We start from the raw sequence: 115,343 nt of genomic DNA, 5'->3' as shown, positions 1-115,343 counted from the left end.
GCGCCTTTTCCGCCACCTCAGCGTCCCTGTCCAAAAAGGCCTGCAAAACAGCACGGTGCTCTTCAATGGTGTGAGGCAACCGGTCATGGGCTTTCAGTGATTCCTGCCGGGCCATCTGCACATACTTGTGTAAATTGCCGAGAGTAAGTTTCAATATCTTACTTCCCGATGCTTCATAGATGATTTGATGAAACCGGTTATCCAGTTCGGTCACCTCTTCTACGTCCAGCTTATGGGCGTAAAACTCCATCAGCTCAAAAATTTTCTGCAATTCCTTAATTTCAACGGCAGTTAGATGTTCCGCCGCCCAACGGGCTGCCAATCCCTCCACCAGTTGACGGATTGCGTAAATGTCCTGTACATCTTTCGTGGAAATACCTAATACTGCCGCTCCCTTTTTCGTACTCGATTCAACGAGCCCTTCCAATTCTAATAAATGGATCGCCTCACGAATCGGAGTGCGGCTGACGCCCAGCTCATCAGCCAGTTTGGTTTCCAGCAATATTTCACCCGGACCGTAACCCCCGTTTATAATCTGGGATTTAATATGTTTATAAACCTTAATGTGTAAAGAGTCATCGTTATTCACAGAAAAATCCAAGTCTTTCACCGTTATCTTCCTTCCTTGCGAAGTCTGCTAAACTTATTGTATTACTTCTTGTCCGCCAGTACAAGAGTGGATAAATCAAACAAAACACCGGCCAAATCAGCCTTCTCAGGCTAGGGAAAACGGTCGTCCGCCTGTCAGTCCATCTTCAAAATACATTTGTCATATAAAAAACAATATTTCTGTAAAAATTCACTTGTACTCCTTGCACATCTGCTAAAACAATGCTACAATATACCCAAATAATCGTATTCATGGAGGAGTGAATTAATGTATACATCAATGTCTGATAAAAATACCGATCACTCTGATCTTGATACACTTTTGGAAGAACAGAGATTATCGGAACTGGAAAAAAGCCTTTTTGTCGAATATTAGGGGAATATTTATTGTCTATAATATCATGAATAACACATCTTATTAAAATAATATTGAGTAATTCTGCAATTACAGGTCAAGCCGTAATTGCTTTTTTATTTTTAACAAAATCGGTGATTAATGATAGAATATAACCTTCTTCATTAATCACCGAATCTGCAGACTAAATAGACATCCGTATTACCCTTTTATCTTTCTAATTCGGGATCGAAAAACTCGCCAAATAGCTCTCTGTCAGACGGCCTATCCTCCGGAATCGGACGCGACACCCACGTAGTATTCAGATAATGTTTCAGATGGACGTTCTCCGAAACAATGTTGCCGCCCCAAGTGCCGCAGCCCATGCTGGATGTCATCGGCATGCCGTTGGTAAACGCACCGGCGTTTGCCTTGGACTGGGGTTGACGGACCATAATCCGGCTTACAGGCGCCGCCAGGGCTAATTGATGGATATGTTCATCATTAAAGGAATAAATTCCCACAGAGTGTCCCCTGCCGCCGACCTTATAGATCGCATGCATCATCTTAACAGCATTGTCGAAAGAACCCTCGTATTTGTATACCGCCAGCAGCGTCGTCAGTTTTTCTCCGGAGAAAGGATACTCTTTCCCGATGCCGTCGCCAATAACGATAATAAATTTTCGATCCGCGGGAATACTAAAGCCGGCAATTTCCGCCAGCTGCTGCGGCGCAATCGCTACCGTGCTGGCCAGTCTGTGACCTTCAGCATCCCACATGACGGCGCGTAATTTTGCCTTTTCGTCTTCGTTGGCTAAATAACCACCTTCAAGGACAAGCTGCTCCAACATTCTATCGTAAATACTCTCATGTAGCACAAGGTTTCCGTCGGCGGAACATCCCGAACCAAAATCGGAGGTCTTACTCAGCATTGTGTTATGGGCCGCTTCTTTGACATCCGCCGTTTCATCAAAAATCATGGTGGCATTACCGGCGCCAACCCCATAAGCCGGCGTTCCGGAACTGTAGGCGGCCCGGACCATCGGCTGCCCGCCTGTTGCCAGAACAAGGTCGGCCTGAGCCATGAGCGCCTGGGCCATAGGGATGCTGGCGGTATCCAGGCATTGCAGGATATCGGCCGGCGCCCCTTCCCGCTCCAGAGCCTCCCTCATAAGCCGTATAGTTTCATGAGTGGTCTTTTTGGAACGGGGATGCGCGGAAAAGATAACCGCGTCGCGGGCCTTAATCGCGTAAATCGCCGTGCCGGCGGGAGTGAGATCCGGGTTGGTGGTGGGTACAATGGAGGCAATAATACCTGCCGGTTTTGCATACTTTGCAATACCCTTTTCGGGAATTTCCTCGATAATACCAATACTTTTCTGGCGAAGGGCATCGCGGAGCACGCCCCGGATTTTAAAGCGCTTATTCATCCGGCTGACCGGGTCGCCCAGACCGCTCTCTTCGATTCCCATATCCACCAGACGGGAAAATGTTTTTTTATTTGCTACTGCCCAGGCCACGGCCTGGCACAGCCGGTCCACCCGGGCCTGATCATAGGTTTCAATGATTGCCAGGGCTTTCTGTGCCCGGGAAAACGCTGCTTCCAGCTCCTGCTGCTGCTCCGGGGTAATTACTTTCGCTTTCACTTCACTTGCCATAATAATATCCTCCTGTAAATCTTAAATTTATTTTTTACAGTGTACAATGTACACTTAAAACCCGTTCCATTTCCTTATCTGAGCCTGCTTAAAAAGCGCGTCTACGTTGTTGCGGCTGCGCGTTCTCACTCAACGTACGCCTGAGTACGCCTCGTTCGAATGCTCGCCGCGCCTAGTATCCACATCTTTTTAAGCAGTCTCTTATCTAGAAATTCTGCTCCCGCGAGTGAGCGGCAAAATAGTCTTTAGCCGACTGCAGGCAGCGCCGCGCATGTTCCGCATAACCAAATTCCTTAACCCGTGCGACATGCGGCAGCTCAATTGAGTAGGGAACTTCCGGCAGCCGGCCCAAGATGCCGGCGACATCAATGCCGCCTTCGCCTACATATAAGCGGGCTTCCCGCAAAATCCGGGTCATCTCCTCTTTTGAAGCTGGAATTTCCGCCGGAGCGTCGCAAAGATGCGCGAAGTGAAACCAGCCGCGGGGAACCGCCTCTAATTCCTCAATCTTATCCCGTGAACGATGAAAATGATGCGTATCGACCATTAGACCGGCATTTTCCCGCTGAACGGTGCGAAGAACGTCGATCGCCCCTTTCAAATCAAAGACACTGGCTATCGGAACGAATTCTAAATCTACCGTCAATCCGAACGGTTTGGCCAAATCGCATAGCTCGGCAAATTTTTCGATATAGAATTTGCGGTCCGGAGTCCAAATACTACTCAAAACGGCACATCCGCCGAGCTCTGCAGCCATTTCCATAGCAGGCAAATATTTTTTCACATCAACCCCGTCATGGATGCGCGCCAGTTCAATGTCATGAAGTTTAACGCCCGTCTCGGCCAACGCGGTTTTAGTCTGCCGCATCAGCTCCTTATTTTCGTTCAATGCATAGTTTGGTTCACCCGGCAGCCCCATATAGATGGGACGGAGACTGACGTAATCGTAACCGGCTTGCGCGGCGATATACGTCATTTCAGGAGGCGGGCAGCCAAGCACGGTAAGATAGGCCAAAGAAAATTGTCGTGCCAACTTAGATCCCTTCTTTAGTATTTAAATTTGACTTCGAGCACTTACATGATTAGTTGGTGCTTACATGATGAACTTTTTTACCGGGAGAATAAATATCCATAATATTCCAGTGACCGGCAGTCGGCACCGGATTATTTTGCATGCGTACATCAATGACACAAGGTTTATTATCTTTAACTGCCTTTTCCAGAGCCGGTTTAAATTCTTCCGCTTTTTCAATCCGGATGCCCTCAACACCATAAGCTTTCGCAATCGCAGCGTAATCCGGCGAGTACGGTTCCCCGCACCGTTCAAATATGGTCGCAAACGTCGTGTTATAATGGGCTTTTTCCAGTCCGGCTATGGTGCCGAAAGCATTATTATTGAAGATGATAAAGATCGCCCCTATGTTTTCAATGGCGGCTGTGGCCAGTACAGCCGGATTCTGGCCGAAACCGCCGTCGCCGATTAACGATACGACCACCTTATCGGGCGCGGCTACTTTGGCGCCTAATGCCGCCGGCGAGCCAAACCCCATAGTGGCCAGACCTCCCGGCGTCAGAATGGAGCCTGGTTCATATACCGGAAACTGCTGACCAACCCCGTTTTTATTCCAGCCAACATCGGTGGTAATAATTGCATCTTGCGGCAAAACCGCGCGAACATCGGCTAAAATACGCTGCGGAGTCATAGGAAAAGCATTGCTTTCTTCCAGTTCCCGGTTGGCAGCCTTAAACTCTTTTTTATAGGCGGCAATTTCCTGTTCCAGGGCCTTATTTTGTCTGGGTTCCGGAAATAGTTTCTTAGCCACCCGGTTAAGAACGGTCAGAGCCTGTTTTAAATCGGCCACGACGCCGATTTCTACCGGATAATTCCTGCCGATCTCACTTGGGTCGATATCAATATGGATCAGTTTCGTCGGCGGAAAACTGAATGTGTATTCCGGATACCAGGAACTGCAGTCGGCTTCTTTAAAGCTGGTCCCCAAGCCTAAAATGCAGTCTGCTTTTTTACACTGATCATTGATGAATTTTGTTCCCCAGAAACCGGTCATTCCCAGCGTCAGCGGATGGTTATCGGGCAGAGCGCCTTTGCCCATCAGCGAATGGCTGACCGGAATGCCCATGTGGTCAACGAACTCTTTCAGTTCTTTAGCCGAATCAGCCAGCACAATTCCCCCGCCGACATGAATGACGGGATTTTTAGCGTCTGCTAACGTCTTTACAATTCTGGCCGCCAGTTCATCATCGAGGGAAGGTTTGTAAATTGTCTTGGCGTTGTGGCGTACCCTTTCAAACAGGGCAACATCTACTTCTTGCGAGAAAATGTCCATCGGAACATCTACCAGGACAGGGCCGGGACGGCCGGATTCGGCCAGAGCGAAGGCTTTTTCGATAATCTCAGGAAACAAATCGGGACGGTCGACCCGCCAGGCCCGCTTGACAAAAGGACGGTAGATTTCCCATTGGGAACCGTCGGCGTGCATATTGACTTCCTGGTGGGGATGCTTACCGAAGTAATGGGTCGGAACATCTCCGGCGATGACAACCATCGGAATGGAGTCTAATGCGGCATTGGCTACACCGGTGGCGGCATTCGTCAAGCCAGGCCCCAGATGACTCAATACCACCGACGCTTTTCCGGTGATCCGGGCATACCCGTCGGCGGCATGGGCGGCAATTTGCTCATGCCTCACATTAACAAATTTAATTTTTTTGCTTTTGGACATAGCCGCCAAAAAGGCGATAACCGTGTGGCCGCAAAGACCGAAAACATGTTCAACTCCCCGGTCTTCTAAATATTTCACTAACTGATTGGATACTAAATCTTTCATTATTACTCCCCCCTAAAATCCAGGACAATCTTGGCAAAATTGCCCGATAATGCGTCGTCAAAAGCCTCTTGATAGCGGGAAAAAGGAACAATCTTCGAGAGCACAGGGGCAACATTAAATGTGGGGTCTTGCAACAGAGCCATTGCATCGGTAAAGTCCTTTTTCGTATAAATAATCGTACCGTAAATGGTCACTTCACTGCGGGTAATCCGGATCGCCGGATAGCTGACCTCGTCGCCGGTAATCCCCAGTGAGATCACGGCGCCGCCCGGCTTCACAATCTGAAAGGCCTGTTCTACCGACGCTTTCGCTCCTGCCGCTTCAACGACTACTTCAAACAGCTGATTTTTAACATCCGCCGGGTGCAGCGTTTTGATGTTTTTGCTAAACTCTTTGGCCCTTTCCATTTTGGCTGGATTAATATCCAGCACCGTCACATCGGCTCCCATATGATTCAGGAGGGCAATCGACAGCAGGCCTTCCGTACCGCAGCCGATTACAGCCACCGATGTTCCTTGGGTAATGTTGGCTCTTTTCAAGCCATGAACATTAACGGCAAAGGGCTCAACCAAAATCGCCCGTTCATCCGCCAAGTCCGCCGGGACCGGCACTACGAACTCGGAATCAATAACAACTTCCTGGGCAAACAGACCATTAACCGTTACCCCAAATGATTTCTTGCTCTCACAGATATTGGTTTTGCCTTGCCGGCAAAATTCACATTCACCGCAGTAAGTATTGGGAAACGACGCTACCTTGTCGCCGGCTTTATAAGGAGAATTTTTACCGGCCTCAACGACTGTCCCTAAGACTTCGTGCCCAGGGCGGCAAGGATAGTTGGCATAGGGAAGGCTTCCTTTAAATACCCGCAGGTCGGAGCCGCATATACCGCCATAAATTACTTTAATTTTTATTTCATTGTCTTCCAGTGCCGTTGCAGTGGCAATTTCTTTTGCCTTCAAATCACCCGGCTTTTCCAGATACAGTTCATACATTTTCTTCACCGTCCCATAGATTTTTCAACAATATGGAGAACTGTCCGCAAATCGTCAATCGGTACCTGTCCCGGTGCGGAGGCGTTCTGGCCTACCGCAAAGGTCAATGAAGAGCCAAAGACGCCGCCAATCATCCGGGTTACAGCCCCATAACCGCCCATGGACATGGAAATCAGAGGAATCTTCACCTTCCGCCTGGCCTCCAAGGTCACACTCAATAAAGTCAATACATCATCCAACGCTTTAGGCATCACTGCTACTTTGCCAACATCCAATCCATACTCCTGGGCGTCGACAAACTTTTGCAACAGAATATCCTTGCCTGGAGTGTAATCAAAATTATGAAAGGACGCGATGATCTTCGTATTATTCTGCCGGGCAACTTCGCGCAAATATTTAATATTTTCCGGCTCATTACTAAGCTCACAGTCCACATATTCAACATCAGTGTGCTTACAAATAGCTGCATTCAGTTCAATGGCTTCCCTGTCAGACAACGAGATGGGCTGGCCGCCTTCTCTGATTGAGCGGATAGTAAATATAATTGGAATACTTCCTGCAGCATTTCTAATTGCTTTCGCTACCTCTATCACGGCGGCAGTATCGGCTATCTGCGTAAAAAAATCCACCCGCCATTCAATAATATCCGGTTCTTTTTCCAACACCGTTACTAATTCCAACAAAATAATATCTTTCGTTTTCCCAACAAGCGGAGTACAGATCAGGGGCCTGGTTCCTTCTCCTATCATCTTACCTTTCATACAAGCAACCTCCTTGATTTATCGGGTGTCACTCCGTAATGCTCACACCCCTGTTCTTGTTCAATGTCTGCCGCACCTAAACTTTATACCTGTCGATGATCAAAGCTTATATCCCGCACTTTAATAACCTGATGGTTGTTGTAAGAGGAGACCATCCCCTCTTACAACAACACACTTACTTAACAGTTGCTATTTATTACGATTCTAAAACCGGTTTGCCTTTGTCTTCAATTTCAACACGTTTGCATTCGCCTACAACAAAGATGTACGACAAAGCACCGATGAGAGCCAGCGAAGCGGCAAAAACCAAGGCGCTGGTAAAGGAATGCGTAGCATTAACGATAAAGCCGATAACCATTGGGGACAAAGTTCCTCCGAGATTGGCCGCGAAAGAAAATACACCGCCAGTCAACCCAACTAATTCACGGGGCGCAATATCAGACAACAAAGCCCAGGCAACAGCGGAAGCGATACCTTGACCGAAGAAAGCCACGGACATAAAGGCAATTACAATATTAAAATTATCCGTATAGTTAGCGCCGATAATCATTACTGACAACAGCAAACCGGTAATTGTCGGCAGCTTGCGGGACATACTGAGAGAACAGCCCCGGGAAATCATCCAGTCGGACCATTTGCCGCCGATCAGGACACCGGCAATGGCACCAATAAACGGTATGGCACCGTAAATACCAACTTTCAGCATGGTCATACCTTTTGCTTCTACCAGATAAGACGGGAACCAAGTCATAAAGAAGAATAAAGTAGAAGTGTTGGCAAGTTGTCCGATGTACATCCCCCACAGCTGGCGTGATTTAAACAAATGCCGTGCTTCTGACCAGGCGATTTTTTTACCGACGGGAATTGAATCCCCTAAACCGCCGCCTTCTTTGATATACTCAAGTTCTGCCTTATTCATGCCTTTATGCTGCGACGGATCACGATACCAGGCTAACCATGCGGCACCGATGAGTACACCTAAAATACCGGTGGTATAAAAAATAGCCGGCCAACCCCAGGTAATCAACAACCAGGTGAGAATCGGCGTACAGAAAGCCAACCCGACATATTCCGCCCCGGTATAAGCCCCGATAGCCAACCCGCGTTCATGAGAAGGAAACCATGCCGTACATACCCGGCTGTTGGTTGGAAACGCAGGAGCCTCAAACACGCCAAGTCCCAGACGACAGCCGATCAAACTGGTAAAACCGTTAGCCAATCCGATCAAAGAAGTAAAAATAGACCAGCCGATTAATCCAATCCCGTAGAGAAGACGTGGTCCAACACTGTCAATGAAATATGAGACCGGGATCTGCATCACCGTATATGACCAGCCAAAAGCTGAAAAAATCAGGCCCATCATCGCGGGATTCAGTCCCAATTGTTTGGACATGACGGGAGCCGCCACCGCCAGATTGGAACGATCCAAATAATTGATAAACGTTGCTATACAAACCAAAGCCAGAATAAAATATCGGGCCTTTGTTGGTTTTTGCCTGGTTACGTCAGATTGAGCATTCATGTTCATAGACTTTCCTCCTTATTAATCAATGGGTTGAGGTAGTTACGCGCTTTAACTGAATCAAGCCAATAAAAGTATCTTTTGGCTGTATGGCAAAAATAGAACCCAACTGCCATGAAATAGTGAAAACCGATTATACCCCTAATTACCAGACAATAAACCGCAGCGCAAGGCACCCCTGTCCAAAATTTCATCTCCTTTCTCTCCCATTTATGATGTTCCTCGCCAGCCCCCTGAGTATCTGGATGACACAATCAGTCATCTAGCGTCAGACGAGAATTATCATTCCAGTTGTGGACAGCCTACTTATGATAGGATTGATAAAGCAGTGGTTGAGTAGTATAAAAATCCAAACTTTGCAACATTAATCGCCGCGCGACTGAAACTTTAGAAATTACAGATTTTTTCAGGCATTTCCGCCTCAGACATCACCGCTTTCCGGATTATGCTGACAGCACTTTCATCCGCATATGCCCGCCTGGGCCCTAGGCCGACGCAGCTTATCTTTTTATGTAAGCGCTTCGAACATAAATTATTTGGGAAATACCTTGAGAATTATACCTTTTAGAGTATAAAAAGGCATGGCTTAAGCAAACGCGTCCAGGATATGACCACACTGGCCGCACCAAGCCTTTTCCAACAATTTTTTATAATACAGCCTCATAACCGATACGCAAGGCTTCCATATTCTTATCCACGAAGGCGGCAGGTACCCGTTTGGCTACTGCCTGTTGAATCGTCTCAAAGGATACGACTTCGGTCACTTTCACCAGCACACCCAACGCCACAATGTTGGCGAACAGGTCCCGGCCCAGCTTTTCCACCGCCAGCCGGGTAATAGGAACTTTGACCACCTGCTTAAAACCGGAAGACTCGGGCACCAAATCTTCATCGATGATCAGCACTCCGCTGTCGCTCAGGTCGGAAGCGTATTGATTAGCCGCCTGCTGGGTCATAGCAAGAACTATGTCGGGCCTAACCACTTTGGGATGATAGATGAATTGATCCGCTATGACAACTTCCGCTTTGGAAGCGCCACCGCGGGCTTCCGGACCATAGGACTGGGACTGAACCGCTTCTTTTCCCTCCATAATGGCCGCTTCCGCCAAAATAATACCCGCCGTAATCAATCCTTGCCCGCCGGACCCGGATAAACGCAATTGCTGCATTACTTTACCCCCTTTGCACGACTGACGACCTGCGCATATTCAACCGTATATTCAGGAAATTCCGCTTTGTATAAAACTCCAACCGGAAATTTACCATTCTTTTGTTCCGTTGTTAATTTTTCAAAAGCGGTAAGATTTACAGCATGCTCGCTCATCCACTGCAGCATGGCGGACGCATCGCCCATCTTATTACGGCGCCCGTAAGAAATAGGACACTGGGTGATGGCTTCTATCAGGGAGAACCCCTTATTTTCGATTCCCTGGGCAATCACGTCCACCAGCATAGCATTGTGGAACGCCGTCCCGCGGGCCACATAGGTGGCGCCTGCCGCCTTAGCAAGCTCGCAGGGGTCAAACGGCCGGTCAACGGTTCCATAAGGAGCGGTTGTGGCTTTCTTGCCGAACGGAGTTGTCGGCGAAGCTTGCCCGCCGGTCATGCCATAAATATTGTTGTTAAACAAAATAACGGTTAAATCCACGTTTCTTCTGGCTCCATGGATAAAATGATTGCCGCCGATCGCCGTACAGTCGCCATCACCGGTTATAACAATCACGTTCAGTTCAGGGTTAGCCAGTTTAACTCCTGTTGCAAAGGGAATCGCCCGCCCGTGGGCCGTGTGCAGAGTGTCAAAATCCATATAACCCGAGGCCCGTGAAGAACAGCCAATCCCGGAAACAATGACGGTTTTATTTTGATCCAGGTCCAGTTTGGCAATGGCTTTAACTATTGATTTCATGACTATGCCGTTGCCGCAGCCGGGACACCAGATATGAGGCAAATGGTTCTCGCGCAAATATGTTTCGTAATCTCTCACTGTGCCGCCTCCCTCGCCAATTTTTCAATGGCAGCATATATTTCGTCCGGAGTGAAAATTTCGGTATTGTATTTCGGGAGTGAGACAACTTTGGTTTGCCCGTGTGCCGCCCGGTCAACTTCATGCACCAGTTGGCCATAGTTCATTTCCGGCACCAGTATACCTTGTACTCTCTGGGCCACCTTCTGAATCACTTTGTCGGCAAACGGCCAGATGGTCATCATGCGGATCATGCCCACTTTGATACCCCGCTGCCGGGCCAGTTCCACGCCGGCATACGCAGTGCGGGCTGTCCCGCCGTAAGCAAACACCACAAACTCGGCATCATCCATGAAAAACTCGTCATAATGCGTTATTTCATCTTGCACCCGCGTAATCTTTTCGTGCAAACGCCGGATGGTATCCGCGGTCAATTGGGCGTTCCCGCTGGGAAACCCGGTTTCATCATGGATAAGTCCGGTAACATGGATCCGGTAACCGGTGCCGAAATCCGCCGGATTGGGCACCAGATCGTCCATCGGTTTATAAGCCTTATACTCCTGCCTGTTGCCAACCGGATGTCTCCGGGGATAAATCTTCAGTTCTTCAGGCGATGGCAGGACCACTCTCTCCCGCATGTGCCCCACCACTTCGTCCAGTAAAATAATTACCGGAGTACGGAAACGTTCAGCATAATTCACGGCCATTACCGCTACATCAAAGGCTTCACGCACCGTCCACGGCGACAGCGCAATCATCGGATGGTCGCCATGTGTGCCCCACCGTGCTTGCATTACGTCGCCTTGCGCCGGTGAAGTAGGCTGGCCGGTTGACGGACCCACCCGCTGAACGTTGGCAATTACCACCGGTATTTCCGCCAGCGCGGCGTAGCCGATAAGTTCCTGTTTCAGCGAAAATCCCGGGCCGGAAGTGGCGGTAAGCACCTTTTGGCCGGCCAGAGAAGCTCCTAACGTAACCGCGATGCCGGCGATTTCATCTTCCATCTGAATAAAAGTACCGCCGATCTTGGGCAGCGACCCGGCCATATGTTCCGCGATCTCAGTCGAAGGCGTTATAGGATAACCGCCGAAAAACCTGACTCCCGCGGCAAGAGCACCTTCGGCGCAAGCTTCATTTCCTTGCATAATTCTGGCTTCGTTCATTGCCTGGCCTCCTTGTTGACACGAATCGCGAAATCCGGGCACAGTGCCTCACAGCGCCCGCACTGGATACATTGTTCTTGGTCGGTCAGATAAATTTTTCCGAGAGTGTCCAGCGCTAAAATTTTCTTGGGGCAAAAAGTCACGCAAATATTACACCCTTTACAGCGCTCTTTGCGAATGTTTATTTTTGTTTGCAAAACCCGGCCCTCCCCGTCAGTCTTTCTTTCTCTTGACTATGTCACTGCATTTACCCGCTTTAAGAATAAAACTTGCCGAATCATGTCCTATGTATTGTTGAACGGAGCGTCCGACAGCCAATACCGCGTCCAAATCGCAACCTGTTTGAATCCCCATTTCATGACACATATGTATCAGATCTTCCGTTGCAATATTGCCGGAAGCGCCGGGAGCGAACGGACATCCGCCCAGTCCGGCAAAACAGGCGTCATACCGGTCAATACCGGCCTGCATACCGGCAACAACATTGGCTAGTCCCATACCGCGGGTATTATGGAAATGCAAGTTCCAGGTTATATCAGGAAACTGCTCTTTTACGCGTATAGCATACCCGTATACTTGTTCCGGATTCGCCATCCCCGTTGTGTCAGACAAAGACAATTCGGTTACACCAAATTCCCGGAAGTGCGAAACGACGGAAATAACCTGTTCTAAAGCCACCCTGCCCTCAAACGGGCAACCGAAAGCCGTAGAAATTGCGCCGGATAATTCAATGTTATGCTGCGCGGCATAGTCGGCGCAGCCGGCAAAGCTCCGTATTACCTCCTCCGGCGTCCGTTTAAGATTGCTTAAGGAGTGAGCCCGGCTGGCCGATACAGTTAATTTGGCTTTATGTACCCCCGCTGCTTCGGCGCGCTCCAGGCCGCGCACATTCATGACCAGTACCCGGTACTCCACGCCCTCAACCCGTTTTATCCGCTTCGCGACCTCATCCGTATCCGCCATCGGCGGAACCGACTTGGGATGAACGAACGAGCCAATTTCAATCATTTTTGCTCCGGCTTGAACCAAACGGTCTATCAATTCAACCTTTTGCTCGACCGTTAACATTACCTTTTCGTTTTGCAGACCGTCCCGTGGCCCTACTTCACAAATACGTATGCTGGCAGGCCATTTCACAGCAGCTCCCCCTCTCCACATGCCGTAATTGCTCATAACCTTGTCTCATTAAATATATAATTTGTCGTATTAGATCGATCTAATAGATCGATCTAATACGAGTATATTCTTTTCCGTACCGGCTGTCAATATTTATTTTCGACTATTTAGACAAATTAGAACTATCGCAATTATTGACTAAATCCCAATTTTAGCTTAAATTGACAGCATCTTAAACAGTATCATATAATATGCGTAGTAGCATTATTTTTACCTGATTTTACGTTATTTTCTTTATAAGTTAACTACCTAAACCGGTATAGGTGATTAAAATGAAATCGCAAAAAAACACTCACGTTACTTTACAACAGGTAGCGGAACATGCCGGCGTGTCACGGGCCACTGCCTCGTTAGTCGTTCGCGGCAGCCAAAACATTTCCGAAACAACACGGGAAAAGGTCTTTAATTCAATGCACGAATTGGGGTACGTTTACGACCGGGTTGCCGCTAATTTGCGTTCTAAATCCTCCACAACCGTAGGGTTAATTATCATGGAACTGGCGAATCCCTTCTATTCTGAATTGCTCATCGGCATCCACCAGACTCTGGATCAATTCGGCCAGACAGTGATTCTCGGTACTACCTTTGACTCTTGCACCATACAGGACCGTCTTCTTTCCACTATGCTGGAGCATCGGGTCGGTGGCGTTATACTATCCGCGGTTCCAGGTACTTCCGGCGAGGCGGTTGAGCGGGTAAGACGCTGGGGGATTCCCATAGTACTGGTAAATAGAATACTCCCGGGAACGCAATGCGATTTTGTCGGCATAGATAATGTGGCCGGCGGACAACTGGCTGTGGAGTATCTAATCCGCCAAGGGCATCGCCGGATTGCGTTTTTAGGCGGGCTTGCCAAACTGTCTTCCTGGCAGGGGCGGAAGCAAGGCTATGACAATGCCCTCCGTCAAGCGGGCCTAGAAATTGATCATTCTCTAATCATTGAAAGCCCCGCTACCCGGGACTGCGGCATTGAACTGATTCAGCGGCTGCTGTCCATTCCCAACCCGCCGACTGCCGTCTTTTGTTACAATGATATTATGGCCATCGGGGCTATGATGAAAATGAAGGAAATGGGACTTACACCCGGCAAAGATATTGCAATTGTAGGCTTTGACGATATTCCGGAAGCGGCAATCTTTACTCCCAAGCTAACAACGGTTTCATCGGCCATACGGCTTATGGGTTCTCATGCAGCCGCCCTTTTACACGCCCGCATGGAAAACCCTGACAATGAACCGCAAAATATTGTTCTGCAACCCGAACTCATTGTCCGCGATTCGTGCTCGCACTCCCTGAGCGCTATGGTTCCACCTCTTGATAAAAATTTAATATAAACAGAAAAACACGCCGGCAAGCGTGTTTTTCTGTTTATTGCTAATAATTAATACGTCCGCCAAAACTACAGACGCTACTTTTTGGCTTCTTCCAGCGCCGCTACGGCAGCCCGCAGACCAAGAAGGTAACTTTCGAGTCCAAAACCGCAGATTTGTCCTTTGACAATTTCGGCAAATACGGAATGATGCCTAAACTCCTCCCGGGCGTGGATATTAGACATATGAATCTCGACAATTGGTCCCGTGAAAATGGCCAGAGCATCCCGTATGCCATAGCTGTAATGGGTCCAGGCGCCGGCATTAATTACAATGGCATCGATATTTTCGAGAAAGGCTTCATGAATTCTTTCGCACATCTCGCCTTCGTGATTGGTCTGATAGCTTATTACCTCAACATCAAGCTCCCGGGCAAGCTCTTGCATTTTAGCATCAATTTCTTTTAGCGTAATCGTGCCATATTGGACCGGGTCCCGCTTTCCAAACATGTTGTGATTGATTCCATGCAACATTAGAACCTTTTTCATAAAATCACTCCTAATTTAGTTATGCCCGGTAAAATAAACCGGCCAATCATTTTAACCGCTATTACTGTTCTTTCCAATTTACCACTTTTTGCTTCAGTTGAAAAGTAGAAAGAACCAGTTAAAAATTTGAAGAATTTTATTCAGTTCTCTCGCTCGGGCTCAGGTCTTCCTCGCTGTAGCAGGGTTTCAGTATTGACAGGACCGTCCAACGGGTGGATACTCATAATGTATAAATGATAAAACGCAGTGCCAAACGAAATAGGTTCCGAAGCGGAGGATCCAATTATGGATATACAGTTATTCCGGACATTTTTACTGGTAGCCAATCTGGGCAATATTACCCAGGTCGCCGAACAACTGAATTTTACCCAGCCGGCAATTACTTCTCAGATCAAAACCCTGGAAGACCATCTAGGAGTTTCCCTGTTTGAACGGGTCGGAAAAAAACTTTATATAACCGATGCGGGCCGGGAATTAGCTATCCGGGCGGAAAAACTGCTGGCGGCCTATGAAGACATTCATGAGAGCATGCAAAGTTTTGCCGGTCAAAATAAACCAATCCGGCTGGGAGCGTCGACCACCGCCGCCAGTTATATTCTTTCTCCCATCCTGCGGGATTTTCAAAGCCGCAATCTAAATGACCCGGTCATCGTAGACATCTGCCCAACCCTTCCCGTAACAGTCAAAGGTCTTTTGGAAAACACCTTTGACCTGGCCATTACCCATGATAAAATTGAAAATAATCAACTAGTTCAATTTGACTTTTCCCGGGAAAAACTGGTCTGGGTAGTTAGCAGGCGCCTATTAGCTCAAAACAGGAACTCCCGGGATATAAGCCGGTATCCTTTCATTAATTTTCGCCCGGGCTGTGTATACCGGAATAAATGCGAAAGGGCAATTACGGCCAAAAATATTCATTCCTTTATTGAATACAGCGACGCCGAAGCGATTAAACGAGCCGTGCTCGACGGGTTAGGAATCAGTATTCTGCCTTATGTTCTGGTCGAACCGTTTTTGGCCGACGGAACCCTGGTTGAATTCATCGACGCCCCGCACCAAACCTTCACACTCTCCATAACCCTTCACAAGGGCAAAATAATTTCTCCGGCTATGCGGGCCCTGCTCACTCTTTTTGCCGAACATACGGACATAGCAACCGGTCTTATTGAATATTTACAAACCAATGCATAAAATTTTTTTATCATACCGATAATAACCCTTAATTTCCCCCGCCGGGCAAAAAGCGTTATAATGCTGCTAAAGCCGCAAAGGAGGAATTCAACGTGCGGGCATGCACTCTGGTTTGTATTATCGGTGTCGGCTTTTTACTAATCGACCAGTTTTATGACGGTCTGAACTTGGGCCATCTCTTCATCGGCGGATTCGTCGCCGTAGCGATCTGGACGGATTGCGAACGCTGGTTCCGCTATAAAATCCGTCACAAAAAACATGCCTGAATAAGGCTTTAAATTGTTGACTGTATAAGGAGCCGATTTTAGAAAAACAAATCGGCTCCTTATACAGTTATTTTTTATATAAATTCCACGAATCAATCAGACTGCCGCTCTGTTTAAAAGCCTTAACCGTCAGTACATCCTTTCCTGCTTCTACCATAATATAGTTCGGTTCGTCCTGGGGGTTATAAAAAAACCGATCCCAGGGTTCAGCCTTACCGTCAGGATAGGTTTTGGTACCGCTGCGGCCCGTAGCGACATACATCGTACCCCTTACGGAAGGGTCCGCCGCGACGCCGCCCCGCATGGGATAGGTCCGGGCATAAACATGGTCATGACCGGTAAAAACCACATCGGTATGATACTTTTCCAAAACCGGCACAAACGCCGCCCGGATGGTTGCATTATCCTCCGAATCCTTATTGCTGTAAGGAGGACGGTGAAAGAAGGCCATCTTCCATTTTTTATCCGTTGCGGCCAAATCCTTTTCCAGCCACGCTTTCTGTCTCGCCAGCATTTTAGGAATCTGCTCTCCTTCCTCATTTTCCTGGCTGTCCAGCACAATAAAGTGGACATTTCCATAATCAAACGAGTAAGCCTGTCCCCGCAAGCCGTCAGGACCATTCTGCGGCAGTTTGAATTGAGCTGTAAAGAACACGGGCCGGGAAAACCGCTGCATCGGAGTATACATTTCATGATTTCCCGTTGCGGGCATAACGGGGATGGTGTCAATCACGCCCCGGCCGGCATCAAACCATGCATTCCACTGTCCCATATCCTGCCCCCTATCCACCAGGTCCCCCACATTAACCAGAAACGCCGCGCCGGGATTAGACCGGTAAGCCGCCTGCAGGGTAGTCCGCCATACATTATAATCAATACTCTGAGAATCGCCAAAAACGAGAAATGTAAAATGGGCTACCGTATCCGCAGCCGTAATAAAGGTATGTATTTCGCTCCAGTTTTCGCCGTCGCCGACACGGTACAGGTAACGGACACCAGGCTTTAAACCGGTTAAAGTCGCCGAATGAAGGTACACATCTCCCTCATTGGTAACGAGTCGCTCCACTGCGGCTACGGTACAGGCCATGGAGGAAGCTCCTATATTTTCCGTCATTGCAGCATACCGGACTTCTCCCGGCCCCGTGGGCGCCTTGGTTCTCCAGGTTATTGTCTGAGTCGTCCCGGGGTCTCCCTTCCAGGTCAGAATAATATGGTCCGGCACAAAACCGGCGCCCAGAACTACGGCAGATAGAACTGTCAGCAATATAACACTAAAGACAACCAGAAAAATACTGCACAGAAATGTCCTTCTCGGCAGCATGCTCACTCCTCCCGATCTTATAGAATAATTTTAGCTGCTGAATCTTCTTTTCCGCGATATGGCAAGAGTTCCCACTTCGCTCTTCAGACGGCCTTAACTGCGGGTTGCCATTACATCTATATGCTATCTAAGCCAAAAACATAATGAATCCCACAAAATCACAGACAGACTCCCCATCTTGTCACACTTTTGTCACATTTCCATGGTATTGTATTCACATGAAATCGATTGGCTCGCACCGTTCGCTCTGCGTGGCTGCCCGCCAGTCGTTACATAACCACTTAGGAGGAAGAGTTTTATGAACAAGAAAATTTTAACTATCCTTGCCGGTTCCATGCTGTTCGCTACGACAGCTTTTGCTGCGCCGATTACCGACTTGCAGCAAGGAGAAACTGCTATCGGCTACAACCATTACGACCTTTCCCACAGTACCAGCGATGATAGCTTCTATCTGGAAAACGCGGTTTCGCCCCAATTTATTCTTGGCGTTGAACGCAATGGTTACACTGATTTTCATACTACCGATATTTATGCCCAGTATAAACTGGACCCGAACGTCCGTCTGATTGCCGGCAACCGGGATTACAGCGACGACAACAGTCAATTCTTCTATGGCATTGGCGCCAACGTCAACCTGTCTAATAATCTGGACGGCTACGTCTCCGTAACCACCAGCAGCAGCGCGACAGAATGGCAGACCGGGTTGAACTTCAAAATGAACAGTCAAACATCCTTAAATCTTGGTTACAAATCACTCAAAAGAGATTATTACCCCACCTATGATGGTTTAGGTTTTGGCATCAACTATAAGTTCTAATAATTAATGTAAAATAAAAAACAGGTCTTAACCCTATGGGTAAGACCTGTTTTTTATCCGCTGATTTCTGCCAGCACTTTCGTCAGCCGGAGTCTTTGCTCTTCCCTTTCAATCGGCAGACCGTACTGATAACAGTCGAGGACATCGGCATCTTTAACGATTTCTTCCACCGGTGTTCCCACTTCACTCTTATTACTGTGTTTTTTGGCCGCTCGCGCAATCAACTCAACTTCATCCGGCGCAAAACAACCGCATTGGGTCAAAAACAGCAGCAGAGGCTCATAACCGGCCACAGCGTGGTTTTTCTGTTTTCCCGTCAATATACGGCCATAATCGTGGACCGAACAGGCGATTGCCGCCATTTCGGTATCCGCGCCGCGCTTTAATGCCAGCATTTCGCCAATCTTTGCGCAGCTTATCATATGGACCCGTTCCCAATCCAAGGGTTGATCCCGCTCCATCGCCTTATTTTGAAATTCGGCAATTTTTCGCAGCATTTTGCGTTGCATTTCAAAAATACGATTCATTATGCATTTCCTCCTTGTATTTAATAAAAGGTCTACTAAATGAATTCTATCGCCAGCCGGCATTTCCTTCTCAGAAAGCCCCAAAGGGTCTTTAAGTGGAAGGAAAGTATTTTACTTTTCGGCTTTCTGATCCCATTGCAAGCCAGGGCACTCTTCCGGCTGATTCGAAGAGTGTCCTGGCCTTTATATTATATTTAGTATCGTAATTACCGGCGAATTACTCCTTACTCGTCCATAGGCTCTAAACGGCAAAGAAAATGGCGCAATACCTTGGGTTCGTAGGTAAACTTGAGCCCTCTGATCTGTTCGCGCCGGTGCCAGATAGCGGCTAATGCATCTACCACCACATCCATATGACGGTCGGTATAGACCCGGCGGGGAATGGTGAGGCGCATGAATTCCACGTCGGCCTTTTTCTGAATCCCTGTTTGCGGGTCACGTCCCAAAAGCAGCGAACCAACTTCTACCGGCCGAATACCGGCCTCCAGATAGAGTTCGTTGCAAAGCGCCTGGGCTGGAAACTGCTCCGCCGGAATATGGGGCAAAAATTTACCGGCATCGACAAATACCGCATGCCCGCCAACCGGCCACTGAATGGGAATTCCCCGCCGGCGAAGTTCTTCCCCCAAATACTCTACTTGGCCAATGCGGCTTTCCAGATAGTCGACATCCAGCCCTTCCTGCAGGCCTACCGCCAAACATTCCATATCCCTGCCGGATAATCCGCCGTAAGTTACAAAACCTTCCATAGGAACGCAGGAAGCACTGGCGGCGGCGTAAAGGCCGGCATCCGTCTTAATGGCGATCATTCCGCCCATATTCACAATGGCATCCTTTTTCGCGCTCATGGTAAACGTATCTCCCATAGCATACATTTCCTTCACGATCGTTTGAATGCTTCGCTCACTGTACCCGGCCTCGCGTTTCCGGATGAAATAAGCATTTTCAGCAAAACGGGCCGAGTCAAAGTTGATGTGAAGACCATATTTGTCGGCAATCCGTTTCACCCCGCGCACATTCTCCATGGAAACCGGCTGTCCGCCGGCGGAATTACAGGTAACGGTTATATTGATAAAGGCGATGTTATCCGCTCCCCGGTCAATAATAAACTCTTCCAAACGCTCCAAATCCAGATTTCCCTTAAACGGATGTTCCGTTTGGGTATCGAACGCTTCCGAAATCACCAGATTCACCGGCACCGCCCCATTGAGCTCAATCCAGGCCATGGTGGTATCAAAATGCATATTGCCTACTACATACTGACCTTGCCGCTTAATAAGGTGGGGAAAAAGGACTTGTTCGGCGCCCCGTCCCTGATGCGTCGGAATGACATAATTATAATCAAAGATCTCTTCCACCGCGTCCTTGACCTTAAAAAAGGATTTGCTGCCGGCATACGCCTCATCTCCCAGCATTAGAGCGGACCACTGCCGGTCGCTCATCGCCCCGGTACCGCTGTCAGTCAATAAATCAATATATACATCTTCCGATTTAAGAGCAAAGGGATTATAGCCGGCTTCTTTCAACGCCCGTATTCTTGCTTCCCGGGAAATCATACGAATTGGTTCAACCATTTTAATGCGATACGGCTCCGCTTTCCTAACCACAGTGAATTCCTCCCAATTTCAAAATAAAATCCATTTTACCCGTTAATTTATGCAAACAGCGTGCCAGGCGATTTATCTCATCACAACTGCGCTCAGCGCAACTCTGATAAATATTCTTGTCAAATATTCTTATCACTGTCAAAAATTTTTATCACAAGAAAAGATAAAACGCCGGCGTTTACCGGCGTTATTCTTCAATTCCATAGGCTTTCATTTTATTTAAAATGGTGGTGTTGGACACTCCCAAAACTTGTCCAGCCAGCCTGGAGGAAGGATATTTCTTTAAAACCCGTTGGATCACTTCTTTTTCGACTCCGGCCACAATCTCTCTCAGATGCGGCCAACGACCGTCCGGGGATAGCTCAAACTGCAGTCCCTCTTTGTCCCAATAAAGATTGCCGCCATTTCTTTTACTGGCAGACAAATCGGTCCAGGCCCGCAAATGACCGGGTTGAATTTCCGTTGCATCAATCATATTGATAACCCGTTCCAATGTATTCTCCAACTGCCGCACATTGCCGGGCCATTCCTGGTTCATCAGCAGCCCGATGCTTTCCCGTGTCAGCCGGACCACCGTTTTTTCCAGTTTCGTGCAGATTTTCCGGATCAAATACTGTGCCAGCAGCGGAATATCTTCTTTTCGCTCCCGGAGCGGCGGAATGGTTAACGGAATCACGTTGAGCCGGTAATACAAATCCTCCCGGAATTCCCGGCGGCAAATCATGGCCTCCAGGTCGCAGTGCGTAGCCGCAATAATACGGACATCAACCTCAATTTCATTAACTCCTCCCACCCTGCGGATTGTACCTTCCTGTAAAACCCGCAATAGCCGTACTTGTACCGAGGGCGATATCTCACCGATCTCATCCAGGAACAGCGTACCGCCGTCGGCCTGCTCAAACAGGCCCTTTTTACCGCCCTTCGCCGCGCCGGTAAAAGCGCCTTCCTCATAACCGAACAATTCGCTTTCCAAAAGGGTATCCGGCAAGGCCGCACAATTTACCGCCAGAAAAGGCGCCTTATATCTTGGCCCTTCCGTATGAATCGCAGCGGCCAGCAATTCTTTTCCCGTCCCGCTCTCTCCCCGCAGTAAAACGGTGGAGCTGCTTTTGGCCACAGTGCTGGCATAGCCCACCAGTTGCCTCATTTTCGGACTTTGATAAACAATATCGTCAAAGGACCGCAGCCGGCGCATCTTATCAACTTTGGACAGCATGGTTGCCACTTGCTTAACATCTTTAATGGTTGCCACCGAACCAATAATCTGCCCCTTTTCATTTCTGACCGGTGTCGTACTGGTAAAAAGATCAATTGCTTTGCCGCCTTGTTGGAGACGTTCCTCTTTCAGGCGGTAACTTTTGCCTGTTCGCAAGGTATCCAGAACAAGTGAACTTGCCCCTAAAAGCTCTGCGGCGCTAAGGCCGGCCACTCCCTTGCCGCATTGTAACAATCGGCAGCTCACTTCATTAATATGAGAAATCCGGCCTTTCTTGTTTACGGCTAAAATTCCTTCACTAACCGAATCCAGAATTGTCCTTAGCTCGTGCTCTCTTTCTTCATAGGGCATTTGGTCCCGAAAGACGATTGACTTAACACCACTGACTAAGGTAAGATCCCCGGCCAGTTTTTGCGCCTGCTCTTCAGAAACGCAGCGGAATTTGATAACCATACCATGGTTGGGCAGCACTTCCATAGCAATCTTATCGACCTGATTCAATTCCGTCAATCTAAATATTTCATAGCCCAATCCCGGACAATCCACAAAATCAATGTGAATGACGTATTCCTGCATACTGCTCACCGTCCGTCTTTCCTGTAATTTGCGTCAAATGCAAACCGTTTTTACGGTTTTAAACCGGCTTATTCCAAATCAGTTTGCGCTGGATACGTACCAGCCGCAGCGAGAGTCCAATCGCGCCAAAAGCCAGGCCGATAATAAAGCCCAGCCAATAACCAAACGGTCCGTAATGCGTATAATTCGCCAGAATGAACCCCGCCGGCAGGCCAACCACCCAATAGGAAATCAGCGCCATCATAAAAGCAACCGTCACGTCCTTGTAGCCGCGCAGTGTTCCCTGAATTGGCGCCGCAATCGCATCGGAAAGCTGAAAGAAGGCGGCATACACCAAAAATTGCTGAATCAGCCGCAGTACATCCGGACTCGCAGTATATAAACCCGCGACCTGCCCGTTGAACAGCAGCAGGCCGGCGGCGCAAATCAGGGCCAGGCTGACGGCAATGCCAATTCCCAGATAACTGTATTGGCGCGCGTCCGCAACCCGGCCCGCCCCCACTTCAAACCCGACAGCAATCGTCAGCGCCATGGAAATGCTGAGCGGCAGCATATAAACAAGGCCGGCAAAGTTAATGGCTGCCTGATGGGCCGCAATGACCACCGTGCCGAATTTAGCCATTAATAAAGCGACAACACCGAAAATACTGGTTTCGCAAAAGATGGAAACGCCAATCGGCAGCCCGATGGCCAGCTGTTCTTTAAAAGCCGCCGGCGAAATACGGAACAAGGTGCGGAATAGGCCATACTCTTTAAACGGTTCCAGCGTCCGGATAACCAGAACCGTAATCAAGACGATGCACCAGTACGTAATAGCCGAAGCATAGCCGGCGCCGACCCCGCCTAAACGGGGAAAGCCCCAATTACCGAAAATTAGGAGATAATTAAACAATATATTAATTGGCAGGGCGGTGAGTGTAATCAGCATGGTCACCCGCGTATAGCCCAGGGTATCAATAAAACTTCGCAGCACCATACTGAGAAAAAACGGGACAATTCCGATGGCAATGGCTTTGAGAAACTGATAAGCAATGGTCTCAACCGCCGGTTCGAGATGCAGCAGGTGTAAAAGCGGCAGGACAGTCAAGGCTCCCCCCAGAATGGTCGTTCCCGCCAGAATCAGGGCCAGATAGAGACCCTGTACAACTACAAAAGGTACTTTTTCTTTTTTTCCCGCTCCGTGCAAGTGGGCCATAATCGGCGTAACCGCCAGCAAAATGCCGTTAATGCCGGTAAAAACGGGCATCCAGATATTACTGCCGATCGCGACACCGGCTAAATCATCCCGCCCGGCATGGCCTGACATGGTCGTATCGGCAAAATTCATGGCGCTAAGCGCGACCTGGGTAATGAAAATCGGCAATAAAATCAGGAAAAAAAGCCGCAGCTTCTGCGGCAGGGAATCCGTCCGGTACATAGCACACCTCTATAAGCTAAATAGTATTATTATCTTATATTATTTTTCGCCGTTCTGACAAATAAACCTTCCTGCAAAGACCGCGGACGCAGTCTTTGGGCTCGTGGCTCAGGGCGCAGACCGGCTTGTCCTATCGAAAGTCAGACTAAAAAAATAACAGGCTTACCGCCAGGGATAAGCCTGTTATTCTAATTTATATTTAGTGTCTTACGTCAGGACTCCAGTAAATACTGGTTCAAAATGGCTTTTAACGTTTCCTGCCGGCCGGACTCGTTGGTAATGACACTTTGCCGGAGGGCGTAATTTTCCAGCGTATGAAAGTTAGCGCGCCCTTCCACAATGTCGACGCCAATTCCTTCGCGGAAGCTGCGGTACCGTTGGGCAATCACAGCTTCGAAAACCCCGTCTTCAACCAGTTTGGCGGCGACTTTCAGGCCCTTGGCAAAGCTGTCCATTCCGGCAATGTGAGCATAAAAGAGGTCTTCCGGCGTAAAAGATGCCCGCCGCGGCTTAGCGTCAAAGTTTAAACCGCCTTTGCCGAGTCCGCCGTTTTGCAAAATCTCATACATGGCCAGGGTTGTTTCGTATAAATCGGTGGGAAATTCATCCGTATCCCAGCCCAGCATCACATCACCCTGATTGGCGTCCACGGAACCCAGCAGGCCGTGAATCCTGCTCCAGCGCAATTCGTGCTGGAATGTATGACCCGCCAGCGTCGCATGGTTCGCTTCAATATTCATTTTAAAATACTCGCGAAGACCGTTTTGGCTCAAAAATGCCGCCGCATTCGCGGCATCAAAATCATATTGATGCTTCGTCGGTTCTTTCGGTTTGGGTTCAATCAAAAATTGAGCAGTAAAACCAATCTCCTGCGCATAGTCAACAGCCATATGTAAAAAACGGGCCAAATTGTCCAATTCCAGTTTAAGATCCGTATTCAGGAGCGTTTCATACCCTTCGCGTCCACCCCAGAAAACATAATTCTGCGCGTCCAGTTCCTTACCTACCTCCAGGCCTTTCTTCACTTGTGCGGCGCAGTAGGCGAACACATCGGCGTTGCAAGTCGTGGCTGCGCCATGAACGAACCGGGGATGAGAAAACATATTGACCGTATTCCAAAGCAGTTTGGTTTTGCTGGTCTTCATATACTCCTTAATCAGAGCAACGATAATATCCAGATTGGCATTGGTCTCCTGCAGCGTATCCCCTTCCGGGGCGATATCACGGTCATGAAAAGCAAAATAAGGAACACCCAGTTTTTCAAAGAATTCAAAAGCCGCTTCCAGACGGGCCTTAGCCAGATCCAGGCCGGAAAGCCGGTCCCAGGGGCGCAACATGGTGGCACTGCCGAAAGGGTCGGCGCCGCTGGCCGTAAATGTATGCCAGTAAGCTACGGAAAAGCGCAAATGCTCCTCCATGGTTTTGCCGGCTACCACCTCGCCGGGATTATATTGCTTAAATGCCAGCGGGTTCCTGGATTTGGGTCCCTCATACGCAACTTTGCCGATGTTTGGAAAATAGCTCACTATAAGACCTCCCCTATCAATGAATTGGGCTTACTTCGTTTCAGCCGTGAACTGTTTCTGTTTTTCTTTGCCATATTCAACGATTTTTCCTGCTTCAACCCATTTCACCGGAATTGGATAATCCGCGGCGATTTTTTCTCCCTTTACCGCTTTATCCAATACATCAATTACGGTCTTACCAATCGCATACGAATCCTGATCCACGATACCGGTAATCAAGCCTTCCTTAATTCCATTTTCCCAGGTCGGCGTATAGTCAAAGCCAAAATGATATATCTTGCCGGCCTTTCCTTGGGACTTGATCGCTTCCATTACCCCCGTGTCCGGCCCTTCCGAACCCAGTGAAAATACCGCAACCATGTCGGGATTGGCAATAATCTGTCCCTCCAACTGGCGCTTGGATTCTGAAGACTGATCATTGTCCTGAATCGCCTCCAGCCAGGTAAAATTCTTGGCATCAGGGCCCATTACCGAATCAAAGCCGGCTTTTATGCCTGCCTGCCGGTAAGTCATGGTTGTCTGGGTAAGATTTACCGCCACCAGGGCGATCTTGCCGGCGGAGATTCCCTTCATTTTTAAATATTCCGCGCCTTTTTTGCCCAATTCTTCCCCGGCCAGTTTATTATCCGTTCCCACATAAGCCACCCGGTTGCTTTTGGTTTTTACATCGGCATCAAAGGTAACCACAGGGATCCCTGCGTCCTTTGCTTCTTTAACCTTGCGGTCAAACATGTCCGGGTCCATCGGCGCAATCGCAATTCCCGCCGCTTTATTGGCTATGGCTTCTTCCAGAAAACCGATATGTTTTTCGTTTTTTGCCTGTTCCGAAGGCGGGCTGGTCTTGAATACCAGATTATAGCCTAACTTTTTAGCCTCCTCTTCGGCGGCTTTCTTCATGGGTGACCAGTAAGCACCGGTATCCACGATCGGAATAAAATACAAGGTTTTTTTGTCATTCTTGGCAGTTTGCGTATTGGAACCGGAGCAACCGGTCAGAGCCGCCGCCATTATGACAGTCAATAGGAATCCCAGGATCTTTTTGCGCATGAACATACCCTCCCCGTTTTGTCTTTTCTCATTTTGTGCTTACGGCAGGACGGCGCAATCCGTTGCTGACAATGGCGGCTCTTTTCAGTGCCGCCGCCGGTAATAATCAACAACGACAGCGACAATAATGATACTGCCGGTAACTGCCTGCTGGATAAATGAGTTCAATCCCAAAACAGCCAAGCCGTTCTGAAACACCTCCAGGGTAAAAATTCCCACCACAGCGCCGGACATACTGCCGATGCCGCCGCTAAACGCCGCTCCCCCGATAATTGCCGCAGCCATGGCAAACAGTCCCACCCCGCTGGCTTCACTCGGCGCGCCTACGTTCAGGTTGGACATTAACAGAACTCCGGCCAGAGCCGCCAAAACCCCTTCCAGCATAAAAACCTTCACCAGATGCCTCTGGATATTGATACCCGACAATCTGGCCGCTTCGGGGTTGGAACCGACGGCATAACAATAACGCCCGAACCGGGTATTATTCATTACATAGGCCAGTCCAGCTATTAAAACCACAAAAACAAGGGTATTGGTAAAAACGAAGTTAAAACCGACTTTCGTATTGGACAGATTATAAAACCAGTCCGGCACTCCCTTGACATAAATGCCGTTGGTAAAAAAGAGCACTATGCCACGAATCATATAATCGGTGCCCAAGGTCAGGATAAACGAGTCAAGCTGAAACCGGGTTATAAATGTGCCATTGACAAAGCCCCAAAAGGAACCGATCAACAAAGCGACGATAATAACCACCGGCGCGGAAAAGCCCTTGATAGCCAGATAAGCGGCCGTTGTTCCGGCAAAAGCGGCAATACTGCCTGCCGACAAGTCAACTTTACCGGTTATCAGCAGCATGGTCATGCCGAGCGTAATAATGCCGACTGTAGGAATTTGCCGGAAAAAATTGCCGATATTGGCTTCGCTCAGAAAAATGGGACTGATCATAGCAAATGATACAATCAATGCTCCCAAAACAAGATAAACCGAATAGGTAAGCAAAAATCTCTTGATATCAGGCCCGGCGGGAATCAAGCCGGCATTATTGAGCTTTCCGTTCATCATTACTTCCTCCCACTGTGGCAAGCGTCATTATTATTTCCTGCGTTGCTTCTCCCCTGGCCACCTCACCGGTAATCCGTCCTTCGCACATTACATAGATCCGGTCGGCCATCCCCAAAAGTTCCGGCAGTTCTGAGGAAATGATAACAACCGTTTTACTTTCCCCAACCAGCCGGTTCATGATCTGATAAATTTCCGTTTTGGCTCCCACATCAATCCCTTTGGTCGGTTCATCAAAAATAAATATTTCCGAATCGGTGTTTAACCACTTGGCCAGAACCACCTTCTGCTGGTTGCCGCCCGATAAATTGGCGACCTGCGTATCGATCGACGCCGTCTTAATATTAAGATTTTTACGGTATTTTTCCGCCGTTGCTTTCAACATTTTATGCTTCAGGATGCCGTCTTGCATATTGGTTAAATTGATATTATCCGCTACCGACATGATCAGGGATAATCCCTGCTGCTTCCGGTCCTCGCTCAAAAAGCAGATGCCGTTCTTGATCGCATCCCCGGGTGCTTTAATCTTTACCCGTTGTCCTTTTACTTTTATATCGCCTGTATACATTGGGTCCACGCCAAAAAGCAGGCGCATGGCCTCCGTTCTTCCCGCTCCTACCAAACCGGCGAAGCCAACGATCTCTCCCCGCCGGGCCTGAAAAGAAATATGCTTTACCTTGCCGGCATAATCAGTCAGATCATTGACCTCAAACAGAACTTCACCGGCCAGGATTTGCTCCTTGGGAAACAATTCCGTTATATCCCGGCCAACCATCATGGTAATCAATTGTTCCTGGGAAACGCTTTTTACATCCACGGTGCCAATATATTGCCCATCCCGCAAAACGGTTGCCCGGTCGCATATATCGAACACTTCCTGCAATCTGTGAGAAATATAAATAACGGCAACCCCTTGCTCCCTAAGTGTTCCAATTATATTAAACAGGGTGGTCACGTCTTTGTTGCCCAGTGACGTAGTCGGTTCATCAAAAATGATAATTCTGGCATCCAAACTAATAGCTTTCGCAATTTCCAAAACCTGTTTCTGTGCGGTGGATAAATTCTCGACAAGGTCGTCCGGCTTTATTGTACTTCCCAGTATTTGCAGAATCCGTTCCGAATCCTGATATAACTTTTTCTTGTCCACAATGCCAAACTGCTTATTCTTATAGGGCAATCTCCCCATGTAAATATTTTCCGCCGCGCTAAGTGAATCCGCCAGATTCAATTCCTGATGCACAAAACCCACTCCCAGGCTTTGTGCCTTTTCGGGGGTCATTTTGCTATGGCTTGCGCCATTGATGAATATCTCCCCTTGATCCGGGGAATAAATTCCGTCTAATATCTTCATAAGCGTTGATTTGCCGGCGCCATTTTCTCCTAAAAGGCCATGCACCTCACCGGCCCGGACGGAAAGATGCACCCCTTTCAGCGCCTGAACTCCGGGAAAATGTTTCTCTATATTCTTCATCACTAAATAAGCTGCATCCAATCAGCATCCCCCCTCTTCCTTATCAACTTCTTCACAGCTAATATTCCAGGTCCAGACAGTCTCCGGTAATCTCGACCTCGCACTTTTTCACTTTGCTGCCGGTTAAGAATTCACTGCGGGCATCAGGCTGGCAACCGCCAAGATATAACTCAAAAAGTCCCGGCTCTAACCGGCGTTTGCCGTTATTGTCAATGAAAGAAAAATCTCTGGGGGTTACGATAAACAGCACGTTTCTGCTTTCACCGGGATTTAAATACAGCTTTCTAATTCCTCGTAGCTGCCAGTGAGGCAGCGCTACGCTGGCCTCGGCATCTTTTACATAGAGCTGCACCGTTTCTTCCGCCGCGACGGTTCCTGTATTTTTTACCGTAATCCGGCAGGCAAGATTTTCTCCCGCGTTAATTTTCATGCGGCTTAGTTCCGGTTCTCCGTAGGCAAACGTCGTATAACTCAGACCATAACCGAAGGGATACAGCGCCTCCCCCTTCATATACCGGTAAGTGCGGTTCTGCATCGAATAATCGCTAAAATCGGGCAGTTCTTCCGTAGAACGGTAAAAAGTCACCGGTAACCTGCCCGAAGGACTATATTCACCAAACAGCAGGGATGCCAGCGCTGTTCCTCCCTCCGCCCCCGGATACCAGGCCTGAATAATAGCGGGTATCTTTTCGGCGGCCCAGGTTACTGACAGGGCGCTGCCGGCAAGGAGTACCAGAATTACGGGTTTTCCCGTATTATAAAGGCTCTCCAGGAGTTCCTGCTGCAAACCGGGTAAATTCAGATTGGGTTTATCGCCACCGGCGTATTCATTGGATTCGTCCCCTTCTTCGCCCTCCAGGCCGGCATCCAGCCCCAGACACAGAACGACGGCGTCCGCCCTTGCCGCCGCAGCAATGGCCTCGGCAAACCGGTCTCTTTTTTCCGCCAGGTGCTCAACCTTGTCTTTATACAAATCACAGCCCTGGGCGTAATAAACCCGGGTCGTTTCGTTTACAGCCTGCCGGATTCCCTCAAGAACGGTAACATAATGGGAAGCGGTACCGCAATAATTGCCCTTAAGCGCCTCCCGGCTATCGGCATTGGGTCCGATTACGGCGATAGACTTTAACTTGTTGCGATCCAAAGGCAACAGGTTATTTTCGTTTTTCAGCAAAACCAGCGTTTTTTGGGCGACCGCCAGGGCAAAATCCCGATGTTCCTGACAGTCGTTCTTTTCATAAGTAATTCTTGTATAGGGAACCTTTTCCGGAGCATCAAATAGCCCCAGCTTCATTCGGGTAACCATCAGCCTTGTCACTGCCGCATCAATGGCTTCTTCCGTAACCAGGCCCTCGTGACAGGCAATTAGTAAATTCAGATACATGTTGCCACAATTCAGGTCACAGCCGTTGTTCAGGGCCAGAGCCACCGATTCCGGCGCCGTACCGGTGACTTTATGATTGACGTGAAAGTCTTTGATCGCCCAGCAATCAGAAACAACATGCCCCTGAAAACCCCATTCCTGCCGCAAAACCGTTTGCAGCAGAGTCTTACTGCCGCAGCAAGGTTCCCCGTTGGTCCGGTTGTAGGCTCCCATCACCGCTTCCACATTGGCCTCACTAACACATTCTTTAAATGCAGGCAAATAGGTTTCCCGCATGTCCTTAACGGAAACCACTGCATTGAAACTATGCCGTTTGCTCTCCGGGCCGCTGTGGACGGCATAGTGTTTGGCGCAGGCGGCCACTTTCAGGTATTTTTCGTCCTGCCCTTGCAGTCCTTTGATAAAAGCCACTCCCAGCCGGCCTGTCAAATAGGGATCTTCGCCAAAGGTCTCCTGGCCGCGTCCCCACCTCGGATCCCGGAAAATATTTATATTGGGCGACCAAAAAGTCAGGCCTTTGTATATGCCGCGGTCTCCCTTGCTCTGAAATTCGTGAAATTTAGCCCGTGCCTCCGTAGAAATCACTTCGGCTACTTTCTGAATCAATTCGGCATCAAAAGTGGCCGCCAACGCGATCGTCTGCGGAAACATGGTAGCTACGCCCGCTCTGGCCACCCCGTGCAGCCCTTCATTCCACCAGTTATAGGCGGGAACTCCCAAACGGGAAATAGCCGGTGAATTATAAACCATTTGCGTTACTTTCTCTTCCAAAGTCATTCTGGCAACCAGATCCCGAGCCCTTTCGACAAAACTCAAATCTTCATTCTTATAGGCAGATTCTGTAGTCATAAGCAGCATCTCCTTCCTTGATTTATTGCAAAATACATAGGTTTCTCTCTTTCCGCTCCGATGTTTTTACCGGTTTGCTATAAAGATATTATAAAATAACGAATTTTTTTAATCTTCTCGTTTCTTGTTATAACCTCTTCATTTTTTGCTTTGCGTTCCGTTTTATTGCATCCGGCTTATTTTTTAGCTAAAATTTCAAGTAAGGAGGAGTCTTAATGATTATCGACGGCTTGCACGAAAAAGACATATTTACCGAGAGTTATCCCTTCCGGCTCGAATTAAACACTTTCGAAAACTTTGTCTGGCCTTTACACTGGCATCATGCCGTAGAACTGGTGTATCCGGTTGAAAATAGCTATACCGTTACAGTAAACGGACAAGAATATACGCTGGCGGAAAAAGAGATTCTTTTTATCGCCAGCGGTGATATTCATAGTTTTAATACGATTAATAATAAGGGCAACCGTTATTTTATCCAGTTTGACCTCAACACCCTGGATGTCTTCGGCAAGATTAACACCGTGGCTCCTTTTTTGTCTTTAACCCGCTTAATTTCCCCTCAAAATGACGGTCTGCTCCACCGTGAACTGGAAAGACAGATTATTGAACTGATCAGCGAATACGATACAAAAGCATTAGCTTACGAGTTATCTTTAAACGCGCGGATTTTTGACATCCTTGTTTTGCTGTCACGTCATCTTTTGCACAAGGCGGATATTCATCTTGACAGTAACAGCAGAAAAAAGATTCATGGTCAGGAAAAGTTAAACAGAGCCTTCCAATACATTGAGGAACAATACCAGAATGATATTTCACTCAAAGATGTTTCTCTGGCCGCCGGATTTAGTGAATACCATTTTTCCCGGATTTTTAAAGAAGTCACCGGCGACAACTTCCACCACTATTTGAACGAGCGCCGCATAAAAACGGCGGAGAAACTGCTGACCACGCATGACATCTCAATTATTGACGCCGCCCATACCGCAGGTTTTAACAGTATTGCCACCTTTAACAGGACTTTCAAAAAAATCAAAGGCTGCACTCCCATGGAATATAAACGCCTGCAATCTAATACTTAATGTTTTTTAGCGGGAAGTATGAAAAGACAGGCGACAGCGGCATACTAGCAATCAGAGAATGGCCGTTGGCCATAAGACTAAGAAAGGATGCTGTTTCGCATGGATTATCTGTCTGTAATACCACCGATTGCAGCTATATTAGGCGCAGCAGTCACCAAGAAAATCATACCCTCCCTGGTCTTCGGGCTCTTAGCGGGGTCCATTGCCAATGCAGGCTGGAGTCTGACAGGCGGCTTATTAGCCGCGGGAAATTATCTGTCCCGGGTTATCGCCAACCCGGATCATGCCTACATTATTCTTTTTCTTTTCAGTTTCGGCGCTCTGGCCGAAATGTTCAAAGCCGGCGGCGGCATTGCCGGTTTTTCTCAAGCCGCCGCCCCCTATGTGAAAACAGAACGCGGCGCCTTGGCCAGTGTTTTCCTGGCAACTCCCATTTCGTTTCTGGACTGCTGTTTTCACGTAATCGCCACCAGCACCATCAGTAAGCCTCTGCTGGAAAAAGCAGGCGGTTCCAAAGAAAAACTTGCCTTTATAATCAATACCACTTCGTCGCAGTTGGTAGCTTTAGTGCCTTTTGCCACTACCTATGTAGGCTATATCCTGGGAGTAATCGGGTCCTCCATGGCTCAGACCGGCATCCAGGGCAGCCCCTATCTGCTGTATTTACATTCCGTTTTTCTTAACTTCTATTCCCTCATCATGGTTGCAATCAGCGTCATGGCCGTTTTTTTTCCACTCGACTTCAGTTTTCTTGCTTTGGCCCATCCCGCCTATAAAAAGGATACCGGCGCCGAAGGCCCCCACCATACGCAGGAAGGGCATGAGGAAGCTGAATTTGACGAAAATGTTCCGCCCCGCCTGGCCAATCTTCTGCTCCCCCTTGTCCTCCTTTTGGCTGCGATTGTCTATCTGTTTTGGCTGACTGGCAGGGAAAAGACCGGCGCCGGCTTTGCTGCCGCCCTGCTGAATGCCGATTATGAAAAAGCAATCTTTGTCGCTACCTTGGCAACCCTCGTCTTTACCGCTGTTTTTTACGCGCTGCAAAAAATTCCGATGCAGAAACTGCAAAAATACTTTTTAAGCGGCGGCACAGAAATGCTGCCGCCACTGGTCATTTTGGTCCTGGCCTGGGCAATCACGGCCGTAACGCAGGACCTTGGCTTTAATGCCTTTGTTGGTTCCTTTCTGACCCGTTCAGCGATTTCGGCTCCGCTGGTACCGGTTCTTATTTTCGCTATCGGCGGCTTTGCTTCTTATTTTATGGGGTCTTCCTGGGGAACCTGGGCTCTAATAATGCCCCTCGGCATTTCCATTGCCACCGTCGCCGGCGCCAGTCTCCCCCTGACAGTGGGAGCCGTCCTGGCCGGCGGCTCCATTGGCGACAACCTGTCGCCGCTGGGAGAAACTCCCGTTCTGACGGCCGCCACTGCCAATCTGTCCGTAACGGAACATATCGGTTATGTCTTTCCTTACGGCATGGTTGCCATTGTCCTGGCCGCGATTCTCTATGTAGCCGGCGGTTATTATTTTGCTAGCGCCTATAGTACGGCGGGGTTCGCGGCGATCAGCCATATCCTTACCTGGAAATAGCCGCTTCCCCCCAATACCATCTACGACTACAAAAACACCTGGTGGAACACTTATGTTTTCCCAGGTGCTTTTTCTTGTCTCTGTCTCATTTTAATCCAGCATAGCCGTCGGAGCTGGCTTTCTCCCCAAAGCCAATTCTATCCAGGTTGTCAAAGCAAAAGCCAGCACACTCGCCAGTGAACCGGCAATAATCGCCATAATACCATAAGGCTCATTCAGATATTGCCAATAACCACCAGCGATACTACCCGCCACAATGGAAATAAGGCCGGCACTTTTCGTAGCCTTTTTCCAGATAAGCCCGAAAATAAATGCGGCAAACGGCCCGGCCGAACGCATGGTAAAAGCAAATACCAGCATAGGGATAATCGCTTTCGAGGCCAATGAAATTATAATGCCGGTCATGCCGAATACAAGGACCATGGCCCGGGTAAAAGTCATAATCTTTTTGTCTCCCATGTTTTTATTAACATATTGCTGCCAAATATCCTTGGCAAATACGGTAGCGGCCCCCAAGAAGTCTCCCGAAGCAGATGAAAGTGTGGCAGAAACTACTGCCGCCAGAACAATACCGGCAATCCATGGTGGGGTCAATTGCACCGCTACGGTAGCCAGCGCGGTGTTGGCATCGATTTCAGGAAAAGCAGCCAGAGCAATCAGCCCCAATATGGCCGGTACAAAAGAATACAGCGCCATGAGTCCCCCGCAAAGCAAAGAACCGGCCACCGCGGTTTTCGCATTTTTTGCCGCATAATAACGCTGTACGGCTTCTTGTCCTGTGGAAAATGTCGTGAAATACATGACAATAAGGCCAAGAATCGTCGGCCAGCCAATTTTACTGAACCCAAGCTGTTCAGGCGGTATGTGGGCTACCACCCAATTCCAGCCGCCAACATTATGTAAGGCAAACGGAATAGCCAGCGCAAAACCGATGAGTATAAAGAAAAATTGGACAAAATCAGTTAACGTAACGGACCACATGCCGCCAATCATGGTATAAAAGGTAACAACCGCCCCGGACAACAAGATCGCCGTATTAAAATTCATCTTGAGCAACACGCTCAAAATGGTAGCAGTGGCGGTAATTTGAACACCACCCAGAGTAACCAGTGATACTACAGAAAGAATACTGGCAATCACATAGGACTCAGTGCCAAACCTTCGCCCGATAATTTCCGGCACGGTAGTAGCCATAGCTTTGCGCAGCATTGGGGCCACAAAAGAAACCATCAAAATCGCAACCCCTGCAGCTGTGACATACCAGCCGGCGGAAAGGCCCCAACTGCCGTAGGCCTTAGCGGCGACTCCCACGGAACTTCCGCCGCCAATCTCCGTTGCCGCCAACGTACCGGCAAACATAACAGGACCCAATCTTCTTCCGGCCAGTAAATAATCCTCTGCGCCTTTAATTTCTTTGCGGCCTGCATAAATACCGATGCCAATCATGGCACACAGATAAACTGCCATCAATAACCAAATAACACTCATCTCTCATAACATCTCCCCCAAAGTAATTAATTTCATTTTATGACAAAGATAGCTAGGAAATTCCCTTAGAAAATTGTACTGGCAAAAAAAGACTTACCGGCCATTAGCATAACCTAAGCCGATAAGTCTTTTCTCTTTCGTGAATTTACCGCTTTCTTTCCGATCCCTGTCTTTTTCCTACCCTGCATAATGTCGGCGTACGCTAACGGCGACAATATGGCCGGCATTAATAAAAACCACTTCGCCGGTCCGGCAAGGAGGAACCGGACTAGTCAATCGGATGATGAGATATAAATCTTTCTCTTCAACTGCTGTTTCCTCTGTTGCCGATACGTCCGTATTTTGTTCTGCCTGGGTCTTGCCTGGAATGTCCCCGTCTAAACTGCCGCCATCACCGAAATGGAAGCTGCCGTAACCGCCAAGCTTGATTTCTTCCGCTGCTAACGGGGTAATTACCTCCCCCGTAAATATGAAACTGGTATCGGTAAGAACGGTAACAATTACTTCCGGTTTCACAGCCAACCCCTTTTTCAAGACAGACACTCGGTTCACTCCCCGTAAATTAATGATAGACTTCTACTTCATAGTATTCAATATTATGTTAAAGGTGATATGTAAACTTCGTTCAAATAGAAGAAATTGACGGTATCAGTGGCAATTATCGGCGCTTCGTTAACCGGAAAAAAAGTATTGACCGCAACCAGCGGGCCAGGTTTTTCCTAACAAAACAAGGCTGTCTAAAACAACTTTTTAAAAAGTCATTTTACGACAGCCCCAGCCACTTCACAGTCACTTTTCCGGATACCAGAACCTCACTTACTTTTAACTTCCTTATCTTCGTTATTGGCAGTTGCCTTGGCGGTAAACAGTTTAATGCATACACCGCCCAGTCCGGCGGCAATCGCTAAATAGAGCAGCATTAAACCAATGACCGGCACATTAAACAGCAAGGCCATCAACAGGCTTCCGAGGAACACATTGAAATATTTTTTCGGCTCCTGCCAGTTTCCGTATTGGGAAAGGCTTTCCCCGGCGCTCAGGGAAACCGCACTAATGCCAACGGCAGCAAGTACTGCCAGGAATAGGAGCAGTAGGAAAGCCAGCGGCAGACCGATAATACTGACCGAAAAGATAGCAATTAGCGTTAGCCCCGCCAAAATGCTCAATATTCCCAGAAAAACCGCTTTTAGTTTGTTCTCTCTTATGGCTTGACTAATGTCGCCGATTAATTTAGGACGCAGCCAAACCATTGCGGCGGGAATAAGCAGCAAAACAGCAGTAATGGCAAACTGGGCAAGCCACATGATAAGCACGATGAGCCCTGCTGTTAACAGACTGCTGATGGCAAAGACATCACCGCCATACTGGAAAAAACCCTTATGGATAACAGCCCCGTTCTCGGCAATGATCTTTCCTCCCAGAACAATCACACGATCTCTTACATCCGCGGTGGAAGAAAGAAAAACATTGCCGTTAACGACTACCAGTTCATCCGTAACCGAACCGTTGATATGGGCATCACCCCCTACAACCAGAACCGACTTAACCTGCTCTCCCGTCCGAACCGTAACATCGGAAAAACTGATTATGTTTCCCATCGTTATGGGCGCCGCGAACGCCGTTACGGAAAAACTGAGAAATAACAAGAACAGCACCGCTAATTTATACCGGTTTAAAAAACGTATCATACCTGCCCCTCCTCCATATGCCAAACGCCCCGCATTGCCACAGCGAGAAATACCAGGAAGGCTGAAAAGAGCAGGGCCAGAACGGCATTAAACGGCAATGCGGCCACGAGTTCCAGCCAGAAAGAAATAAATTGGATGGCATATCGCGTTGCAATTTGCAAAACCGGAAACAAAGCAATTGTCAGCAGCATCAATACCAGGGCCATACTTCCCAGGACCCCGCCCACGGCATAGGACCAAAAGGACACCATCTCCCGCTTATTGATTTCCAGCATAACTTTCCGGGTAAAGCCGTCCCCGGCCTCAACAGAGCAAATCTCCTGCCGGAAGGCCGCCATGGCCTGCCGGATAGTCTGAAGCCGGCTGTTGCAGGCAGCGCAGCTCCGGCAATGCTCCTCCATGTGTACCTTCATTTCCTGCGCCAGTTCTCCATCAAGATACTCATAAATCAGATCTTCCCATTCAGAACATTTCATTTTTCTCACCTCTTGCCAAACCTTGCCGCAATTTTTCTCTCGCATGGTTAATCCGGGACTTGACAGTTCCCAAGGGAATTTGAAGCAGACCGGCGATTTCATCATAAGACAAGTCTTCAATCTCCCGCATAACCAGGACGGCCCGGTGCTCCGCAGTCAGTTCCGCCAAAAGAGCATAGAGTTTCTCCCTGGCCTCCCGTTTCTCGGCATATTCTTCCGGTGTTTCTCCCTGATAAGCCGGCTCGGCAACGTCCCCCAGGGAAACGTTCTTCGTCGCCGCCGGCCTTTTTTTATAGTTAATGCCGGTGGTAACCGCAATTCGCAGCAGCCATTTATAAAATCCGTCGGCATTATTCAGTTTAGCTACATTTTTATAGGCTTTTATAAACGTTTCCTGCGCTATATCTTCCGCGTCCTCCCGGTTTCCGGCAATCCCAAAGGCAACGGCAAAAACGCGGTTTTGAAACCGCTGGACCAGCACGGCAAAGTCCTTTTTATTTCCGCCCCGGGCTCCTTCTACCAGTTCACGCAAATGATCGTCCACATTGTCTCACCACATCCTATAATTATAACCGTATACCTCTTTCAAAGGCTAAAACCGGAATCGCCTTTTCCACCTTGGCCCAAATGGAAAAAATCAGGATAATTGGTTTTTCAAGCAATCCATGATAACGCTCTACCAGCCAACTGCTCATTATACCCACGATCATACCGCCAATGACATCCGTAGGATAGTGCACACCCACATAAACCCGGGAAAAGGCCAGTAAAAAGGCAAAACCTAGCATTCCTTTTCCACCGTATGCCTGGCTGGCCACCAGGCTGCGGGCAATCGAAAAGCTACCTGTCGCATGGTCGCTGGGAAACGAAGCATCCGGATTCACCGGCACCAAAAGATGAGCCGGATGGTTTATATAAGGACGGTTGCGAAACCAGGCAAAGCCGATGATTTGATTCACACCCAGTCCAATTAAAGCGGCCGTAAAGGCATATAATGCTTTCCGCCGGTTTTCCGCCAATTCTCTTTTATCCGCTCCGGTAAACCATAGCGCCACTAAATACAATCCATATACGGCCGGCCCATACTCGGCAATATAAATCATTACTCTATCCAACCAAAGAAGATGTCCGGAAAAATTGTTAATGAAATGGAAAAGCAGCATATCATAGTGCATAATAGTTATATCCTCCCTAACTGTTTTTCATTAATAAAGACAGTCAGGATATCCATAAAGTTCACTATTCTTCACCGGGAAATTTTTACAGTAAATCCCGTTCTAAGAAACAGGCCTGCATAGTTGCATATCGCAACCATGCAGGCCTGCTCCAGTCGTATTATAACTTTTAAATCCGGAAATGATTGATGGTTTTCTGAAGCTCCTGGGCCATATTGGCAAGATTCTGGCTGGCGGACGCGATTTCCTGCATGGAAGCCGATTGTTCTTCCGTAGCCGCAGATACCGTCTCCGCTTCCGCCGCTGTTTTCTTACTCAAATCATTAATTGCTTTCACAGAAGCTACAATTTGCTGACCGCCGCTTTCCATCTGCCGCAGAGCGGCAGATATCTCCGTAACCTGATTCGATACCTGCGTCACCAGTTCCGCGATTTCCCGGAATGCCCCGCCGGCATGGCTTACTATTTCCGTTCCCTGACTAACTTCCCGGGTACCGTCGTTCATAGCCGAAACGGCCTTGGCCGTATCTCCCTGAATCTCGCTGATAAGAGCGGCAATTTGTTTGGCGGCCTCCTCCGATTGCTCGGCCAGTTTCCGTACTTCTTCGGCCACCACGGCAAAACCGCGTCCCTGTTCACCGGCCCGCGCCGCCTCAATGGCGGCATTCAACGCCAGCAGATTGGTCTGGCCGGCAATGCCGGCGATCGTATCAACAATCTGTCCGATCTCCCGGGACCGCTCACCCAGATTGGTTACGACCTCAGCCGAGGTATTCACCGTCGTTTCAATCCGCTTCATCTGGTCAACCGCTTTACCAACCGAAATACTGCTGTCTTTGGCCTTATCAACCGCCTGAACAGATTTTGCCACGGCCTGATTCGCATCGGCCGCCGCTTTCTGAATGCTGGCCGACATTCCTTCTACCACCGAAGAAGTTTTTTGTACTGCCGTCAGCTGGCTGTCCGCTCCCTGGGCGATCTCGGTTACCGAGCCTGCCACTTGATTTGACGCCTGGGCCGACTCATGAGAACTGGCAGTTAGCTCCTCTGATGAAGCCGCCACCTGCTCGGCGCTGCCATGTACCTTCGAAATCAAATCGCGTAAATTGTGGGTCATCTGATTGAATCCGGCAGCTAACTGAGCCATTTCATCTTTTCCCTCAACGGCCGCCTGAACCGTGAGATCTCCTCCGGCGACCTGACCAACTTGCCCGGCCAGAACGGCCATCGGTTTCGTGATCCGTTTCGCCACGATAAAGGTAATCAATACCACCACAAGAATCGAAATAAGAGCGATCAGACCGAACAACCATCTCAATTTAGCCAACGGCTGGTAAACAACCGCTTCCGGCACATTGATTGCTAACGTCCAGCCGGTCAGCGGTACCTTTTGATAAACCATAAACCAGCTTTGCCCGTTATCCGCATATTGGGTAAAGCCATGATCTTTGCTCATTATATCCTTGAAAATGGGGACCATATTCTTCAGCTTTTCCGCTTTAAAAATGTTTTTGGACACTAAATCGGCATCCCGGTGGGCCAGTATGAATCCTTTGGCGTCAAACAAAAAAGCATATCCCGCGCCGTGCAAATTGATGGCCTTTACATTATCCACCAGCGTTTTGAGCAGTATATCTTCCGCCACAACGCCACGGACTTGCCCCGCGGCATTTTTAATCGGCATGGCAACCGATACGGCCATCTGCTTGGTTACCATGTCCAAATAAGGGTCGGTAAAAACAAGCTTAGACTGTTCTGTTGCCAGTTTATACCAGGGACGGACCCGGGGATCGTAATCCGCAGGCGGCGTCCAGCCGCTGCCATCCACCATTTTTCCGGCTGCGGAACCGAAATACATATCGGACAGCTCGTTATCCACCGTCTTATATCCCGCTACCATGGGAACGGTAATTTCGCCGTCCCCGGTGACGCTATGTATAGTGCCGGCGGTAATTTCAAGCATTTTGGACTTGCCAATAAGCCAACCGTCGAGCTTATTCACGTGGGAACTGACAGCTGCCTTCATTTCCTCCCGGATTCCTGCCGCCACCAGTTCCTTCGTGAACATGTACCCGGCGATTGACGATGCGAGGAGAACGGCGATAGTCAAGAGTGAAAAGATTGCGGTTAGCTTGGCTTTTAAATTCATTTGTCTCCCTCCTCGAAACATATTTGTAGATCAATAATTGTCGATAAAAGAAAAAAATCCTGCTAAAATGTAAAATAAATTTTTCACTTATGTAAATGTGTAAAGCATTTTACAAAATGTTTACAAGACATTGTCGAAAAACCATGTTATCATAAATATGGAAGATTTTTCAGTAAATCTTTTATCTGACTTCCTAAAAAATAAAGCGGCGCAAAGGAGTTGTTTACTATGTGTTGTGACGAAGAAGAACTGGAAACGGCGGAAGAACCCCAGGTACTGTTCACCGATGATATTGATATCCTCGAAGACCGCTTGACCGATATTATTGTTGCCGCCGGTTTACCCGAAGAGCAGCGTGAAGCCGTATTGCGGCTCATATCCGACGCGCTGGAAGACCACCACGCCGACATTCTGGATACCTTTGAAGATGTCCTTGGCGAGCTGAATCCGGAAACAGCCGAATAATCGTTAGACTTTGCCCAAAGGCCACACCCAGGTGTGGCCTTTTGCTTAACTTAACATTCATCTCCACCCGTGTCCTTTTTATTAAAACTTATATTTTCCAGTACTAAGAAAAACACGAAGTGTTTTACAACAGAAGGAAATTATGGGGCTTTTCGGATATTAGCATATAATTTTTTAGCGAAACTAAATCCGAAAAGTTATAATTTCTGGATCTTTTATAAAAACCCGGCCTATTGACCGGGCTTTTTATGGTAACCGCAAATACATGGAAAGCATCACCCCGATAGTGATCCCGCCAACAGCAATAAGGCCGTAGATGATATCTAACAGCATCTTCATACCCCCTTTAAAATTAAAAAAACAGTAAAGTATATGACGGACCCTTCAATAATATTCTTCAAAAAATCATACAAAAGCCGACACGGGACTTAAAAAATAAGCCGCTCCATCCCGAAAGACAGAGCAGCTAAGCGTGAACCTTATTAAAAAACTAAGTCCCATTTTGTATAAACCAATTTGCTTTTCCTCTGATTGTATCTTCACCGCTCCACGGTTCATCTCCATTATGCAAAAACCATAGATCCCAACTCTCGCACGAATAACCCGGACCATACTTTCCATCGGGGTAGCCGTATACGCATCCTGCTCATTCTCCTCTGCGCACAAATTGGGTGGATCCGCGGCTGTCTGCATTTGCCGAACGGCTTTGACTTCCGCGTCTATAATCTATCCTATGAGCGCAACCGGTACCAGGATACGGCGCCAGCCTAAAATATTACTACCTACCCGCATATTTTTCATAAAATCGAATATCTTCCGCTAACAATTTCTGCAGTTTGGATAAAAGAGTTTTGTTTTCCCTAATCTCTTGTACTTTTATGTTATATGATTCGCTTGGATTGGTGTTTACTTCCGGAAGGGCAACATTTACCTGTAAAATTTTACCTAATCGCAGAAGCTCTTGCCCTAAAGCACTATAACCTCCAATAAAATCAAATACAGCCATATCAACATCCCTAAAAAATAGTTCGGTATAGATATTTTGTATTAACGGCAGCCGGCAAAACTGTTCAATGGATAATTTATAATCGAGAAAATAACTGTGTACGCTACCTGTATGGGGGAATTTCAGCCAATAGAAATATTGTGAGATAGCCCGCTCTACAGGCTCTCTCAGAAAAGTAATTCGTATAGCGTTCTTTAGATATTGATATTTTTTCACCCAAAAATGTCCGTGTACTACTCTCTTATGTTCAAGTTCAGGATATCCATCGCGATATTTTTCTAAAAAACCGCAAGGGTCTATATTCACAATGGAAACAGGCTCAGTCAAACCATCACAATAATCCAGATATACATTTTCTTCGCTATATGTCGCTTGCAGCCACTGACAAAAAGAACTGCCGGCACATTTGGGCACGTGAACCGATATAAGCATTTTCGCATCTGACTCCATTCTTTTCATCTCCTGTCTACGAACTCATAGTCCTCCGCTACAATATATGAAATGTAGGCCGTCCAAGTATCGCCGGAAAACAAAAAACAGACTTATAAATTGAAAAAACCGCCCTGGATCAGGACGGTTTTTCCGGTTCTTATGCTAATGTTAAAGGACGAGCAACCCTCGTCCAGTTCATTTCAAGCTCCGGTTCTGCGGTAAATTCCGGATAACCCATTCCGGCAGCAAGGAATAGAGAAACCGCGCCAGTGCCGCCTGTTTACGGTGGTAGAGCCAGCCCGCATAGGCAATGCCGAGACCGACGAGGGTCAGCGCAAACGGAAAAAAGAACGAATTCGCAAAGACACTCCAGGCTAGATAGCCAATATAGCCAAATGTACCGATTCCTCCGAACACGATAAAGACCCGGCGTTCCAGCAATACGCCGCAAAACATCATCAGCACGTTCACGGCGCAATAGGCGGCCCGCGAAAACTCGCTTGTGCTTTTTAATAAAGAAATTCCGCCCCAGAATGCAAGCACACCGAAAATGTAGAGCCATTTAGAATAATCCACCCTTTGCCGGGAATCCATTACGAATGCAGCGGCCATCATCACCAGGCCAAAAATAACCGAAACGTACATGTGATAAATAAAATGGCCATTCGCCGGAAAAAAAAGCGGCACAATATCCATCGACAAATACCACAGAGTAAAGGCTACCGGCGCCATGGCAAAGGGGATCCGGGCAAAAGGGAGTGATAAAACGCCCGCCGCTACGGTAGCAAACTCAATGACAAACCAGCCGCTTTTTACCCAAATATAAAAGTCGTGGTAATAGCCCGGGTATCCGGAGGGCCAAATACCGAGCGCTTTTTGAATTCCATAAACGCCCAGAGGCGTTGTGCCCACGGCCATAACGATAAGCAGACCGCTCAGTACCGGCGACTTCGCTCTCATAAAGTGTGCGGCTAATATAAAACACACAGCATAAACAGCGGCAATGACAAAAAGCCCCAGTCCACCGAGGCTGTCCCAACTGGCATTCACATACCATCCCATAGCGGTAATTACGATGAGAGCCCCCAAATAGTAAAGAAACTTGCTTATCCTTAACCCGTTTCCATCCAGCTGAATATCCTGTCCCTTGCCCCAAAACTGCCAGAGCTGTTCCGCCTGCTCCTGGGTAATAATACCCTGGCGGACCGCCTCGGCGATCCCGTCCCGGTCAATTTCCACTTTCATGCTGCCACTCCCCATATATAGTATTCACGGCAGCCATTAGCACTACATTTCAGGCGTCCGTAACATTGCATGCACTGTTACGAACGGTTCGCTCCTCCCGGCCCAAAATCCTGCTGGAAAGTCTCTGTCCCATTGCTGGGAAATGCTAGCCAAGAAAGGCCCAAATAGTCCTTAAAACGAATCAATTTTTGGTCAAGCGGGCGCTTTCCTGATTCGCCAAAAATAAAACCATGGACTCTCCTACGCTAAGAAATTCGGGCATTCTACACCTCCCAATAAAATGTGCCAGGTTAACTCTCTTCTTATTTCCCGGAAATATTAATCTTGATTCCATTGCAACATTTACGTACCGGGATGGATAGAGTATAATAAAATTGGTTTTATTTGGATACCCTGAATTTTAGGACCGAACAGGCCCTGGGGAAGCATTCCTTGCTTGGCGGCGCCGGATGCTTCCGGTTTTTCTTCTCATTTTATGTTGGCGTTGGTTCCCACCTCCTATCGTGCTTGGCCTTGAGGGGACTTTTCGCTTATCAAATCGCCAAGCATTTACTTCTAACGCTATAGCAATTTTTTGCATTACCAAAACGGTTGGCTGCTTTTTGTCCGCTTCCAATTCCGGCAGGTAGATCCGGGAAACGCCGGACGCTTCAGATGACGTCTGCTGCGACCATCCTTTCAGAGATTAGACATAAGCACGGCATCAAGAAACCCGGCGATAAATGAGACAAGAAAGGCCGCCTTCGCGCGAATGATTTTCTACTAACACAATCTTTTTGACGTCCGCCCAAGCAGACGGATTATTTAGGAAAGAGAAGGGATGCGAATGGAATGGAATCATCAACCGGCTCAATACGTTGGGCGACCGGTAAAGCAATTTGTTTTGGTATTCATACTGACCATTTTAGTTTTGATTTCCCTATTCTGTAAAATACCTGCGGCGCTTTATCCCAATCATATCTATGGCGTTATTATGGATACCCGTATCAATCCGGACGGCAGCATCTGGATTTTAACAGATGATTCATTCCGGTTTTATGCCAAAACAAGGAGCCTCAGTTATACGTCCTCAGGACTGCATAGAATTTTTTGCCAAACAGACTTATATTTGTACAACCCCGTAGAAAAAAGGGTCTTAAAGAAGATTGTTACCAAGCTTGATGACTTTCCCCGGAAGTGCAGTTTAGCTGAAGAAAATGGGCACCTCTGGCAAATATTCGAGACCGGGGACATGAGCAAGATGATTCGTGTTTTCGATGCAAGTTCCGGCGACCCTTTGCTGGACACAAATCAATTTCTAGCTGGACATAACGAACTAAAACAAGGTATTGCCGCGATCAATTACAAGGATCAACAGAAGCTGATTGAGCTGGAAACCAAAGATGCCAGAAAATTCATTTACTTATTAGATGACCATTCTTTAATTCCTGATACGCAGGAAGCAGTTAATAAAAACCTGCAAAAACATTATGCAGAGCTAGGCCGGACAAATATCTTTGCTTTCATGAATGAAGATTCAAACAACAGTTCACGAAAAATGCTTTACCGAGTCAGCGGAGAGGCCGCAAAGCTGTCTAAAGAGACCCTATTGCAAAATCTCCGTATAGACAACCTGGATACTGGGTATTTAACCGGAGAAGACTTTGAATATAGCCGATTGACGCCGGAAGCGGTCTATCTGGAACCGATATTAATCTATCAGGACAACGACCTCGTTGTTTTTCTTCACCAGGACCAGATCGGAGCTGACGCCAGGCGAATGTTGACCTGTGTAAATTCCGAGGGAATTAGAAAATGGACGGTTCCGCCGGATCAGTTATTTCCAGAACTGATGCTCAAAAAATCGAATGCTTTTTCAGACAAATTTTTTATGCAGGATAATGTCAAAGGCGAAAAAGCCGGCAAGACGTTTGTTCTCCAAGTAAGGGATTGCGGGCTGGAGGGCTTTGATATCGATTCCGGCCAAAAACTTTGGCAGTTAAAGATTCAGTAAGTTCCATAAGTTTTGCGCACACGAAAGATCACTAACGCGGTCTTTCGGCTTTTGGCACAGGGCTCAGGGCGCGGGGAAAATCAAAAGAAGCGGCCGGGAGACTAAATCCAGTCCCCGGCCGCGGTGCATCTTTATTGTTATTTTTGTAAATATCTTTCTCCGGCTTATACACAGAAGACGCCCGTAATGGTAAGGGTCAGGCCAAATGTCCCCAGGTACGTGCCGCCGCCGATAATGCCGGCAAAAGTGCCTGTGCCGCGGATAATGCTGAAGGTCCCGATGATGTTATTCGGTCCGGTCCCGGATAACAAGGACGCAAAGGATATCAGAACCGTATCGGCCTGGGTTGCCGCAATGGTAATCGTCCCACTGTCGTAACCGGTACCGGCCAGGTTCACTGAGGAATTTTCCACGATACCAACCGATCCGACAATGGAACCGGTACTGGTCCCCGCATAAAGCCGGCGATAGGTCTCAACATGGTTGTCAATTACCTCTGCCGCCCCCGTATTAACGGTAGTTGCCGTAACCGTGCCGGTAAGCGCCGTGGTCGGATTACAGCTTACTCTGATCGCTGTTATCTTATCAATTACGACGTAGGCAACACTTTGCGCAAACGTTATCAGCATTACGGTATGCTCCCCTACCTGCCGGACCGTTCCGGCGATCCCTTCGTCCCCTTCCAGCATGATGATCACCGCGGTTTGAATGTATTGCCTCAACGTTTCCCGCAAATTCATTCTCCTCCTTTCCTTAGCCGGTTATTCCGCCGATCGATGGAAAAACTTCCACGGCGGTTATCGCAGAGAATGGAACCAGAATCGTCGTTCCCGACGTGGATTGCAGGATAACCGCACATTTTTCGACGGCTAGAACTCTGGCGGTGACTTGCGGCGCTCCGTCGAGAAAGAGAGTCACAAATTTCCCCTGCAAAGAACACAGGATATCATCCAGATCGTCCAGCATAATGACCCGTCCTTTCTAAACAATTGTGGACAAAGATTCGATTTCCCTGATGCGAAGATATGTCGTGTATCCGGTTTCAACCACAATGGCCACGTCATCTTCAATTACATTGGGGCGTCCTATTAAAAACGGATTTCCTTCCAGTTGAAATACCAGGGGAGTATTCAGGTGGAATTTCAAAAACTTTTTCAATTCACACTCTACGCCAAGAAATTCCATAGCACTTTCGTCCTTTCCGCCGCTTTATTCTACTTTTACTATATTTTATGTAGTATCCGGCAAAAGGTTATAAAAAAAAGACAGAGACTGAATCCAGTCCCTGTCCGCGGAATCGTTTCGACGTTGGTTTCACTAAATACCGGAATTCTCTTCATTATTTTCTTTTTCAATATTACCTTTTTCACTATTCTCCCTTAATTCTTTATAAAACATAAAACCGGCGAAAACAATCGCTGAATATCCGGCGAATGGATATAAAATATTTACCAGTTTGTCAAAAGGGAATATTCCGCCAAAAAACATACCGATCGCAGTGAGCACGGTTGCAATGATATTAAACTTTGGCGTTTTGTCGGCGGCAAACTTTCTCACCGTCATTAAAAGAAAGGAAGCCACTGCGGAATAGATGCACAGCACGATTAATACGGAAAAGGTCAATCCTAAAACCGGTGATATGTGATTCGCAATTGCTAAGGTAGGAACCTGCTGGCCGATAATCAATTTATAATAAACAAGTTCGCCAATTACCAGCGAAATAATTGCAACCGTAAAGGCAGCCGTTCCTGTTAACCCCGCTATTCTTGCTTCTTTTACACTGCCTGCCGACGCTCCGCAATCCACCTGGAACGGGATACTAACCATCAGCGCAAGGAAAGCATATAGCGCTCCCGACCAGGCCCAATTGGAAGAAGCGGATTTGAAGCCTAACGTTGGCATAAGCCGGCTGGCTTCCGATAGTAAAGCCGGCTGCCCGAGAAGAGTAACAATCCCGGCAATCCCTACGATTGCCACAAATACAATTTTAATTGGCCCGATGACGCCGATGATGTCGATAAGCTTTTCGATTCCCAGCACGGCTGTGCCCAATGCCAGCAGAGCGATCGCCCCGGTACCTAAATAGGCTGGTATGCCGTAGTATTGATGGATGGTCGCCCCTCCCCCGGCAAGCATAACTACAAATATGGCATACACTAATACAACGCTATACCATATATAAACCTGGCCAATCACTTTACCGCAATAATATTCAAAAACGTCATAAGGATTGTCAAATTTCTTTTTATAGCCGATTCCATATAAAACGTACGTTAAAAAACTCATTAAAACCAGAAAAACGAATGCGGCTATAATTCCGTTTATCCCGTTGGTGCTGAAAAACTGCAAAACCTCCTGGCCGGTTGCGAAGCCGGATCCAATCCAGTACGCACACAATGCTCCCGCCAGAATTACTACCTTTTTTAAATGGATTGATTTTTCTTCCATCCTTACCACTCCTTGTGTTTTTAAGTTACTTAGCGCAAGGGGCTCTCATGGTATTTTGCGTTAACAATTCAAAAAATTGAGTTTTCAACGATTTCCTATCATAATGTTCAGAATTTCCACATCCGTAGATTTCATGCCCTGGCGGCCCATACGGCCGATGTTCTGGATTGTCGTTTCGTAATCCCTTTCCACCAGTCCCTCGCCGAAGGGAAAAACCAGGTCGCGTTTTGCCATTTCATAGCCCAGAATCCCCGCGTCCACTGCGCTGGAAATCTTTGCCGCACAGGAAGCTTTGGCTCCATCGCACACAATGCCGCCCACATTCCCCAGAGCATTAATGAGGGTTTTGCCAATGACATCATAACCGGCGCCATGCAGGTAGGCGATGCCGCAAGCAGCGGCGGCGCCGGCCGAAACGGCTCCGCAGTAAGCCGACAGGTTGCCGATATACCGTTTCTGATGCAGGGACAGAAGATTAGTCAGGACAAGCGCCCGGTAAAGGGTCTCCTCATCGGCTCCCATCTCTGCCGCATAAACAACTACCGGCATGGTACAGGTGATCCCCTGGTTGCCGCTTCCGGAGTTAATGACGACCGGGAGGGCACAGCCATTCATCCTCGCATCGGAGCCTGCCGCTGCCGCCGCTCTGGCCCTGATCCGCACATCGTTACTGCCTGATTTCAGGAGAGTCAGTCCCACCTGGGCACTCCATTTATGCTTTAAGCCTTCTTCCGCTATGGCGGAATTGCACTGAATCTGTCTGCCGATGATTTCCCTTATATCATCCAGGTTTACTTTGTTGGCAAACTCGAGTATGTCCCTGATATTAAGCTTGGACTTATCCCCGGACTCTTGAATTGCTATATCGGGCTGCGCAAATACCACCTGACCTTTTTTTTCAATTTGGGCAATGTGGTTGTGCCTGGTTCGGACTTCCACAGCGGCTGTTTCCTGTCCGGCTGTCAATTCGGCGCGAACGAAAAGATTCTCTTCGCCTGCTTCCAGCTCACAGCGGCAAATTCCCCGGCGGTATAGCATTCTGGTCTTTTCGATGTCTGCCTGTTTCACCTGGCTGATAACTTCAAGCTCCAGGTCCGCCTTCCCGGCGACAGCGCCAAGGATGGCTGCCACTTCCACGCCTTTCTGGCCGCCGGAATTTGGTACGACAACGCCCTTTACATTTTTGATAATATTACCGCTGCAGCGAATAACCATCCGTTCCGGCATTTGTCCCAGGACCTCTCTTGCCTTGGCGGCCGCCAGCGCAATGGCAATCGGCTCCGTGCACCCCATAGCCGGGATGAGTTCTCCCTTTAATATCTTTAGATAATTATCATATTGCATCGTATCCATTGCAGAGTTCTCCTTTGGGCAATACTATTTACCTTTTTTGAAATAAGACATCTGACAGGTCTTGCCGCCCTTGGCAATGGTATCACCCAGATAAAATTCAAATCCCACGGCTTTGGCAATGCTTCTGTCTCCATCCATAGCCATATCGCATAACTTCTCACAGGTTGCGTCGTCAAAGCCTAAATCCTGCCAGGCTTTCAGCAGCGGACAGTGATGGAATTCCAGATCTACCCGGTCTGCGGTCTTGTTTGTAAATTCAATTTCAAACGTCTTTTCGACATTGGGAGTCAAGAACGTTTCTGTAAAGCAGGCAACGTTTTCCGGCTCCCGGCATTGGGTTTTGATTTGAGCACCCTGGATCTTACCGGTTTCTACAATGGCTTCCCGGATGATTTTTTCCGCTTCTGCCGCCTTTCCCGCTTCCCTGGCCTTGGTGTACGTCAAACCGGTCCAGGTTGCCCGGTGCCCTATGGCTCCTCGCTGAATGTCTACTACTGCATCCCCTTGAATCCTAATTTTGTTATCAATCATAATTCTTTACTCCCTTTCTCCCTGAATTTAAATATCGGCGCAACAAAACCACCAGCCAATGGATAATGTTGCTCAACCGCTGCTTCTCCGGCTAGCTGCACCGGCCCCGGCTTCTGATATGACCACGACAGAACCAGATATTCCCTTAATTGACATTAAATATTACCACATTTCACTAGCTAACCGCATACTCGAGTATGTATTCTGATCATATCACGAACACTTGTAACAAGCAATACTTTTAACTATATTTGTGTAATATTCAAAATAAACACCATTTATCGTCCTCGTGATATGATTAGAAGTACTGATTTCGCCCTGTTATTCAGAGAAATTGCGTTCTTATATTGACTTCCCCGGCTTTTCAATGTATTATGATTTCTGGCAATGATATAAAGGAGATAAACCTTATGGGTAAAAAAAACTTAAAAAATCAAGTTCATGATGCTTTGTTTTCTGATATTATTAATGGGGTATATCCTGCCGGCACTATTCTGACCGAAAAATTTTTGATGGAAAAATACAATGTCAGCCGGGCACCAATCCGGGAGGCCCTTACCCAGCTGACGGGAACTCTGATTCTGTCCAGCATCCCGCGACAGGGCTATAAAATTCTACAGCCAAGCGCACACCAGTTGCTGGAAATCGTTAAATTCCGTTCCGCGCTGGAATCTTCTTTCTTGGAAAGTAATTGTGTCTATCTCGATGAGTCCCGGATCAAAGAACTGAGAACCATCTGTGTGGACTACGCCAGCTGCCCGGATAATGATTTCATGGCTCACTGGCACTACAACTGCCAGTTTCATCTGAAACTGTTCTCCCTTTATGGCAACCATTATGCCTATAAACTCCTGGAAGACGCGCTGAATATCCAAACGATCTTTTTCGTACAGAAGAAACATTTGGCCAACATGGATTTGCACCTGGCTTTGGTTGATTATCTGGAAAAAGGCGAGATTGCAACGGCGGTGACCATTCTAAAGGCAGACATTGAAAATCTTCTGCTTTCAGGCATTGCTCCCACCCCAGTTGACCAGGACAAAGAATGATAAAGAAACCTGCAGTTTTTTGGCTCTTAGTACAAGGCTCAGGGCGCGAAAATCAAAGGGGATTGAGTTGTTGGCAACTCAATCCCCTTTGTCATTTTTTTAAATTGCTCAAAGACTACGTTCGTAGCGGCAAAAAAATTATTCTTGGCATTGGCCGCCAGAATGAGGTCTGCGTTCTGGCGCTCGTCCCATATCAAATACAAAGTATCGTTTAAAGACCAAGTTCCTCCCCGACGACGATAACATGAACATCGGTCATTCGCGGCCGTTTATGCATAATTGTGGTGATATTACATATCCGGGTCGGTCCCTGACAATCCACGCACACTCCCGTTTTAGCGCAGGGATTGGGATAACCAAGCCGCTTGTTGTTCGGCGGCGAAGCCCATACTCTAACCCGTGATTCCGCTTCCGCCACATCTTTAACCACTTTGTTTATGCCGACAACGATAAAAACCTGATCCGGTCCAAAGAGCATCGCTCCTACCCGGTTTCCGGTCGCATCGACGTTGACCAGTTCCCCGTTCAGCGTGACGGCATTCGTTCCCGACAGATATACGTCGGCAACCAGCTGCTGCCGCCGGATGGACCGCATGTCCTGCGGGCTGAGTCCGGGTTTGGTATGATTCAGGACCGGATTGCCCCGTTCCTCCAGCCTCGCCACTACTCCCAGTTGATCCAGCGTTACGGAACCGCCAAAACCAACCGTGGCAGTCACCGGAATCAGTTCAAGCAGCTTGTCTAAGGCTTCCTGCCGCGTTGACACATAGGTGGCGGTAAAATTGTTTTTCGTCAGGGCATTCACTACTTTCTCCCCGAGCGCATTGCGATGCCATTGAACGGCTTCGTTCATTTTCCTCACTCTCCCTAATTTATATTCACAGTGGACCCTATACGGTTACGCTCTGGTCTGCTTTAAAAGCTTAGCCATATTTTTCCCCAGCGTTTGAAAGGTCTGAATACCTTCCTCATCCTTTTGGACGTCGCCCGGTTCCAGCGCTAACGTCATATTCCAATAACTGGACCCGGGAATGACCATCTCGGCAACGCCAAAAAAGAAGTTAATGGCGGAATAGACAAAATTAGACCCGGCTCTGCGTACGGAAACCACGGCGGCTCCTACTTTGCCCCGCAGCATCTCCCCGCCGTTCGCTTTGGACACAAAACCGCAGCGGTCAATGAGCGCTTTTACTTCCGTAGACACATTGCTGAAATAGGTGGGTGAACCAATAATAATTCCGTCCGCTTCCTGCATCTTCCTAATAAACGTGTTCATCTCGTCGTCTTGCCTTGCACAGCGGTTATCTTTATTTTCCCAGCACTTGCCACAGGCCAGACAGCCGAACACCTTCCGGCCTCCCAGTTGGATCAATTCCGTTTCAATGCCTTCCTTCTTTAATTCCGCAAGAACAAGTTGAATGCTCTGCGCGGTATTCCCGTTGGCCCGGGGGCTTCCGTTAAACGCAACCACTTTCATGCACAATCCTCCTAGTTCCTTCATAAAAATATTCTATGCTATAATAATAGATACTAGGAAAGCGAATAACAAGTACGTACTTATAAGTATTATAGTTTCCTTTCGTATACCGTAGAACTTTTTGTAGTCTGTTCACCGCTATTTCGTCAGGTCTTCTTTGTGGTATAATTTAGGTATGGAATTCGTTTCAAGTAATGTTTCCCGCTTTTGGCCGGATTCCCCGGCTCTGCAAAGTAAGAAAATGTAACTCAGTAAAAAGGAGATCAAAGATGACTGATTACACTTATTGGGCAATGTTCTCAGCCGCCGCCCTGGCTATAAATATATCGCCCGGGCCCGATTTGATGTATATTCTGTCCCGGACTCTTGCCAACGGCAAGAACGTGGGAATTGCCTCTTCTGCCGGAGTCGGCGCCGGCGCTTTGGTCCATGTGTCTGCCGCTGCGTTCGGTCTTTCCACGCTTCTGGCGACCTCTATTACTGCCTTCAATCTGGTAAAATATATAGGCGCCGCTTACTTAATCTATCTGGGAATCAAAAACTGGCGCTGCAGCGGAACCCACTTGGACTTAGCCGCTAAATCCGTTCCCGGCGTATCTCCGTGGCAGGCTTTCAAACAGGGCATGCTGGTCGATATCCTGAATCCAAAAGCCGCCATCTTTTTCATGGCTTTTTTGCCCCAATTCGTCCGCCCGGAGATAGCTTCCATTCCCTTGCAACTGTTCGGTTTGGGTACCCTGGTCATTATCATGGGACTGGTTGTTGAAACCATTTTTATTTTGCTGGCTTCAACCATTTCTTGCCATCTGCAAAAGAAAAACTCCGTCAGTAAGTGGCTTGACCGTTTCCTGGGCTCGGTTTTCGTTGGGCTTGGAATCCGGCTGGCGTTGTTAGATAAAGCTTGATTCCGTTATTCAAGCTTTATTTTCCACCGGCGACTTGTCAGGAGTAACTTCTCCCTTGGAATTCGCCAGATACACGGAAAATAAAATAACAGTTCCGCCAACTATCTGCAATTTACTTACGGGCTCCGCCAGAATAGCGAATCCGCCCAACACTGAAATCACCGGTATAAGATTGATAAACAGGGAAACACTGCCAACCCCTAATATCCGCATTGCGTATACATAAAGATAATTTGCCAGGGCTGAGCAAAAAATCCCTAAATAGAGCAAGTGAAGAATCATAACATAGTCAAGAGATTGCCATTTCCAGGACTCAAAAAAGGTGAAGGGAATCAGCGCCAGCGTGCCAAAAAGCGATTGGTAGGTGACTACCGCCAGTTGAGTATAGCGCGTGCTTAAGGGCCTGGTTAATAAAGTATACACTACCCAGGCAACCGCGGCGCCTATCATAAATAAATTGCCTAAAAAACCATCCTGCAACGCTTGCTGCGAAGAGGTCACAATAAAATATACTCCACCGATGGATAACAGTACGCTAGCCATTTTCCGCAGCGACAGCCTTGTTTTAAAAACGAAAAATTCCCCTACAATTGTCATTATGGGAATTGTCGCAACAATCATGGAAGCCGCCGATGCAGTGGTCAATTTAATACCGGTATTTTGAAAATAATAAAATACCGTCACGCCCAGCAGTCCCGACACAATCATCAAGGGCCTGTCTTCCTTGGCCAAACGGGTACCGGGTTCTACCTTTTTCAGTAAAAATAAAAGAATAACCGAAGCAATCAAAAATCGCAGTAATGCCAGTGTCATCGGCGGAATCACAGCCACCGTAACTTTAATGCTTACAAAAGACAGTCCCCAAATTACGGCAGTACTAAAAATAGCCAACAAGCCCATCAAACGGGATTGATTCATGGTTTATACACCTCTCTTAAAGCCTGCTTAGAAAGCTGCAGACTCAATTCCATAAAAAAACGGCCCTGTATCAGGACGATTTTCCGGTCCGGCCCCTTAAATGTCAAAGGGACGAGCGGTCACTCGTCCTCAAACCGAAACAAGGTGATGCCACAAACGCTCCTGCTCCGCAGGGGCGTTTACATTTTTTCCTATTTCCATTATAGCCTGTTTATAAATTTTATAAAAGCATTTTCCGCCATGTGCTTTGCCGGCTTTCCATGTCGTTTTTTCTGATTAACATGGCAATCTCCTCTCGCGATATTGGTATTATAAAGTATGACACTTATGTTACAGTCAAAAAAATATTGAGAAATTACCTTGTCTCCCCTTTGAGGCCGGTAGCAACACGTGGTAAACTGTAAATCAAGAGAGGAATTACAATGGCAAAACAGAGTGCAGAATGTTAAACTAACTACCGGCGCTCTATTTGCCACACTTTGGGAGATATTATGAAAAATATAATTTTAATTGCATTTCTTTTTACTTCATTCTTATTAATTCCCGCCACAACGCAGGCGGCTATTTATGAAGATACTCAAAATAATTATCAAATTAATCTTCCGGACGACTGGGTAATTGCAAATCCACTTTTTTATCCCGAATATAGTTTTTTAATCGAACAGCCGGCTAGTACTAATACTTCGATAGCCATGATGATTTCTGACAACTCCGAATTAGGCATGGCAAAAAATAAGACATTTAATGATCTAAGTGACAAAGAAATTGATACATTTATGAAATTATTAAGTAAGGAATTTATCAATATCTTACCGAAAGTAAAAATTGAAAGTACGAAAGCCATCTTTTTTCCAAAACAAAGAGCAATAGAAATAACCTATTTGTACCAGGATAACAAGTTTTGTTTAACAACATTTTTAATGAATGGCAAAGCATATATGCTATTTTTTTGTTCCTCTCAACAAGAATACCAAAAATTTCTTCCTACTTATTTAAAAATCTTGAACACTTTAAAGCCACTCACTCTTAACACCACCCCATCCCTTCCATTAATTTAGAGACTTGCAGACTTGCGCTTTCAATCATTTAACCCAATGAGTCCCGAAAACTTTATACTTCCGATCCAAAAAATAAGAGCCGTCCCCAATCAGGACGGTTTTTATTACGAATTCACCATTAGCAATTTGAATAAGCTTACGTGCATTGCCTAAAATTTTTGCACTCAACTTGAAATTCAGCTAGTTTTTATCCCAAAGCATACCACCAACAGTAAACTGTTTTATAAACCAGCAAAGCGCTAAGTAACATGAGTGCTCCCGTGAGAAAAAACACATAATGAATACCAAAAAGCGATGCCACTTGTCCCCCCACTAACGAGCCACCAAAAACGCCTAAAAACTGGGCGGACTGAGTATACCCAAACACCCGCCCTACAATTGAATCAGGGACGCTCCGTTTTACCAGAGTATTTATAGCGGGCAATAATCCCGCGGTAGCCAATCCAAGTAAAAAGCGAAGAATTCCCAGTTGCCAGGCTGTTCCCACAAAAGCCTGGGGAAAAAAGATGATTCCCGAAACAATAAGCCCCACCAGTATGATTTTTGGGGGACCAATCTTATCCGACAATCGGCCTAATCGCGGGGCAGCAAATACACTCGCGAGTCCGGACGCCGAAAAAACAATACCGGAAATAAGGGCAATATGCGTAGATTGGGGTACTAACTGGCTAATGTATACCGTAATAATCGGCTCTATCGACATTAGCGCAAACTGAACCACAAATGTTGTTATACAAAGAGCAATAAAAAATCCATGATTCGGGATTGTTTTCCAAATTTGATTGAAATTAAGTGTCTTTTTCTCCGCAGCAGTAAAATTCTCGTTTATGTAGTAATACGTTGCGATAAATGCAATCAAATCTAAAACACCGGTTGATAAAAACACACTTCGCAGCCCTAATGTTTCCGCTAAAAAACCGCCAACCAGCGGTCCCAGCAGAGTGCCGCCAACGGATGCCGTTGAAATAATTCCCAGAGCCCACCCAGCCCTCGACATAGGCGTTTGCGTTGCTACCAACGTAATAGCGGCGGCAATAAAACCGGAAAGAGCTCCCTGCAACATCCGCAAAAAGATAAATTGATAAACATTATACGCAAACCCCATGCAGAACATAATGACAGTCAGCGAAAGGCTGGCGCGTAGCAGCATCGGTTTCCGCCCATATTTATCGGCATAACTACCCCAAATGGGTGAAAAAATTGCCAGGCTGATAAAAGTAACCCCAAAAGCAATCCCTGACCACTGTTCAATCCGGGCTATATTATTAATACCCAGATGCTCAACATAAAGCGGTAAAATCGGAGCAAGCTGGCTTCCGCCGGAAGAAATTACCAGCACACAAAACCAACAAACCATTAAATTCCTTTTCCAAGCTTCCATTTTAGTCCATACCTTCATCCATATTTTTCTGCAATAAATATTTATTATATCACAAACAAACGGCAATCTCAAATAATATTCTTAACCCGGGTAACAACTCTATTGATTACAATTCCTGTAACATTGACGATCAAACTAACACCAAGACCGGCAAATAACGGGATATTATATTTCGGATAAAGTATGTTTCCTAGTATCGAAGCGACTACGCCGGCGATCATTGAACAGATAGCCGCCTTTGGCGGTAGTTTACCGGGATAAAATATTGCTATAGTGAGTGGCACAAAAATGCCAACTCCGCGTAAAGCCATGGATAAAAAGTTCCACTCCAACACCAGAGATTTCATATTACTGAAAACGAAAAGGGCCGCAGATATTGTAACTGTCAGTATACATGTCCGGTTTATCCATAGCAGCCTCTTAGTTCCCCCGCAATTAAATAGTTCATGAATAATATCTTTTGAAATCATTGTACCAACACCCAAGGCAAGCCCGGCAACCGAACCGATGGAGGACAATAGAAGCGCCGTTATCGCGGCGCCTCCCAGCCAATCCGGCAGGTAGTGCAGCATATACATCGGTAAAGCATTAATAGGAAGCATATCCGGATAATTTGCATGCATGTACATTCCGATCATAATCGATGGAAGGCCGATGGGAATTGTTATAAGGGCGGCAACTAAAGAACCGGTCGCAGCAACCCGTGCATCGCGTGCAGCATAAATCGCCTGGATATATGTTTGGGTCGAGATAATTCCTATCACCAGAGAAATAGCATTTCCCGTATCTAACCAGACGCCTCCTCCCCAAAGATTAAACCACGGATCAGCCGGGAAAGCAGCTTCCAGTCCATTGATTCCGCCAATGGACTTAAGTGATATGACCCCGGCGATTAGCAGCGTTATATAAAGCAGGCACACCTTAAATATACCCGAAAAGCCGGTACCATTTATTCCCCCAAAGAATACATACGTAACGGCAATGATCACCGTAAAAGCAGCTGCCATCCCTTCTGTTATGCCAAAAACCAAAGATAGCAGGTGAACCGATGTAAGCATACTTGCTACAATGCTAAAAAAAATTCCTAAAGAAGAGACTATACTGGTTATAGGGCCGGCTGCCTTTCCATAATGAGCAACAAGATATTGTGAAATAGTCTCCATGCCTGAGCGGCGCAAAGGACCGGAATAGAAAACAGACATTATAATTAGACCAATGCCTGACCCCAGTGTAAACCACCAGGCAGATAATCCTGCGCTGAAAGCCAATTGGGCAGTTCCCATCGTTGCTGCACCGCCGATAATAGTACCAATGATAGTCCCTGAAACAACAGTCACACTCGAAGAGCGGCTTCCGATGCTAAAATCGTCGGCAGATTTTACCTTGCGCATTGAATATAATCCGAGAACTATGACAAACAGCATAGATATTATCAAGCTTACTGACTGAATAAGGCTTAACTCCACCGGTTAACCCCTCCCTATAGCAATTCTATTGACCTACGACCTATTTTCAACTACGATTATATCAAGAATAACATTATACTCATAATATCAAAATAATTGAAACGTTATACCTTATAGGCATATGCAAAGGGAGGATATGAATGGATGTAAAGGATATGAAACACTTCCTGGCAATTGTCGAAGCAGGAAGTATTAATGCTGCTGCCAAAAGACTGCACATTGCTCAACCTCCCCTCAGCCGGCAAATGATGCAGCTAGAAAAAAAGTTGGGTGTTAAGTTATTGGTAAGGGGCCAACGCAAAATCCAACTTACTGAAGCCGGCCGTCTCCTGCAAAACCGTTCAGAACAGTTCTTAGGTCAAATTGAAAATACTGTTAAGGAAATAAGGGAGTATAATGCCGGCGCTCGCGGCACCCTATCCATTGGGACAGTAACTTCTTCAGGCGCAACAATCTTACCAAGAATTGTTCGAGCGTTTAGAAAAACATTTCCAGGTGTCAGCTTTCAATTATGGGAAGGTGAAACAAACCGAATTATTGAGCTTCTGCATCAAGGGGCAATCGAAATAGGACTAGTCCGTTTCTCACTTGAATCAGAATTATATGAGTCAATCAGGTTACCGAATGAACCCTTAGTTATCGCTTTAAACAAAAGTTATGCCGCCTCCTTAGGTGATGACGGGGACTGTATCCATCTGTCGGAACTGGCGGGTACGCCTTTGTTAATTCACCGTAAATACGAAGCTATGATTGTTGAGCACTGCGAAAAGTGCGGGTTTACACCAGAATTTGTGTGTATAAGCGATGATGTCATGCCTATTCTTGCGTGGGCCGACGCAGACATAGGTATTGCCATTGTGCCAAGAGCAGCCATTGGTTTAATTCCTAATGCCGGTCTTATATATAAAACCATTATTAACCCGCGTCTGGAGACCTCTTCCAGTATTATCTGGATGCAAAACCGCTATTTGTCCACCGTTGCCCGTAATTTCCTAACCATGCTAACTACCATACAGTCCAACCCTTGAGCGGTCGAGGAGTGGAGCCGGCCAGCGACTATTACCCCCAGAAAAAAGCCCCTTATCTAATAGCCTGGAAAGCGTATTACTCCATTTTTCAGGACACACTAATAAAAATTTCGATAAGAGGGCATTTCCGTGAAACATAATAAACCGTTGACAGCAGGTATTCTCGGCGCAGTATCAACAATAACGGGTGAGGTTGTAACGAAATTCTTGACTTGGCTAGGATTCGGCAAATACAGTATATATCAGTTAATTAGTATGACCGTTACACTCAATAGGCCCACAGAAATCATAGGGTTAATAGTTAATTTTATACTTGGCGGCTTCATCGGCATTGCTTTTTATTACTCCCTTATACTAATAGGTCGAGATTACCTAGTCTTAAAGAGTACCGCTGTAAGTCTTTTCTTTTGGTTTCTTGCCGAAATAATATTTACAGCAATTATTGAAGGCCATTTTATCGCGATTCGTCCAATAAGCGATTATTATGTCCATCTATCCGGAGCTATAGCCTATGGAGTAACAGTAGGATTACTTTTTAAAGTATATATTTTTAATGAAAACGCAGAAGGTACTACATGAGGCTTGCCCTCTGTGGTACCTTGTTTCATTACGGAGCCAATAAAAAAGGCTCCGAGTTGCCAGTAGCCGCCCCCTTGACAGACCTTTTAAATATATGGATTTGCCGTGGACTAGGCAAAATACGTTCCGCATAAAATAAGACCTGGAAATAATCCAGGTCTTTTATCTATAACAGGTGCTTACTATGGCTTGCATGTCTCTACTGCATCATTCCGGTATTTTCTTTATAAACAAGCACCTTATTGCTTTGATTATAATACGCATAGACAAGATGTTGATCGTAATCAACGGCAACAGTATGAAAATCCGCCTCTGTTTTAAGTGAGCCCAAAAACTTGCCCGTTGAAGCGTCAATGATTCCTAACGCGCCGGCGCCACCTTGACCAAAGAATATCAAGCGGGTAATAGGATCCCAAGTTAACTGGTCCATTCCTGAATCCGTAGCAACTTTCGTGTACCCTCCGGTATCAAGATTCATTGCTAGAATCTGTTTGGAACTGGTCCCGACCCAGAGAGTATTTTTCTGCGGATCATAAATCATGCTCTTGGTGCCACCCTTTTTATTGATTTCTACATTGGTGGGAATCGTTTTAATTATTTCATTCGTTGCGGCATTAATTACTAATACCAAATTATCCATGGACTGATAAATTCGATTCTGCTCAGCCACATAAAGTCCCAAGTCCGGACCGGCAATAGGCTTGTCAGACGAAAGCGGAAAACTTGTAATCAACACAAAAGGATACTGTGAATAAATGACCCCCATCGTATTGGAATCGTCATTTCCTACAAAAACCTTATCGTCTTGGGCATCGTAATAAACAGCATCGGGAGCTGTTCCACCAGTCGGAACCTTTTTAATAACCTTCCAGGTCGTCTTATCGATAACCGCAAGCGTATTATCATCTCCTGATGCAGCATAAATAAAACTGGGACCAACTGCTATGCCATTGCCGCCATTTACATCGGGAATTACTGCTGCCACTTTATTAGTCACAGTACTTATAACAATTACATTATTGTCTGGCGACTGGGCTATGTAGACGGTTTTCTTATCAGGATCATACACTACAACATCGCCATGGCCACCCTTGCCCGGAAGGTCAATGGTTGACACCAGCGTCAATATAGGCGTTTGATCCACTGGTGCCGCAAGAGAATAACCAGTCCCGACTGCAAGGAAGACAAAACAAAACAATCCAGCCAATACCCCGAAACCCATGTTCCTGAAGCAATTCACGTTAACTCCCCCTCACAAATATTGAATCTCCCCGGGCCGGTCTCTAATTTACCCTGAAAATTAATCACCTCCAATAATGAACCCAAAAATTAAATGAATTGTAATTTATTTCCATTTTATTACTAGGAAAGAAATAAAAATAGAGAAATGTAAATAAGTTAAATAAAGTAAATAATAATCATAAAATAATAACGCGGCTCCAGTTAAAGCGCCAATTGCTGCTTCTTTAAGCATATTCTCAATAATTGTCTGCACCGCTGAATTTTCCATGCAGGGTATCATTGTTGCTGCTAAGGCCCGGGTAGAAGCAAAAAGAACGTCCCTTTACTTCTGCAAGAAAAAATCAAACGCCGTTTAGGCAAAATAAATTCTCACTGCAATAAAAAAGGTGACATACAGGTGTCACCTTTTTTATTATAGACTATCTAACAGAAGGAGGGGACAAACAATGAAAAAAACAGTATTGGTATAACGCACATAAATCCGGCTTTTACCGGTCATAAAAAACATCCTGCTCCAGCTATTTTACCCCGCCAATTGCAACAATTTTGCTATGTTACCGCCTAGTACCTGCTCCAAGACATAGTTGTCTGTCGTTAAGTGCTCAAGAATCATTTTCGCTATTAGCGGTGATGCATAAGGAGCATCGGAACTAAAAAGAGTCCTTTCCGGCAATTCCCTAATCGCCAAAGAGGGAGCAAGCGTCGTAAAAGTGGCAGACAGGTCCAGATAAACGTTAGGAATTTCTTTGGCTGCCTGCAGCGTATCCAACCAATGAATACCGCCCAAATGACCAATGATTACCGGCACAGTGGGATACTGCCTGGCTAAATCCAATAATGCCTTAATATCTTCTAATTTTAGAGGAAAAAATGTATGCACCCATAGCGGTAAACTCCCAACCTCTTGCACGGCCCGGAATAGTGCGTCCATCTGTGGCACCTGCCCGGTTCCCGGAGTCAGTTCACCGATTCCCCGGAAGCCATTCCCAACAACATATTTTTCTATCCACCCCAAATTTTCTTTATACGATAGACCAAAAGGAATGGACCCAAATCCGATATATTTGTCAGGATTCGCCCCAACGATTTGCGCCAATTCTTCGAGGGCGTGTATCCTTTCCCGAAGAGGATCTCTTACGCCATTTAATATTTCATATAACTGATTTAATTCTGTTTCCAATTCCTTTAACCCTTTGGTTGTTTCGGGATGCACCATTGTCGTGAATAGAATCGTCTGGTCAATGTGAGCTTCCGCCATCAATTCTATATGCCGTTCCGGCGGAAGCATCACGTGGGCATGACTATCAATAATCATTTCGAAACCTCCGTTTATAAATGTTGCTCAAATTCTTTGATTCTTTTTTGCAATTGCTGTTGTACCGAATACAGGGTTTCTATTTGCTTAGTAATGACCTCCAGCTTATCCTTATATAATTTATAAGCCTCCTTGCATACTGGCCGGTCATATTGCGCACCAGCCGGGCAATCAATAATCTGGGCAATATTTTCGGTTGTAAGACCTAAACCAAGGTATAATTGAATAGTTTTAACTTTAACAATTGCTTTCTCATCATAATCCCGGTATCCATTCTCCAAACGTCTGGAAACAAGCAATCCCTTCGCTTCATAATGCCTTATTGACCGTATACTTGCCCCAGTCTTATCGGATAACGCTCTGATTAACATGGCAATCTCCTCTCGCGTCTATATTGGTATTATAAAGTATGACACTTATGTTATAGTCAAGAAAAAATAAAAAGCGGACTCCACACCCCGAAAAACAAAATATCCGGTAATGAGCCGCCGATCGTAATTCCAGCCATCATGCCGATATAGCGGAATGTAGCCAGAACTCCCGATGCTAATCCTTGTTTTGAACGCGGGGCGGCGCTCAAAATCGGGAGAGTTGTTCGAGCGGCAAATGTACCGTTCCCAACCCTGCAAAAATAAGCCCGATCACTTTCTAACACATCTATTCATAGATTGTTAGAAAAAGTGTTAGACAACTAAAAAAAAGGTGACATATAGGTGTCATCTTTTTTATTGTAGACTATCTAACAGAAGGAGGGAGACAAACAATGAAAAAAGCAGTATTGGTATTTATTTTTGACGGATATGCCGATTGGGAAAGCGCCTATGTCTGTTCCGAACTTAACGCACCCGAAACAGGGTACGCAATAAAGACGTTAAGCCTTGACAAAGAACCCAAAACATCGATGGGTGGTTTTCGGGTTCTTCCCGATTATTCAGTGGCCGATTTTCCTGCCGACTTTGGTATGCTGATTTTAATTGGAGGCTACGCCTGGATGAAACAACTGAACAACGCTGTGTTGCCTGTGGTGGAGTATGCAATTAAAAGAGGTATTCCAGTAGGTGCAATCTGCAATGCCGCCAACTTTATGGCAGAAAACGGCTACTTGAATCAAATCAGACATTCGGGCAATACTCTTGAATTCATGCAGGACCAAGCTCCTCATTATAGAGGCAATCAGCACTTTGTAGAGGAACAAGCTGTCTGCGATTCCAATGTGGTCACGGCCAATGGCACTGCTTCGTTGGAGTTTGCCAAAGAAATTTTATTGTTGCTGAAAGCGAAGCCGGAAACTACTATTTTAGAATGGTATAACGCAAATAAGTCCGGTTTTTATCATAAATAAATGTAAAAAGGAGTGTCCAAAAATGAAATTACATACTATCACTATTGAACCAATAATGTTAATTGGTATTGAAGAAAAAACAAAAAATGAAAATGAAATAAACGGTAAAGGAAAAATTCCGAAGCTAATCCAAACTTTTTACTCCGAAATGTTAAGTAAAATTTCTAACCGTTATGATGAAAACCATATTTTATCAGTCTACACAGATTATGAATCAGATGAAAATGGATATTATACTTATTTCATAGGTGCGAAAGTAAAAGACTTAAGTTTCATTCCTGAAGGAATGGTAGGGAAAACAATTCCTTCATCTCGTTATGCAATTATCCCTTCTGCCATTGGCAAAGTTCCAGAAATTGTTATAAACGAATGGCAAAAAATCTGGCTAGACAAAGACTTAAAGAAAAAGAGAGTTTATTCAACGGATTTTGAATTATATGATCAACGATGTTTAAATGATGATTATGCCCAAGTTGATATATATGTCGCTATTAAAGATTAGGGGTAGGAAAATTCATAACGTCCTAACCGTCTCGTCCCACTATACTCTATCAGACTCCCCTTCTGGGACAGTGAACCCCCTGCCTCTTCCATGAATGCCTGGAATCATTTCTAAGTATCTAGCGGGATACTCATAGCTCCCCGGCTTCCGGCATAGAAGGAAAGTTTGCGGAACGAAATTATCAGTAACCCCGCCCCTTAACACTTTCGTGTGGCAGTCCCTTTTGCTATAAAAAATGCAATCCCCGGCCTTCGAAAAGTCCGGGGAAAGGTTTCTCGGTATCAAATAGTTACTCATTACTTGATTTTTGCTGCGTAGTTAGTAATCTTGTCCGCTTAACCCTCTTGCGTACAACTTCCTCTTTTCCACTTAAAACTTCAATCATGACTAATGCTCCCAGCTTAAATCCGTAGGTAAACGATGCCGAGGTTTCCATTGAACTGGATTCACCATATAAATCCAGCAGTGCTTCAAATAATTTGTAATCCCTGTTGATTATGAAATTACATAAACACTTCCGGTTCATGCCGAATATTACCAAACTTATCAATTAAAAATTGCTTTATTTCCTTGAATGCCGGGTGATTAATGGCTTTAGCGTCTGCCGGACAGCTCTTAATACAACGGCAGCATTTTATACACATTGTCGCGTCCACCTCTTTATAATCACTAAAATGAATCGCCCCCACCGGACAATGCCGGGCGCAAAGGCCGCACATGACGCAATTGTCATTGGTCACAGGCGCCATCAACGGCCTGGCGACTTTTTCTTTGTAGGGATATTGCCCTTTAACAACAACTTTCATTATTTGCGTGTCCCCATTGCTTAGTTTGGTTTTAATATCCACGCCAAATTTCTTAGCAATCTTTAGGTCTTCTCTATCGGGTCTTCCCGTTCCAACCAGTGTAGTATAAGAATGCTCGCCAATAAAGGCCCCCGCTGCAATCCCGTTAAATCCATTTTTCTCAAACGTATCTTTTAATTCCAGAAGCGCGTCATCATAATCGCGATTACCATAAATGACGATAAATATTGCCTGCGTATGATTTCCTTTTACTTTAGAAAAATAGTCCGTCAAAAACTCCGGCACCCTGCCGGCATACACGGGTACGCCGACAATAAGTAAATCATCACTTTCGAATGCCAGCTCACCTTGCCTATTCATTGGCAGGGTGATGTCATATTCTTTTTTTATTTGACCAATACCGCTTGCCATCTCTTTTAAAATTTGGGCAGTAGTACCAGTCGCGCTAAAATAGAGTAACTGTAACCGCTTATCCATAATAACCTCCCCTTCGTAGTATTCTTATTCATTCTCTTCTTTGTTTCATAGACAAATCCTTCAAAAGGACGAGCGCGCCACATAACTTATGTTAGGGGTGAACTTGCAACAAGAGCCAGTCTTGCATTACTCGATGGATTGCAAGACTGACTCGCGTTACTGCTGTGACTTATTTTTCAAACTTCACTGTACTAATTGCCTTATTTAAGGTAGCTAAGTCCTCGGACGATACGTAAGTCATATTGAAGACCAACGCATAGTCCCTAATAACCGCGGCGTAATATTTTTGCGTGATTTGTTTATCCTGCACTTTAAATATGCATTCCAAAACAGAAAAATCTAATCCGTCGATTTTCTCCGAGGTAATATCTTTAAAGGTAAATTTCACTCGACTGCTTTCCAGCATTTTTTTGGCGTTAAGCAAATAATCCTTACCGGTTTTTATACCTGGAAACGCACTTACCTTTTCCGCCATAACCAACATATTGGCATTTACTTTATTGGGCGTTCCCAACGGATACTTGCTGGCGGAAAGCAAATTAACCGTCCTTTCAATGGACCGCTCCACTCCGGCTTTCTTTGCCTCATCGCTATCTGTCAGCAGTTTCTCGCCGGTTTTCTTCATTTCATTCTTTGCTTCATCGTTTTGTATACTCCAATTTTCAGGGATGTTCATGGTTAAACCAAAATAGTCATTTTTATATACTGAACCTTCGATTTTGCCTGTATCTAATACTTGCGGCTTACTTGGTTTATTGACTGCACTTGACTTACCGGCGGTACCCGAGAAACACCCTGTGCTGATGACCAGCAACATAACTGTAATAATCGGCAGAATTACTCTATTTATTTTGTTCATTACTATACTCCTCACTCCTCCGTTTTTAACATAAAAATTGAACGTCAGTTTTTACACTCATAGTTAAATGTGTTAATCAGACAAAATCCCCGTTCTTATATATGGTGACCCCAAGTTGTCAACAACCCTGTCTCCCCCGGCAACTCTTTAAGCCCAAGTATCCCTTTTTTTAAACACATTTAAATTTATTTGATAAAAATACTATATTCATTATCTGAAAAGGTTTTTTCAATTTCTTTACTTTTTATTAATGACTTACAATATCGGTCTAATAAGAACAACAAATATACACGCGTAAACATAGCACTATAAGCATCCCAATTTTCTAATTCCAAAGTTTCAAGAATAACGTTATTTCCATTACCAATAAACTTTACTTTACTCGTATTTTTACTAACTTCTTCTAAGCAAATACTATGTTCCTTTTTTACATTATTAAAATCATAGTAATTTTCTTTTATGCCCAATCTCTTAATTGCTTCTTTGAGATTCGCTAAATTAAAATCCGGCCATCCGATACGAATATCCTTATTTTGCTCTTCAAAAGGATATACGTATTGAGAACGATATTTTTGGGATAATTTTTTAAAATAATAGAACATAACCGCTTCATATTCATTAACAAATCTTTTATGGATTTCTTCTACTCCTGGCTCGCGTTTTTCACAGTCAATAAAGATATATAGCCACTCTTCATTCCTTTTTTCCAACCTATAGTAACCTTCCCTACGTCCAACAATCTCTTCAAGTAGATTCGGCCCACATCTTGTTTTTACATCAGCTTCGTTTAGCAATCTTGCTACTTGACTTATATTCACCTTTTAGTTCTTCCCTTCTATAATTTTTTTATATATCCATTTGCTTTTAAATTGCCTAGGTTAGCCGGAACCAGATCTCCATTTCTATCAAGTATCTGCCCTGAAGTAAAATATTGTTTCCCCAATCCTGGCTGATCAAACCAAGGAGCTATTGGCCCAGATTCAACGTTAAATGGTTTTAGAACCACGTATTGGTCTAGAGTCGCTCCTTGCATAGACGGTGGCAATGCTCTATTTTCAAACGGAGTTTCACCTTCTGAAAAAAATCGTCCATTAGCATTTTCTCCAAATCGATCTATAATTTGTCCCTTGGTTAAGGAATCCGGCATCGACTCACCATTCACAAAGCCATTCGTGTTAGGATCCCCATTTTGACCGGGCCATATTGTTTCACCAGTTTCTTGATTAAAATACTTAGGATTATCATAAACTTCTTTATTAGCCAAATATAGTTCGTCACTGGGCGGGTTTTCCCACTTACCTAGTTTTAAACGATCAGCTTCACTTACACTAGCTTCACTCGACTCCTCGGCCCCTAGTCTCACCGCCCCAATTTCGTTCTCTAAATAGCGGCCATTTTTAACAATAGTCCACAAGGTTTTGGCACCAATTAACGCACTTTCGAAGATCGCCCCGGTTATAGCACCAATCAATGCATCTTTAAGCACATTTTCAATGTACTTGTCTATACCGCTGAATTTTCCATGGAGAATATCGCTGCCGCCGGTACCGACGATTGCCGATACCGCTCCGCCAATTGCCCCCAGCATTGCTCCCGTAGCAAGAGACGCAACGACACCGGTCGCACTTGCGCCAACGGCGGTAGCCACAGCGGCACCTGCTACCGCCACTGCCGGTGCTGCAACAACGCATACGGCGATCGCAGCTACAGCGGCAACCGCGCCAACGGCTATAGCACCCCAATTTATTCCCGGCTTGGCTTTATCCTGGGGCCGGTTTAAAACATAGGACTGTTTCGGCGGGGGTTTGGGTTGTTCTACAGGCGGAAACTCCTCTTCATCGGTGAAATCCGCCTGTACTTTCTCGGCACGGAAGTGCATCTCGTTTTCCATGGACAAGCCGCTGTTCGGCGTAAGCATGCGGATCTGGCTGGGGGCTTCCAGGGAAACTTTCTTCTCCGTATGGATGATTATTTCTTCTGCGGCGTTTAGGTCGATTCCTTTATGGCTGGAAAGAGTCACGCCTGCCTCGTCGTCAAAAAAGGCGGTTAACTGGGTATTGCCGGCGGTGATGTAGACACCGCCGGGAGCAATTTTGAGTTCCTGGCCGTATTCGGTGGCCAGGTAGCGGGTGTTGGGATCGCCGGTCTGCTGACAGTTGGCGCCGTTGGTTCGCAGGTTGCCGGTAATAATGGCGTTTTGCTCTCTAAGGCCGGGAATGTACAGACCGGCCACGGTGCCGAGCTGGGGCATGAGATACATCATGCCCGTAGTCGGCGGCGCGAAGGGATACCAGTAGGCTTCGTCCGGATTTTGTTCCGCATCGATGGTCAGGTGCAGTTTTACCGTCTGGTTCTCCAGGGCCAATACTTTGCCCGGCAAAGTGACTCCCATGAGCTTTTCATTGTAAATGGGATTCTGCCGGATGGTCTTCTTGCGCACCAGTTTGGCTTTGTAGACCAACAGGCCTTGCCACAGTTCGATGGTAACGGACCCAACATACAACTGGACATTTTGAAAGGTGACCTGGTCGCCCAGGTTAAGGGGTTCATAGGTTTCCACTTCATAGTAGCAATATTCGATATCACTAAGGCCCGGTTTATAGGTATGGTCGATTTCGAAGTTTCTCAGGTTTTTGCCGCTGGCATAAGCGATGGCGTCAGGCAGCGTCTTGCTGCCGCCGCTTGGATAGCCATAGGCGAAAATGCGGTCCGTCACTGTAGTATCCGGCACGATGACGGTCTCCTGATAAGAGGCCAGACGCTTGATGAACTGCCAGTCTGTTTCTTCGTATTGAAGGAGCGGGCCGTCAATGATTGCCTTCGCGGCGGTACATTCAAACTTCTTTCCCGGATAGTCTTGGATAATCTTGGTGACGATATCACGGTAAGCAAGTTGGGTGTTTTGAAAGGACCGACTTTTTAATTGGGTATCCAGAAGAACCGATTCGGATAAAAAGACGGCGGTTAAGGTATAAAAGCCGTATTCGGCATGTACGCCGACTTCCTGCAGGATACCTTTAAACAGGGTAGCTTTCCTTTCTGCATCGTCGATATAGATCTGAATGCGGTCGTTGACTGTTTCCCGCAGAGCCGCTTTGACCCCGTCCGCTTCACTAAGCATGGCGGTCAGATGAAGCACGGCATGTTCATTCAGTTCTTTCCGGATGGATAATTTGAAAACAGACAGGATTTTCCAGGGACTGACTAATTTTAATTTATCATAGGTCGTTGCTGGCATGATGTCCTCCTTGGCAGCAAGCGTTAGTCCAGTTGCCCGTCTTTGGTAATGGTAATAGTGCCGCCTACGGCGCAAGAAAGATAAGATTGGCTGATTACCGCCGGCCGCCCCTTGATGAGGGTATCTTCCTTGGTTGCCTTCCAGACGGGAAACAGGATGGGATGGCAAGGGCCATCCGTCACCCCGCAAGTTCCGAACGGCATGACGTTGACGTCCGCCGCCTGGTCCTTGTCGTTAAACACCGCTTTCCCATTGACATAGACGCCATGGCTTTTCGGCAGATTCAGCCGGGTTGGGGTGCTGCCCCGGTTACATTGCACCGTGCCTCCTCTGACCACATATCTTATATCCATGAATCTTCTCCCTTCTGTTCATTACTCGATTTTCACCCGGTCAAGCCGGATACCGCGCAGGTCTCGCCGGAGAATACTTTCCGCCACATCCAGACGGACAATAATTATGGTTTCATAGGGATGCTGCACCCGGAATACGGTATGATTCTCGATGGCGGCTCCTTTAAGCACCAAGTGCTTGACGGTCCGCTTATCCGGGGTTTGCAGGCTGTTATCGGACAAACAGTCTATGGGTGCAAAGATTGGCAGATAATAAATGTGCTGCTCCTTTCGTGCCGGATCGGCAAGTACGATCGTTTTAAAAGTTAGTTTGGGCATATATAGCTTGAGGACCTGTTGCAATTCGTCGGATACTAAAAAGAGCGGCCTGTCTAACAGATCAATAAAATCATAAACTGCTTTTCCGCCTAACGGAAGGACCGTCGTTGGAGCTATATGATGGGCCTTTTCAGGGACGGCCTGCCGCCGGTCAATCCGGGTAATGACTTCCGGAATGGCCGGTGCACGGCTATAGTCAGGATCTTGCCTTAAACGAAAGTAGTGCATAGGCTTATTCCTCTTCGTAAATCAGTTTAGTTTGATCGCAATATTCGCCCATAACTATGGCAAAGCCGGGCGCTTTGTTTAACTCTTGATAGGCAGGACTGTTTTTTAGCGCCTCCGCGATGATGTTTTGGGTAAATCCAATGGCCACCCCATGATAGTCTGCCGCCAACTTCAAGCGTACGTTTTTTAGATGCCGGGGTTTGATTTTGTTGGCGACTAAACCGGATTGAAAGTTGTCCTGCCATCCGTCCAGGAGTTTTTTTATAGGGTCAAAGACGAAATCCATTTCCCAGTCGGCGGTGCATTCCGTCCGGTCGAGAAATAAGGTTTCGTCATAAAGATCTAGCCGGTACTGCCAAATGTTGTCGAGAATGTTAGTACGCAAAAAGGAAATACAGATGCAGGCGCCGGCGCCTTTGCATCCTGCCGCTTGCTGTCCGGCGGCATCCCGGCAAAGACTTTCAATGGCTGCCGCCAGGCTGTGGATGATAGCGGGACGTCCGGCGGAAAATTTCTTTTGCATGAGCATCAAATCTTCTTCCAGCCAGGATGCGGTTTCCGCGGCAATAAAATCCTGTACAATTTTTTCCTGATCAATCATGGCTGGATTTTTACCTGATTGCCGCTCATTTTGATGATGTCCTGCATATTGATGTTGCTGCCGCTTTGCTTAAGGTCAATTTCTTGCCGGCCGGTTATAAGAATTTTGGTTTGACTATTGATGTGAATGTCTTCCTGGGCCTCAAGCTTGATTTGTTTGTTGCTTTTAATGGTCATGCCGCCCGCATCGGACAGATTCATCCAAAGCCCGTCGCTGGCAATAATCTGAATGCCGCCCGGCGTAAGAACGACCTGCTTGCCATGGACGGTACTGATGATTTTGGTATTGGGGTCTTCCCGGCGGCCGCGCTGGGAAGGAGTCAGGTTGATGGAACTGACGGCGACCGACTCCGCTTCTTTGTTGTTAGGAAAGTAGATGCGCACATTATCGCCGACTTCGGGCATACAATACCAGCCGCTGCCGTCGGGCGAGGAGTAAACCGTAGTATAGGGAAAAAACCAGGTGGCCCCGTCATCCCATGTGTTATCGATTTCGAAGATATGAACCCTCACCTGGTCTTTTACAACTTCTTTGACAGTGCCGTGCAGCGAGATACCCGGCAGTTTGTTGTTGTAGAGATCATCTTGCATGAGACCCTGTTGAGTCCCCAGGGTATAGGTGCTGGTAATCACACCGTTTTCCATCCAGGTGTGAATCGCGCCGATATACCAGGTCTTATTTAAAAAGCTGACTGTCTGCCCCAGCGGCAGAATGTCAAAAGAACGGGCCTCACAGTAGGTAAAATCATTTTCTGTAAAGGTGCGGCCGCTCTGCTTACGGGAGTTGCCGCTGGATACGGCACAGTCTCCGGTGCTGCGCCGTATCTGGTAATCGGCGGCATTTAGCTCCGGTCCGGTTTGCTGATTGGTCTGGTCTGTTGCCTGGTTATCCTGATTGGCAGGCTGAGCCGGCGGCAAACCGAAGTAGATTTTAGGACTGTCAAAAGTAATATCCGGGACGAGGCCCAGATTGAAGCGGGAAGCAAGACGTTTTAGGAACTCCCAGTCCGTTTCCCGGTACTGGAGAATAAGCCCGCCGGTGATTTGCCCGGCTTCACTGTCCTGGGCGAAGAGCACATTACCGCTAAGATTGGGAATGGATTGACGCGCCAGGCTGTTTACCTGGTCAAAGATGTAGCGGTAGGGTTCCCGGTGCCCCTGAAAGGAACGGCTGTGTTGCTGTATGTCCAGTAGATGGCTAAAACTGAGGGCTTCTATATCAAGGTGTTTCAGTCCGGCAATGGTCTGCTGACGGATATTAGTGACTATGCCTCGAAAAAGACACTGAACAGTCCCGGTGCTGTCCAGATATTTTAGCGCTACCGGAGTAGGTTGGACTGTCTGCTGGATGTAATCCTGCTGTTGGCTGGCAGTTTCGTCCAGAATACCGCTGATAAACAGACGGGCATGCTGGTTGACGGCTTGGGCAATATCAATTTTAAGAATGTCTTTGAACGGATAGGGACTAAACTGCAGTTTATGCCAGGTGATCGCTTTGCCTGTATAGGGCGGATCCGCCATTTCCTGCCCGCTGCCTGCTGGCTGAGCGGCGGTGGCGGTGGTTAGGCCAAACTGTTCAGCCAGACTGTTGACGGCCGCCAGTTTAGCCGGAAGTTCCGCGCAGTTTTTGTCCAACCCCAGATTTTGCGCTGCCTGCAGTAGGTTGACAACTTGGCCGGGCTCTTTTATATTCAGCGGCAGCACGCCTTGTCTTTGCAATTGATTAGCTGCTGCATCGACAGCTTGTCTGTTCAGGCTGCCTGCGGCAAAAACACCACTTTCGGCAGCCGTCTGGAGAACAGTCTGCAACTTTTTGTTGTCGCCGGCAAGACCAAGACAGGAGGCCGACCGGGTAAAAGCGGCCACACTTTGCAAATCGGCGGAGCGGTTAGTGCTTAACAGGCTCACTGGATTTCCCTCCTGACACCGGATTATGCGCCGGCGCGGGAAAAACCCGCACCGAATTCATGATCTGGCGGGCAATTGGCCGCCAGGCCGCGTGGTCGTCATAAGGGCAGCTAAAATTGCCCATCATCACGTTATGCTCTATTTCCAGCACAAACATGAGGTTAAAGAGCGGTCTGTCCAGGGCCGGACTTTTGAATTCAAAGTAACCGACCGGTTTGCCGTCAATGGTTTCTACGCCTTCATCCAAAAACAGGTACGCCGGATTTAACCGTTTGAAAATAGTTTTAATACCGTCTTTTACTTCCGGAATGTGTTCGTCGTTAATCTGGTTGGGAATGAGGCTGAGAGTAATATTAACGCTGCCGGTCTCGTCGGTTTTAATAATTTGCGGCCGGTCGCCGGACGGGTATTTGATTTTGGCCAGTTCAGCCGGCATATCGACAAAGGTTATGGGTATAGGAATCGTCAACCGTTCCGCAAAAAACGCCGTATCCTGAAAGGTATATTGTTGGTCATTGATTCGTACGCCTTCGTAGATATTTTGGTTGTTAATTTCCTGCTGTTCTTCCACTTGATTGATTACTCTGCGGATTTGCTCATCTGTGTATTCCTTGGCCATGATGTACCTCCTCGCTCTGTTGGGAATCTTCCTCCGGGCACCTGTCCTTTTTAGTCCACCAAAATCCGGCGGCCGCCGCCGCGGCCGGTGGCGGTTACCATGTCTTTGCCCTGGCGGATGTCCTGTAGAATTCTGACAAGATGGCGGTGCATATCCTGATTGGTGCTGTCCTGGGTAACAATGCCCAACCGGGCCGCCGTATAGGCGGTGATCAGACTGCGGGACACCGGTTCTCCCTGGGCGCAGTGGCTGATAAACACATAGTCGAAGGGATGTACCGGCCGGCTGCGCAGGGCCTCCTGGGCAAATCGTCTGGTAATAAGCGGCGACAGGGTGTTTTCATACGGGACAGCATAGGGTACATTGATAATGTTTACCGTGTCGTATTCGGTCGCCATGTCGGCGAAATCCTGATAAATATCGCGCAGTCTGGCCCCTTTTTTTAATTTGAACCGTCCCAGTTCCATTTCGCCGTCATTGATTTTAAGACCGGAATGAATGGCAACCTCTCCGCTCCGGAGAATATAGTCGTCATTTTCCTTGCGGCGGTTAAAACTGATTTTGATGATGGCGTCCTGGCCGGTGGCCGTATAAGGCAGGGCCATGCTTTGCCGCAGGGTGTAAAGCCGCTCCCGGCAGCGGACAATTCCCGGCGCGATGGCAACGGTATCGCCGGTTACCGTTAAGCCACAGCCGGCGATGACACCGTCGGCATACTCGCCGTACAATATGTTCAGATAATCGCGGGGATAATCCCGCAGCAGGCTGAGCATCTCGCCTTTCAGCACCCTGCCGGCGGTAAATTGGGGATATTTGTCGATAAACATTGTTTGCGCCTACCTTACTTCGTTCTTATTTCAAGCCGTCAAAGAAATTCGTTTCCCACAGGTCATTTTCAAAGCTGAAGAATTCCTCCCGTCCTAAATAGAGACTGCCATCCTGCCGCAGCACCGGTACGACAACAAATCCCCAGTGACTTTCCCGGGGCCAGACAAAATATTTGACTTCATTATTAATAATGTTATCGGTTTCATCCTGGATAATGGCCGTTCCGTATTGAGCCTGAATATCGGCATAGGTAACGGGGCGGAAATCTTCCCGCCGGTTGTCGTAAACGTAGGTAAACCGCTCCTGGCCGTTGACGTCTTTGAGCCGCAGTTTCAGGGCCACACCTTCTACAAAGCGGGAGATATGCCCGGCCGTATTCCGGTCATCCAGTTTGGCAATGAGTATTTTTTCTTCGCCAGTGTGGGTGTCGGCTGTAATAAGATAGGGCAGAACCGCCGGCCGGTGACGCATGGTTACTTCAGCGTAGCCGCCTTTTTTCGCTTTTAAATATTTAATGGCCCCTTTCAGGCAGGCCAGCTTGAGTTCCTGGCCGTCCATTCCTTCCCGCCCGCCAAACTCTATGACCTTACCGGGTATAAATTCTTTGAGGGCATCTTTAAAGAGACCGATTTTACAGGATTGCCCGGTTAGTTTAATGATGTTATAGTCCATGAGCAGACCTTTGTTGTAAGGTTCTTCAATAAACTTGCGGACAATTTCATAGATGTCGGCTTGCAGCAGCAGGTTGACGTCATAGACGCTAATCGTAATAAGCGGTATATCCCGGATGGTTTTCAGCAGGCCCGCTTCATAAATAGACAAACGCCAGCGGCCGATGGGTATCACCTTATCATTGTTTTGCGCCTGAAATTTCTCTTCACTGTCCAGAATGACCCGCTGATAGCGCAGTCCGGCAAAAATCTCCGTTTTGATTTCTTCCGCCAGTTGAAAGAGAAAATAAAAGTTGCTTTTAACTTTAAAGTATTCTTTGGGGCTGCCGCTTTCATAGTTTTTAAAACAGGTGGGAATGAGGGTCTCGGTCCGGGCGTACAGTTCGTCCAGCGTCTTATATACGGCGGCAATTCCCTCCTTATCAACCTGGCGGTACACATCACCGGCCAATGCGGCCAGCAATTCCCGGGCTTTAATGGCCTGACCGCTTTGCAGTTGTTCGGCCAGCAGAATTTTGAGATACTGCATGATGCGAAAAGTCAGGTTGTTGCCGCCAAAGTCGGTATCCCCGTTTTCATAGGTCGTTTCGATATCAATTTTGTAGGAAATCCGCCGGCTTTCAATGCTGAAAACACAGGAGGACAGGTCGGTCGTGCCGCCGCCGCAGTCAATGACCAGGGCCTGGTATTCTTCCTTATCCATAGGCCGTCCGGAATTGTTTTCAATAAAGCCGGAGATGGTATTAAAGAGTACGGCGGCTCCTTCGTCCAGCATATTCTCGGTCTCCAGCCGCCAGGGTGCCAAAATTTCGCCAAACAGTTCCAGGAACCGCTGCTTTTCTTTCACCGGCGACGACAGATGTACTGTTTTAAACCGGCATTTGAAGCGCTGCTCGGCAACTTCTATAACGTAGTTCAGAAAAGCCTTAATGATTTCTTTCCGCTGGATAAAACTCCGCCGGCCATGGCGGTCCGTAATTTCCTCCTGCCGCTCATAGTCCCGGATCCAGCGTTTGATATCGAAGAAGACGCAAAAACCCTCGTGGATGTAATTGGCCCGTGCCATTTTGACGGCTTCGTGGCCGAATATGTATTCGATGGTTCCGGCTTCGTCGCTGATGTTCCATACGCCGACAACGGTCGGAATCAGGGGCGTCAGCAATTCGCCCGTTTTCGTTTCCTGAAATACTTCCACCAGATTGACTTCGTCCGGTTTAAGCAGGTTTTCCTCCGCGCCGCCCTTGTCGATGGCGCTATACAGTTCCCGGTCGAGGTATAAGCCGGCGGTTGTATTGGTCGTACCGAAATCAATAGCTAAGGTTTGGGCGGTTTCCGCCGTCTGCCTGATTTCAAAGTTTAAGAGCGGCAGTTTATAACACCGCATTTGCTTCGGCAGCAGGGCGGTTTCATCATGATATATTGTGTAAAGCAGTTCCGACTCTCTCTTGCCAAAATACAGCAGACTGTAATTTTTGTGCTGTGATTCCCGGACCGGCAGTTCTTTTTGGCGGGTTAGAAAAAACCGGCCCGGCATATTTTTATCCGCCTTCAGGTTAAAAACAGCGCACAATTCCTTATCGCCACTTACTAAGAGTACATTGGATTCTTCCAGGATACCGGGAGCCGTAATAACATACCGGTCATATTTGTCGGTATCCAGACCTTCGTAGACAACAATGCGGGAAGGATGCTGAATCCCCTGGCTGCCGCCGGTATGTTGATCAAGACGCGCGGTCAGGTTTTCCAGCCGTTCGTAGCCGTCGGGAAGAAATCCGGTGATCAAAAGATGTTCTGCCGCTCCCCGGTAATGCATGATGAGTTCGATCAGTTCGTACCGTTCCAGGGTTCCCAGCATGCTTTTTACCAGCTTTTCCTTAATGCAGATTTCGCGTAATTGATGGGTGGTCATGAGTTCCAGTTCTTTACGGGCATAACTAATTGACGGCCTGGCCGGGGAAGTCGTTTCATTGTCTTTATAAAGTCTGTAGGTATAGCTTGACATCGTTTTCTCACACGCCTTTTCATGAGTCTGGTGCCAAATTTCTCAGGCTCATTTAATATAGAATAATATTGTCAATCCCCATAGTCGGCTCCTGGCCGATGATGCCGAAATGCTTTTCCCAATACAGGCGGAAAGCAAAGTCTAACGGCAGAAACAAAGCCAGCAGGGTATTGATTTTCCGGCGGTTTATCTCCGTTGCATAAGCGCCGAGATAGATCAGCACTTCCGGCGCGTCTTCGCTCCGGTAGTAGATAATGCTGTTATGAAAAACTCTGCGGACCACCTGTTTGAAAAGATACAGAGAGGCCTGGGTCCGGTAAAGAGTAATCAGACTGCTGAGAACCGCTGTTAGCTCGTCGCCGGTAAAGGCTGAACTATTTTCTTTGAGTTCCGGTCCGAACACCCCATTTTCAATATCCCAGCGGATAAATTGGACATAATATTCGTGTTTGTTAAGACCCTGTTTACAGTCCAAAAAGAGCAAAAAGTGGACAATAATATCAAAACAAATGCTTTTTAACTCGTCATGACCGGTAAAGTTGATATCAAGAAGAGGATGAAAAATATCCCCAAACCGGTAATAGGGATTTATTTCTACGGTGGGCCGGGGATCTAGCGTGACGGTATTGATATCGTCAAAAGCCATTTCCATATATGGGCTGTAGCTTTTGCCGGATGCGAACGTAATGCTTTCACCGGCTATGCCCTGGCGCGCGGCTTTGATCGCCGTATCCCAAATATAATTCATATAAGGATCCCCTCACATTGGTAGTCGGGATAGTACAGTTGCACTTCCGCTACAATAAAGCTCATGAGATCATAAATGAGAAAATAATCCTGCGCAGTGGTTGTAAAATACAGAAGCAGTCTGTTTTGCCAGTCGGCGCGGCGTATCTCATCCATCATAAAAAAGTTCATTTCATAGCGTTCGCCGGGGTCCGGCCCGGCCTGACCGCGGCGAACAATCTCCAGCCGCGAAAGACTCAGGTCTTCGGCAGCGACAAAGGTGGCAACCAGCCGCCTCAGTTCGGCTTCAGTCCGGATGACCCGCGGGCTTCTCTCCGCCAGAATATCGCTGAAAGCCTGGCGTTTAGCATTGGATACCAAGGGGTATTTCTGCTTTTCGATTTTTCCGGCAGCCGGTTTTATAATCCGGATAATATCCCAGGTATTCCGGCCTTGCTCCGGAGCAACAATTGTCAGTGCCTGTCCGGTTCGCCGGACATAACGGATATTCTGCTCCCCGGACACCGCCGCTAAATAGCCATGTTCCGGTCCGGCGGCCTCCAGGCTGATGGTATGTTCAAAATTGATCTTATCTTCACAGGGCAGGGGAAATCCCGCGCCGGGGAGTTGTAATGTTTCCACATTCCACAGCGGTACCGTATCATAATGCACATAGGGCCCGTATTCGGCAAAATCGACTTTGATTTCCCTGACCACTTCCTCGGCGCCGGGAACTCGCTCCCACTGCTGCAGGATCACTTCCGCGAAACGGAATATATATGGATGGTTTATTGTTTTCCACGGCAGATTATTATTGATAAAGGCTTCATACAGGCTGGCTATTTGTTCCCTGTAACTTAGATCCGGCCGCAGTGTAAAGGCGGCGGCAATGCTGCCCTGGTCCGTAACAATGGCGCCGCGAAAAATCCGGCCGCTGTTTAAAATGGAGCGTAACATCCTGTAATCACAGTCGAAAAAAACCTTCATCAGAGGATATTGGCTTTGACTGGTTGCCGCCGGCATTATATTGGCCAGATCATATTCTCTGGCCGCTAAATCCGCCGTCAGCATGGGCCGCAAAAAATAGTGCACCGGGTCAATCTCCTGCCGAGGGGCTGCGGCGGCATAAATATCATAGCTTTCGGCCAGTCCCGCCATTTCGGCGAATACTCTCTCCTCCAGTTGCCGGTACATCGTCTCGCTGTGCTCATACAGGTTTAAAAACACATCATTCAGGACATTTTTCAAGAGCAACCGGTCGTCAAGATTACGAATTTGATTTAATTTTACAACGATCTGGTCTTTCACGTGGCTCTCCTCTCATCCGGTTCATGCCGCTCCCTGAGACAATTTATCCAGTAATCTCAATTTTTCGTTTATTTCGTTTGTTTCGTTCTGCAAACCCAGTCGCTGATAAATATCCTTAGCCAGAAGGTAAAGATACTGCGCTTGGGTATACTCGCCCTTCTGTGTTCTCGCATCCGCTTCGGCTACGTAAGCATCGGCCTTGCTTTTCTGCTGTTCAAAGGACGTATTTTTTTGGTCCAGGGAATCAATTTTTTTCTGAACCATCGTCACGTTGCTGGAAAGTCCCGCGTTGCCATAAAGTTGTTGCGCGAAAGCATAACAATTTCTGGCGTCATCATATTGATTTTTAGCGACATCCAGGTCGCCTTCTCTTTCCATATCCATGGCTTTGCGCTGTAGATCAAGGGTTTGGGCGTTTTTCTTCCGTGCATTCAGTTGGTCAATTTTCGCCTGCAGCAAAGCCGACTTATCTTGTCTGCCATTTTCCTCATATAGACTCATCGCTAAACTGTATTGGTCCAGCGCTCCGTCAACATCATCCTTGTCACTTAACAGGCTGTCGCCTTCCTTTTCGTATTTTGCCGCTTCTGCCAAAACATTCTGCTGAACGGCGGCTTTTTCCGCAGAACTCATTTTATCTTCAATAGCAACAATTTTTCTTTGGACGGCTGCCGTCTTATCCGGTTTACCGCCTTGATCATACAGGCCGGAGGCTATGTTCAGCATGGTAACGGCTCCCTGGTAATCGCCGGTTTGTGCCATCCGGTCGCCCTGTTGCTCATAAACAACGCCTTCCTGTTCTTTGGCCTTTTTGTCATCTGTCGTCAATTGTTCACTTAATTTAGCCAGTTTGTCGGCGGCTTCTTTGCGGCCGTCGATAAAATAAAGCCGGGAAGCGATTATTTTGGCTTCCAAATAAGCGCCGCGGGCACCGTTCAAGTCCTTTTGCTCCGCTTTCTGGTCACCGGTCTGCAACAGTTCAATTACCCGCATATAGTCACCGGTCTGGCGCTGCTGCTTGATAATATACGCTTCACCAAGATGATCGGCAAAGTAGGAAGCGTCTAATGCCGCTTTATATTTTTCAGCGGCCTGCCCGAAATCTTTGCGTTGCAGGGCCGTATCACCGGCCACGATCAGGCCGATGGTATCATAATATTGGGCCAAGTCTTTTTGTTCCTGTTTCAGTTTTAAGTTTTGGGCAATGTTGAGGGCCGCTTTGTACTCCTCGGCCGCCCGGGCGTAGTTGTTTTCTTCCGTTAAGGTTTGCGCCTGCCGGACATGCCCTTTCATAGCATCTAACTGTTCCCGGCGATGGGCCTCGCTGATATGAAAATAAATAAGTAGTCCGGCAATAAGGATCAGCACGGGAATGGCTGCGTAGAACGCCCTTTTGAGCCAGAGTCTGCGCCGGCCCGGATCTTTATAGGTTCTGTCAATAAATAAGGTGGCCAACGTATAGTTCGCCAGTTTAGCCGGCTGCCGGGACAGCAAAAGATCTTCCACATTATTCAAAACTTCCTGCGGTTCTTTGGCCTCCCTGGCCGCATCAGCCAGTTCGCCCTCATCAATATTCTCCCAGATACCCCTGGTATACAAATTGAGAATGTCGCCGTCCAGGAGTTTGATCCGCCCCGATACGGTGGGATTAAACCCTTCCGGCTGTCCCAGATAGCAGTACAGGTTGTTTCGTTCCAAATGAACCGCAATTTTATCTTTGGATATTTTTCCCTGCTCAAAAAGTTCATTGCTTAAAGACTGGTCAATACTCTGATGAACAATCGAGCCATCCCGCAAAAGATGCAGTCTGGTATTGCCGGCCAACCCGTACACGATGCCGGCGTAGTCGCTGACGACCACCAGCAGCGAGGCTTTAAGCCGCATAGTCTTGCTCATACTCAGCAATTCTTGGTTGGCGGTCTTCAGCCAGTTTTTAATATCCCGCTTTTTCATGGACGGCTTTTCATTAAACTGCCTGATAATACTGGCCACAGCCAGGTTAGCGCTTCCCTGATCCAGGTCATCGTCGATACCGTCGGCAATAACATAGCAGGCAAGATCATCCAGTTCCACAAAAGCAAAATAATCCTTATTCTGCAGAAAGCTGCCTGCCTCGGATAGAAACGCCGCGTTGAATTTGGCATTAATCTTCTTCATGAATCCTGATCCTCCGAGTTTTATACTCCGTGATATCTCAATACAAACAGACTGGCATTTTCTTTGTCTGTTACCGGTTTGCCATTAAATTTTCCAATGATCTGTCCGGCCAGATCCCGGCAGGAAAAGGGCTGGGTCAATACCGATTCCAATTCCAGCCAGGACAGGCATTTATAAATACCGGCAGTCATTAAAAGAATGACATCGTCCGGCTTGAGCTTAACAGGCACTGCGCCGATTTCGCCGTTTTTAAAACCGTCCCGGCCGATATAATTCGTTGCGTGATCCATTTGGCTGATCGCCAATGCCTCCTGCCGGTTTAAGATTCCCTGAGAAAATCCCTTGACGGCCACTGTTTTCGTGGTATGGCCCTCGTTGAGGGGAATCAGTTCATGATTGCGGCATACGGCGATTTTAATGTCGCCCACCGACGCATAATGTAAATACCCTTTACTAATCAGAACGGCCGCTACCGCCGTTCTGCCCCTCGCTCCCTGCAACCGCGCCAGCACTTCCCGGTTGCTGCGGTTTAAGGCCTGATTAAAAAAATAATATAAATTGCCCGTTACATCATGGTCGGAAAATAAGTTGATAAATGTCCGTACTGCCGACAGCGCCGCGGTCCGGCCGGCCTGCCCCCGACCCATACCGTCGGCCAGCACCGCCAGGGTACCCCAGGCCGTCTTGGCCGTATTTCCTGCATCTTCCTGAATCTCTCTGTCGCCTATGGCTTCTCCCTCACCGACTTCTACCTCCAATGATCCGGCCTGCGCTCTCCCCCGGCTATGCCGGTATAGCAACAAGCCTGCGAGACAAAGGAGTAAAACGGCCGCGAGCATATACTGTCCGGAAAAAAGATTTCCTGCCATTGTCTAGCCCTCGGCACTGTCTTTCCATTCGAAATGCTCACCGCAAAAGGGAATAAACAAAAAGCGGCTTTTCCCCAGTTCAACAATATCATAGGCAGACAGTTCTTTCGGCACATAGACGGCATCCCCGTTCAGGTAGGCAAGACCTGACGATTCCCCCGGCAGCAGCACTGTGTTACGATTCTTAGGGTCATAGACTACCGTGGCGTGATTTCGCCGGGAAATCGCATTGTCCCCCAATACCTGAATATCCATATCGTCGGCCCGGCCGATAAAGTTTTTCCCTTGCCGGATTTTGTAATCCAGGCCCCTCTGGGCGCCTTCGATGCATACCAGCCAGCCGCAAACCGGCTCAATTTCCTCATAAAAAAGGTCCTCTTCCAGTTCTGCATCCGTAGCCGGAGCAGTTTGCCTGGTTTTGGTGGCAGTTTCTATATTGCAATAGGGACAGACCGTTCCATGACGTCTGGCGCTAAACATATGCCCGTTCTGGCATCTAATAAGACTCAAATTAATCCGCTCCCCTCTATTTCATTAGCAGCCGCGTATTCGCGATAAAAAGAATATCTCCCGGTTCCAGCTTGCAGGGCCTGCCGCCGACCAGCCGGTAACGCATCCGGTCATTGGCTTTTTTGATACTGATCCCGCTTGGCCGGTGCAGCCCTTCCAGATACCAGCTGCCGGCCGCAAAATTCATGATGGCGTGTTCTTCGTGAATTAATGCCTCATAAGCGCTGGCGCTCAAATCCACATCCACTTCCCTGTTTTTGGTATGTTTGCCGATCAGCAAGGTTATCTTGTCCTGGATATTCCACTCTTTGATAAAACTGCCATTTTCATTCAGCATAACAATGGCGTCGATATCGCTGCGTAAAACCGGAGCCGCCACCGGCTCATAGTTTTTTCTGATTAATTTTCCGGCATAATACAGGGCGATCACGACAAATACGCCGGTCAGAAAATATTTTGCCGCGATATACTCGGTAAAATATTGATAAATAAACAGACTGACCGCCGCCGCTATCAGAGCGATGCTTCCGTCTAAAATCTGCAGGCGTTTCGTCTGCCAGATGTTTTGTCCTTTAAACAATCCGGTTTTATTTTCAGTATTCAAAAAACCAACCCCATTACTTCTTTTTCGGATTAAAAAAGCTGGCAAAAATGTGCGATGTATCCAGCGGGTTGTCACCGGCACCCCGTTTTTTACCGCCAAAGTGCTCCTTCATAACTTTACTTTGGGGATCAAAACCGAAAAACCGTTCAAACTGCAGATTTACATCGCCGGGATTGAAGCCAGCGGTTGAATTGTCCCGCCGCGGTTCCTCCGCCTTTGCCGCAGCCTGCCTGCCCTCGCCGGCAGTTGCGGTTGCGCCCATTTTCTTGTCGTACTCCGCCCGCGACTGGGGATTGCTCAGTACGGCATAGGCTTCGTTAATTTCTTTAAACCGGACTTCGGCAGCCTGATTGCCCGGATTCAGGTCAGGATGATATTGTTTGGACAGATTCCGGTAGCTCTTTTTTATTTCTGCTGCGCTGGCTCCCGAATGGACCCGGAGAATTTCATACAAATTTTTCATCACTAAATCCCTTTATTAAATATTGAAAAGAAACCGGAAACAGGGGGCTGATGCCCCCTCCGGTTATTTTTTTAGGCGCTGTAGCCACCTTCAATTTTAGTATCCGGCAGTTTATCTTTCTTCTGTTTCACATGAAGATAGAACGTACCGGTCCCTTCTTCTTCGCCGTAGCTTTCATTGTAGTCCACCACAAACGCATTGGGGAGGTAAAACTTTCTTACTACCTGGTCGGCGGAAACGACTTCTACGGTGACTTTACGGTAGCAGTCCGCTTTCTCGGCCGGCACCAGCGACCATTTGGCAATTTTCATAGTGCCGTCGGCTTCTTCACCGCCTGTGGCAGCCAGAATTTTGCCGGTAATCATAATAGAAGTTCCCATGTCCGTCGAGCGGGCATTGGAGTCGTCCGGGGTATCGGTGGAAAACTTTACCGTCAGAACACTTTTAACCCCTAACTCGATGTTTTCTTGTCCTTCAATCTTCAATTTGAATCCCATTTATAAATCCTCCTATTTTAATGTGATCTATCTTTATCAGCCAAAACCGGCCTGCGTTTTGGCCGAGTAAAGAACCATTATGCCTTGGCCGCAGCCGTGTTTTTGGTTATGGCAACTTCCAGGTTTTTCACATTGCCGTTAAAGGTAAGGTCGATCTGGCATAAGCCGTTCTTTTCGTCAATAGCATAATTGATATCGTCACCCTCCTGGATGATCGAGTTGATAAAGTTTTTGGAAGACAGCCACAGGCTTTTCTGGCTGTTCGGATTTTTACTGAAGAACCATACAATGTTATCCTGTTTAAAGTCATTGCTGTTAAAGCGAAGAATTCTCTCAATATAGGTGCTGACGGTGGTTTTGTAAACCGCATCAAAGCTGTCGTCATCGCCGTTGGCCAGACTCCTGGCCTTGTAGACGGTGATTTTTTTAATATCCTTGCCATTTACCTGCGCATTTTCCGAGGAAAAGATAAAACCGAAGTTCCGTCTGTTTATGGCGTTTTTAATGGTATTGGTAAAGCCGGATATTTCTTTGGCCAGCGTCGTTGTGGCCCGCAGAGCATTGTCGCCGGACTCAATATCGAAACGCACTCCCGGATAGTTCTTGCTTGCATTTTTAAATAACTCCCGCAAAAATTCCGGACATTGCCAGGCCGCCACAATACCGGCGGCAACATAGGAACTGCCGATATAAACCCCTTCAAGCCACAGCCTCATAATGTCTTCTTTCTCCTGGGACAACTCGGCGGCCCCGGCCTCGTTCAGAGTCATTTTATTGTCGAGAATGACACCGGATTTATTTTTCGGGATAATCGTAAAGTTAGGTATACAAGGAATGGCATATTCACTATAGTCCTTGCGGACCAGTTCGGAACATTTATCAATAAATTTGTCTATGCCGGCGGTGGCAATATGATTGAACGTTGTTTCCTCCCGGCATTCAAAACTGAAAAATACCTGTATTTTATACTCTTTCACGGCGTTCAATAAAATGACCAGTGATTCCATCGTGTTTGTATCATAGCGATTGCCGTGCACATTGCCTTTAAACCGCTCTCTGCTCAATTTCATTTTGCCGCTGAACTCCATGCTTACTTCCGGTACAATGCCGAACCAGATGGTATTGGTAAAATCATTTTTGGCATTTACCGTATTGAGGAACGTATGTAAGCGGGGCAAATTATTACTTTTTACCAGCATGTCCAGTTTCGTATTGGTCACCAGCAGGCCCGGCTGCATCCCTTTGTTCTTTACCTTATACTGGTCAAAGAAAAGTTTGATGCCGATGATTTTTTCCACCAGGGGTTTGACGGTTTTGACAAAATCGTCTTTGGCATTCTTATAAAATTCTAGATAGGTATTATAATTTTGTACTTCCGTTGCCACATCAATCTCGCTCTGCATGGTTGATGGCAAAGGGCAAAACGTTCTGACTACCAGACTCTTTACATAACCGGAAGAAGTCTCATTCACCGCTTCATAGTCCTCTTCGAAAGCAGCGATTAAGCCGGTATTGGCTTTGTCATCCACTACGGTCAACGCCGTTGTCTCATTTTTGGGCGCTTCAATAATTTTCAGTTCACCCTGCTCCCCCATGCTCAGGACGCCGATTTGCAGCGGTTCATTGTTGTTTTTCTGCTCCTGACTGCCCAGCAGCAGCCTGGTTTTAATATCCTCAATCGCTAAAGGCAGCATCGCCATAATGTTATTGTAATTTTGGCTGGCTTCTTCAAATATGTAATTCAGTTTGTCGCCAACATCGAGCTTCTTTGGGTCTCCTTCGTCCAGGCTTTCATATTGGTTGTACAGGTAATGGATTTCTTTACGGGACTGGCGAATGTCATCCATTACTTTTTTCGGCGAAATCATGTCCAGCAGATTTTCAAACTTAAAGTCAACGTTAGGCGTCCCTTGCGCGCTTTTGGCATCAATCAGAGTAATTAACATTTTCACAAAGTCGTTCTGTTTATTGATTGGGATTTCCGTTATGCAGTTATCCGGAATATGTTCCGGTTTTTTTAGCGTGTAAAGTACTTTTTGATTGGCCGCATTGTAAAAAGAATAAATTACCGGAGAAAATTTATCCAGAAATTCATCAAAACTCCTCACCAACAATGTTTCATTGATTTCCTTGACTTTTTCATCGCTTAAACTTTCCAGGCCTTTCACTTCTCCTACCAGAGTAATGAGGTCCAGTTTTTCCGGATTAATCTCTTCAAACAATATTGTCCGGTTGGTTTGTTCAATGATTTCCATATTGACAGTCCTTTCTTTTGCCTTATTTCATTTCGAATGCAGGAGTCCCCCTGTACTTATGCCATTCAGACGGCTTAACCTCTTCATAGGTTAGTTCAAGCTCCGCGTCATTGTCCGGGAAGGTTATAAAAATCTTATCACCGTAACGCAAAATATAACTTTGATTTTTACCTAGCACGGTTTGCCCTATCACAATGGTACATGCCGACTGATTGCCTAAAACAATACTTCGGTTGTTTCCCGGCTCAAACCATATTTTCTGTCCCGCGCTGAGACCCTGGCCGGCAGGAAATAGATCCCATAAATAAATCCGTTTGCGTCCGTTAAAATTGTCCAGCAGGGCAGCCTGCGGCGACACCTCCTCTCCCGCAGGCTCTCTTAACCCTAAATAACAGGCGCTCATTTTGCCGGTAAATTTTCCTTTGGAAACTTTTTCCCGGTAGTAGATCATTGCCAGCACTGCCAGCACGAGCAATCCCGCCGTTGCTTTGATCCACCAAGCATCCCCAGCCTTAGGGACGCTTGCCGGGGAGCTGCTTACAGTGCCGGCCGGCGCTGCCGCGACGGGTTCATAATACGAAAGCAGGCTAATTTTAACGACGTCATCGGGTTCGCCTTTAAACTGAATTGCTACATTTTGCTGCTCCGGCCGGATTATCTTGATTACGGAATAATGCCGGGAATTAGTAACGGTAATTTTTTTTGACTGGCAGAAGGCCTGGACTTCCTGCAATGGCGATGACGATAAAAGAATAATATTGGCTTCGGCAATCCGGCCGCCGGGAATCTTTACCTTCATCTGCTGTGTCCCGCCGCTGGCCAGGACCGATGCTGCCGAACTGGCAGCCGTTTTAAAGCCGGCGCCCAGAATACTATTAAAGACTGCCGGCAGATCCTGCGGGCTGGCTGCGAGATAACTGGTTGCCCCTGTTTTTCCCGCAATAGTCTGAAGCCAGGTTAAATTAGCACCGTTATGTCCCATACCGATGGTATAAATAGGAATTTTATTGGCTGCCGCTTGATTTACCACTTGTTGGACATCCTGTCTGGAGTCGTCAACAGTACGTTGGCCGGCGGGATTCAGGTCAATCTCGCCGTCGGTCAGCAACACCATGCAGGATTTTCGGGCCGTATTGACGGCATTAAGCAGTTCCCAGCCCTTTTTCAGGCCCAACCCGGTATCTGTCCGGCCGAAACGTTCCAATAAATCCAATTTCTGTTTAAAATCCGCTTTCGCATGATCACTGCTTACATCCGTCAATGGCATAAACGCTTGTATGGCATTGTTATAAGCTACGAAGCCGATACGTGTATGAGAAGAATAACTAATATCGGCAAACAGTTTTAACATTTCCGGGCTGAGCTTGTCCTTATCGGTTTCATTCATGGAATAGCTGGTATCCAAGATAAACAGAACTGCAATATCGTCAGTGGGCGGTTGGAGTTGCGCCGATACGTAGGAACTGAAAAATACCAAAAAACAGATTATAGCCAATCCGCCTCTCGCGATGAACTTTTTAAAAATCATTTTTTCCTCCTTTCAGCCTGCTTTATTAATCAAATCCAAGTGAATGGACCGGATTACTCATGTATCACTTTTGGCAGTCCTCCGCGGATTTCATATATTTGTAATTTAATGCAATACTTATCTTTCATGTAACAATTTTACAGATAAATAGACAAACAACCCCCTTATATACCCGTCCGCTTAAAAATGACTTTGCACAAAACATTTTATCATCTATTTAAAATTTAACAATACATAATTATTGTTTTTATAACAATTGTATTTTAATTTAAATAAACGCTAAGTTAGTGATTAGCAAATTCTTCCTCTTTATTTTCCAGATTTTATAACATAATTATGACAAACTTGTGACAGCTTCCGGTTAAAGAGAAATTTCACGTGCATTTTTTCTCAATCAGACAGAAAATTTTTTGCACCAAGAGACCCAATGGGGCTTCAAGTGGAAGGAAAGTATGCTACTTTTCGGCTATCTCAAGAAGCATGTGTTATTTTAGAAACAACCCGAAAAGTTATACTTTCCGAACCCATAAGAAAGACCAAAAGACAAAAAAGTCAACCGAATCGTCAGTTGACCTAAAATGGAACCTATAGAAAATAAAATGAGACCATTTTTTGTTGCGAATAAATCAAGGCGATCCAAAAATACCAGAAAAGAAAAAACACCGGCTATATTTACCATATTCGATTTTCCTTCATTATTTTACCAAAACTTGAAATAATCGGACATAGGACTTAGTTCCTTAATTTCGTAGGACTTCAGTCTCTTTTTGAGAAAAACTGCTGGCGCGTTTTTTCGGTTAAACCAGTTTAGCGGTTATCCCGGCAAAAGTATCCCATAGAAAAATCCAGCATACACAGCTGGATTGTAAAGATTCTTATTTACCCGTACAAATGGCGGCATTCAGTTCGTTTACTTTATATTTAAGCAGCCAGAGCTGAAACCAATTGAGTTTGGCCAACGGATTAACATGGAATGTAACCAGACATCTCCGGATGATAAACCATTCGGCAATCAGCAGTTTATCCTTTTGTTTCGGTGCATAACACCAGCCGGATTCCTTAATGGACTGATATTTAATGTAATCTTTTAAAATTTGAGACGTAGCCTCGGATACCTCCATATTTATATTGTCATCGTAGCGAATTCGAAAGCGGCTGATGCGGGAAAGTTCATCAATTTGATCGGCTATTTTATCCGGCATGCTTTACATCCTTTCCACGGAGCTTTCTTGCTTCAATTATATAGGATATGCCGGTAGAAATACCAGTAAAAAATGCCCTTCACCACAGGGTAAAGGGCAAGCAGAAGATTATTGTGTTAATTCTTTAATTATAACATTAGATTATGAAGAAAATATGAAGCTGGGATATGTTGTCTTCCGTTAATTTTTGCTTAACAGTTTCTATATACCATTTTATAGACCCATAGCGCATTGGCTAATAACAATCCCCCTGTAAAAAAGAAGACCGAGGAAATTCCCCACAGAGCCGCTAGTTGGCCGCCGATTGCCGCTCCGGCAAACATGCCCAGAAACTGAGCGGACTGGCTAAACCCAAAAGCCCGTCCGGTCACCCTGTCGGGGGTACTTCGTTTTATCAGCGTATTGATTGCCGGCAATAAGCCCGCCGTCGCCATTCCCTGCAAAAACCGGAGAACGCCCAGTTGCCATGCCGTTTTTACAAATGCCTGCGGAATCAGAAGCAATCCCGCAATGATAAGTGCCACCATCATTACTTTGTGGGGACCGATTTTATCTGACAGTCTTCCCAAACGAGAAGCGGCTAAAACATTCGCCAGCCCGGAGGCTGAAAAAACCATGCCGGAAATGAGGGCTACATGGGTGGTATCCTCCGATAGCTGAGTAATATATACAGTAACAATCGGTTCGATTGACATCAGGGATATCTGGACAACAAAAGTGGTCGCACACATGGCCAGGAACAGACCCGGATTGGGGATCAGCCGCCAGACCTCACGCATAGTCAGAGTCTCCTGGTTGGAGGCAATAAAATTCTCTTTTATAAATAGCCAGGATGCCAAAAACGCCAGCGAAGACAACACCCCAATCGACAGAAAGACACTCCGGATGCCGATCGTTTCGGCAATGTAGCCGCCAAATAAAGGGCCAAGCAGAGCCCCGCCGACAGATCCCGTAAAGAGCGTGCCTAATGCCCAGCCGGCCCGTTCTTTGGGAGTCTGAGTCGCAACTAAAGTAATCGCCGCAGCAATGAAGCCCGACAGGGCTCCCTGCAAAATACGGAGACCGACAAATTGATAGACATTATGGACAAAACCCATGCTGCTGCCGATGAGAGCCAGCCAAAGACTAGCCCGCATAAGCATGGGCTTTCGCCCGTATTTATCCGCAGCTTTGCCCCAAATTGGCGAAAAAATGGCCAGACTTATAAAGTTAATGCCAAAGGCAATCCCGGACCACCGCTCAATCGCCGCGGTATTATGGACACCGAGATGTTCAATATAAATAGGCAAAATCGGTGCAATTTGACTCATCCCCGATGAGATTGCAAACACACAAAACCAGCAAACAAATAAATTTCTTTTCCAGATTTCCATGCAAATACCCTCGCTTATATAATCCGCAGTCTAAAATGCAGTAATTTTCAACTATGTTTCGCAGTTCTTTCTGACGAATTCTCAAGTTCCCTCCATTTTTTCTCCTTTGGTGATCAGCAACGCATTTTTAGACATTAATTGAAGCTTCTCAATAATATAATTAATTTCTCCTTCATTCAGGCCTTTTGATAATATTTCAGTCCAATAATGCAGTTTTTCCATTATTATAGGTTGTATTTCTTTACCTTTTTCCGTTAGACTGACATTATAGGACCGCTTGTCTTCCAAGCTTTTCTTTCGAATAAGATAACCTTTCCTTTCCAGACTTTTCATTACTCTGGTTGTCAACGCATCATCAATAATCAGCATATCGGATAAATATTTTTGATTAACTCCCTCATATTGAGCAAGATTTATCAAATAAACATATTCCGATGAATTCAAGCCGTAAGGCCTTAGCTCATTATTCATATAAATTTGGGATTGCCGGTAGAGTACGGAGATCCATTTTCCAATGCTCCTGCATTCCTGACTTTTCATTCCAATCACCTGCTATATTTCTTCTCATTTAAATTGACAAATCAAGTATATTTTAATCACAATTAATTGATAAGTCAACCAAACAGCAGTGCTATTCCGCAAAAAAAATCAAAATAGAAAAACCTGCCGGTCAGACTGCGAACCGGCAGGCTTTTTTGTTATATACCTTAAAAAGTTTCTAGTCAGACTTCTTGACCGCCTTGGCAATCCGAAACTTTTGGGCTGCCGGCGCAAAGTCTTCTTGATTAAAATACCGTTCCGCCAGTTGTCCCGAGCCTGCATCCTCGATTAATTTCCAAGCATATCTTGCTAAAAAATCCTGTATTTGTCCCTCAAACACAAAGCCAGGTCTCTCTCCCGCTTTGGCAAGAGTCTGGTAATGTCTTTTTGTCTTAGGATCCTTCGCAGCTTGCTCCCGCCAAACAGCCGAAACAAATGCATAATCAAAAACAAGGAGGCTGCCTTCCGCCGAATATTCATTTAATAAATTCAACGTACTGTTAATGGCTTCTTCATTTAAATAAAAGGTCAAGCCTTCGAGCAGGAAAAGACACTGACGATTTTTCTGGAACCCGGCCTCATCTAATTTCTCAGCTAACGATTCTTTAGTAAAATCAAGGGAAATAAACGTTAGGTTCTCGGGAAAGTCGATACGTTTTTCCGTAAACCTCCTGATTTTAGCCTGCTGCGTAACCGGAGCGTCTAACTCAAATATTCTCGTCTTCTTTAATTCATTGCTAAAGCGAATGGCCCGGGTATCAAACCCGGCTCCCAAAATCAGCACCTGTTCAAATTTCGCGTCAAAGTTCTCAAATATATCGTCAATGAACCGGGTCCGGGAAATGACATATTCGTAGATCCCCGGAACTTTAAACAGACATTTCTTTACTGCGGCCCGAGAAATCGTATACTTGATCATTGCCGCAAGATAGGGTGGGATAATGACCGGGGCTATAAAATCTTCACTTTTATAGCTTAGACTTCTTTCATAATAAGAGGTAGCACGCATCAGGCACGTGCCCAATGCGGTTATGGATACTTGGGTTTCAATCCGTTTACTCATCATTACCTCCTGCAATCAGGGAATTTAACGACCGTTCGTTAGGTAGAATACTACCTGATATTGTGAAAAAAGTCAACCATCGGCAGGTTATTTCCACCAAAATTGCAGGTGCGCTTATAAGCACAAATTCTTAAAAAGAAAAAAGCAAGGATGGGAGGTTCCTTGCGATATCTTCCGTTAAATCTCAGTTGTCATAAATGATTTTTTGCGCTTATTCCCTGCCAGTAATTCTGCCAAACCTTATCAAGCTTATCCAGCTTTTGTTCTTCCGTCAGCTCAGTCATAAACACATTCATCAAGGAAAAAAGGCCCTGTCTCAAGCTATAATAAGAAAGCAAAATTTCTTCCGGCGGAACTTCCTGAATGAATCCCTGCCGGATGCCGTCGCAGATTATTTCTTTGTATCGCTCCATAAGTTCCATTTCCTGGGCTAATGCTTTCTTTAGCAGTTTATCCTTCAGGACAGCCGGGGGAAAAAACATGGCCCGGATCCAAAAAGCCCGCACGGCTGACGCCTCTTGCTCCGAACAATCTTGAATATTGACTAGATACTGCCTAAAAAGGTAATAAAGTCGCTCCGGGGGCGGCATGGATTCTGAGAACGTCAATAACTGCTCCATGTAATTATGATATTGACTTTTTAGGTCTTCATAAATCTCCCAGAACAGTGCCTCCTTACTGGTAATAAACGCATAGAGGGAAGATTTCTTTATTCCCACCCCGGTCGCAATTTTTTCCATACTTGTTGCGTCATAGCCAATCTCCGCAAATAATATAAGCGCAACTTTTTTTATTTCATCCCTGGTTTTTCTGCTCACCCATTCCCCTCCATAACGACCAGTTGTTAGGTAAATTGTATTTCACTACAGGAAGAAAGTCAACAGAAGGCAACGGCTTTCTCAATCGGGTCTTTTCTCCCGGTCATAAGGCAGGGGAATATACTGTACGGACGGCCTGCGCTGGGCCGGCTGTGGATATAATTCCATCAAGACATACACTTCCCGGAGGAGGTCATTGCTGACTTTCAACCCAAGCTCCTTTAACTTTTCGCAGGTGATCGGATAATCGTGGGTCCATCTTCCTTCCGTGAAAGTCCGGGCAAGGGAACGCGCTTCTTCCTCAAGCATCTTGTCCTTTAACAATTCCGCTACAAAATCTTCCACCTGCCGGAGGGCTTTTTCCGCCATATCGGCAAAGATAAGCGTTTCATCGTCTACTCTGTCAATACTTTTTTTCTTCAAAACGGTTAAGATTGAGGCAGCCGGATATTTCCCCAATTGCGGGTCAACCGGACCCAATACGGCGTTTTGATCCATCACAATTTCATCGGCAGCCAGGGCGATCATGGTTCCGCCGGACATTGCATAATGAGGCACAAAAACGGTTACTTTGGCCTTATGCTCCATAATAGCGCGGGCAATTTGCTCAGAGGCTAACACCAATCCGCCCGGTGTATGCAAAATCAGGTCAATCGGCATCATCGGGGGTCAGCCTGATGGCCCGCAAAATGTGTTCTGAATCTTCCACGTCAATATAGCGGGAAATTGGAATCCCTAAAAAACTGATCGCCTCCTGTCGATGAATCAGACTAATTACCCTCGACCCCCGGATCCTTTCAATCCGCCGTAGAAATTGCAGCCGGTTCCGGTTAATACTGCGTTGCCTATACATCGGCCAAAGCGTGAAAAAAAGAAAGATAAGCCAAAAGAAATCTGCACCATTCATATCTATCCCTCCTGCCCATAGTATTCGGCAAGATGAAGCGTATTATTTCCGGTACAATGGCATTAATGAGACGATATTATCCAATGTTTCCGTATAATTGAAGAGATAGACCGTCACACAGTCTGGCTCGCAGCTACACCTACCGGACAGGATTTCAGGCAATTGAAACACATGTATTGATTGCCTAAATAGGAAGCCTGGCGCAGCCGCGCATAGTGTTCACTTTGAAACATCGCCTGCTGTTCCTGGGGCGAACTATGCGAAAGTTGACTCCAAAAGGCGATATCTGCTCCCAGTCCATAAGGCTGCGAGTTTTTCATACATTTCATTATGTCGGTTTTCCCCTCTTCATCCAAGGCTCTGCCAGGACAATTTTCAACACAGAGATTGCAGTGAAGGCAGAAATCTTCACTGTTCTTGGGTGACGGCTCCAGGTCAAGGCTGGTAATAATACTGGCAAAGTTAACCCGGGTACCGAAGCGGGGATGAATGACAAGATTGTGGCGGCCAAAAGCACCCAGTCCGGCAGCTACCGCTGCATGCCTTTGGGAAAAATCGGCAATCGCTCTTCTGTCCTTATGAAATTCAAAAGGATACGACAGCGGCATATTTGCCACCCTGGCGTTATACTTATTTTCCAGAAAACGCGCCACCCGGTAGGCAGCCGACCTGGCAAACGCTCCTAAGTCCAGATACCCGTTCAGGGCAACGCTCCAGCTTGGACTTTCACAACTTGATAATACGCGAAATGCCAAAACAATAATTGATTTCGCATCAGGAAGAAAGCTGGTAATGGCATATGATTTAGGACTGTTGTAATCCAATGCGCTGGAAAAACCAACATCGTCAACACCCAGATTCAAAATAAATTCGCGAATCTCTTGCTGCATAAACTCACTCCCTACATTTTACTGGCATTTTGCATTACTTTTCGGCAGAAAGGGATTCCATCCACGAAGCTCTGGTCAAAAGACGCATTCCGTCCTCCGAAGTGGCCTGTGTCAGGCTGCCTGCCTGAGCCTGGATACAAATAAAATACAGGTCCGCATCGCCGGCTTTCCAGGCCCGCTCTCCTGCCGGGGCGACCCGGACCAGGCTGCCTTCCTGAACGGGAAACTCGTTTCCGTCTACGAAAAATGTACCATTGCCGCCAAGAATAATATAAAGTTCCTCATTTTTCTTGTGAGCATGGACAAATGGAGCCGCCTTGCCGGCAGGAAGCCGGTTCAGGGATACTTCACAGCCCGTAAGACCGAGGTCTTTGCCAACAAAATATTTGCCGCCGGAACCTTTCGAATCCCGTTCCCCTAATTTCTCAAATGGACCAATGTCCAGTAAAGTAAAGTTTTTTCCCTGTTTTGTCATGTGATTACTCCTTTCGCTTATGCCTGCGGCTGAACCTTGTTATTCGGCCGCTCAAACAGGTGTATATACACATAAATTGCAACAAAAAAGCTAAAATTACTTATTCACAAGTAAATAAGCTTTATTAACCCATCCTTGATTTAGGGTACCAGCGCCTCCAACTTAGACAATAACTGCACAAGCTTAGCCAAATCCTCTTCCCCCAGATATTCTTTTAATTCACTCTGCGCCTCGCCCCATAGAGTCCACCCTTTATCCGCCGCATCTTTTCCAGGTTCTGTCAGGCTAACCTGCCGGGTACGGGAATCTTTTCCCGGGTTAACGGCGATTAAACCGGCATCAACCAACGGTTTCATATTACGGTTCAGAGTAGTCCGGTCAATGCGCAGCCTCTTAGCCAATTCACTGATGGTAATCCGTTCCGCCGTTTCAAGACGCCGCAGCAGCGCCAGTTGGGCTATGGTAAGGCCGCATGATTTCAATACTTCATCATAAAACTGAGTAACGGCGCGGGAGGCTCGCCGGATATTCATACAGTTGCATGGGCTGGGGTGTTTAGGATACACTTGTTTAATATGTTTCACGCTATGCGCCTTTCCTGTTTTTCGATTACGTGTATATGCACTTTTTATGTTTTTATTATAATGTGTCGCATCAAGCTCCGTCAAGAGTCCGTAAAAATATATTTATACAATCAAACCGTCTGTCGCAGACAGGCGGAGTTTAATTGCCCGCTAATGTACTTAAATTCCTTAGTTAAGCATATCCTATAATAAAACAAAGTATGCCTGCCGGGGCAGCCTGGTCACTGGCCCAATTTTAGATTTCCTATCCCCGGTTTGTGGTTTTATCCAAACTTATTTTCATTTAACCCTCGACTCATTTGCTATATCTAGCAGGATTTTGTCAATTCAACAAGTATTTTATCAATATAGGGAATTTACGAAGCAATCGATTTGACTTCACCCTTGCCTTAACTTATCTATAGTAAAAAGGGGTGTAATTTTTTTGCGCTTATTAAAGAAGAGGATTGTATTCTGGGCAATTATATCATTGATTGTTTTACTAGCGGGGCTAAGCTACATTATTTTCTTTTTGTTTCCTGGAATTCCGGTTTTAAACTACCACCAAATCAATAATACGTTCCATACTCCATTAACGTTAAGTAGTCAGGAGTTTGAGGCGCAAATGGCCTATTTAGCTAAGGCCGGCTATACTGCCATATCACCAGACCAGTTGGCGGATTACCTGCAATATGATAAAGCGCTTCCTCCTAACCCTGTACTGATTACCTTTGACGATGGTTATGAAGATAATTATCAGGTTGCCTATCCGATTCTCCAAAAATATCATTTTACGGCAACCATATTTCTGATTACCGATTTTGTGGGAGAAACCGGCAGATATCTGACTTGGAACCAAGTCAGGGAAATGAGTAATAACGGCTTTTATTTTGAGTCACATACCCTAAGCCATATCGCACTGACCAAGGCTTCCGAAAACGAGCTCCGGTCCCAATTAGTCAAATCGAAAGAAGCATTAGAATGGCGGCTCCACAAAAAGATCGAATATCTTGCCTATCCCGGCGGCTACTATGATAAGCGGGTAATCAAGCTGGCTCAGCAAGCCGGCTATCGGGGCGCTTTCACTATAAATTTCGGGCGGGATATACGGCATTGCGGATTATTTACTTTGAACCGGATTCCTATTTTTGAGGGACCTCACACGTTTTTGCATTTTATCCTGCGTCTAAAGTTTACGCAAGCAATTAGCGCCTTACAAAATTTTAAGACTTATTTAAGTAAAAACGCCTTCGCCTTCCTAGCCAATTTAATTTATGTTCCGTAAAAAGAAAAACCGCTAACGCGTTTTTTCGGCTCATGGTGCAGGGCTCAGGGCGCATCCATCTGAATGCCCGATTTTCTAAGGCTAAGAGTAACGAACGGCAGCGTTTTGCCCGTTCCCTGCAAAGAACCCCTCACCTTCGGTGAGGGGTTCTTCATTGGTCCCACATTTCGCACTTTAAACTTATGGCGGCAATATTTCTCCCACTAAACTCTTTACTCAGGAGAATTATTATCAAATAACAGAGGACTGCGAAAATTTAGATCCATCAGGTACTTTCCTTCAATATAATATCAGCCAGTTTAAGATCCCGGACGGCGGTGGGCTTGTTCAGCTTCCGGTAGAAAGTAAAGCCAACGCCTAAGCGCCCTTCCATTATAGTTTCCCCTAACCCTTCCTGATTTAACCGGGCGATATAGATATTATTCTTCGAATCGACGCCTACCAGGCGATACTTGCCCTGGGGCGGAGAAATAACTTTCCAGCTGCCGTCACCGTGACGCACAATAATCGTATCGTCTTTCAAGTTTTCAAACACCAGGGAGTCCTTGTTTTGTAAAACGCCGATGCGGCCAATGCGGTTCGTATTAAAATAAATGCGCCGTATATCATGATTGGCATCTGTACGGTATACGCGATACAGAGGAACTGGATCGGCAACAGTTTGTATCTGAATATAAACAACATTGGTAGCCGTAGAATAAGCCACATCCGTTATCCGGCTACCCGTGGGAAGCTTCTCGATGGTAGCGGAAAGGCCCGGGTCATCCCGCAGCGGATTAATTTGTGTCAACGTAACCTTACTATTCTGTCCATCGCCGGAATGTAACCCTAAAAGGGCAATATTCCGGTCTTCCAGCCAGGTAAAGTATGAAACCTGCTGCGTTCCCAGATTAATTGTGCGCACCAGTTGTTTCCGGGGCATGGCGTAAATTTTCACCGCATCTGGTTCCACCCTTGCCATATATGACTGGTCCCGGGAATAAAACGTCTTACCATCATTAGCTATACTTTCAGCAACGGCACTGACTTGAAAAGAAGCGTCCGGTGCGAATAATATCCGGTCCAAATAGAAATAAATGCCAAGTTGAACAATTATGGTTGCTGCTAACCAAATCATCAGTTTTTTTCTATTACTCACTTGGTACCTCCCTGTTATTTTACAAGAAACGCCGTGGGAAGCATCCGTTCTCCCAGAAGGTCACACGGTTTATTTACAACTTTCCCGTTGTAAAACATGGTCGTGCTGGAACCGCCGTCAAGATTGGCCGCCACATAGGCACCCTGTTCATACATAATATTCTGCACATCCAACAAGGTCGCTCCCAGGGAAGAAGGCTGCCGTCCGTCAATGGCCAACAGCAAAACAGTCCCGTCTTTCCTCTGGCCGATGGCCGTACGCGGTCCGACACCCCAACCGCCGTCCCCTTTGGCAATTAATTTTTTACCGTTAATAATAAGCGGTGGCCCGAAAGTAACGCCTTCCGTCACCTGCATACGGCGCATTTCCGCCGCCGTATAATTGCCGGCTACCAAAACACCCGACCGGGTAAAACCGACTAAGGGAACCTTCTCATTAATATCGCCGCCGATCAGAAATTTTCCGTCGTGGATAACCACTCCGTAAGGCAACCGCCCGGTTCCCGTCCCATCCGGGTCATCGAAACCACCCGCATTAATCGCAGCAATCGCATTATTTTCCAGCCCAATCGCACTAATCGTTTCCCCTTTTTCCCGCATATCACGCGCTGTGGCTACCTGGATCCGGGAAGGATCCGGCACTTCCAGCAAGTACCCTTGAAAACGCGATCCCTTAATAGTCACTAGCTTCAATGATTCATCCTGCCGCTTTGTAAAATGAAACAAGTTTTGTTTTTGCTGGCCACTGTTGTTGGGATCGCCGATCGCCGCTTCGATTTCCTGTTTCGACAGCAGCCAGGTAATATATTGGGGATGACGCGAAGTCATGATGGCCCCTATCACACTGCTTTTAATATTGCTAAAAGGTCCATAGAGAATAATAACCGGTGACGTAATGATAAATAATATCAGATTTAAAACTAAAAATCGGATACCAGTACTTACATTTAGACTATTCATGCCCAACCCCTATCCCAAAGTGTTATATCTCCTAGAGAATTGATGACCGTTTAGGCAAGCTACAATTTTGTATAACATTCTACACGAATAGCCGGGAATCCTTTTTGTAGCGCCCTTCAATGTTCCGTTTTATCTCCAAACTTGTAGCTTAAACAAGGATATAGTAAAATTAAAATAGAGTTTGTCGAAATTTAAGTGCCCGTCGATTACAAGCGAACTTTAATGAAAGGGACGACATGAAAAAAAGAGTCATAGCGCTAACCGTAGCAGTATTGACTGTTTCCACTTTTGCCTTAGCAGCGCCGGCCCCTTTTATTTCCGGCAGCAACTATACCTGGCAAAACCTGCAAACCCCGGATTTAAGTCAATTAAACAAAGATTTAAGCAATAACTTTCTGCATCCCGCTCCCGACTTGGAACTAAACGAAAAAAAAACACACCTGATCATTGGCCAGCAGAATTACGAATTAAGCCGGGGTCTTATTGCCGAAATTTACGGTGTTTGCGGTGTCCGGACCATACTTAAGGACCATGACAAAAGTGCTTCGTTTTTTTATGGCAATGACGGGGAAGATATTGTCGCCGCCGATTTCAAAACATCCTTTCCCCAACATAAAGATTTAAGTTTGGACGCGGTGTTTTTTCAAACCGCTAACCAATTCATGGGGCTATCGGCTTCCAGCAGCCTCGCTTCCAAAGCGCTGGTTAGTATCGAAACATCGGAAAATTTAACTACTCAGGCCAAAGGGTATCTCATCACTGCTAAATATGGCGACGACACATACCCCGGCGGGGCGGACTTAACCTTGTTATACCGTTATGTTGAGCCGGGAGCCGTTTCGGACTATAGTGCCTTTACCGACTTTGATGATTCAAGAGGAGTCCGGATCCAGGCCAGCTACCGGTTTAATGACAATCTCAGTATCACGGCTTATCAAGATTTTGCAAGATCCCTGGACAATTCCATAATAAACCGAAATAGCGCAACTCTATCCTGGTCCTTTTAAGAAAGACCGCTGTGCGTTCTTTCGGCGCAGGGCGCAAGGCTCATGGCCCGGAAAAACAAAAAAACCGCCAATGCGGTTTGGTAGTAAAATCTATATAAACGACCGGCATAACAGTCAATTTTTAGGGGGACCGATAATAAAACGACTATCATACCGGTCGGTTATTTCTTAGGAAAAAGTAGCTCCCATAACATTGAGAGCTAAGATAATGGAAATAAAGTTATCTGGACAATTTATATAATATTATTCAATTGTTACGAATTAGTTACAAGCTTATCACAAATTATTAACAAAGCAGCAAGAAATTCCCGCACTCGCAGGTAAGTCCATAAATTTACCAAAAGTTCGAACTTACGTTTGTTTTTTTAGCAACTAATGATATAATCAGAATGAGGTGAATACGATGTCGAAAGAAATTTTAAGCCCTAAGCAAAAACAAATACTGGCCTACATTAAAGAAAACCTGCGCGCTAAGGGTTATCCACCGTCAGTCCGTGAAATTGGTCAAGCTGTTGGTCTCAGCAGCAGTTCTACCGTACATACGCATCTAAATAAACTGGAATCATTAGGTTTTATAAAGCGGGACCCCACAAAACCCCGGGCAATTGATGTCCTGGCCGAAGCCCCCTGGCGGCAAAAGGCAATGATTCCGGTTCCTCTCGTAGGGACGGTCACAGCCGGCCAGCCCATTTTAGCCGTGGAAAATATTGAAGAAACCTATCCGCTACCGTCCGAACTGGTTGGTAATGATGATAATGTATTCATGTTAAATGTTAAGGGCGAGAGCATGATTAACGTGGGTATCCTGGATGGAGATTATATCCTTGTGCGGGAACAAAATACGGCCCGCAACGGCGACATTATTGTTGCCTTGATCGATAATGAAGAAGCTACGGTCAAACGGTTTTTTAAAGAAAATAACCGTGTCCGCCTCCAACCGGAAAATGATTTAATGGAGCCAATTTATTCAAACAATGTTTCCGTTATTGGAAAAGTAATCGGCTTATTCCGCAGTATGTAAGGGAAAGACCGCTTAGGGCGGTCTTTCGGTAATTGGAAATTGGATTTTGGGATTTTGAAAAAAAATAGCAATGCCATTAAAAAGATGACTTGGGTCATCTTTTTATTTTTGCCGAACCTATTATACCAGACGAAAATGCATGCAAATTACTATACCTGACGTTATTAAGCCAATTGTAACAAGCCAATATACGAAATCTTCCAAAAACATATCATTTCTCCTTTTTCACCGATCCAGTACAAAAGCCCTCACACAAAGTGAGAGCTTAGGGAGAGGGGTATTAAGAAGTATACTCTTCTTACATTATCTATATCGACAAATTATGTCAAAATATAATAGGACCTTTGTCTCATATTCTCCTGATTTTCTCAAAAAAGGATACTTTATCCGTAAAAAAATAAAACCCTCACTTATGTGAGGGCCAAAAAAGAGGAGATGTGTGTGACTACTTTAATTTTAATGCGGAATTATGAAAAAAGTATGACAAGCTTCAGCCAAAGTCCAGTTTACTTTCATGTTACGGGAGTGTTAATTTGTATAATAATGAAATTTTTTAACAGGAACTAGCGAAACCTTGCGGAATAATTATTTATTGTAGGGAAGATTTTCCTAAATATTGTGAAGGGGGCTATATCGATTGAAACCACTCGATATCTTAATTTGCGATGATTCCGTATTGATCCGCAAGAAACTGAAAGACTTGCTGGAAAAACTAGGCTGCCGGGTTTGGGAAGCAGTAAACGGGCAGGACGGATTTGAAGTCTATCAAAAAGAAAAACCCCATGCAGTGTTTATGGATATTGTAATGCCGGTCATGGACGGCCTGGAAGCTTTAAAAAAAATTAAAGAACAGGATCCCCAGGCGAAAGTAATTATGCTTTCTTCCACCGGAACGGCAACAAAATTAACCGAAGCCATAAAAAACGGCGCAGTTGATTTTATCCAAAAGCCTTATGATAACGAACAGATCCAGCGTATCCTCACTAAAATTTCCGGATAAGGATGTGATAGGATGTTTAACCAGTATTTCGGCCAATATCTGCTAAATAAGGAATTACTGACTGTCGAACAATTACGCGACATCCTGAACCGTGAGCGCTCAATCCGCCCTAGGCTGGGCCTGTTGGCTATGGATAGCGGGTTGATGACCGCTGCTCAGGTAGAACAAGTTCATAGCCTGCAGCATGTTATGGATAAAAAATTCGGTGAGATTGCCGTTGAAAAAGGCTTTTTAACGGTACAACAGTTGGAAGAACTGCTGCTCGCCCAAGAGAACAGGCGCTTAACCATAAGCCAGGCAATCATTGACAGCGGCTATCTCAGTTTGTCACAGTTGGAAACTGCCTTAGAAAATTATAAACGGGAAACCGGCCTGACCGGATGCCGGCAGGATGCTCAATATGAAGATTGGGACGCAATGGTCCGGACTTCGCTCAACTTTTCGGCGACCGGCGCCAGCGCCGGTTTACTCTATGACTATGTGGCCTTACTATTACGGATCATTCCCCGCACTTTCGGCGAAGAGCCGGTGATTGCCCCCCTAAAAGCACCGGTAAAAGGTCGTCTTTTTTCACAAACGATGACCGGCAATATAACCTTGTCAACCGGTTTGGTAATGGATAATACTCTGCTGCTGGAACTTTCACGGTATTATAGCGGCGAAACGATCCCCACCGTCAATGAACTGGCTTTGGACAGTATTGCTGAATTTTTAAACGAAACAAACGGCATTTTTACCGTCAATATGTCCGAGAGAAATCTTGAACTAAATTTAGAGCCGCAGCGAATCTCCCCGGAAGGAACACTCCCCGCCAAAGATGCCTATCGCATCCCGATTGAAATTTCCCGGGGAACAATTGACCTCTATATAGTAACCGGCAACGAAATTGCCTGATAGTTGCCCGCCAAAGCCACTGCCGCCAATACCGGCAGTGGCTTTTTCTCTGGAAAAAGGATTAAACATAAGCCTCCAGGTGTTGTTCCAGTTCAGCCTGCTCTTCGATAAACTGGTTCGTCATTGCTAAAAGTTTTTTTAACTTTTCTTCTTCCCGGCAAAGTCGAACATAGCTGTCATCATTAAACACATCGCAAAATTTCCCGGGAAATTCCGCTAATTCCTTTTCGATTACGGCCTTTACCGCAAGCAATGCTTGCATAACGGCTCACACCTCCACGGCTGATTGTTGCATTAAAATATGCAGTTGCCCGGGAAAAAGTGACTGCTGTTCCCTGGCTTTTTAAATTGGGTGCTCTTTTATGGTCCCCCGGATTAGCCGCTGCATATCATATTATGTAGAATCTTAAATTACGGTAAAAAGGAAGGGTTATGATGCCTCCTAAATTCTGTAAAGATCCGGCAAATGTTCCTTTAATAGAAGAGAGCACTGCCGAGCCGGAAACAACCTGTTTTCCGGCAACGGTTTGTTCTCCGTCCTGTTACCCCTTATGTACCCCCTTATGTGCCCCTTGTCCACCTCGATGCCACCCCTCCTGTTCTCCGTGCTGTGCTCCCCTCTGCGCCCCTGCCCCGTAAATTGGCCGGAGATACCCTAATACGAGGAGATGTGAGTCTATGGCAAAAAAATCTGAAAAGCCGGTTTTTGGCGCAATCAATGTGCCGTTCGCCATATTCTGGTCCGTCCCCGGCGTACAGGAATATGAAAATATCAGTGGTCTGGCTGCAGCCAATCCTATAACCTGGGCGGGAAACTTAACTACCGAGGAACGGCTATGGTTGGTCGATAAAGTAAATACCACGGCAATCTTCGGCGAACAGGTAGTTATCGTAGATCAACAGGATAAATGGTTCAACGTTGCAGCGGTACTTCAGCGCACCCGTGACAACGAATGGGGACAGATAGGCTGGGTTCCCGCAAGCCAGGTAACAGTGAATAACATGTATCAAGCGGAGTGGCTTCATTTGCCGGTGGTGGTTGTCGCCGTACCGCTAGCAACTCTGTTCCGGGACATCCATTTAACCGAACCCGTTTATGAACTTAGTTATCAGGTCAAATTACCGCTCCTGGCAGAAAGAGAATACTATTTTAAAGTCAGGCTGCCTGACGGCGGCATAGGCTATCTTTCCCGCTGCGAAGCGCTAAAAGCCTCAGACCTTTGCTTTTCCAGGAAAAACATTATTGCGGAAGCCCGGCAATTCTTAGATTTAAGATATTTATGGGGAGGTATCTCCAGCTATGGATTCGATTGTTCCGGCTTCACCTTTCGCCTCTATCAGTCGCAGGGCATCTATCTTCCCCGCAATTCCCGGCAACAATCACAGGAAGGAACTCCCGTCGGCAAAGAATGTCTCCTTCCCGGTGATTTGCTTTTCTTTGCGACCGATAAAGGCAAAGGCTATATTCACCATGTAGGCATGTACGTTAAAAACTACACAATGATTCATGCCCCGGAAAGCCGGTCCGCAATAAAAGAAAGCCGGTTTGATGTTGATCATTATGCGCAGGAATACTGGGGCGCCAGGCGTTATGGCTATGAGCCCGAAGATTATAAAACAAGTTGCATTCCCCATCCTGCATCAATTGGTAAAGTTTCCACAGCGTATAAACTCTAAGCAAGATTTCAAATTATATCCATCGTCCGTTTACTCCAACGGCGAGAAAGCTTGAAACACTGTCAGCCAGCGGAGCACTGGCTGACAGTGTTTCAAGCTTCGTTGTTTAATATTGGAAATTTATCATATTCCTGGTACAATTAGAAATATAAACCATTCAACCCACCTTTCGCACCCTGAACTTAATAGTCGAATGGCAGGGGATTGCGAAAAGTGGGATTTAATACTGTTTAAAAGGAGGTCATGATATGTACCACAAAATAGTACTCCCCGGGTCGGAAAAAACCCTAAGCACGGGTTGGATACCGCCAATGCCGGATTTACGCGATTATACGGAGAAACATTTACCAATTAAAAATATCGTAGAAAAACTGGGACCCTCGCTCAGGGAGGATGCTCCCTTACCGGAAAAAGCGGACTTACGGCAATGGTGCTCGGAAATTGAAGATCAGGGGAATCTTGGCTCTTGTACCGCCCATGCGGCGGCAGGGATTGTCGAGTATTTTGTAAATCGGGCTTACAATAAAAAAATCAAAACTTCCCGTCTTTTCATTTATAAAGGTACTCGCAACTTAATGGGAACAACCGGCGACACCGGCGCCTATTTGCGGGATACCATGGGCTCCCTGGTTCTCCTTGGTGTACCGGCGGAAAAATATTGGGCATATACTGATAAGGATCCGGATTTCGACAAAGAACCTTCCTCCTTCGTTTACGCCGTAGCCGATAATTTTGAGGCCCTGCAATATTTTTGTCATGATGCACTGGGCACCAAACGGACTCCGGCGGAAGTGTTGAACAGTGTAAAAAAATACATTGCCGCCGGCATCCCATCTATGTTAGGCTTTTTTGGGTTCCCGTCCTTTACCCAGTCCGATGTCAGCGGTGGAATTCCTTATCCCTGCCCCGACGAAAAGGCCCAGTGGGGTCATGCCGTGGCGGCAGTAGGCTACAATGATACATTGAAAATCAAAAACCTTCTCTGCAACCGGGAAACTACCGGCGCTCTGCTTATTCGCAATTCCTGGGGAACTGCCTGGGGCGATCAAGGTTATGGCTGGTTACCTTATGATTACATCCTCAATCAATTGGCGAGCGATTTTTGGTCTGTCATCAGTATGGAATGGATTGACTCCGACCAGTTTGGCCTTTAAAATATTGCCAGAGTTGACGGAAATCCCGGAATGGAAAACCGAAAATTAATCTTTTACTGAACTGTAGAATGGAGGTAAAACCAGTCATGACGGTACAAAGCAGGCAAGACTTGCGGGGACTGAAACGAATTGGTCAAATTGTTGCGTTTACCCGTAAAACAATGCTCAATAACCTTCAACCGGGCATAACTACGGCGGAACTGGATGAGATTGCCGGCAAGGTCTTTGCTTACTATGGCGCGAGGTCAGCGCCCCGGCTGACTTATAAATTTCCGGGATTTACCTGTATAAGTGTTAACAATGAAGTTGCCCACGGAATACCGGGACCCAAAATGATTCATGGCGGCGATTTAGTTAACATTGATGTGTCGGCCGAATTAGACGGCTATTATGCGGATACGGGTGCTACGGTCGTTGTTGAACCGGCTCCTCTTATTATCGAGCCGTCAATTTTTCTAAAACAAAACCTGTGCAGGTGCTCCCGCTTCATATTACACCAATCAATATCAGCAATGCGGCCGGGTATAAAATTAAACGCAATCGGTAATTTGATTTACCGGCAAGCAAAAACCAGCGGTTTTACGGTAATAAAAAATTTAAGCGGCCATGGGATAGGCAGGAAACTCCACGAAGGAAATTATGAACTTTTGAATTATTATAATCCCAGTAATAAAAAGCGGATTCATGCCGGACTGGTACTGGCGGTAGAAACCTTCGTCGCTGAAAAAGAAAAATACGTCTGCCGGTCCAAAGACGGCTGGACGTTAAAAACCCCGCATGGCACATTGGCTGCTCAATTTGAACACACGATCATAGTCACGGATAGTGTCCCCATTGTGATTACGGTATAAAAAACTTATACTATACTATAAGAAAGACCGTTGCGGGTCTTTCGGTCCATCGTGCAAGGCTAAGGACATAAAACATTGCCGAACAGAAGGTTATACTATGAAACTACTATCCTGGAATGTAAATGGGCTAAGAGCATGTCTTAATAAAGGATTTAGCGATTTTTTCCACGCCGCCGGAGCCGATATCTTCTGCGTTCAAGAAACAAAGATGCAGCAAGATCAGGCTGAGTTCAGCTTTCCGGGATATGCTGCATACTGGAACAGCGCTGCGAAAAAGGGCTACTCCGGTACTGCCGTTTTTACCCGGATAAAGCCATTGTCAGTTACCTACGGCATGAATATCACGAAACACGACCAGGAAGGCCGCCTGATAACGCTGGAATTTGAACAGTTTGTCCTCGTAAACATCTATACCCCAAACTCACAACGAGGACTTTTACGCCTCGATTACCGTCTGGAGTGGGAAAACGACTTTAGCGCTTATCTCCAGAAGCTTGATACGGCCAAACCGGTCATTGTGTGCGGCGACATAACGTTGCCCACACCGAAATCGACATTAAAAATCCGAAAGCAAACCGGCGCAATGCCGGTTTTACCGACGAAGAAAGAAACAAGCTGACAATGCTTTTGCAAGCCGGATTTATTGATACATTTCGCTATTTATATCCGGAAAAAAGGGATGCCTATACCTGGTGGTCATATCTGACAGGAGCCAGAGCCCGTAATATCGGTTGGCGTATTGACTATTTTCTGGTTTCCGGCAGACTAAAAAAACTGGTTAAGGATTCCCTTATATACGCCGAGATTATGGGTAGTGATCACTGTCCAATCGGCTTGGAAATCTTTTAGCAATTTTCATAATCCTATCAGATAGAACGGCTGCCGACTGCGATTGACACTTTAACTCCTGTCTTTAATGATTTTTAATACTATTTGGCGGTAAAAAAACCGTCCTGGAACAGGACGGTTTTTCCAATTATTGTGCTATAATGTTAATGGGACGAGCGAAAACTCGTCCCAAAACCGAATACGGGGAGGTGATAAGAATGCGCTTAAAGACTAGATGGTTTGAGCTGTCCGTCTCAAGCGGTTTTCTTGGGGTAATCTACCGGATTATCCAAGAATTGTGGCGATAACCCCGTATTCCCGGTCAAGCGCTCCTGTTTCCGGCAGGGGCGTTTGATATTTATATCTATGTTTATTATAGCCGATTTATGCATAAAATTTCAACGAATTGTTATTTCCCCTAATAATATCTTGCAGCGTTCGCAAAAAACAACCACAAAATCCGGTTATTCCGGGCAATCATGTTTATAGATCCCGATATTTGGGAATACCTATGAATGATTGGAGGGAATAACTAATATGAAAAAGATACGTAAGCCATTCATTCTGTTAGTTACTATGATCATTCTTTTGTCCCTGAGCATTCCGGTCTATGCAAACTGGGGCTGGGTGCCTACTAAACAGATGGACCCCTATGAATACCAGTCAAAGGGAAAATGGTATGATTATGATGAAACGAAAGTCTTCATGGTACAAATGGATGATAAAACTTATCAATACATCTTCGATAATGACGGAAATTTATTAAGCAGCTGGGTAACCGATGTCCCCATGCACCTGCCTTAACAAGAAAGACCGCTATGCGGTCTTTCGAAATTGGTAATTGGATTTTGGAAAAAGAAACAATGGTCCATCGTTTCGCTCCTGCACAGGGCTCAGAGCGCAGATTCTCCTCTTGCTGGAAAAGGATTGCCGAAAGCAAATTGCTTTCAGGCAATCCCTTTTTTCTTCTAAATTAATGCTCCGCCGCTCTATCAGCCAAAGATAACAGCCGCTGGCTGACCTGACAAAGACCTTCCACCATCCGGCCGATATTTTGGGTTGCCTGTGCCTGTTCCTGCAAGATGCCGCTATTTTTATTCACGCCTTCAAATTACTTAACTATATGTTCAGCCAGCAATTTTTCTCTCAATTGCCAAAGGTTTACCGATAAATCGACATAATAAGTATGCGGATTTTCAAACCGGAGTACTTCATCCCACAGAGTATCCACTTGCTCCCGGCAATAATCCCTTATCGTTTTCAAGTCCGGCATTTTATATACACATTGGCCCTTATCATAAATTTTAACCAAAAGTTTTTGGGCATAAAAATTGGTAACCATTTTTCGTTTCCAGGTAAATTCAGGGTCAAACAGCTCATAAGGACGAGTATCGTCAATTTCCTCTCCCGCTAAAGTGATCACATCGGCAATCGCTTTGCCGCTCTCCTTGTCAAAAAACCGCCATAACTGTTTAAAACCGGGGTTAGTTAATTTCTCCACATTTTCACTAATTTTTATTTTCGGTATAATCTCTCCCTGCTCCTCAATCGCCGCCAGCTTATATACCGCGCCAAAAACAGGCTCGGATTTAGAAGTAATAAGACGTTCGCCCACCCCGAACAAGTCTATTTTGGCTCCTTGCACCAGAATCTCCCGGATGATATACTCATCAAGCGAATTGGAGACTACTATTTTGCAGTCGGGAAAACCTGCCCTATCCAGCATTCTCCTGGCTTGTTTCGATAAATACGTAATATCGCCGCTGTCAATCCGTATTCCTTTCGGCCGGAATCCCCTTGGCACCAGTTCTTCATTAAATGCTTTGATGGCATTCGGCACACCGGATTTCAGTACATTATAGGTATCCACAAGAAAAGTGCAATCCTGCGGATAGGTCCTTGCATAAGCCCTGAATGCTTCCAGTTCCGTGGGAAACATCTGAATCCAGCTATGGGCCATCGTACCGAATGCCGGAATTGCAAAATCCCGTTCCGCTATGGCACAGGCAGTTCCCACACAGCCGCCAATATAGGCTGCCCGCGCGCCAAATATGGCTCCGTCATATCCCTGCGCTCTTCGGGAACCAAATTCCATGACCGGCCTGCCTTGCGCCGCTCTCACGATCCGGTTGGCTTTGGTCGCAATCAGGCTTTGATGATTAATCGTCAATAACAACATGGTTTCAACGAACTGGGCCTCAATAACCGGTCCTCTGACCGTTACAATCGGCTCATGGGGAAATATCGGCGTACCTTCGGGAATCGCCCAAACATCACAGCTAAACTTAAATTTTTTGAGATACTGCAAAAATTCTTCGCTAAAAATTCCTTTCGTTCTCAAATATTCAATATCGGCCTCATCGAATTTTAATTTATCGAGATACTCGATCATCTGTTCCACGCCGGCCATAATGGCAAAGCCGCCATTATCCGGAATTTTTCGGAAGAAAATATCAAAATACGCAATCCGTTCTTGCAGGCCGCCTTCGAAATAACCGTTCGCCATGGTCAGCTCATAAAAGTCAGTCAACATTGTTAAATTCAGTTCTTTTCCAAAACTCATTCCCTGCACCCCTCTGCATAGCCCATTTCTATGCTTTCCTCAAAAGCTCTTTTTAGACGCTTCCCTCCGGCCTTCCTTGTCCACCTTTCTAACCTTCGGCTCCTATGATTTCCGAAAAGTGGATTACTGTAACATAATCTTCTATATCAAGCTTTTTCTCATAAATTTCTTCAAATTCTTTAATTAATTCATTCACATTTTTAATTTCCGGATTTTGATGGGTCAATTCTTTGGTGGTTAAATCAGAAAATTTTTTGACAATCGTCCTGTCGATAACAGCAGTATAGAGTTTTCTTTTCGAACCATATCTGCTGCCAACGGTAATCCAGACGATGGAATTCTCCGGATATACGTCACGTATATCACCGGGGCGAATGGTAGCACTTTTTTGACGGGCCGTCAACAATTTTTCATTGTGCGGTGATATAAAATTAAGTGCAAACATAATAATCCTCCCTTGGCATCGAAGTTCTGTTAAAACAAATTATAGAATAAAAATACTATATTGGCTACAAGAAAAACCGCTTAACGCGGTTTTTCGGCTTGCGGCTCAGGGCACAGGGCTCGGAAAAGCCCATTTTCAAACCGGTTTGGCGGCCACTCCGGCGGAAGGATCGTCTTGCCATAAGTTATTATTCAGGTATTTTTAAACTTACCAGATCCATTATGGCCAGAATTTGCCGCACCGTCACAATCAGCGGACCGCTGTTTTTTACCACATAATCGGCGACTTCCCAGTTATTAAATTCGCCGTTCGCCTCGGCATATTCAATACGGTGCTTGATGGTGGCGTAATCTTCCCCTTGCAGCAAATACCGGTTAATAATTGTATCCTGGTCAACAAAATTGTAAATTAACTCCAGTCGGTCTCCCAACAATTTTTTCAGTTTTTCAAAACCGCTTAAGTCAATATCAACAACGGAAACAGGATGTATATTGGCTTTTTTTAGCACTTCTTCCTTGGTAAGACCGTATAACTGCTCGGCATAGTTAACCATTTCGATAAAATTCATTTTCTCAAAGGTCTGCTTATCAACGAAATAATAATCCACGCCATCTTTCTCATCCGGTTTCGGTGGCCGCGTTGTATGGCTTATTAACACAGGGATTCCATATTCGCGCAGTTTCTTCACAATTGAGGTTTTGCCTGATGCCGGCGGGCCAATAATTGCATACACCTTATTCATGCCGCTACCTCCTTTTATTTAAAAAACGCATTGACAACAAATTATTACAAGTTTCCCTAATATTATTATAAATTATGGAAACGATTTGGTCTATTGACTTATCAAAAGCTGCGTCGTCAAAAGGCATAACCGCAAACCGATATTTCCGGTTCGATTGAGAAGGGTTTGTAATTTTTTTTCAGAAATATATTAAGATGTTTTTTTCTAAGAAGGAGCAAACTATGAAAGAATTACGCCACAAAGTTCAATCTGTCTTATCAGGGGCCGGCGGCCGCTGGAGCATCGTAATTATAAATCAGGCAACCAGGGAGAGGCTGGAAATAAATCCGGCAATGGTGTTTCCCGCAGCCAGCATGATCAAGGTGCCTATTCTGTATGAACTGATGCGGCAAGTCGCCGCCGGTCAACTCTCACTGGATGAATCGCTCATAGTAGCCGGTGCGTCCCGGGTGGGTGGCGCCGGTATTTTGCAGGAATTGCGCCCGGATATTGCCATGACCCTGCGGGAACTAGCCATATTGATGATTGTTCTCAGCGACAATAGCGCCACCAATCTGTTGATTGAACGCGTCGGCATGAACGCGGTTAACCAAACCATGACTGCTTTGGGATTAACGTCAACAGTCCTGCGGCGCCGGATGATGGATTTCGAAGCGGCCCGGACAGGCAGGGAAAACGAAACCTGCGCCACTGACCTGGCCCTCTTGTTTGAACTAATTTACACATCCCATGGTCTGCCGGATCAATACGGCGCCTTAATGGTGGATATTCTAAAAAGGCAGCAAATCCGTGATAAACTGCCTTTTTATCTGCCGGAGGAAACCATACTGGCCAACAAAACAGGCACATTGCCGGGAGTGGAACATGACGGCGGAATTCTGTTTTTACCCGGCGGTCCCTATATCATTTGCGTGCTTAGCGGCGATCTGACGTTTAACTATCAGGGAATTCAGTTGATTGCCCGTATTGGCAAGATAGTATATGAACATTTATACGAGGAGGAATGACGATGTCATACAAAAAATTCTTTGCCGTCTTGCTAGGGGCGGTAATGCTCGCAGCATTGGCGGCAGGCTGCGGCAAATTGGGCAGTCACGGTCAGGTTTTTCGCTACGCCCTGGAAGCGGAACCGTCCACCCTGGACCCGGCCTTATCTACAGGAATCCCGGAATCCCTGGTGGAACTGCAAATTTTCGAGGGTTTAACCCGGCTTGACGCCAAGGATCAGCCTGTACCGGGGGTGGCGGAAAAGTGGGACGTCTCACCGGATGGTCTGAAATATGTCTTCCATTTGCGTCCCAATGCCAAGTGGTCCAACGGCGAACCGGTCACCGCTCAGGATTTTGAATTTGCCTGGAAACGGGTTTTAAACCCGGACTTTGCTTCTGAAAATGCCTATATGCTATTTCCGATAAAAAACGCGCAAGCTTATAATACCCGAAAAGCAACGGTGGATCAGGTCGGGGTCAAAGCCCTTGACGACCATACGCTGGAAGTAACCTTGGAAAAACCCACAGCTTATTTTTTAAGCCTGGTCGCCTTTCATGCCTTCTATCCCGTTCCCCCAAAAACCGTCGCCGCCAGTCCCGATAAATGGTCAACAGAGGCAAAAACTTTAATTGGCAACGGTCCGTTCAAAATCACCAATTGGGTTCACAGCGGCCAATTGGTGTTCGTCAAAAATGATCAATACTGGGATGCAGCCGCCGTTAAGCTGCAGAAAATGGAATGGCCCATTAGCGATTCCCAAACTACCCGGCTGGCAATGCTGGAGAACAACCAGGTCGACATGATGGTGGAACCGCCCGTATCGGAGCATGACCGGCTAATGCAGGCGGGGCTCTTAAAAGTTGCTCCTTATCTCGGCACCTATTACTACGTGTTTAACACCCAGAAAGCTCCGTTTGACAATGTCAAAGTGCGGCAGGCCTTTGCGCTGGCCATCAGCCGGGAAGAACTGGTGAAAAACGTTATTAAAGGCGGTAAAAAACCGGCTTATGCCTGGGTGGCTCCCGGATTGCTGGATCCCGACACCGGCAAAGACTTCCGGGAAGAAGGCGGCAATTATGCCGTAGAAGACGCCGCCCAAGCCAAAAAACTGTTGGCTGATGCAGGCTATCCCGGCGGCAAAGGACTCCCGCCGGTTACCATTTTGTATAATACCAGTGAACTGAACAAAGCCGTTGCCGAAGCCATTCAGGAAATGTGGAAAAAGAACCTGGGCGTCGCTGTTGGTATAACCAATCAGGAAACCAAAGTATTCTTAGATTCGCGAAACCAGGGCGCCTTTCAGGTGGCTCGGGCCTCCTGGATCGGCGACTATGCCGACCCGATGACGTTCCTGGATGTATTTAGAGACCCCGACAATGATGCGAAATATTATAATCCGGCCTATAACCGGCTGGTGCTGCAGGCCCAGTCGACTATTGATCAAAAAATCAGAATGCGGGATATGCATGCCGCCGAAAAAATTCTCTTTGACGACGCGGTAATCATCCCCATTTATTACACAACGCAACCCTATGTTGCCAGACCGTATGTGAAAGGCTATTCCTGGTCGGTACTCGGCCTTGCCGATTTCAAGACGGCCTATATTGAAAAATAGGGGAGTTGGTATCGTGGATTTGATTCACCGGCTAAAACCGAAACGGCTCCGCCCGGGAGACACTCTGGGCATTGTCGCTCCCGCCAGCCCCGGTGACCGGGAACTGGCCATGGCCGGAATTCATTGGCTGGAGGAAATTGATTTTCAGGTGCGGCCGGGCCTGTCCGTGGAACAAACACTGGGTTATCTTTCCGGAACCGACGAAGTACGCGCCGCCGACATTAACGCCATGTTCGCGTCACCGGAAATCGACGGTATTATTTGCCTCCGTGGCGGTTATGGGACAATGCGGTTGCTGGAACTTCTTGACTATGACTTGATCCGGGCCCACCCCAAAGTATTTGTCGGCTATAGTGATATTACGGCCCTGCTGCTTAGCATTAGCCAGCGTACAGGTCTCGTCACTTTTCACGGACCCATGGTAGCATCAGATATGGGAAAAGGGGTATCCGATTATACCCGGGATTCCTTTTTCCGGGCCGTCTCCGGTTTCGAACCGCCCGGCCCTGTTACCAATCCGCCATTTACCCTTCCGCCCGCCTTTATCACGCCGGGAGCGGCGCAGGGCTGCCTGACGGGCGGAAATTTGAGCCTGATTGCAGCAACATTAGGAACCCCCTATGAAATTGATACCTGCGGCAAAATCCTTTTTCTTGAAGACGTCGGGGAGGCTCCATACCGGATCGACCGCATGCTGACTCATTTATTGCTGGCCGGTAAGCTGCAGGCTGCCGCCGGGATTGTTGTTGACATATTCGCCGGTTGCGATGCAGAGTCTGAACCGCCCAGTTTCACAGTACAAGAGGTGCTGGAAGACCGCCTGTATAAATTGAACATACCCGTCCTTTACAATTTGTACTTCGGCCATACGGCGGACAAAGTCACACTTCCTATCGGAGTCATGGCGGTATTGGACAGCCAGGCCGGAGGACTGGAAATCATGGAAACGGCTATCAGTGATTGAACGAGGTAAACAT

Annotated in this window: 113 protein-coding genes and 2 pseudogenes (2 of these 115 cut by a window edge); 29 read left to right on the top strand and 86 right to left on the bottom strand. The window is 46.6% G+C overall.

The annotated features are described in order from the left end of the window. The 12 genes from LUCIF_RS21675 to LUCIF_RS21615 all read right to left on the bottom strand — a co-directional run. Positions 1-610: the 5' portion of a GntR family transcriptional regulator gene (locus tag LUCIF_RS21675; RefSeq protein WP_122629915.1), read on the bottom strand. 56 nt of this gene lie to the left of the window's left edge; only the first 610 of its 666 coding nucleotides appear in the window; its start codon is at positions 608-610; the stop codon falls past the left edge of the window. A 563-nt stretch (positions 611-1,173) separates the two neighbouring features. Beyond that, positions 1,174-2,601, bottom strand: a complete 1,428-nt coding sequence (locus LUCIF_RS21670; protein ID WP_122629914.1) for an aldehyde dehydrogenase family protein — start codon at positions 2,599-2,601, stop codon at positions 1,174-1,176. A 205-nt stretch (positions 2,602-2,806) separates the two neighbouring features. Beyond that, positions 2,807-3,634, bottom strand: coding sequence for a sugar phosphate isomerase/epimerase family protein (locus tag LUCIF_RS21665; protein WP_122629913.1), 828 nt, complete (start codon positions 3,632-3,634; stop codon positions 2,807-2,809). 49 nt (positions 3,635-3,683) lie between these two features. Beyond that, the gene (locus LUCIF_RS21660; RefSeq protein WP_122629912.1) at positions 3,684-5,447 is read right to left on the bottom strand and encodes a thiamine pyrophosphate-binding protein; all 1,764 of its coding nucleotides are present in this window, start codon (positions 5,445-5,447) and stop codon (positions 3,684-3,686) included. Between the two features lie 2 nt (positions 5,448-5,449). Continuing rightward, a complete protein-coding gene (locus LUCIF_RS21655) occupies positions 5,450-6,442 on the bottom strand; it encodes a zinc-dependent alcohol dehydrogenase (protein ID WP_122629911.1) in 993 nt (330 codons plus the stop codon). 5 nt (positions 6,443-6,447) lie between these two features. Then, a complete protein-coding gene (gene aroD / locus LUCIF_RS21650; RefSeq protein WP_122629910.1) occupies positions 6,448-7,203 on the bottom strand; it encodes a type I 3-dehydroquinate dehydratase in 756 nt (251 codons plus the stop codon). Positions 7,204-7,399: 196 nt separating this feature from the next. Continuing rightward, on the bottom strand, positions 7,400-8,731 hold the full coding sequence (locus tag LUCIF_RS21645; RefSeq protein WP_243638776.1) for an MFS transporter: 1,332 nt from the start codon (positions 8,729-8,731) through the stop codon (positions 7,400-7,402). 641 nt (positions 8,732-9,372) lie between these two features. Then, entirely contained in the window at positions 9,373-9,894 is a 522-nt protein-coding gene (locus LUCIF_RS21635) for a 2-oxoacid:acceptor oxidoreductase family protein (protein WP_122629908.1), read from the bottom strand. Further along, the gene (locus LUCIF_RS21630; protein ID WP_243638775.1) at positions 9,894-10,709 is read right to left on the bottom strand and encodes a 2-oxoacid:ferredoxin oxidoreductase subunit beta; all 816 of its coding nucleotides are present in this window, start codon (positions 10,707-10,709) and stop codon (positions 9,894-9,896) included. Before LUCIF_RS21630 ends, LUCIF_RS21635 begins: the two co-directional genes overlap by 1 nt. Next, complete coding sequence (locus tag LUCIF_RS21625; RefSeq protein ID WP_122629907.1) at positions 10,706-11,851, bottom strand: 2-oxoacid:acceptor oxidoreductase subunit alpha; 1,146 nt, start codon at positions 11,849-11,851, stop codon at positions 10,706-10,708. The genes LUCIF_RS21630 and LUCIF_RS21625 overlap by 4 nt, the downstream gene beginning before the upstream one ends. Next, positions 11,848-12,048 (bottom strand): 4Fe-4S binding protein, encoded by a 201-nt coding sequence (locus tag LUCIF_RS21620; protein WP_122629906.1) that lies wholly within the window; start codon positions 12,046-12,048, stop codon positions 11,848-11,850. The genes LUCIF_RS21625 and LUCIF_RS21620 overlap by 4 nt, the downstream gene beginning before the upstream one ends. A gap of 16 nt (positions 12,049-12,064) precedes the next feature. After that, positions 12,065-12,988 carry a hydroxymethylglutaryl-CoA lyase gene (locus tag LUCIF_RS21615; protein WP_122629905.1) on the bottom strand — a complete coding sequence of 308 codons (924 nt, stop codon included), beginning with the start codon at positions 12,986-12,988 and terminating at the stop codon, positions 12,065-12,067. Between the two features lie 311 nt (positions 12,989-13,299). Between LUCIF_RS21615 and LUCIF_RS21610 the strand changes: the two genes are divergently transcribed. Then, the gene (locus LUCIF_RS21610; protein WP_122629904.1) at positions 13,300-14,361 is read left to right on the top strand and encodes a LacI family DNA-binding transcriptional regulator; all 1,062 of its coding nucleotides are present in this window, start codon (positions 13,300-13,302) and stop codon (positions 14,359-14,361) included. 74 nt (positions 14,362-14,435) lie between these two features. Here LUCIF_RS21610 and aroQ read toward each other — a convergent pair whose 3' ends face one another. Next, a complete protein-coding gene (gene aroQ, locus LUCIF_RS21605; protein WP_122629903.1) occupies positions 14,436-14,885 on the bottom strand; it encodes a type II 3-dehydroquinate dehydratase in 450 nt (149 codons plus the stop codon). Positions 14,886-15,170: 285 nt separating this feature from the next. Here aroQ and LUCIF_RS21600 point away from each other — a divergent pair, with 285 nt between their 5' ends. Together LUCIF_RS21600 and LUCIF_RS26255 are read left to right on the top strand one after the other, a co-directional pair. Continuing rightward, entirely contained in the window at positions 15,171-16,076 is a 906-nt protein-coding gene (locus LUCIF_RS21600; RefSeq protein ID WP_122629902.1) for a LysR family transcriptional regulator, read from the top strand. A gap of 92 nt (positions 16,077-16,168) precedes the next feature. After that, entirely contained in the window at positions 16,169-16,342 is a 174-nt protein-coding gene (locus LUCIF_RS26255; RefSeq protein WP_165866106.1) for a hypothetical protein, read from the top strand. Positions 16,343-16,409: 67 nt separating this feature from the next. Here the strand turns inward: LUCIF_RS26255 and LUCIF_RS21595 are convergent, their stop codons facing one another. Beyond that, positions 16,410-17,663 (bottom strand): purple acid phosphatase family protein, encoded by a 1,254-nt coding sequence (locus LUCIF_RS21595; RefSeq protein WP_122629901.1) that lies wholly within the window; start codon positions 17,661-17,663, stop codon positions 16,410-16,412. A gap of 298 nt (positions 17,664-17,961) precedes the next feature. Here LUCIF_RS21595 and LUCIF_RS21590 point away from each other — a divergent pair, with 298 nt between their 5' ends. Next, positions 17,962-18,480 carry a hypothetical protein gene (locus LUCIF_RS21590; protein ID WP_122629900.1) on the top strand — a complete coding sequence of 173 codons (519 nt, stop codon included), beginning with the start codon at positions 17,962-17,964 and terminating at the stop codon, positions 18,478-18,480. 53 nt (positions 18,481-18,533) lie between these two features. Here LUCIF_RS21590 and LUCIF_RS21585 read toward each other — a convergent pair whose 3' ends face one another. The 9 genes from LUCIF_RS21585 to LUCIF_RS21545 form a co-directional block, all read right to left on the bottom strand. Then, on the bottom strand, positions 18,534-19,007 hold the full coding sequence (locus LUCIF_RS21585) for an HD domain-containing protein (protein ID WP_122629899.1): 474 nt from the start codon (positions 19,005-19,007) through the stop codon (positions 18,534-18,536). Positions 19,008-19,231: 224 nt separating this feature from the next. Next, positions 19,232-20,614, bottom strand: a complete 1,383-nt coding sequence (locus LUCIF_RS21580; RefSeq protein WP_122629898.1) for a tryptophanase — start codon at positions 20,612-20,614, stop codon at positions 19,232-19,234. 187 nt (positions 20,615-20,801) lie between these two features. Then, on the bottom strand, positions 20,802-22,406 hold the full coding sequence (locus LUCIF_RS21575) for a sigma-54 interaction domain-containing protein (protein WP_122629970.1): 1,605 nt from the start codon (positions 22,404-22,406) through the stop codon (positions 20,802-20,804). Between the two features lie 58 nt (positions 22,407-22,464). Beyond that, a complete protein-coding gene (locus LUCIF_RS21570; RefSeq protein ID WP_122629897.1) occupies positions 22,465-23,823 on the bottom strand; it encodes an MATE family efflux transporter in 1,359 nt (452 codons plus the stop codon). A 212-nt stretch (positions 23,824-24,035) separates the two neighbouring features. Then, complete coding sequence (xylA, locus tag LUCIF_RS21565) at positions 24,036-25,349, bottom strand: xylose isomerase (protein ID WP_122629896.1); 1,314 nt, start codon at positions 25,347-25,349, stop codon at positions 24,036-24,038. 30 nt (positions 25,350-25,379) lie between these two features. Then, positions 25,380-26,396 (bottom strand): sugar ABC transporter substrate-binding protein, encoded by a 1,017-nt coding sequence (locus tag LUCIF_RS21560; RefSeq protein ID WP_122629895.1) that lies wholly within the window; start codon positions 26,394-26,396, stop codon positions 25,380-25,382. An 84-nt stretch (positions 26,397-26,480) separates the two neighbouring features. Further along, a complete protein-coding gene (locus LUCIF_RS21555; RefSeq protein ID WP_122629894.1) occupies positions 26,481-27,461 on the bottom strand; it encodes an ABC transporter permease in 981 nt (326 codons plus the stop codon). After that, entirely contained in the window at positions 27,439-28,950 is a 1,512-nt protein-coding gene (locus LUCIF_RS21550; protein WP_165866105.1) for a sugar ABC transporter ATP-binding protein, read from the bottom strand. Before LUCIF_RS21550 ends, LUCIF_RS21555 begins: the two co-directional genes overlap by 23 nt. Before the next feature lie 37 nt (positions 28,951-28,987). Continuing rightward, entirely contained in the window at positions 28,988-31,162 is a 2,175-nt protein-coding gene (locus tag LUCIF_RS21545; protein WP_122629893.1) for a glycoside hydrolase family 3 C-terminal domain-containing protein, read from the bottom strand. Positions 31,163-31,377: 215 nt separating this feature from the next. On the opposite strand from LUCIF_RS21545, the gene LUCIF_RS21540 reads away from it, so the two are divergent. Beyond that, positions 31,378-32,241, top strand: a complete 864-nt coding sequence (locus LUCIF_RS21540; RefSeq protein ID WP_122629892.1) for an AraC family transcriptional regulator — start codon at positions 31,378-31,380, stop codon at positions 32,239-32,241. Between the two features lie 99 nt (positions 32,242-32,340). Beyond that, the gene (locus LUCIF_RS21535; RefSeq protein ID WP_165866104.1) at positions 32,341-33,831 is read left to right on the top strand and encodes a Na+/H+ antiporter NhaC family protein; all 1,491 of its coding nucleotides are present in this window, start codon (positions 32,341-32,343) and stop codon (positions 33,829-33,831) included. A 90-nt stretch (positions 33,832-33,921) separates the two neighbouring features. Here LUCIF_RS21535 and LUCIF_RS21530 read toward each other — a convergent pair whose 3' ends face one another. The 7 genes from LUCIF_RS21530 to LUCIF_RS21495 form a co-directional block, all read right to left on the bottom strand. Beyond that, positions 33,922-35,319, bottom strand: a complete 1,398-nt coding sequence (locus LUCIF_RS21530; protein ID WP_122629890.1) for a sodium:solute symporter family protein — start codon at positions 35,317-35,319, stop codon at positions 33,922-33,924. A gap of 177 nt (positions 35,320-35,496) precedes the next feature. Continuing rightward, on the bottom strand, positions 35,497-35,862 hold the full coding sequence (locus tag LUCIF_RS21525; RefSeq protein WP_122629889.1) for a hypothetical protein: 366 nt from the start codon (positions 35,860-35,862) through the stop codon (positions 35,497-35,499). A gap of 269 nt (positions 35,863-36,131) precedes the next feature. Then, positions 36,132-37,007, bottom strand: coding sequence for a DUF8173 domain-containing protein (locus LUCIF_RS21515; RefSeq protein WP_122629888.1), 876 nt, complete (start codon positions 37,005-37,007; stop codon positions 36,132-36,134). After that, positions 37,004-37,483 (bottom strand): anti-sigma factor family protein, encoded by a 480-nt coding sequence (locus LUCIF_RS21510; RefSeq protein WP_165866103.1) that lies wholly within the window; start codon positions 37,481-37,483, stop codon positions 37,004-37,006. Before LUCIF_RS21510 ends, LUCIF_RS21515 begins: the two co-directional genes overlap by 4 nt. Next, positions 37,470-38,027, bottom strand: a complete 558-nt coding sequence (locus tag LUCIF_RS21505; RefSeq protein WP_122629886.1) for an RNA polymerase sigma factor — start codon at positions 38,025-38,027, stop codon at positions 37,470-37,472. The genes LUCIF_RS21510 and LUCIF_RS21505 overlap by 14 nt, the downstream gene beginning before the upstream one ends. Positions 38,028-38,049: 22 nt before the next feature. Continuing rightward, positions 38,050-38,658 (bottom strand): undecaprenyl-diphosphatase, encoded by a 609-nt coding sequence (locus tag LUCIF_RS21500; RefSeq protein ID WP_122629885.1) that lies wholly within the window; start codon positions 38,656-38,658, stop codon positions 38,050-38,052. A 169-nt stretch (positions 38,659-38,827) separates the two neighbouring features. Further along, a complete protein-coding gene (locus LUCIF_RS21495; RefSeq protein WP_122629884.1) occupies positions 38,828-40,807 on the bottom strand; it encodes a methyl-accepting chemotaxis protein in 1,980 nt (659 codons plus the stop codon). A 228-nt stretch (positions 40,808-41,035) separates the two neighbouring features. On the opposite strand from LUCIF_RS21495, the gene LUCIF_RS21490 reads away from it, so the two are divergent. Next, positions 41,036-41,272 (top strand): hypothetical protein, encoded by a 237-nt coding sequence (locus LUCIF_RS21490; RefSeq protein ID WP_122629883.1) that lies wholly within the window; start codon positions 41,036-41,038, stop codon positions 41,270-41,272. Positions 41,273-42,050: 778 nt separating this feature from the next. Here the strand turns inward: LUCIF_RS21490 and LUCIF_RS21480 are convergent. From LUCIF_RS21480 to LUCIF_RS27415, 3 genes are all read right to left on the bottom strand, one after another. Beyond that, the gene (locus LUCIF_RS21480) at positions 42,051-42,728 is read right to left on the bottom strand and encodes a sulfotransferase family 2 domain-containing protein (protein WP_165866102.1); all 678 of its coding nucleotides are present in this window, start codon (positions 42,726-42,728) and stop codon (positions 42,051-42,053) included. Between the two features lie 177 nt (positions 42,729-42,905). Next, positions 42,906-43,955 (bottom strand): DUF2157 domain-containing protein, encoded by a 1,050-nt coding sequence (locus LUCIF_RS21475; RefSeq protein ID WP_165866101.1) that lies wholly within the window; start codon positions 43,953-43,955, stop codon positions 42,906-42,908. 400 nt (positions 43,956-44,355) lie between these two features. After that, the gene (locus tag LUCIF_RS27415) at positions 44,356-44,637 is read right to left on the bottom strand and encodes a helix-turn-helix domain-containing protein (RefSeq protein ID WP_122629879.1); all 282 of its coding nucleotides are present in this window, start codon (positions 44,635-44,637) and stop codon (positions 44,356-44,358) included. A gap of 144 nt (positions 44,638-44,781) precedes the next feature. Between LUCIF_RS27415 and LUCIF_RS21465 the strand changes: the two genes are divergently transcribed. Further along, entirely contained in the window at positions 44,782-45,948 is a 1,167-nt protein-coding gene (locus LUCIF_RS21465) for a hypothetical protein (RefSeq protein ID WP_122629878.1), read from the top strand. A 164-nt stretch (positions 45,949-46,112) separates the two neighbouring features. On the opposite strand, the gene LUCIF_RS21460 is transcribed toward LUCIF_RS21465, so the two are convergent. The 6 genes from LUCIF_RS21460 to LUCIF_RS21435 form a co-directional block, all read right to left on the bottom strand. After that, the gene (locus LUCIF_RS21460; protein WP_126720617.1) at positions 46,113-46,682 is read right to left on the bottom strand and encodes a DUF6897 domain-containing protein; all 570 of its coding nucleotides are present in this window, start codon (positions 46,680-46,682) and stop codon (positions 46,113-46,115) included. Between the two features lie 19 nt (positions 46,683-46,701). After that, the gene (locus LUCIF_RS21455) at positions 46,702-46,914 is read right to left on the bottom strand and encodes a hypothetical protein (RefSeq protein ID WP_122629876.1); all 213 of its coding nucleotides are present in this window, start codon (positions 46,912-46,914) and stop codon (positions 46,702-46,704) included. A 15-nt stretch (positions 46,915-46,929) separates the two neighbouring features. Next, positions 46,930-47,133 (bottom strand): hypothetical protein, encoded by a 204-nt coding sequence (locus LUCIF_RS21450; protein ID WP_122629875.1) that lies wholly within the window; start codon positions 47,131-47,133, stop codon positions 46,930-46,932. A 132-nt stretch (positions 47,134-47,265) separates the two neighbouring features. Continuing rightward, positions 47,266-48,396, bottom strand: a complete 1,131-nt coding sequence (locus tag LUCIF_RS21445; RefSeq protein ID WP_122629874.1) for a YkvI family membrane protein — start codon at positions 48,394-48,396, stop codon at positions 47,266-47,268. A gap of 84 nt (positions 48,397-48,480) precedes the next feature. Further along, the gene (locus LUCIF_RS21440) at positions 48,481-49,749 is read right to left on the bottom strand and encodes an L-cysteine desulfidase family protein (RefSeq protein WP_122629873.1); all 1,269 of its coding nucleotides are present in this window, start codon (positions 49,747-49,749) and stop codon (positions 48,481-48,483) included. A 24-nt stretch (positions 49,750-49,773) separates the two neighbouring features. After that, a complete protein-coding gene (locus LUCIF_RS21435; protein ID WP_122629872.1) occupies positions 49,774-50,280 on the bottom strand; it encodes an L-2-amino-thiazoline-4-carboxylic acid hydrolase in 507 nt (168 codons plus the stop codon). Between the two features lie 410 nt (positions 50,281-50,690). On the opposite strand from LUCIF_RS21435, the gene LUCIF_RS21430 reads away from it, so the two are divergent. Continuing rightward, the gene (locus LUCIF_RS21430; protein ID WP_122629871.1) at positions 50,691-51,329 is read left to right on the top strand and encodes a GntR family transcriptional regulator; all 639 of its coding nucleotides are present in this window, start codon (positions 50,691-50,693) and stop codon (positions 51,327-51,329) included. Between the two features lie 38 nt (positions 51,330-51,367). On the opposite strand, the gene LUCIF_RS26250 is transcribed toward LUCIF_RS21430, so the two are convergent. The 3 genes from LUCIF_RS26250 to LUCIF_RS21420 are packed head-to-tail and all read right to left on the bottom strand — an operon-like array spanning position 51,368 to position 52,806. Beyond that, the gene (locus tag LUCIF_RS26250) at positions 51,368-51,532 is read right to left on the bottom strand and encodes a hypothetical protein (protein WP_165866100.1); all 165 of its coding nucleotides are present in this window, start codon (positions 51,530-51,532) and stop codon (positions 51,368-51,370) included. An 8-nt stretch (positions 51,533-51,540) separates the two neighbouring features. Beyond that, on the bottom strand, positions 51,541-52,182 hold the full coding sequence (locus LUCIF_RS21425; protein ID WP_122629870.1) for a lactate utilization protein: 642 nt from the start codon (positions 52,180-52,182) through the stop codon (positions 51,541-51,543). Between the two features lie 45 nt (positions 52,183-52,227). Continuing rightward, positions 52,228-52,806 carry a flavodoxin family protein gene (locus LUCIF_RS21420; RefSeq protein WP_122629869.1) on the bottom strand — a complete coding sequence of 193 codons (579 nt, stop codon included), beginning with the start codon at positions 52,804-52,806 and terminating at the stop codon, positions 52,228-52,230. Positions 52,807-53,075: 269 nt separating this feature from the next. Between LUCIF_RS21420 and LUCIF_RS21415 the strand changes: the two genes are divergently transcribed. After that, positions 53,076-53,711, top strand: a complete 636-nt coding sequence (locus tag LUCIF_RS21415; RefSeq protein WP_122629868.1) for a LysE family translocator — start codon at positions 53,076-53,078, stop codon at positions 53,709-53,711. A 9-nt stretch (positions 53,712-53,720) separates the two neighbouring features. Here the strand turns inward: LUCIF_RS21415 and LUCIF_RS21410 are convergent, their stop codons facing one another. Then, positions 53,721-54,629 (bottom strand): DMT family transporter, encoded by a 909-nt coding sequence (locus LUCIF_RS21410; RefSeq protein ID WP_122629867.1) that lies wholly within the window; start codon positions 54,627-54,629, stop codon positions 53,721-53,723. A gap of 491 nt (positions 54,630-55,120) precedes the next feature. On the opposite strand from LUCIF_RS21410, the gene LUCIF_RS21405 reads away from it, so the two are divergent. Next, positions 55,121-55,687 carry a hypothetical protein gene (locus LUCIF_RS21405; protein ID WP_122629866.1) on the top strand — a complete coding sequence of 189 codons (567 nt, stop codon included), beginning with the start codon at positions 55,121-55,123 and terminating at the stop codon, positions 55,685-55,687. Between the two features lie 187 nt (positions 55,688-55,874). On the opposite strand, the gene LUCIF_RS21400 is transcribed toward LUCIF_RS21405, so the two are convergent. Together LUCIF_RS21400 and LUCIF_RS21395 are read right to left on the bottom strand one after the other, a co-directional pair. Then, positions 55,875-57,068 carry a multidrug efflux MFS transporter gene (locus LUCIF_RS21400; protein ID WP_122629968.1) on the bottom strand — a complete coding sequence of 398 codons (1,194 nt, stop codon included), beginning with the start codon at positions 57,066-57,068 and terminating at the stop codon, positions 55,875-55,877. Positions 57,069-57,136: 68 nt separating this feature from the next. Beyond that, positions 57,137-58,534, bottom strand: a complete 1,398-nt coding sequence (locus LUCIF_RS21395; protein WP_122629865.1) for a sodium:solute symporter family protein — start codon at positions 58,532-58,534, stop codon at positions 57,137-57,139. A 140-nt stretch (positions 58,535-58,674) separates the two neighbouring features. Here LUCIF_RS21395 and LUCIF_RS21390 point away from each other — a divergent pair, with 140 nt between their 5' ends. Continuing rightward, on the top strand, positions 58,675-59,562 hold the full coding sequence (locus tag LUCIF_RS21390; protein ID WP_122629864.1) for a LysR family transcriptional regulator: 888 nt from the start codon (positions 58,675-58,677) through the stop codon (positions 59,560-59,562). Positions 59,563-59,691: 129 nt separating this feature from the next. Then, positions 59,692-60,141, top strand: a complete 450-nt coding sequence (locus LUCIF_RS21385; RefSeq protein WP_122629863.1) for a hypothetical protein — start codon at positions 59,692-59,694, stop codon at positions 60,139-60,141. A 199-nt stretch (positions 60,142-60,340) separates the two neighbouring features. On the opposite strand, the gene LUCIF_RS21380 is transcribed toward LUCIF_RS21385, so the two are convergent. The 3 genes from LUCIF_RS21380 to LUCIF_RS21370 form a co-directional block, all read right to left on the bottom strand. Further along, entirely contained in the window at positions 60,341-61,381 is a 1,041-nt protein-coding gene (locus LUCIF_RS21380) for a YncE family protein (RefSeq protein WP_126720616.1), read from the bottom strand. Between the two features lie 525 nt (positions 61,382-61,906). Further along, the gene (locus LUCIF_RS21375) at positions 61,907-62,698 is read right to left on the bottom strand and encodes an amidohydrolase family protein (protein ID WP_122629861.1); all 792 of its coding nucleotides are present in this window, start codon (positions 62,696-62,698) and stop codon (positions 61,907-61,909) included. Between the two features lie 14 nt (positions 62,699-62,712). Next, positions 62,713-63,069, bottom strand: coding sequence for a MerR family transcriptional regulator (locus LUCIF_RS21370; RefSeq protein ID WP_122629860.1), 357 nt, complete (start codon positions 63,067-63,069; stop codon positions 62,713-62,715). A 392-nt stretch (positions 63,070-63,461) separates the two neighbouring features. Between LUCIF_RS21370 and LUCIF_RS21365 the strand changes: the two genes are divergently transcribed. Together LUCIF_RS21365 and LUCIF_RS21360 are read left to right on the top strand one after the other, a co-directional pair. Then, a complete protein-coding gene (locus tag LUCIF_RS21365; protein WP_122629859.1) occupies positions 63,462-64,040 on the top strand; it encodes a type 1 glutamine amidotransferase family protein in 579 nt (192 codons plus the stop codon). A gap of 22 nt (positions 64,041-64,062) precedes the next feature. Further along, positions 64,063-64,542: a GyrI-like domain-containing protein gene (locus tag LUCIF_RS21360; RefSeq protein ID WP_122629858.1), complete on the top strand. Its 480-nt coding sequence runs from the start codon at positions 64,063-64,065 to the stop codon at positions 64,540-64,542. Positions 64,543-64,831: 289 nt separating this feature from the next. Here the strand turns inward: LUCIF_RS21360 and LUCIF_RS26245 are convergent, their stop codons facing one another. The 31 genes and pseudogenes from LUCIF_RS26245 to LUCIF_RS21205 all read right to left on the bottom strand — a co-directional run bounded on the left by LUCIF_RS26245 (position 64,832) and on the right by LUCIF_RS21205 (position 96,218). Beyond that, the gene (locus LUCIF_RS26245; protein ID WP_165866099.1) at positions 64,832-65,068 is read right to left on the bottom strand and encodes a DUF6809 family protein; all 237 of its coding nucleotides are present in this window, start codon (positions 65,066-65,068) and stop codon (positions 64,832-64,834) included. After that, positions 65,046-65,825: an EFR1 family ferrodoxin gene (locus LUCIF_RS21355; protein ID WP_122629857.1), complete on the bottom strand. Its 780-nt coding sequence runs from the start codon at positions 65,823-65,825 to the stop codon at positions 65,046-65,048. The genes LUCIF_RS26245 and LUCIF_RS21355 overlap by 23 nt, the downstream gene beginning before the upstream one ends. Positions 65,826-65,994: 169 nt before the next feature. Beyond that, on the bottom strand, positions 65,995-66,684 hold the full coding sequence (locus LUCIF_RS21350) for a hypothetical protein (RefSeq protein WP_122629856.1): 690 nt from the start codon (positions 66,682-66,684) through the stop codon (positions 65,995-65,997). 185 nt (positions 66,685-66,869) lie between these two features. Continuing rightward, complete coding sequence (locus LUCIF_RS21345; RefSeq protein ID WP_122629855.1) at positions 66,870-67,502, bottom strand: hypothetical protein; 633 nt, start codon at positions 67,500-67,502, stop codon at positions 66,870-66,872. A gap of 17 nt (positions 67,503-67,519) precedes the next feature. Further along, the gene (locus LUCIF_RS21340) at positions 67,520-69,922 is read right to left on the bottom strand and encodes a TNT domain-containing protein (protein ID WP_122629854.1); all 2,403 of its coding nucleotides are present in this window, start codon (positions 69,920-69,922) and stop codon (positions 67,520-67,522) included. Between the two features lie 23 nt (positions 69,923-69,945). Further along, positions 69,946-70,275 (bottom strand): DUF4280 domain-containing protein, encoded by a 330-nt coding sequence (locus LUCIF_RS21335; protein ID WP_122629853.1) that lies wholly within the window; start codon positions 70,273-70,275, stop codon positions 69,946-69,948. A 21-nt stretch (positions 70,276-70,296) separates the two neighbouring features. Continuing rightward, complete coding sequence (locus tag LUCIF_RS21330) at positions 70,297-70,821, bottom strand: hypothetical protein (protein ID WP_122629852.1); 525 nt, start codon at positions 70,819-70,821, stop codon at positions 70,297-70,299. Positions 70,822-70,825: 4 nt separating this feature from the next. Further along, complete coding sequence (locus tag LUCIF_RS21325) at positions 70,826-71,422, bottom strand: hypothetical protein (protein ID WP_122629851.1); 597 nt, start codon at positions 71,420-71,422, stop codon at positions 70,826-70,828. After that, a complete protein-coding gene (locus LUCIF_RS21320; protein ID WP_122629850.1) occupies positions 71,419-73,329 on the bottom strand; it encodes a hypothetical protein in 1,911 nt (636 codons plus the stop codon). The genes LUCIF_RS21325 and LUCIF_RS21320 overlap by 4 nt, the downstream gene beginning before the upstream one ends. Continuing rightward, the gene (locus LUCIF_RS21315; protein ID WP_122629849.1) at positions 73,310-73,948 is read right to left on the bottom strand and encodes a hypothetical protein; all 639 of its coding nucleotides are present in this window, start codon (positions 73,946-73,948) and stop codon (positions 73,310-73,312) included. The genes LUCIF_RS21320 and LUCIF_RS21315 overlap by 20 nt, the downstream gene beginning before the upstream one ends. Positions 73,949-73,998: 50 nt before the next feature. Beyond that, complete coding sequence (locus LUCIF_RS21310; RefSeq protein ID WP_122629848.1) at positions 73,999-74,775, bottom strand: hypothetical protein; 777 nt, start codon at positions 74,773-74,775, stop codon at positions 73,999-74,001. A 25-nt stretch (positions 74,776-74,800) separates the two neighbouring features. Then, positions 74,801-77,449, bottom strand: a complete 2,649-nt coding sequence (locus LUCIF_RS21305) for an Hsp70 family protein (protein WP_122629847.1) — start codon at positions 77,447-77,449, stop codon at positions 74,801-74,803. 52 nt (positions 77,450-77,501) lie between these two features. Then, entirely contained in the window at positions 77,502-78,197 is a 696-nt protein-coding gene (locus tag LUCIF_RS21300) for an iron-dependent peroxidase (protein WP_122629846.1), read from the bottom strand. After that, on the bottom strand, positions 78,194-79,483 hold the full coding sequence (locus LUCIF_RS21295) for a hypothetical protein (RefSeq protein WP_122629845.1): 1,290 nt from the start codon (positions 79,481-79,483) through the stop codon (positions 78,194-78,196). Before LUCIF_RS21295 ends, LUCIF_RS21300 begins: the two co-directional genes overlap by 4 nt. 21 nt (positions 79,484-79,504) lie before the next feature. After that, complete coding sequence (locus LUCIF_RS21290; protein WP_122629844.1) at positions 79,505-81,640, bottom strand: PP2C family protein-serine/threonine phosphatase; 2,136 nt, start codon at positions 81,638-81,640, stop codon at positions 79,505-79,507. 20 nt (positions 81,641-81,660) lie between these two features. Further along, on the bottom strand, positions 81,661-82,509 hold the full coding sequence (locus LUCIF_RS21285; RefSeq protein WP_122629843.1) for a PP2C family protein-serine/threonine phosphatase: 849 nt from the start codon (positions 82,507-82,509) through the stop codon (positions 81,661-81,663). A 3-nt stretch (positions 82,510-82,512) separates the two neighbouring features. Further along, on the bottom strand, positions 82,513-83,019 hold the full coding sequence (locus LUCIF_RS21280; protein ID WP_122629842.1) for an FHA domain-containing protein: 507 nt from the start codon (positions 83,017-83,019) through the stop codon (positions 82,513-82,515). Positions 83,020-83,035: 16 nt separating this feature from the next. Continuing rightward, positions 83,036-83,623, bottom strand: coding sequence for an FHA domain-containing protein (locus tag LUCIF_RS21275; RefSeq protein ID WP_122629841.1), 588 nt, complete (start codon positions 83,621-83,623; stop codon positions 83,036-83,038). A gap of 13 nt (positions 83,624-83,636) precedes the next feature. Beyond that, positions 83,637-84,086 (bottom strand): J domain-containing protein, encoded by a 450-nt coding sequence (locus LUCIF_RS21270; protein ID WP_122629840.1) that lies wholly within the window; start codon positions 84,084-84,086, stop codon positions 83,637-83,639. A gap of 71 nt (positions 84,087-84,157) precedes the next feature. Further along, positions 84,158-84,583, bottom strand: a complete 426-nt coding sequence (locus LUCIF_RS21265) for a membrane-associated protease 1 (protein ID WP_122629839.1) — start codon at positions 84,581-84,583, stop codon at positions 84,158-84,160. A 77-nt stretch (positions 84,584-84,660) separates the two neighbouring features. Beyond that, complete coding sequence (locus LUCIF_RS21260; RefSeq protein ID WP_122629838.1) at positions 84,661-86,838, bottom strand: transcriptional regulator; 2,178 nt, start codon at positions 86,836-86,838, stop codon at positions 84,661-84,663. 22 nt (positions 86,839-86,860) lie between these two features. Further along, entirely contained in the window at positions 86,861-88,366 is a 1,506-nt protein-coding gene (locus tag LUCIF_RS21255; protein WP_122629837.1) for a vWA domain-containing protein, read from the bottom strand. A gap of 875 nt (positions 88,367-89,241) precedes the next feature. Further along, a complete protein-coding gene (locus LUCIF_RS21245) occupies positions 89,242-89,568 on the bottom strand; it encodes a hypothetical protein (protein ID WP_122629835.1) in 327 nt (108 codons plus the stop codon). Between the two features lie 191 nt (positions 89,569-89,759). Further along, positions 89,760-90,941, bottom strand: coding sequence for a multidrug efflux MFS transporter (locus tag LUCIF_RS21240; RefSeq protein ID WP_122629834.1), 1,182 nt, complete (start codon positions 90,939-90,941; stop codon positions 89,760-89,762). An 81-nt stretch (positions 90,942-91,022) separates the two neighbouring features. Further along, positions 91,023-91,481 (bottom strand): MarR family winged helix-turn-helix transcriptional regulator, encoded by a 459-nt coding sequence (locus tag LUCIF_RS21235; RefSeq protein ID WP_122629833.1) that lies wholly within the window; start codon positions 91,479-91,481, stop codon positions 91,023-91,025. Between the two features lie 178 nt (positions 91,482-91,659). Continuing rightward, positions 91,660-92,544, bottom strand: coding sequence for a class I SAM-dependent methyltransferase (locus LUCIF_RS21230; protein WP_165866098.1), 885 nt, complete (start codon positions 92,542-92,544; stop codon positions 91,660-91,662). A gap of 191 nt (positions 92,545-92,735) precedes the next feature. Further along, complete coding sequence (locus LUCIF_RS27090; RefSeq protein ID WP_165866097.1) at positions 92,736-93,362, bottom strand: TetR/AcrR family transcriptional regulator; 627 nt, start codon at positions 93,360-93,362, stop codon at positions 92,736-92,738. Between the two features lie 81 nt (positions 93,363-93,443). Further along, positions 93,444-94,215: pseudogene (locus tag LUCIF_RS21220) on the bottom strand (SDH family Clp fold serine proteinase). Between the two features lie 167 nt (positions 94,216-94,382). Continuing rightward, positions 94,383-95,159 (bottom strand): epoxyqueuosine reductase, encoded by a 777-nt coding sequence (locus LUCIF_RS21215; RefSeq protein WP_122629830.1) that lies wholly within the window; start codon positions 95,157-95,159, stop codon positions 94,383-94,385. A gap of 34 nt (positions 95,160-95,193) precedes the next feature. After that, positions 95,194-95,634, bottom strand: coding sequence for a cupin domain-containing protein (locus tag LUCIF_RS21210; RefSeq protein ID WP_122629829.1), 441 nt, complete (start codon positions 95,632-95,634; stop codon positions 95,194-95,196). Positions 95,635-95,774: 140 nt separating this feature from the next. Further along, a complete protein-coding gene (locus tag LUCIF_RS21205) occupies positions 95,775-96,218 on the bottom strand; it encodes a MarR family winged helix-turn-helix transcriptional regulator (RefSeq protein WP_207858233.1) in 444 nt (147 codons plus the stop codon). Between the two features lie 469 nt (positions 96,219-96,687). Here LUCIF_RS21205 and LUCIF_RS21200 point away from each other — a divergent pair, with 469 nt between their 5' ends. Further along, entirely contained in the window at positions 96,688-97,482 is a 795-nt protein-coding gene (locus tag LUCIF_RS21200; protein ID WP_243638774.1) for a polysaccharide deacetylase family protein, read from the top strand. 265 nt (positions 97,483-97,747) lie between these two features. On the opposite strand, the gene LUCIF_RS21195 is transcribed toward LUCIF_RS21200, so the two are convergent. Both LUCIF_RS21195 and LUCIF_RS21190 read right to left on the bottom strand, forming a co-directional pair. Further along, on the bottom strand, positions 97,748-98,620 hold the full coding sequence (locus tag LUCIF_RS21195) for a hypothetical protein (protein ID WP_122629827.1): 873 nt from the start codon (positions 98,618-98,620) through the stop codon (positions 97,748-97,750). 14 nt (positions 98,621-98,634) lie between these two features. Further along, a complete protein-coding gene (locus tag LUCIF_RS21190; protein WP_122629826.1) occupies positions 98,635-99,579 on the bottom strand; it encodes a phosphodiester glycosidase family protein in 945 nt (314 codons plus the stop codon). Between the two features lie 236 nt (positions 99,580-99,815). On the opposite strand from LUCIF_RS21190, the gene LUCIF_RS21185 reads away from it, so the two are divergent. The 4 genes from LUCIF_RS21185 (at position 99,816) to LUCIF_RS21170 (ending at position 103,501) form a co-directional block, all read left to right on the top strand. Then, positions 99,816-100,586: a hypothetical protein gene (locus tag LUCIF_RS21185; RefSeq protein WP_122629825.1), complete on the top strand. Its 771-nt coding sequence runs from the start codon at positions 99,816-99,818 to the stop codon at positions 100,584-100,586. 403 nt (positions 100,587-100,989) lie between these two features. Further along, entirely contained in the window at positions 100,990-101,607 is a 618-nt protein-coding gene (gene lexA, locus LUCIF_RS21180; RefSeq protein ID WP_122629824.1) for a transcriptional repressor LexA, read from the top strand. Between the two features lie 637 nt (positions 101,608-102,244). Next, the gene (locus LUCIF_RS21175; protein WP_122629823.1) at positions 102,245-102,607 is read left to right on the top strand and encodes a response regulator; all 363 of its coding nucleotides are present in this window, start codon (positions 102,245-102,247) and stop codon (positions 102,605-102,607) included. Positions 102,608-102,619: 12 nt separating this feature from the next. Next, positions 102,620-103,501, top strand: a complete 882-nt coding sequence (locus tag LUCIF_RS21170; protein ID WP_122629822.1) for a hypothetical protein — start codon at positions 102,620-102,622, stop codon at positions 103,499-103,501. Between the two features lie 61 nt (positions 103,502-103,562). On the opposite strand, the gene LUCIF_RS21165 is transcribed toward LUCIF_RS21170, so the two are convergent. Next, positions 103,563-103,763: a hypothetical protein gene (locus LUCIF_RS21165; RefSeq protein WP_122629821.1), complete on the bottom strand. Its 201-nt coding sequence runs from the start codon at positions 103,761-103,763 to the stop codon at positions 103,563-103,565. A gap of 416 nt (positions 103,764-104,179) precedes the next feature. On the opposite strand from LUCIF_RS21165, the gene LUCIF_RS21160 reads away from it, so the two are divergent. The 5 genes and pseudogenes from LUCIF_RS21160 (at position 104,180) to LUCIF_RS21140 (ending at position 108,815) form a co-directional block, all read left to right on the top strand. Continuing rightward, complete coding sequence (locus tag LUCIF_RS21160; protein ID WP_122629820.1) at positions 104,180-105,178, top strand: C40 family peptidase; 999 nt, start codon at positions 104,180-104,182, stop codon at positions 105,176-105,178. A gap of 248 nt (positions 105,179-105,426) precedes the next feature. Further along, a complete protein-coding gene (locus LUCIF_RS21155; protein ID WP_122629819.1) occupies positions 105,427-106,332 on the top strand; it encodes a C1 family peptidase in 906 nt (301 codons plus the stop codon). Between the two features lie 68 nt (positions 106,333-106,400). Then, the gene (map, locus tag LUCIF_RS21150) at positions 106,401-107,183 is read left to right on the top strand and encodes a type I methionyl aminopeptidase (RefSeq protein WP_207858232.1); all 783 of its coding nucleotides are present in this window, start codon (positions 106,401-106,403) and stop codon (positions 107,181-107,183) included. A 97-nt stretch (positions 107,184-107,280) separates the two neighbouring features. Beyond that, positions 107,281-108,032: pseudogene (locus LUCIF_RS21145) on the top strand (exodeoxyribonuclease III). A 516-nt stretch (positions 108,033-108,548) separates the two neighbouring features. Next, positions 108,549-108,815, top strand: a complete 267-nt coding sequence (locus tag LUCIF_RS21140) for a hypothetical protein (RefSeq protein WP_122629817.1) — start codon at positions 108,549-108,551, stop codon at positions 108,813-108,815. 169 nt (positions 108,816-108,984) lie between these two features. On the opposite strand, the gene LUCIF_RS27085 is transcribed toward LUCIF_RS21140, so the two are convergent. The 4 genes from LUCIF_RS27085 to LUCIF_RS21125 all read right to left on the bottom strand — a co-directional run bounded on the left by LUCIF_RS27085 (position 108,985) and on the right by LUCIF_RS21125 (position 111,761). Continuing rightward, entirely contained in the window at positions 108,985-109,113 is a 129-nt protein-coding gene (locus LUCIF_RS27085) for a hypothetical protein (protein WP_279386978.1), read from the bottom strand. Positions 109,114-109,122: 9 nt separating this feature from the next. Continuing rightward, positions 109,123-110,574, bottom strand: a complete 1,452-nt coding sequence (locus LUCIF_RS21135) for a nicotinate phosphoribosyltransferase (protein WP_122629816.1) — start codon at positions 110,572-110,574, stop codon at positions 109,123-109,125. An 88-nt stretch (positions 110,575-110,662) separates the two neighbouring features. Continuing rightward, positions 110,663-111,019 (bottom strand): ASCH domain-containing protein, encoded by a 357-nt coding sequence (locus LUCIF_RS21130; RefSeq protein WP_122629815.1) that lies wholly within the window; start codon positions 111,017-111,019, stop codon positions 110,663-110,665. 187 nt (positions 111,020-111,206) lie between these two features. Next, positions 111,207-111,761, bottom strand: coding sequence for a nucleoside/nucleotide kinase family protein (locus LUCIF_RS21125; RefSeq protein WP_122629814.1), 555 nt, complete (start codon positions 111,759-111,761; stop codon positions 111,207-111,209). A 221-nt stretch (positions 111,762-111,982) separates the two neighbouring features. Here LUCIF_RS21125 and LUCIF_RS21120 point away from each other — a divergent pair, with 221 nt between their 5' ends. The 4 genes in view from LUCIF_RS21120 to LUCIF_RS21105 are tightly spaced (at most 13 nt apart) and all read left to right on the top strand, a layout consistent with a single transcriptional unit that may run on beyond the window. Next, positions 111,983-112,768, top strand: a complete 786-nt coding sequence (locus LUCIF_RS21120) for a serine hydrolase (protein ID WP_122629813.1) — start codon at positions 111,983-111,985, stop codon at positions 112,766-112,768. A 2-nt stretch (positions 112,769-112,770) separates the two neighbouring features. Further along, positions 112,771-114,366: a peptide ABC transporter substrate-binding protein gene (locus LUCIF_RS21115; protein ID WP_207858229.1), complete on the top strand. Its 1,596-nt coding sequence runs from the start codon at positions 112,771-112,773 to the stop codon at positions 114,364-114,366. A 13-nt stretch (positions 114,367-114,379) separates the two neighbouring features. Further along, positions 114,380-115,330, top strand: coding sequence for a S66 peptidase family protein (locus LUCIF_RS21110; protein WP_207858228.1), 951 nt, complete (start codon positions 114,380-114,382; stop codon positions 115,328-115,330). Between the two features lie 11 nt (positions 115,331-115,341). Then, on the top strand, positions 115,342-115,343 hold a 2-nt sliver of the coding sequence (locus tag LUCIF_RS21105) for an amidohydrolase (protein ID WP_122629811.1). The gene runs 1,120 nt beyond the window's last position; just 2 of its 1,122 coding nucleotides fall inside the window; its start codon straddles the right edge of the window (only 2 of its three bases are visible, at positions 115,342-115,343); its stop codon lies beyond the right edge, outside the window.

The organism is Allolucifera butyrica (genome assembly GCF_900476375.1).
Classification (GTDB): domain Bacteria; phylum Bacillota; class Negativicutes; order Sporomusales; family UPPP01; genus Lucifera; species Lucifera butyrica.
Note: the sequence above shows the minus strand (reverse complement) of the source record. Positions and strands in the feature narration are given on the sequence as shown.

Excerpts from the sequence above, each read along its gene's own strand:
- LUCIF_RS26245 (WP_165866099.1), bottom strand. The coding sequence starts at position 65,068 with ATGAACCGGAAGTGTTTATGTAATTTCATAATCAACAGGGATTACAAA.
- LUCIF_RS21500 (WP_122629885.1), bottom strand. The coding sequence starts at position 38,658 with ATGCACTATGATATGCTGCTTTTCCATTTCATTAACAATTTTTCCGGA.
- LUCIF_RS21490 (WP_122629883.1), top strand. The coding sequence starts at position 41,036 with ATGTGTTGTGACGAAGAAGAACTGGAAACGGCGGAAGAACCCCAGGTA.
- LUCIF_RS21330 (WP_122629852.1), bottom strand. The coding sequence starts at position 70,821 with ATGCACTACTTTCGTTTAAGGCAAGATCCTGACTATAGCCGTGCACCG.
- LUCIF_RS21625 (WP_122629907.1), bottom strand. The coding sequence starts at position 11,851 with ATGAACGAAGCCAGAATTATGCAAGGAAATGAAGCTTGCGCCGAAGGT.
- LUCIF_RS21540 (WP_122629892.1), top strand. The coding sequence starts at position 31,378 with ATGATTATCGACGGCTTGCACGAAAAAGACATATTTACCGAGAGTTAT.
- LUCIF_RS21455 (WP_122629876.1), bottom strand. The coding sequence starts at position 46,914 with ATGCTGGACGATCTGGATGATATCCTGTGTTCTTTGCAGGGGAAATTT.
- LUCIF_RS21270 (WP_122629840.1), bottom strand. The coding sequence starts at position 84,086 with ATGAAAAATTTGTATGAAATTCTCCGGGTCCATTCGGGAGCCAGCGCA.
- LUCIF_RS21515 (WP_122629888.1), bottom strand. The coding sequence starts at position 37,007 with ATGATACGTTTTTTAAACCGGTATAAATTAGCGGTGCTGTTCTTGTTA.
- LUCIF_RS21260 (WP_122629838.1), bottom strand. The coding sequence starts at position 86,838 with ATGGAAATCATTGAACAAACCAACCGGACAATATTGTTTGAAGAGATT.
- LUCIF_RS21185 (WP_122629825.1), top strand. The coding sequence starts at position 99,816 with ATGAAAAAAAGAGTCATAGCGCTAACCGTAGCAGTATTGACTGTTTCC.
- LUCIF_RS21410 (WP_122629867.1), bottom strand. The coding sequence starts at position 54,629 with ATGAATCAATCCCGTTTGATGGGCTTGTTGGCTATTTTTAGTACTGCC.
- LUCIF_RS21530 (WP_122629890.1), bottom strand. The coding sequence starts at position 35,319 with ATGAGTGTTATTTGGTTATTGATGGCAGTTTATCTGTGTGCCATGATT.
- LUCIF_RS21450 (WP_122629875.1), bottom strand. The coding sequence starts at position 47,133 with ATGGAATTTCTTGGCGTAGAGTGTGAATTGAAAAAGTTTTTGAAATTC.
- LUCIF_RS21310 (WP_122629848.1), bottom strand. The coding sequence starts at position 74,775 with ATGTTTATCGACAAATATCCCCAATTTACCGCCGGCAGGGTGCTGAAA.
- LUCIF_RS21255 (WP_122629837.1), bottom strand. The coding sequence starts at position 88,366 with ATGATTTTTAAAAAGTTCATCGCGAGAGGCGGATTGGCTATAATCTGT.
- LUCIF_RS21215 (WP_122629830.1), bottom strand. The coding sequence starts at position 95,159 with ATGCAGCAAGAGATTCGCGAATTTATTTTGAATCTGGGTGTTGACGAT.
- LUCIF_RS21355 (WP_122629857.1), bottom strand. The coding sequence starts at position 65,825 with ATGGATAAGCGGTTACAGTTACTCTATTTTAGCGCGACTGGTACTACT.
- LUCIF_RS21240 (WP_122629834.1), bottom strand. The coding sequence starts at position 90,941 with ATGGAAATCTGGAAAAGAAATTTATTTGTTTGCTGGTTTTGTGTGTTT.
- aroD (WP_122629910.1), bottom strand. The coding sequence starts at position 7,203 with ATGAAAGGTAAGATGATAGGAGAAGGAACCAGGCCCCTGATCTGTACT.
- LUCIF_RS21325 (WP_122629851.1), bottom strand. The coding sequence starts at position 71,422 with ATGATTGATCAGGAAAAAATTGTACAGGATTTTATTGCCGCGGAAACC.
- aroQ (WP_122629903.1), bottom strand. The coding sequence starts at position 14,885 with ATGAAAAAGGTTCTAATGTTGCATGGAATCAATCACAACATGTTTGGA.
- LUCIF_RS21190 (WP_122629826.1), bottom strand. The coding sequence starts at position 99,579 with ATGAATAGTCTAAATGTAAGTACTGGTATCCGATTTTTAGTTTTAAAT.
- LUCIF_RS21245 (WP_122629835.1), bottom strand. The coding sequence starts at position 89,568 with ATGCCGGATAAAATAGCCGATCAAATTGATGAACTTTCCCGCATCAGC.
- LUCIF_RS21390 (WP_122629864.1), top strand. The coding sequence starts at position 58,675 with ATGGATGTAAAGGATATGAAACACTTCCTGGCAATTGTCGAAGCAGGA.
- LUCIF_RS21660 (WP_122629912.1), bottom strand. The coding sequence starts at position 5,447 with ATGAAAGATTTAGTATCCAATCAGTTAGTGAAATATTTAGAAGACCGG.
- LUCIF_RS21300 (WP_122629846.1), bottom strand. The coding sequence starts at position 78,197 with ATGAATTATATTTGGGATACGGCGATCAAAGCCGCGCGCCAGGGCATA.
- LUCIF_RS21595 (WP_122629901.1), bottom strand. The coding sequence starts at position 17,663 with ATGCTGCCGAGAAGGACATTTCTGTGCAGTATTTTTCTGGTTGTCTTT.
- LUCIF_RS21610 (WP_122629904.1), top strand. The coding sequence starts at position 13,300 with ATGAAATCGCAAAAAAACACTCACGTTACTTTACAACAGGTAGCGGAA.
- LUCIF_RS21430 (WP_122629871.1), top strand. The coding sequence starts at position 50,691 with ATGGGTAAAAAAAACTTAAAAAATCAAGTTCATGATGCTTTGTTTTCT.
- LUCIF_RS21360 (WP_122629858.1), top strand. The coding sequence starts at position 64,063 with ATGAAATTACATACTATCACTATTGAACCAATAATGTTAATTGGTATT.
- LUCIF_RS21445 (WP_122629874.1), bottom strand. The coding sequence starts at position 48,396 with ATGGAAGAAAAATCAATCCATTTAAAAAAGGTAGTAATTCTGGCGGGA.
- LUCIF_RS21645 (WP_243638776.1), bottom strand. The coding sequence starts at position 8,731 with ATGAACATGAATGCTCAATCTGACGTAACCAGGCAAAAACCAACAAAG.
- LUCIF_RS21495 (WP_122629884.1), bottom strand. The coding sequence starts at position 40,807 with ATGAATTTAAAAGCCAAGCTAACCGCAATCTTTTCACTCTTGACTATC.
- LUCIF_RS21290 (WP_122629844.1), bottom strand. The coding sequence starts at position 81,640 with ATGAAGAAGATTAATGCCAAATTCAACGCGGCGTTTCTATCCGAGGCA.
- LUCIF_RS21140 (WP_122629817.1), top strand. The coding sequence starts at position 108,549 with ATGAAAAAGATACGTAAGCCATTCATTCTGTTAGTTACTATGATCATT.
- LUCIF_RS21475 (WP_165866101.1), bottom strand. The coding sequence starts at position 43,955 with ATGAAAGTGGAAATTGACCGGGACGGGATCGCCGAGGCGGTCCGCCAG.
- LUCIF_RS21285 (WP_122629843.1), bottom strand. The coding sequence starts at position 82,509 with ATGGCAGGAAATCTTTTTTCCGGACAGTATATGCTCGCGGCCGTTTTA.
- LUCIF_RS21575 (WP_122629970.1), bottom strand. The coding sequence starts at position 22,406 with ATGCAGGAATACGTCATTCACATTGATTTTGTGGATTGTCCGGGATTG.
- LUCIF_RS21115 (WP_207858229.1), top strand. The coding sequence starts at position 112,771 with ATGTCATACAAAAAATTCTTTGCCGTCTTGCTAGGGGCGGTAATGCTC.
- LUCIF_RS21155 (WP_122629819.1), top strand. The coding sequence starts at position 105,427 with ATGTACCACAAAATAGTACTCCCCGGGTCGGAAAAAACCCTAAGCACG.
- LUCIF_RS21305 (WP_122629847.1), bottom strand. The coding sequence starts at position 77,449 with ATGTCAAGCTATACCTACAGACTTTATAAAGACAATGAAACGACTTCC.
- LUCIF_RS21600 (WP_122629902.1), top strand. The coding sequence starts at position 15,171 with ATGGATATACAGTTATTCCGGACATTTTTACTGGTAGCCAATCTGGGC.
- LUCIF_RS21230 (WP_165866098.1), bottom strand. The coding sequence starts at position 92,544 with ATGAGTAAACGGATTGAAACCCAAGTATCCATAACCGCATTGGGCACG.
- LUCIF_RS21590 (WP_122629900.1), top strand. The coding sequence starts at position 17,962 with ATGAACAAGAAAATTTTAACTATCCTTGCCGGTTCCATGCTGTTCGCT.
- LUCIF_RS21165 (WP_122629821.1), bottom strand. The coding sequence starts at position 103,763 with ATGCAAGCATTGCTTGCGGTAAAGGCCGTAATCGAAAAGGAATTAGCG.
- LUCIF_RS21535 (WP_165866104.1), top strand. The coding sequence starts at position 32,341 with ATGGATTATCTGTCTGTAATACCACCGATTGCAGCTATATTAGGCGCA.
- LUCIF_RS21350 (WP_122629856.1), bottom strand. The coding sequence starts at position 66,684 with ATGAACAAAATAAATAGAGTAATTCTGCCGATTATTACAGTTATGTTG.
- LUCIF_RS21440 (WP_122629873.1), bottom strand. The coding sequence starts at position 49,749 with ATGGATACGATGCAATATGATAATTATCTAAAGATATTAAAGGGAGAA.
- LUCIF_RS21405 (WP_122629866.1), top strand. The coding sequence starts at position 55,121 with ATGAAAAATATAATTTTAATTGCATTTCTTTTTACTTCATTCTTATTA.
- LUCIF_RS21365 (WP_122629859.1), top strand. The coding sequence starts at position 63,462 with ATGAAAAAAGCAGTATTGGTATTTATTTTTGACGGATATGCCGATTGG.
- LUCIF_RS21480 (WP_165866102.1), bottom strand. The coding sequence starts at position 42,728 with ATGGAGTCAGATGCGAAAATGCTTATATCGGTTCACGTGCCCAAATGT.
- LUCIF_RS21235 (WP_122629833.1), bottom strand. The coding sequence starts at position 91,481 with ATGAAAAGTCAGGAATGCAGGAGCATTGGAAAATGGATCTCCGTACTC.
- LUCIF_RS21340 (WP_122629854.1), bottom strand. The coding sequence starts at position 69,922 with ATGCCAGCAACGACCTATGATAAATTAAAATTAGTCAGTCCCTGGAAA.
- lexA (WP_122629824.1), top strand. The coding sequence starts at position 100,990 with ATGTCGAAAGAAATTTTAAGCCCTAAGCAAAAACAAATACTGGCCTAC.
- LUCIF_RS21400 (WP_122629968.1), bottom strand. The coding sequence starts at position 57,068 with ATGGAAGCTTGGAAAAGGAATTTAATGGTTTGTTGGTTTTGTGTGCTG.
- LUCIF_RS21335 (WP_122629853.1), bottom strand. The coding sequence starts at position 70,275 with ATGGATATAAGATATGTGGTCAGAGGAGGCACGGTGCAATGTAACCGG.
- LUCIF_RS21170 (WP_122629822.1), top strand. The coding sequence starts at position 102,620 with ATGTTTAACCAGTATTTCGGCCAATATCTGCTAAATAAGGAATTACTG.
- LUCIF_RS21585 (WP_122629899.1), bottom strand. The coding sequence starts at position 19,007 with ATGAATCGTATTTTTGAAATGCAACGCAAAATGCTGCGAAAAATTGCC.
- LUCIF_RS21130 (WP_122629815.1), bottom strand. The coding sequence starts at position 111,019 with ATGTTTGCACTTAATTTTATATCACCGCACAATGAAAAATTGTTGACG.
- LUCIF_RS21560 (WP_122629895.1), bottom strand. The coding sequence starts at position 26,396 with ATGCGCAAAAAGATCCTGGGATTCCTATTGACTGTCATAATGGCGGCG.
- LUCIF_RS21135 (WP_122629816.1), bottom strand. The coding sequence starts at position 110,574 with ATGAGTTTTGGAAAAGAACTGAATTTAACAATGTTGACTGACTTTTAT.
- LUCIF_RS21125 (WP_122629814.1), bottom strand. The coding sequence starts at position 111,761 with ATGAATAAGGTGTATGCAATTATTGGCCCGCCGGCATCAGGCAAAACC.
- LUCIF_RS21655 (WP_122629911.1), bottom strand. The coding sequence starts at position 6,442 with ATGTATGAACTGTATCTGGAAAAGCCGGGTGATTTGAAGGCAAAAGAA.
- LUCIF_RS21510 (WP_165866103.1), bottom strand. The coding sequence starts at position 37,483 with ATGAAATGTTCTGAATGGGAAGATCTGATTTATGAGTATCTTGATGGA.
- LUCIF_RS21210 (WP_122629829.1), bottom strand. The coding sequence starts at position 95,634 with ATGACAAAACAGGGAAAAAACTTTACTTTACTGGACATTGGTCCATTT.
- LUCIF_RS21465 (WP_122629878.1), top strand. The coding sequence starts at position 44,782 with ATGGAATGGAATCATCAACCGGCTCAATACGTTGGGCGACCGGTAAAG.
- LUCIF_RS21435 (WP_122629872.1), bottom strand. The coding sequence starts at position 50,280 with ATGATTGATAACAAAATTAGGATTCAAGGGGATGCAGTAGTAGACATT.
- LUCIF_RS21670 (WP_122629914.1), bottom strand. The coding sequence starts at position 2,601 with ATGGCAAGTGAAGTGAAAGCGAAAGTAATTACCCCGGAGCAGCAGCAG.
- LUCIF_RS21415 (WP_122629868.1), top strand. The coding sequence starts at position 53,076 with ATGACTGATTACACTTATTGGGCAATGTTCTCAGCCGCCGCCCTGGCT.
- LUCIF_RS21315 (WP_122629849.1), bottom strand. The coding sequence starts at position 73,948 with ATGGCCAAGGAATACACAGATGAGCAAATCCGCAGAGTAATCAATCAA.
- LUCIF_RS21555 (WP_122629894.1), bottom strand. The coding sequence starts at position 27,461 with ATGATGAACGGAAAGCTCAATAATGCCGGCTTGATTCCCGCCGGGCCT.
- LUCIF_RS21120 (WP_122629813.1), top strand. The coding sequence starts at position 111,983 with ATGAAAGAATTACGCCACAAAGTTCAATCTGTCTTATCAGGGGCCGGC.
- map (WP_207858232.1), top strand. The coding sequence starts at position 106,401 with ATGGAGGTAAAACCAGTCATGACGGTACAAAGCAGGCAAGACTTGCGG.
- LUCIF_RS21425 (WP_122629870.1), bottom strand. The coding sequence starts at position 52,182 with ATGAACGAAGCCGTTCAATGGCATCGCAATGCGCTCGGGGAGAAAGTA.
- LUCIF_RS21370 (WP_122629860.1), bottom strand. The coding sequence starts at position 63,069 with ATGTTAATCAGAGCGTTATCCGATAAGACTGGGGCAAGTATACGGTCA.
- LUCIF_RS21160 (WP_122629820.1), top strand. The coding sequence starts at position 104,180 with ATGGCAAAAAAATCTGAAAAGCCGGTTTTTGGCGCAATCAATGTGCCG.
- LUCIF_RS21375 (WP_122629861.1), bottom strand. The coding sequence starts at position 62,698 with ATGATTATTGATAGTCATGCCCACGTGATGCTTCCGCCGGAACGGCAT.
- LUCIF_RS21420 (WP_122629869.1), bottom strand. The coding sequence starts at position 52,806 with ATGAAAGTGGTTGCGTTTAACGGAAGCCCCCGGGCCAACGGGAATACC.
- LUCIF_RS21545 (WP_122629893.1), bottom strand. The coding sequence starts at position 31,162 with ATGACTACAGAATCTGCCTATAAGAATGAAGATTTGAGTTTTGTCGAA.
- LUCIF_RS21635 (WP_122629908.1), bottom strand. The coding sequence starts at position 9,894 with ATGCAGCAATTGCGTTTATCCGGGTCCGGCGGGCAAGGATTGATTACG.
- LUCIF_RS21570 (WP_122629897.1), bottom strand. The coding sequence starts at position 23,823 with ATGTACCGGACGGATTCCCTGCCGCAGAAGCTGCGGCTTTTTTTCCTG.
- LUCIF_RS21265 (WP_122629839.1), bottom strand. The coding sequence starts at position 84,583 with ATGGGATTCAAATTGAAGATTGAAGGACAAGAAAACATCGAGTTAGGG.